The organism is Pseudomonas sp. NPDC089918, from assembly GCF_050280605.1.
In the GTDB taxonomy this organism is placed as follows: domain Bacteria; phylum Pseudomonadota; class Gammaproteobacteria; order Pseudomonadales; family Pseudomonadaceae; genus Aquipseudomonas.
Window position 1 is genome coordinate 1 of record NZ_JBNNVP010000015.1, and the last position, 111907, is coordinate 111907.

Annotated in this window: 106 protein-coding genes, 2 pseudogenes and 1 riboswitch (1 of these 109 cut by a window edge); of the genes and pseudogenes, 50 read left to right on the forward strand and 58 right to left on the reverse strand. The window is 59.9% G+C overall.

Annotation, left to right across the window (positions count from 1 at the left end):
• The 9 genes from hemW to ACQKPC_RS12920 form a co-directional block, all read right to left on the reverse strand.
• A partial coding sequence (gene hemW / locus ACQKPC_RS12880) for a radical SAM family heme chaperone HemW (RefSeq protein WP_427624944.1) occupies positions 1 to 755 on the reverse strand: 755 nt, incomplete at its 3' end.
• Entirely contained in the window at positions 752 to 1348 is a 597-nt protein-coding gene (gene rdgB, locus ACQKPC_RS12885) for an RdgB/HAM1 family non-canonical purine NTP pyrophosphatase (RefSeq protein WP_007897921.1), read from the reverse strand. The genes hemW and rdgB, both read right to left, overlap by 4 nt.
• Positions 1345 to 1779 (reverse strand): DUF4426 domain-containing protein, encoded by a 435-nt coding sequence (locus ACQKPC_RS12890; protein ID WP_052964987.1) that lies wholly within the window; start codon positions 1777 to 1779, stop codon positions 1345 to 1347. Before ACQKPC_RS12890 ends, rdgB begins: the two co-directional genes overlap by 4 nt.
• 26 nt (positions 1780 to 1805) lie before the next feature.
• The gene (gene metW / locus ACQKPC_RS12895; protein ID WP_008007414.1) at positions 1806 to 2426 is read right to left on the reverse strand and encodes a methionine biosynthesis protein MetW; all 621 of its coding nucleotides are present in this window, start codon (positions 2424 to 2426) and stop codon (positions 1806 to 1808) included.
• A 7-nt stretch (positions 2427 to 2433) separates the two neighbouring features.
• The gene (metX, locus tag ACQKPC_RS12900) at positions 2434 to 3573 is read right to left on the reverse strand and encodes a homoserine O-succinyltransferase MetX (protein WP_007897931.1); all 1140 of its coding nucleotides are present in this window, start codon (positions 3571 to 3573) and stop codon (positions 2434 to 2436) included.
• Positions 3574 to 3760: 187 nt separating this feature from the next.
• Positions 3761 to 4051 (reverse strand): DUF167 domain-containing protein, encoded by a 291-nt coding sequence (locus ACQKPC_RS12905; RefSeq protein ID WP_183680893.1) that lies wholly within the window; start codon positions 4049 to 4051, stop codon positions 3761 to 3763.
• Positions 4051 to 4638: a YggT family protein gene (locus ACQKPC_RS12910; protein WP_427624945.1), complete on the reverse strand. Its 588-nt coding sequence runs from the start codon at positions 4636 to 4638 to the stop codon at positions 4051 to 4053. Before ACQKPC_RS12910 ends, ACQKPC_RS12905 begins: the two co-directional genes overlap by 1 nt.
• Positions 4639 to 4661: 23 nt before the next feature.
• Entirely contained in the window at positions 4662 to 5480 is an 819-nt protein-coding gene (gene proC, locus ACQKPC_RS12915; RefSeq protein WP_427624946.1) for a pyrroline-5-carboxylate reductase, read from the reverse strand.
• Positions 5481 to 5516: 36 nt separating this feature from the next.
• Positions 5517 to 6203 (reverse strand): YggS family pyridoxal phosphate-dependent enzyme, encoded by a 687-nt coding sequence (locus ACQKPC_RS12920; protein ID WP_427624948.1) that lies wholly within the window; start codon positions 6201 to 6203, stop codon positions 5517 to 5519.
• A gap of 56 nt (positions 6204 to 6259) precedes the next feature.
• Here ACQKPC_RS12920 and ACQKPC_RS12925 point away from each other — a divergent pair, with 56 nt between their 5' ends.
• Positions 6260 to 7294, forward strand: a complete 1035-nt coding sequence (locus ACQKPC_RS12925) for a type IV pilus twitching motility protein PilT (protein WP_123500239.1) — start codon at positions 6260 to 6262, stop codon at positions 7292 to 7294.
• A gap of 131 nt (positions 7295 to 7425) precedes the next feature.
• On the opposite strand, the gene ACQKPC_RS12930 is transcribed toward ACQKPC_RS12925, so the two are convergent.
• Positions 7426 to 8046: a C40 family peptidase gene (locus ACQKPC_RS12930; RefSeq protein ID WP_218395299.1), complete on the reverse strand. Its 621-nt coding sequence runs from the start codon at positions 8044 to 8046 to the stop codon at positions 7426 to 7428.
• Positions 8047 to 8296: 250 nt separating this feature from the next.
• Here ACQKPC_RS12930 and ACQKPC_RS12935 point away from each other — a divergent pair, with 250 nt between their 5' ends.
• The gene (locus ACQKPC_RS12935; RefSeq protein WP_007897940.1) at positions 8297 to 8728 is read left to right on the forward strand and encodes an NINE protein; all 432 of its coding nucleotides are present in this window, start codon (positions 8297 to 8299) and stop codon (positions 8726 to 8728) included.
• Between the two features lie 97 nt (positions 8729 to 8825).
• Here ACQKPC_RS12935 and ACQKPC_RS12940 read toward each other — a convergent pair whose 3' ends face one another.
• The 7 genes from ACQKPC_RS12940 to gshB all read right to left on the reverse strand — a co-directional run bounded on the left by ACQKPC_RS12940 (position 8826) and on the right by gshB (position 14838).
• Positions 8826 to 10097 (reverse strand): dihydroorotase, encoded by a 1272-nt coding sequence (locus ACQKPC_RS12940; RefSeq protein WP_427624949.1) that lies wholly within the window; start codon positions 10095 to 10097, stop codon positions 8826 to 8828.
• Positions 10094 to 11098, reverse strand: coding sequence for an aspartate carbamoyltransferase catalytic subunit (locus ACQKPC_RS12945; RefSeq protein ID WP_007897943.1), 1005 nt, complete (start codon positions 11096 to 11098; stop codon positions 10094 to 10096). Before ACQKPC_RS12945 ends, ACQKPC_RS12940 begins: the two co-directional genes overlap by 4 nt.
• Positions 11099 to 11126: 28 nt before the next feature.
• Positions 11127 to 11630, reverse strand: coding sequence for a bifunctional pyr operon transcriptional regulator/uracil phosphoribosyltransferase PyrR (gene pyrR / locus ACQKPC_RS12950; protein WP_008068126.1), 504 nt, complete (start codon positions 11628 to 11630; stop codon positions 11127 to 11129).
• A gap of 99 nt (positions 11631 to 11729) precedes the next feature.
• Positions 11730 to 12167 (reverse strand): Holliday junction resolvase RuvX, encoded by a 438-nt coding sequence (gene ruvX / locus ACQKPC_RS12955; RefSeq protein WP_007897947.1) that lies wholly within the window; start codon positions 12165 to 12167, stop codon positions 11730 to 11732.
• Positions 12167 to 12739 (reverse strand): YqgE/AlgH family protein, encoded by a 573-nt coding sequence (locus ACQKPC_RS12960; protein WP_427624951.1) that lies wholly within the window; start codon positions 12737 to 12739, stop codon positions 12167 to 12169. The genes ruvX and ACQKPC_RS12960 overlap by 1 nt, the downstream gene beginning before the upstream one ends.
• 180 nt (positions 12740 to 12919) lie before the next feature.
• Positions 12920 to 13819 (reverse strand): TonB family protein, encoded by a 900-nt coding sequence (locus ACQKPC_RS12965; protein ID WP_427624953.1) that lies wholly within the window; start codon positions 13817 to 13819, stop codon positions 12920 to 12922.
• A 65-nt stretch (positions 13820 to 13884) separates the two neighbouring features.
• On the reverse strand, positions 13885 to 14838 hold the full coding sequence (gshB, locus tag ACQKPC_RS12970; protein ID WP_123500226.1) for a glutathione synthase: 954 nt from the start codon (positions 14836 to 14838) through the stop codon (positions 13885 to 13887).
• A 233-nt stretch (positions 14839 to 15071) separates the two neighbouring features.
• On the opposite strand from gshB, the gene pilG reads away from it, so the two are divergent.
• From pilG to ACQKPC_RS13000, 6 genes are all read left to right on the forward strand, one after another.
• Entirely contained in the window at positions 15072 to 15476 is a 405-nt protein-coding gene (gene pilG / locus ACQKPC_RS12975; RefSeq protein ID WP_008068133.1) for a twitching motility response regulator PilG, read from the forward strand.
• Between the two features lie 57 nt (positions 15477 to 15533).
• Positions 15534 to 15899, forward strand: a complete 366-nt coding sequence (pilH, locus tag ACQKPC_RS12980) for a twitching motility response regulator PilH (protein WP_008068134.1) — start codon at positions 15534 to 15536, stop codon at positions 15897 to 15899.
• Positions 15900 to 15909: 10 nt separating this feature from the next.
• Positions 15910 to 16443: a chemotaxis protein CheW gene (locus ACQKPC_RS12985; RefSeq protein WP_427624955.1), complete on the forward strand. Its 534-nt coding sequence runs from the start codon at positions 15910 to 15912 to the stop codon at positions 16441 to 16443.
• Positions 16444 to 16583: 140 nt separating this feature from the next.
• Positions 16584 to 18632: a methyl-accepting chemotaxis protein gene (locus ACQKPC_RS12990; RefSeq protein WP_427624957.1), complete on the forward strand. Its 2049-nt coding sequence runs from the start codon at positions 16584 to 16586 to the stop codon at positions 18630 to 18632.
• A 37-nt stretch (positions 18633 to 18669) separates the two neighbouring features.
• A complete protein-coding gene (locus ACQKPC_RS12995; protein WP_427624960.1) occupies positions 18670 to 24573 on the forward strand; it encodes an Hpt domain-containing protein in 5904 nt (1967 codons plus the stop codon).
• Positions 24566 to 25024, forward strand: coding sequence for a chemotaxis protein CheW (locus ACQKPC_RS13000; RefSeq protein ID WP_427624962.1), 459 nt, complete (start codon positions 24566 to 24568; stop codon positions 25022 to 25024). Before ACQKPC_RS12995 ends, ACQKPC_RS13000 begins: the two co-directional genes overlap by 8 nt.
• 118 nt (positions 25025 to 25142) lie before the next feature.
• Here ACQKPC_RS13000 and ACQKPC_RS13005 read toward each other — a convergent pair whose 3' ends face one another.
• Positions 25143 to 25520: a DUF6124 family protein gene (locus ACQKPC_RS13005; RefSeq protein WP_427624964.1), complete on the reverse strand. Its 378-nt coding sequence runs from the start codon at positions 25518 to 25520 to the stop codon at positions 25143 to 25145.
• A gap of 534 nt (positions 25521 to 26054) precedes the next feature.
• Between ACQKPC_RS13005 and ACQKPC_RS13010 the strand changes: the two genes are divergently transcribed.
• The 11 genes from ACQKPC_RS13010 to madM all read left to right on the forward strand — a co-directional run bounded on the left by ACQKPC_RS13010 (position 26055) and on the right by madM (position 34572).
• Entirely contained in the window at positions 26055 to 26684 is a 630-nt protein-coding gene (locus ACQKPC_RS13010) for a nucleotidyltransferase domain-containing protein (protein ID WP_427624966.1), read from the forward strand.
• Positions 26647 to 27087, forward strand: a complete 441-nt coding sequence (locus ACQKPC_RS13015; protein WP_111452973.1) for a hypothetical protein — start codon at positions 26647 to 26649, stop codon at positions 27085 to 27087. The genes ACQKPC_RS13010 and ACQKPC_RS13015 overlap by 38 nt, the downstream gene beginning before the upstream one ends.
• A gap of 225 nt (positions 27088 to 27312) precedes the next feature.
• Positions 27313 to 28983 (forward strand): malonate decarboxylase subunit alpha, encoded by a 1671-nt coding sequence (gene mdcA, locus ACQKPC_RS13020; RefSeq protein ID WP_427624968.1) that lies wholly within the window; start codon positions 27313 to 27315, stop codon positions 28981 to 28983.
• Entirely contained in the window at positions 28983 to 29858 is an 876-nt protein-coding gene (locus ACQKPC_RS13025) for a triphosphoribosyl-dephospho-CoA synthase (protein ID WP_427624969.1), read from the forward strand. The genes mdcA and ACQKPC_RS13025 overlap by 1 nt, the downstream gene beginning before the upstream one ends.
• Complete coding sequence (locus ACQKPC_RS13030) at positions 29858 to 30157, forward strand: malonate decarboxylase subunit delta (protein WP_007897982.1); 300 nt, start codon at positions 29858 to 29860, stop codon at positions 30155 to 30157. Before ACQKPC_RS13025 ends, ACQKPC_RS13030 begins: the two co-directional genes overlap by 1 nt.
• Positions 30150 to 31001: a biotin-independent malonate decarboxylase subunit beta gene (locus tag ACQKPC_RS13035; protein ID WP_427624972.1), complete on the forward strand. Its 852-nt coding sequence runs from the start codon at positions 30150 to 30152 to the stop codon at positions 30999 to 31001. The genes ACQKPC_RS13030 and ACQKPC_RS13035 overlap by 8 nt, the downstream gene beginning before the upstream one ends.
• Positions 30998 to 31801 carry a biotin-independent malonate decarboxylase subunit gamma gene (mdcE, locus tag ACQKPC_RS13040; RefSeq protein WP_427624974.1) on the forward strand — a complete coding sequence of 268 codons (804 nt, stop codon included), beginning with the start codon at positions 30998 to 31000 and terminating at the stop codon, positions 31799 to 31801. The genes ACQKPC_RS13035 and mdcE overlap by 4 nt, the downstream gene beginning before the upstream one ends.
• Complete coding sequence (locus ACQKPC_RS13045; RefSeq protein WP_427624975.1) at positions 31795 to 32415, forward strand: malonate decarboxylase holo-ACP synthase; 621 nt, start codon at positions 31795 to 31797, stop codon at positions 32413 to 32415. Before mdcE ends, ACQKPC_RS13045 begins: the two co-directional genes overlap by 7 nt.
• Positions 32412 to 33323 (forward strand): malonate decarboxylase subunit epsilon, encoded by a 912-nt coding sequence (gene mdcH, locus ACQKPC_RS13050; RefSeq protein ID WP_427624976.1) that lies wholly within the window; start codon positions 32412 to 32414, stop codon positions 33321 to 33323. Before ACQKPC_RS13045 ends, mdcH begins: the two co-directional genes overlap by 4 nt.
• Before the next feature lie 66 nt (positions 33324 to 33389).
• Positions 33390 to 33806 carry a malonate transporter subunit MadL gene (gene madL, locus ACQKPC_RS13055; protein WP_007897996.1) on the forward strand — a complete coding sequence of 139 codons (417 nt, stop codon included), beginning with the start codon at positions 33390 to 33392 and terminating at the stop codon, positions 33804 to 33806.
• A 1-nt stretch (position 33807) separates the two neighbouring features.
• On the forward strand, positions 33808 to 34572 hold the full coding sequence (madM, locus tag ACQKPC_RS13060; protein WP_008007473.1) for a malonate transporter subunit MadM: 765 nt from the start codon (positions 33808 to 33810) through the stop codon (positions 34570 to 34572).
• 106 nt (positions 34573 to 34678) lie between these two features.
• On the opposite strand, the gene ACQKPC_RS13065 is transcribed toward madM, so the two are convergent.
• A complete protein-coding gene (locus ACQKPC_RS13065; RefSeq protein WP_427624978.1) occupies positions 34679 to 35599 on the reverse strand; it encodes a LysR family transcriptional regulator in 921 nt (306 codons plus the stop codon).
• Positions 35600 to 35820: 221 nt separating this feature from the next.
• Between ACQKPC_RS13065 and trhA the strand changes: the two genes are divergently transcribed.
• A complete protein-coding gene (gene trhA, locus ACQKPC_RS13070; protein WP_427624979.1) occupies positions 35821 to 36438 on the forward strand; it encodes a PAQR family membrane homeostasis protein TrhA in 618 nt (205 codons plus the stop codon).
• 5 nt (positions 36439 to 36443) lie between these two features.
• Here the strand turns inward: trhA and ACQKPC_RS13075 are convergent, their stop codons facing one another.
• On the reverse strand, positions 36444 to 37352 hold the full coding sequence (locus tag ACQKPC_RS13075) for a LysR family transcriptional regulator (RefSeq protein WP_427624980.1): 909 nt from the start codon (positions 37350 to 37352) through the stop codon (positions 36444 to 36446).
• A gap of 108 nt (positions 37353 to 37460) precedes the next feature.
• Here ACQKPC_RS13075 and ACQKPC_RS13080 point away from each other — a divergent pair, with 108 nt between their 5' ends.
• From ACQKPC_RS13080 to ACQKPC_RS13090, 3 genes are read left to right on the forward strand one after another with little or no spacing between them, the layout of a single operon-like run.
• Positions 37461 to 38702 carry a D-amino acid dehydrogenase gene (locus ACQKPC_RS13080; protein WP_427624981.1) on the forward strand — a complete coding sequence of 414 codons (1242 nt, stop codon included), beginning with the start codon at positions 37461 to 37463 and terminating at the stop codon, positions 38700 to 38702.
• 18 nt (positions 38703 to 38720) lie between these two features.
• Positions 38721 to 39071 carry a RidA family protein gene (locus ACQKPC_RS13085; RefSeq protein ID WP_427624982.1) on the forward strand — a complete coding sequence of 117 codons (351 nt, stop codon included), beginning with the start codon at positions 38721 to 38723 and terminating at the stop codon, positions 39069 to 39071.
• A 28-nt stretch (positions 39072 to 39099) separates the two neighbouring features.
• Complete coding sequence (locus ACQKPC_RS13090) at positions 39100 to 40002, forward strand: transporter substrate-binding domain-containing protein (RefSeq protein ID WP_427624984.1); 903 nt, start codon at positions 39100 to 39102, stop codon at positions 40000 to 40002.
• A gap of 124 nt (positions 40003 to 40126) precedes the next feature.
• Here the strand turns inward: ACQKPC_RS13090 and ACQKPC_RS13095 are convergent, their stop codons facing one another.
• Both ACQKPC_RS13095 and ACQKPC_RS13100 read right to left on the reverse strand, forming a co-directional pair.
• Complete coding sequence (locus tag ACQKPC_RS13095) at positions 40127 to 40846, reverse strand: 16S rRNA (uracil(1498)-N(3))-methyltransferase (protein WP_427624985.1); 720 nt, start codon at positions 40844 to 40846, stop codon at positions 40127 to 40129.
• Between the two features lie 138 nt (positions 40847 to 40984).
• A complete protein-coding gene (locus tag ACQKPC_RS13100; RefSeq protein ID WP_427624986.1) occupies positions 40985 to 42391 on the reverse strand; it encodes an adenosylmethionine--8-amino-7-oxononanoate transaminase in 1407 nt (468 codons plus the stop codon).
• Positions 42392 to 42613: 222 nt separating this feature from the next.
• Between ACQKPC_RS13100 and ACQKPC_RS13105 the strand changes: the two genes are divergently transcribed.
• Positions 42614 to 44389: an FAD-dependent oxidoreductase gene (locus ACQKPC_RS13105; protein WP_427624988.1), complete on the forward strand. Its 1776-nt coding sequence runs from the start codon at positions 42614 to 42616 to the stop codon at positions 44387 to 44389.
• An 82-nt stretch (positions 44390 to 44471) separates the two neighbouring features.
• Here the strand turns inward: ACQKPC_RS13105 and ACQKPC_RS13110 are convergent, their stop codons facing one another.
• Positions 44472 to 45401 (reverse strand): YncE family protein, encoded by a 930-nt coding sequence (locus tag ACQKPC_RS13110; protein ID WP_427624990.1) that lies wholly within the window; start codon positions 45399 to 45401, stop codon positions 44472 to 44474.
• A 285-nt stretch (positions 45402 to 45686) separates the two neighbouring features.
• Here ACQKPC_RS13110 and ACQKPC_RS13115 point away from each other — a divergent pair, with 285 nt between their 5' ends.
• Both ACQKPC_RS13115 and ACQKPC_RS13120 read left to right on the forward strand, forming a co-directional pair.
• Entirely contained in the window at positions 45687 to 46238 is a 552-nt protein-coding gene (locus ACQKPC_RS13115) for a cytochrome b (RefSeq protein ID WP_427624992.1), read from the forward strand.
• 32 nt (positions 46239 to 46270) lie between these two features.
• A complete protein-coding gene (locus ACQKPC_RS13120) occupies positions 46271 to 46864 on the forward strand; it encodes a YceI family protein (RefSeq protein WP_063342279.1) in 594 nt (197 codons plus the stop codon).
• Between the two features lie 251 nt (positions 46865 to 47115).
• Here ACQKPC_RS13120 and ACQKPC_RS13125 read toward each other — a convergent pair whose 3' ends face one another.
• The 4 genes from ACQKPC_RS13125 to ahcY form a co-directional block, all read right to left on the reverse strand.
• Positions 47116 to 48975 carry a DEAD/DEAH box helicase gene (locus ACQKPC_RS13125; RefSeq protein WP_063342280.1) on the reverse strand — a complete coding sequence of 620 codons (1860 nt, stop codon included), beginning with the start codon at positions 48973 to 48975 and terminating at the stop codon, positions 47116 to 47118.
• A 222-nt stretch (positions 48976 to 49197) separates the two neighbouring features.
• Positions 49198 to 50013, reverse strand: a complete 816-nt coding sequence (locus ACQKPC_RS13130) for a substrate-binding periplasmic protein (RefSeq protein ID WP_427625056.1) — start codon at positions 50011 to 50013, stop codon at positions 49198 to 49200.
• A 192-nt stretch (positions 50014 to 50205) separates the two neighbouring features.
• Positions 50206 to 51051: a methylenetetrahydrofolate reductase [NAD(P)H] gene (gene metF / locus ACQKPC_RS13135; RefSeq protein WP_427624995.1), complete on the reverse strand. Its 846-nt coding sequence runs from the start codon at positions 51049 to 51051 to the stop codon at positions 50206 to 50208.
• Between the two features lie 160 nt (positions 51052 to 51211).
• Positions 51212 to 52621: an adenosylhomocysteinase gene (ahcY, locus tag ACQKPC_RS13140; protein WP_007898042.1), complete on the reverse strand. Its 1410-nt coding sequence runs from the start codon at positions 52619 to 52621 to the stop codon at positions 51212 to 51214.
• Positions 52622 to 52644: 23 nt separating this feature from the next.
• A riboswitch (S-adenosyl-L-homocysteine riboswitch) is annotated at positions 52645 to 52743 on the reverse strand.
• A gap of 198 nt (positions 52744 to 52941) precedes the next feature.
• Between ahcY and ACQKPC_RS13145 the strand changes: the two genes are divergently transcribed.
• The gene (locus tag ACQKPC_RS13145) at positions 52942 to 53346 is read left to right on the forward strand and encodes an acyl-CoA thioesterase (protein WP_030130199.1); all 405 of its coding nucleotides are present in this window, start codon (positions 52942 to 52944) and stop codon (positions 53344 to 53346) included.
• Between the two features lie 225 nt (positions 53347 to 53571).
• Positions 53572 to 54456 carry a formate/nitrite transporter family protein gene (locus tag ACQKPC_RS13150; RefSeq protein ID WP_427624996.1) on the forward strand — a complete coding sequence of 295 codons (885 nt, stop codon included), beginning with the start codon at positions 53572 to 53574 and terminating at the stop codon, positions 54454 to 54456.
• A gap of 115 nt (positions 54457 to 54571) precedes the next feature.
• On the opposite strand, the gene ACQKPC_RS13155 is transcribed toward ACQKPC_RS13150, so the two are convergent.
• Positions 54572 to 55741, reverse strand: coding sequence for an MFS transporter (locus tag ACQKPC_RS13155; RefSeq protein ID WP_427624997.1), 1170 nt, complete (start codon positions 55739 to 55741; stop codon positions 54572 to 54574).
• 296 nt (positions 55742 to 56037) lie between these two features.
• Between ACQKPC_RS13155 and ACQKPC_RS13160 the strand changes: the two genes are divergently transcribed.
• Positions 56038 to 56871 (forward strand): EamA family transporter, encoded by an 834-nt coding sequence (locus tag ACQKPC_RS13160; protein ID WP_427624998.1) that lies wholly within the window; start codon positions 56038 to 56040, stop codon positions 56869 to 56871.
• A gap of 50 nt (positions 56872 to 56921) precedes the next feature.
• Positions 56922 to 57308: an MAPEG family protein gene (locus tag ACQKPC_RS13165; protein ID WP_095052557.1), complete on the forward strand. Its 387-nt coding sequence runs from the start codon at positions 56922 to 56924 to the stop codon at positions 57306 to 57308.
• A 116-nt stretch (positions 57309 to 57424) separates the two neighbouring features.
• On the opposite strand, the gene mltA is transcribed toward ACQKPC_RS13165, so the two are convergent.
• A complete protein-coding gene (gene mltA, locus ACQKPC_RS13170; protein ID WP_427625000.1) occupies positions 57425 to 58597 on the reverse strand; it encodes a murein transglycosylase A in 1173 nt (390 codons plus the stop codon).
• Positions 58598 to 58725: 128 nt separating this feature from the next.
• Here mltA and ACQKPC_RS13175 point away from each other — a divergent pair, with 128 nt between their 5' ends.
• On the forward strand, positions 58726 to 59175 hold the full coding sequence (locus tag ACQKPC_RS13175) for a c-type cytochrome (RefSeq protein WP_427625001.1): 450 nt from the start codon (positions 58726 to 58728) through the stop codon (positions 59173 to 59175).
• Positions 59176 to 59343: 168 nt separating this feature from the next.
• Here ACQKPC_RS13175 and ACQKPC_RS13180 read toward each other — a convergent pair whose 3' ends face one another.
• From ACQKPC_RS13180 to ACQKPC_RS13195, 4 genes are all read right to left on the reverse strand, one after another.
• The gene (locus ACQKPC_RS13180; protein ID WP_427625002.1) at positions 59344 to 59739 is read right to left on the reverse strand and encodes a DUF1090 domain-containing protein; all 396 of its coding nucleotides are present in this window, start codon (positions 59737 to 59739) and stop codon (positions 59344 to 59346) included.
• 90 nt (positions 59740 to 59829) lie between these two features.
• Positions 59830 to 61509 (reverse strand): NAD-dependent DNA ligase LigB, encoded by a 1680-nt coding sequence (ligB, locus tag ACQKPC_RS13185; protein ID WP_427625003.1) that lies wholly within the window; start codon positions 61507 to 61509, stop codon positions 59830 to 59832.
• Between the two features lie 294 nt (positions 61510 to 61803).
• The gene (gene metK / locus ACQKPC_RS13190; RefSeq protein WP_008010319.1) at positions 61804 to 62994 is read right to left on the reverse strand and encodes a methionine adenosyltransferase; all 1191 of its coding nucleotides are present in this window, start codon (positions 62992 to 62994) and stop codon (positions 61804 to 61806) included.
• Between the two features lie 18 nt (positions 62995 to 63012).
• Positions 63013 to 64008, reverse strand: coding sequence for an ArsR/SmtB family transcription factor (locus tag ACQKPC_RS13195; protein WP_427625005.1), 996 nt, complete (start codon positions 64006 to 64008; stop codon positions 63013 to 63015).
• Between the two features lie 273 nt (positions 64009 to 64281).
• Here ACQKPC_RS13195 and tkt point away from each other — a divergent pair, with 273 nt between their 5' ends.
• The 9 genes and pseudogenes from tkt to ACQKPC_RS13240 form a co-directional block, all read left to right on the forward strand.
• On the forward strand, positions 64282 to 66279 hold the full coding sequence (gene tkt, locus ACQKPC_RS13200; protein ID WP_427625007.1) for a transketolase: 1998 nt from the start codon (positions 64282 to 64284) through the stop codon (positions 66277 to 66279).
• Between the two features lie 152 nt (positions 66280 to 66431).
• Entirely contained in the window at positions 66432 to 67493 is a 1062-nt protein-coding gene (epd, locus tag ACQKPC_RS13205; RefSeq protein WP_007894931.1) for an erythrose-4-phosphate dehydrogenase, read from the forward strand.
• 25 nt (positions 67494 to 67518) lie between these two features.
• On the forward strand, positions 67519 to 68682 hold the full coding sequence (locus ACQKPC_RS13210; protein WP_007894933.1) for a phosphoglycerate kinase: 1164 nt from the start codon (positions 67519 to 67521) through the stop codon (positions 68680 to 68682).
• Between the two features lie 34 nt (positions 68683 to 68716).
• Positions 68717 to 68938 (forward strand): hypothetical protein, encoded by a 222-nt coding sequence (locus ACQKPC_RS13215; RefSeq protein ID WP_427625008.1) that lies wholly within the window; start codon positions 68717 to 68719, stop codon positions 68936 to 68938.
• 56 nt (positions 68939 to 68994) lie between these two features.
• Positions 68995 to 69327 (forward strand): MliC family protein, encoded by a 333-nt coding sequence (locus ACQKPC_RS13220; RefSeq protein ID WP_192344874.1) that lies wholly within the window; start codon positions 68995 to 68997, stop codon positions 69325 to 69327.
• A gap of 316 nt (positions 69328 to 69643) precedes the next feature.
• Positions 69644 to 70708 (forward strand): class II fructose-bisphosphate aldolase, encoded by a 1065-nt coding sequence (fba, locus tag ACQKPC_RS13225; protein WP_007894938.1) that lies wholly within the window; start codon positions 69644 to 69646, stop codon positions 70706 to 70708.
• Positions 70709 to 71045: 337 nt separating this feature from the next.
• On the forward strand, positions 71046 to 71381 hold the full coding sequence (locus ACQKPC_RS13230; RefSeq protein WP_192344873.1) for a hypothetical protein: 336 nt from the start codon (positions 71046 to 71048) through the stop codon (positions 71379 to 71381).
• 70 nt (positions 71382 to 71451) lie between these two features.
• Positions 71452 to 71787, forward strand: a complete 336-nt coding sequence (locus ACQKPC_RS13235; protein ID WP_427625009.1) for a hypothetical protein — start codon at positions 71452 to 71454, stop codon at positions 71785 to 71787.
• Positions 71788 to 71799: 12 nt separating this feature from the next.
• Positions 71800 to 71967 (forward strand): annotated as a pseudogene (locus ACQKPC_RS13240) (class II fructose-bisphosphate aldolase); the annotation flags it as partial.
• Positions 71968 to 72206: 239 nt separating this feature from the next.
• Here the strand turns inward: ACQKPC_RS13240 and ACQKPC_RS13245 are convergent.
• Positions 72207 to 72569, reverse strand: a complete 363-nt coding sequence (locus ACQKPC_RS13245) for a DUF6124 family protein (RefSeq protein WP_123500154.1) — start codon at positions 72567 to 72569, stop codon at positions 72207 to 72209.
• 725 nt (positions 72570 to 73294) lie between these two features.
• Positions 73295 to 73963, reverse strand: coding sequence for a polysaccharide lyase family 7 protein (locus ACQKPC_RS13250; protein WP_427625010.1), 669 nt, complete (start codon positions 73961 to 73963; stop codon positions 73295 to 73297).
• 315 nt (positions 73964 to 74278) lie between these two features.
• Here ACQKPC_RS13250 and ACQKPC_RS13255 point away from each other — a divergent pair, with 315 nt between their 5' ends.
• From ACQKPC_RS13255 to ACQKPC_RS13265, 3 genes are read left to right on the forward strand one after another with little or no spacing between them, the layout of a single operon-like run.
• On the forward strand, positions 74279 to 76402 hold the full coding sequence (locus ACQKPC_RS13255; RefSeq protein WP_427625011.1) for a putative bifunctional diguanylate cyclase/phosphodiesterase: 2124 nt from the start codon (positions 74279 to 74281) through the stop codon (positions 76400 to 76402).
• A gap of 45 nt (positions 76403 to 76447) precedes the next feature.
• The gene (locus ACQKPC_RS13260; protein WP_305426930.1) at positions 76448 to 76939 is read left to right on the forward strand and encodes a M48 metallopeptidase family protein; all 492 of its coding nucleotides are present in this window, start codon (positions 76448 to 76450) and stop codon (positions 76937 to 76939) included.
• Positions 76940 to 76965: 26 nt separating this feature from the next.
• Positions 76966 to 77262: a winged helix-turn-helix domain-containing protein gene (locus ACQKPC_RS13265; RefSeq protein WP_008033286.1), complete on the forward strand. Its 297-nt coding sequence runs from the start codon at positions 76966 to 76968 to the stop codon at positions 77260 to 77262.
• A 125-nt stretch (positions 77263 to 77387) separates the two neighbouring features.
• Here ACQKPC_RS13265 and ACQKPC_RS13270 read toward each other — a convergent pair whose 3' ends face one another.
• Positions 77388 to 77840, reverse strand: coding sequence for a GNAT family N-acetyltransferase (locus ACQKPC_RS13270; RefSeq protein ID WP_427625013.1), 453 nt, complete (start codon positions 77838 to 77840; stop codon positions 77388 to 77390).
• Positions 77841 to 78097: 257 nt separating this feature from the next.
• Here ACQKPC_RS13270 and ACQKPC_RS13275 point away from each other — a divergent pair, with 257 nt between their 5' ends.
• Positions 78098 to 78835, forward strand: coding sequence for a substrate-binding periplasmic protein (locus tag ACQKPC_RS13275; RefSeq protein ID WP_427625014.1), 738 nt, complete (start codon positions 78098 to 78100; stop codon positions 78833 to 78835).
• Positions 78836 to 78980: 145 nt separating this feature from the next.
• Here the strand turns inward: ACQKPC_RS13275 and yccS are convergent, their stop codons facing one another.
• The 9 genes from yccS to betI all read right to left on the reverse strand — a co-directional run bounded on the left by yccS (position 78981) and on the right by betI (position 92884).
• Positions 78981 to 81164, reverse strand: a complete 2184-nt coding sequence (yccS, locus tag ACQKPC_RS13280; protein WP_427625015.1) for a YccS family putative transporter — start codon at positions 81162 to 81164, stop codon at positions 78981 to 78983.
• A 223-nt stretch (positions 81165 to 81387) separates the two neighbouring features.
• Entirely contained in the window at positions 81388 to 82566 is a 1179-nt protein-coding gene (locus tag ACQKPC_RS13285) for an NAD(P)/FAD-dependent oxidoreductase (protein WP_427625017.1), read from the reverse strand.
• Positions 82567 to 82697: 131 nt separating this feature from the next.
• Entirely contained in the window at positions 82698 to 84035 is a 1338-nt protein-coding gene (gene dbpA, locus ACQKPC_RS13290) for an ATP-dependent RNA helicase DbpA (protein WP_229768771.1), read from the reverse strand.
• Positions 84036 to 84168: 133 nt separating this feature from the next.
• The gene (gene mdtD / locus ACQKPC_RS13295; protein WP_427625018.1) at positions 84169 to 85596 is read right to left on the reverse strand and encodes a multidrug transporter subunit MdtD; all 1428 of its coding nucleotides are present in this window, start codon (positions 85594 to 85596) and stop codon (positions 84169 to 84171) included.
• Positions 85597 to 85733: 137 nt separating this feature from the next.
• Positions 85734 to 87083, reverse strand: a complete 1350-nt coding sequence (locus tag ACQKPC_RS13300) for a TldD/PmbA family protein (RefSeq protein ID WP_427625019.1) — start codon at positions 87081 to 87083, stop codon at positions 85734 to 85736.
• Complete coding sequence (locus ACQKPC_RS13305; RefSeq protein WP_427625020.1) at positions 87083 to 88525, reverse strand: TldD/PmbA family protein; 1443 nt, start codon at positions 88523 to 88525, stop codon at positions 87083 to 87085. The genes ACQKPC_RS13300 and ACQKPC_RS13305 overlap by 1 nt, the downstream gene beginning before the upstream one ends.
• 276 nt (positions 88526 to 88801) lie before the next feature.
• Entirely contained in the window at positions 88802 to 90505 is a 1704-nt protein-coding gene (gene betA, locus ACQKPC_RS13310; RefSeq protein WP_427625021.1) for a choline dehydrogenase, read from the reverse strand.
• Positions 90506 to 90710: 205 nt separating this feature from the next.
• Positions 90711 to 92183, reverse strand: coding sequence for a betaine-aldehyde dehydrogenase (betB, locus tag ACQKPC_RS13315; RefSeq protein WP_427625022.1), 1473 nt, complete (start codon positions 92181 to 92183; stop codon positions 90711 to 90713).
• 107 nt (positions 92184 to 92290) lie between these two features.
• Entirely contained in the window at positions 92291 to 92884 is a 594-nt protein-coding gene (gene betI, locus ACQKPC_RS13320; protein ID WP_427625024.1) for a transcriptional regulator BetI, read from the reverse strand.
• 379 nt (positions 92885 to 93263) lie between these two features.
• Here betI and ACQKPC_RS13325 point away from each other — a divergent pair, with 379 nt between their 5' ends.
• Positions 93264 to 95213 carry a BCCT family transporter gene (locus tag ACQKPC_RS13325; RefSeq protein WP_427625059.1) on the forward strand — a complete coding sequence of 650 codons (1950 nt, stop codon included), beginning with the start codon at positions 93264 to 93266 and terminating at the stop codon, positions 95211 to 95213.
• Positions 95214 to 95411: 198 nt separating this feature from the next.
• On the opposite strand, the gene choV is transcribed toward ACQKPC_RS13325, so the two are convergent.
• The 3 genes from choV to ACQKPC_RS13340 all read right to left on the reverse strand — a co-directional run bounded on the left by choV (position 95412) and on the right by ACQKPC_RS13340 (position 98445).
• Entirely contained in the window at positions 95412 to 96590 is a 1179-nt protein-coding gene (gene choV, locus ACQKPC_RS13330) for a choline ABC transporter ATP-binding protein (RefSeq protein WP_052966693.1), read from the reverse strand.
• Positions 96587 to 97432, reverse strand: a complete 846-nt coding sequence (choW, locus tag ACQKPC_RS13335; protein ID WP_007907521.1) for a choline ABC transporter permease subunit — start codon at positions 97430 to 97432, stop codon at positions 96587 to 96589. Before choW ends, choV begins: the two co-directional genes overlap by 4 nt.
• A 65-nt stretch (positions 97433 to 97497) precedes the next feature.
• Entirely contained in the window at positions 97498 to 98445 is a 948-nt protein-coding gene (locus ACQKPC_RS13340; protein ID WP_008072543.1) for a choline ABC transporter substrate-binding protein, read from the reverse strand.
• Positions 98446 to 98882: 437 nt separating this feature from the next.
• Between ACQKPC_RS13340 and ACQKPC_RS13345 the strand changes: the two genes are divergently transcribed.
• Both ACQKPC_RS13345 and ACQKPC_RS13350 read left to right on the forward strand, forming a co-directional pair.
• Positions 98883 to 100259: an L-serine ammonia-lyase gene (locus ACQKPC_RS13345; RefSeq protein WP_427625026.1), complete on the forward strand. Its 1377-nt coding sequence runs from the start codon at positions 98883 to 98885 to the stop codon at positions 100257 to 100259.
• Positions 100260 to 100786: 527 nt separating this feature from the next.
• Positions 100787 to 101890: a GlxA family transcriptional regulator gene (locus tag ACQKPC_RS13350; protein ID WP_008072536.1), complete on the forward strand. Its 1104-nt coding sequence runs from the start codon at positions 100787 to 100789 to the stop codon at positions 101888 to 101890.
• Between the two features lie 120 nt (positions 101891 to 102010).
• On the opposite strand, the gene ACQKPC_RS13355 is transcribed toward ACQKPC_RS13350, so the two are convergent.
• The 6 genes from ACQKPC_RS13355 to ACQKPC_RS13380 all read right to left on the reverse strand — a co-directional run bounded on the left by ACQKPC_RS13355 (position 102011) and on the right by ACQKPC_RS13380 (position 107576).
• Positions 102011 to 102274: a hypothetical protein gene (locus ACQKPC_RS13355; RefSeq protein WP_007907528.1), complete on the reverse strand. Its 264-nt coding sequence runs from the start codon at positions 102272 to 102274 to the stop codon at positions 102011 to 102013.
• A gap of 399 nt (positions 102275 to 102673) precedes the next feature.
• Positions 102674 to 103837 carry a gamma-butyrobetaine dioxygenase gene (locus ACQKPC_RS13360; RefSeq protein ID WP_427625027.1) on the reverse strand — a complete coding sequence of 388 codons (1164 nt, stop codon included), beginning with the start codon at positions 103835 to 103837 and terminating at the stop codon, positions 102674 to 102676.
• 13 nt (positions 103838 to 103850) lie between these two features.
• Complete coding sequence (locus ACQKPC_RS13365; protein WP_123497253.1) at positions 103851 to 104321, reverse strand: thioesterase family protein; 471 nt, start codon at positions 104319 to 104321, stop codon at positions 103851 to 103853.
• A 143-nt stretch (positions 104322 to 104464) separates the two neighbouring features.
• Positions 104465 to 105430, reverse strand: coding sequence for an L-carnitine dehydrogenase (locus tag ACQKPC_RS13370; protein WP_033060346.1), 966 nt, complete (start codon positions 105428 to 105430; stop codon positions 104465 to 104467).
• Positions 105431 to 105644: 214 nt separating this feature from the next.
• Positions 105645 to 106532 carry a 3-keto-5-aminohexanoate cleavage protein gene (locus tag ACQKPC_RS13375; RefSeq protein WP_008008106.1) on the reverse strand — a complete coding sequence of 296 codons (888 nt, stop codon included), beginning with the start codon at positions 106530 to 106532 and terminating at the stop codon, positions 105645 to 105647.
• 99 nt (positions 106533 to 106631) lie between these two features.
• Positions 106632 to 107576, reverse strand: coding sequence for a choline ABC transporter substrate-binding protein (locus tag ACQKPC_RS13380; protein ID WP_427625029.1), 945 nt, complete (start codon positions 107574 to 107576; stop codon positions 106632 to 106634).
• A 223-nt stretch (positions 107577 to 107799) separates the two neighbouring features.
• Here ACQKPC_RS13380 and ACQKPC_RS13385 point away from each other — a divergent pair, with 223 nt between their 5' ends.
• Positions 107800 to 108747 carry a GlxA family transcriptional regulator gene (locus tag ACQKPC_RS13385; protein WP_427625030.1) on the forward strand — a complete coding sequence of 316 codons (948 nt, stop codon included), beginning with the start codon at positions 107800 to 107802 and terminating at the stop codon, positions 108745 to 108747.
• Between the two features lie 192 nt (positions 108748 to 108939).
• On the opposite strand, the gene ACQKPC_RS13390 is transcribed toward ACQKPC_RS13385, so the two are convergent.
• The 4 genes and pseudogenes from ACQKPC_RS13390 to ACQKPC_RS13405 form a co-directional block, all read right to left on the reverse strand.
• Positions 108940 to 109356 (reverse strand): DUF3010 family protein, encoded by a 417-nt coding sequence (locus ACQKPC_RS13390; protein WP_427625032.1) that lies wholly within the window; start codon positions 109354 to 109356, stop codon positions 108940 to 108942.
• 32 nt (positions 109357 to 109388) lie between these two features.
• The gene (locus ACQKPC_RS13395; protein WP_123719627.1) at positions 109389 to 109712 is read right to left on the reverse strand and encodes a helix-turn-helix domain-containing protein; all 324 of its coding nucleotides are present in this window, start codon (positions 109710 to 109712) and stop codon (positions 109389 to 109391) included.
• Positions 109696 to 109949, reverse strand: a pseudogene (locus ACQKPC_RS13400) (type II toxin-antitoxin system RelE family toxin). The gene ACQKPC_RS13395 and the pseudogene ACQKPC_RS13400 overlap by 17 nt, the downstream one beginning before the upstream one ends.
• Before the next feature lie 212 nt (positions 109950 to 110161).
• A complete protein-coding gene (locus ACQKPC_RS13405; RefSeq protein WP_123497263.1) occupies positions 110162 to 110563 on the reverse strand; it encodes a lysozyme inhibitor LprI family protein in 402 nt (133 codons plus the stop codon).
• A 236-nt stretch (positions 110564 to 110799) separates the two neighbouring features.
• Here ACQKPC_RS13405 and ACQKPC_RS13410 point away from each other — a divergent pair, with 236 nt between their 5' ends.
• Together ACQKPC_RS13410 and ACQKPC_RS13415 are read left to right on the forward strand one after the other, a co-directional pair.
• On the forward strand, positions 110800 to 111777 hold the full coding sequence (locus tag ACQKPC_RS13410) for a dipeptidase (protein ID WP_007907542.1): 978 nt from the start codon (positions 110800 to 110802) through the stop codon (positions 111775 to 111777).
• A gap of 78 nt (positions 111778 to 111855) precedes the next feature.
• Positions 111856 to 111907, forward strand: the 5' end (the start) of a protein-coding gene (locus ACQKPC_RS13415; protein ID WP_007907543.1) for a DUF5943 domain-containing protein. Its footprint extends 479 nt past the window's final position; 52 of the gene's 531 nt are visible here — the first part of the coding sequence; it begins with the start codon at positions 111856 to 111858; its stop codon lies beyond the right edge, outside the window.

Sequence of the window (111907 nt, forward strand, 5' to 3'; positions counted from 1 at the left end):
TCGGCCAACAGCGCCTGACCGGCCTCTTGAATGTCCCACAGGGTGTCGTCTTCCGGCAGCGTCGGCGGCTGGTTCCAGAACACCGTGTTCGGTTCCAGCGTCAGCTGATACCAGGACAGGTGCGTCGGTTTCAGGGCAATGGCCTGGCGCAGGTCGTTCAGGGCATCGTCCAGCGACTGATCGGGCAAACCATGCATCAGGTCCAGGTTGAAGTTGTCGAAACCGGCCTGACGGGCCATGCCGGCGGCACGCACGGCTTCATCACCGTTGTGAATCCGCCCCAGGGCCTTGAGCTTCTCTTCCTGAAAGCTCTGGATGCCGATCGACAGGCGATTGATCCCCAGCGCCCGGTAAGCGACGAACTTTTCCTGCTCGAAGGTTCCGGGGTTGGCTTCCAGGGTGATTTCGATGTCGCTGGCAAACGGAATTCGTTGCTCGACGCCCTTGAGCAAGCGACCCAGTGCCTTGGCACTGAACAGGCTCGGCGTACCGCCACCGAAGAAGATCGAGCTCAGCTCGCGGCCATAGACCGCATGCAGGTCTTGATCGAGGTCGGCCAGCAGGGCGTCGACATATTCTTCTTCCGGCAGCACGGGGCTGGCGGTGTGGGAGTTGAAGTCGCAATAAGGGCATTTGCGTACACACCACGGGATGTGGATGTACAGCGCCAGGGGCGGCAGCACAGGCAGGGCCGCTCGAGGCGATTGGGCGGCGCCGCCGAAGATCAGCGGCGACGCGGACGAGTCATGGATCATTTCAGGCCCAGACGCTGGCGCAGCAGATCCATTGCACGGGCGCGGTGACTGATCTGGTTCTTGTCGCTGGGCTTAAGCTCGGCGCTGGAGCATTCACGCTCCGGGACCCAGAACAGCGGGTCATAGCCAAAACCGTGTTCGCCGCTGGCCTGGGTCAGGATGCGCCCATGCCACAGGCCTTCGCAGAGAATCGGCAACGGATCGTCGGCATGACGCACCAGCGCCAGCACACAGACGAACTGCGCGCCGCGCTCGGCTTGCGGTACGTCTTTCAAGACGTCGAGCAGTTTGGCGTTGTTCGCCGCATCGCCTTTACCGTCGGCGTAACGGGCCGAATAAATGCCCGGCGCACCGCCGAGGAAATCCACCGCCAGCCCCGAATCGTCGGCCAAGGCTGGCAGCCCGGAAATGCGCGAGGCATTGCGGGCCTTGAGAATGGCGTTCTCGACGAACGACAGGCCGGTTTCTTCAGGCTCGACGCTGCTGAACTCGCCGATCGAGCGCAAGTGCACCGATTCGCCGAGCATGGCCTGGAGTTCCTTGAGTTTGCCGGCGTTGTGGCTGGCCAGTACGAGTTGCGTGAAGTTCATCATTGGCCAGGGAAAAGCTCTTGTTGGAAACTGATGGTGTTGGTTTTGTCGCCAGTCTGCACCTTGATGTCAAAGGTGCGGATTTCCTGCTGATCCACCGGGAACTGGGCGATATAGTACACCGCGCCTGTTTCAGTGATCTGTTTGAACTTCAGCGGGATGCTTTGGCTGGTCAGGTCTTTGACCGTGCCGCTGACCTGAGCCGTCTGTGGTTTACCTTCCTTGAGTACCGAGACATTGATCACGCCCTGATTCTTGCTGCGGGTCAGCTCGGCCGCTTTGGCGATATCCGGTGTCAGGAAGGTGGAATTGAAGGTGTTGTAATGCACCGTCACATCGCCAAAGGTTTCCTTGCGCTCGCCCTTGATGACGTCGGCGGCCATGGCGGTGACGCTCAGGCAGGCAGTAAGTAAAAACAGTGCTAGACGACCCATGATCGTTCTCCTCGAAGTGTCGTGATTCAGACCGCGACCTTGTGGTCCTGCAGCCCGGGGCTGCTGACTCGGTAAATACCGATTTCACCTAACAGATTAGGCCATAGCTTACTGGCCCACCCGTGCCGATGCTGTTGATCCACGGCAAGCCGATCAATGACCTTGGCTTCACGTTCGCGACACAGCGCTTCAAAGTCTTCGAAAGTGCAGAAGTGGATGTTTGGCGTGTTGTACCAGGTGTATGGCAGAAAATCCGAAACCGGCATCCGGCCCTTGCTCGCCAGGTACCAGCGGCAGCGCCAGTGACCGAAGTTGGGGAAGGTGATGATGCACTGGCGACCGACCCGCAGCATTTCGTCGAGGATCTTGTCCGGGTAGTGCACAGCTTGCAGGGCCTGGGTCATGACCACGATGTCGAAGCTGTTACTGGCGAAGTTGCCCAGACCCTTGTCCAGATCCTGCTCGATGACGTTGATACCCTTGGCCACGCACTCGGCAATGTTATCCGGGTCGTTTTCCAGGCCATAGCCGGTGACCTGTTTGTGGTCGCGCAGCCAGGTCAGCAACTCGCCGTCACCGCAACCGAGGTCGAGCACGCGGCTGCCGGCGGGGATCCATTCCTGGATGATTTCCAGATCGGCTCTCATGTCTTCCTCAAAGCGCTATACGGTTCATGTAATTGCTGAAGGCCTGCAAATAACGCGGGATCGGAATCAGGAAGGCATCGTGGCCTTGCGGAGCGTCGATCTCCAGGTAGCAGACGTCTTTCCTGGCCGCCATCAGCGCGTCCACCAGTTCCCGCGAGCGGGCAGGGGAGAAGCGCCAGTCGGTGGTGAAGGACATCACGCAGAACCTGGCCTGGGCATTGGCGAAGGTTTTCGCCAGGTCATCGTCGAAGTTTGCCGCCGGGTCGAAGTAGTCCAGTGCCTTGGTCATCAGCAGGTAGGTGTTGGCGTCGAAACGTCCGGAAAACTCTTCGCCCTGATACCGCAGGTAGCTTTCGACCTGAAACTCGACGCTGTGGAAGTCGTAGTTGAGCTTTTCGCTCTTCAGGCCGCGACCGAATTTCTCGCCCATGGAGTCGTCGGACAGATACGTGATGTGCCCGACCATCCGCGCCAGCATCAAGCCGCGCTTGGGGATCACACCCGCTTCCTGGAACGAGCCGCCGTGGAACTCCGGGTCGGTGAGGATCGCCTGACGTGCGACTTCGTTGAACGCAATGTTCTGCGCCGACAGTTTTGGTGCCGAGGCGATCGCCAGGCAGTGCCGCACGCGGTCCGGGTAAGTGATGGTCCACTGCAAGGCCTGCATGCCGCCGAGGCTGCCGCCGATCACCGCCGCCCATTGGCGGATGCCGAGCAGGTCGGCGAGACGTGCCTGGCTGTGGACCCAGTCTTCCACGGTCAGTACCGGGAAATCGGCGCCGAATGGCTTGCCGGTTTCCGGATTGACACTGCTGGGGCCGGTGGAGCCATTGCACCCGCCGAGATTATTCAGGCTGACCACGAAGAACTTGTTGGTGTCGATCGGCTTGCCGGGGCCGATGCAGCTGTCCCACCAACCCGGTTTGCGGTCGTCGGGGCTGTGGAAGCCGGCGGCGTGATGGTGACCGGACAAGGCGTGGCAGATCAGCACGGCGTTGCTCGCCGTAGCGTTCAGCGTGCCGTAGGTTTCGTAGATCAGGTCATAAGCGGGCAGCGAACGTCCGCAGGCCAAGGCCAGGGGTTCACTGAAGTGCGCCACTTGCGGCGTCACCAGACCAACAGAATCGGGGGGGAAGGCAGCTGGCATCGACCCTGCTCTCATTGAAATGAGGCGTAAGTCTAAAGACCGCTGACCCTAGCAGCAAGCTAACTTCCCCACCGTTAACGATCGTTCCCACGCTCTGCGTGGGAATGCCTCGCTGGACGCTCTGCGTCCGCTTCGGCTGGGACGCGGAGCGTCCCGGGCTGCATTCCCACGCGGAGCGTGGGAATGATCAGGGGAGGGTGAGATCCGGCAAATCCGGCAGTTTCTTCGGCGAACAGATCCGCACCCGTTTCTGCCGGTTCAGCTCTCCGCTGATCAAACTCACCTGACTCTTGGAAACCCCGAACGCCTTGGCCAGAAACGCCATCAGGTACGCATTGGCCTTGCCTTCAACCGGCGGTGCGGTCAGGCGGATCTTCAGGCGATCGCCATGCAGCCCGCAGAAATCATCGCTGCGGGCCGCCGGTTGCAGGTGACATTCCAGAATCAGGTCATCACCGTCCCAGCGAAAGTAGCTCATCAGATCAGGCCGAGCAGCCCCTGCGGCATGAGGGCATAGTACGCAAGTCGCGGGATCAGCCAGCTTTGCAGCAACTGGATCGCGATAAACGCGAAGATCGGCGAGATGTCGAGGCCGCCCAGGTTCGGAATGATACGGCGGAACGGCGCGAGTACTGGTTCAGTAATCTGCGCGACCAGCTCTGCGCCCGGGTTGTGGCTGCCGGGAGCGACCCAGGACAGGATCACACTGATGATCATCGCGTAGAACAGAACACTCAGAAACAGCGAGAAGATTGCGATCAGTGCCCAAGGCACCAAAAGCAGCAAATCGACCTCGAAGCCCTTGAGCAGCAGGATGACTGCTATCAGCACCATCTGCACGATCAGCGCCAGTACCAGTGACGACATGTCCAGCCCGAACATACTCGGGATGACCCGGCGCAGGGGCTTGAGCAGCGGTTGAGTGGCTTTCACGATGAACTGGCAGAGCGGGTTGTAAAAATTCGCCCGAACCAATTGCAGGATGAAGCGCAGCAGCACGATCAGCAGGTACAGGCTGCCCAAGGTTTTGATGATGAAAATGGCAGCGTCATTGAGTCCGAGCATCATTGATTCCTTGTAAGAGCTGATTAGCGACCGAGTTGCTCAGCCATCTCGGCCGAGCGGTGCGCAGCGGCGCCGAGTGCTTTTTCTACCAGGGCTTCGAAGCCGCCGGCCTGGAACGACTTGATCGCCGCTTCGGTGGTGCCCGCAGGTGACGTCACGCGACGACGCAGTTCAGCCGCGTCGACATCGCTTGCGACCGCCATGTGTGCAGCACCCAAAGCGGTTTGCACGGTCAGTTGCGCGGCGATGTCCGCTGGCAGGCCGAGCTTCACGCCCGCGGCGGTCATGGCTTCGATCAGCAGGAAGAAATACGCAGGGCCTGAGCCGGAAACGGCGGTGACCGCGTCCAGTTGCTGTTCTTCGTTCAGCCACAGGGCAATGCCAACCGCCGACAGCAATTCTTCAGCTTGCTGGCGTTGCCCGGCGCTCACTTCGTTGGTGGCGTACAGCCCGCTCACGCCCTGACGCAGCAGCGCCGGGGTGTTGGGCATGCAACGCACGATGGGCTGGGCGCCAAGCCAGTTGTTCATGCTGGCGCAGGTGATGCCGGCCGCAATCGAGACCACCAGTTGATTCGGCGCAAGGCTTGGGCGAATGGCTTCGCACACGGCTTTCATCGCCTGGGGTTTGACCGCCAGCACGATCACGTCCACGCCCTGAATGGCTTCGGCGTTGTCGGCGAACACTTCGATGCCGTGTTCGGCACTCACGCGGGTGCGGGTTTGTTCACCCGGATCACTGGCGCGGATTTGCGCGGCGTCCAGACCTTTGGCGCGCAGGCCGCCGATCAGGCTGGCGGCCATGTTGCCGGCTCCGATAAAGGCAATACGAGTCTTGCTCATGTCAGGTCCTTATAAAGAGAGGTGTCAGCCATTGTTTCAAGACTGGCCGTAGTCGCGGGCACCAAAAAGGGCCGTTCCGATACGGACCCAAGTGGCGCCCATGGCAATGGCCGACTCGAGGTCGTGGCTCATGCCCATGGAAAGTGTGTCGAGTGGCAGGTTCAGGCTGGCTTGCAGTCTCTGCACGGCAGCAAAAGCAGCGTCCTGGGCGGCGCGATCTTCAGTCGGCTCGGGAATCGCCATCAGCCCGCGTAATTTCAAGCGCGGCAGCGCGCTGATGGCATTGGCCAGGGCGGGCAGGTCGGCCGGGGTACAGCCGGACTTGCTGGCTTCACCACTGACGTTGACCTGGATGCAGATGTTCAATGGAGGCAAATCGGCAGGGCGTTGTTCGGACAGGCGTTGTGCGATTTTCAAGCGATCCACGGAATGCACCCAGTCGAAATGCTCGGCGATAGCGCGAGTCTTGTTCGATTGAATGGGGCCGATGAAGTGCCAGATCAAGGGCAGGTCGGCCAATTCGAGCTGTTTGCCCAAGGCTTCCTGCAGGTAGTTTTCGCCAAAGTCGCGGATCCCGGCGGCGTAGGCTTCATGCAGGGCTTCGGCGGGTTTGGTCTTGCTCACGGCTAGCAGCTGGATGCTGTGCTCGTTGCGCCCGGCGGCGAGGGCGGCAGCACGGATGCGTGAACTAACCTGAGCGATGTTGTCTGCTATCGTGGACATCAAGAGGCGCCAGCGGTCTGAAGGTTCGCGGCATTCTACTGGAATTGAGGAGCGCTATGGATATCACTGAGCTGCTGGCTTTCAGCGCCAAACAAGGCGCGTCTGACCTGCACCTGTCCGCCGGCCTGCCACCGATGATCCGTGTCGACGGTGATGTGCGACGCATCAACCTGCCGGCTCTGGATCACAAGGAAGTGCATGAGCTGATCTACGACATCATGAACGACCTCCAGCGGGTGGACTTCGAGAAGCATCTTGAAACCGACTTTTCCTTCGAAGTGCCCGGCGTGGCGCGTTTTCGGGTCAATGCCTTCAACCAGAATCGGGGTGCGGGCGCGGTATTCCGGACCATTCCGTCCAAGGTGCTGAGCATGGACGATCTGGGGATGGGGGAAGTGTTTCGCAAGATTACCGAAGCCCCCCGGGGCCTGGTGCTGGTGACCGGCCCGACCGGTTCGGGCAAGTCCACCACATTGGCGGCGATGATCGATTATCTGAACAACCATCGCCATCACCACATCCTCACCATCGAAGACCCGATCGAGTTCGTCCACGAATCGCGCAAATGCCTGATCAATCAGCGCGAAGTCCATCGTGATACCCGCAGCTTCGCCACGGCGCTGCGCTCGGCCCTGCGCGAAGACCCGGACGTGATTCTGGTGGGGGAGATGCGTGATCTGGAGACTATTCGGCTGGCATTGACTGCCGCCGAGACCGGTCACCTGGTATTCGGCACGCTGCACACCACGTCGGCGGCGAAAACCATCGACCGGGTGGTGGACGTGTTTCCGGGCGACGAAAAATCGATGGTGCGCTCGATGCTTTCCGAGTCATTGCTGGCGGTGGTTTCGCAGACATTGATCAAGAAAATCGGCGGCGGGCGAGTTGCCGCCCACGAAATCATGCTTGGCACTTCGGCGATCCGTAACCTGATCCGCGAAGACAAGGTGGCGCAGATGTATTCGTCGATTCAGACCGGAGGGTCGCTGGGGATGCAGACGCTGGATATGTGCCTGAAGGAGTTGGTGACCAAGGGCGTGATCAGTCGCGAGCATGCGCGGGAGAAGGCGCGGTCGCCGGATAACTTCTGACAGGAAGTTGATCGTTCCCACGCTCTGCGTGGGAATGCCTCAATGGACGCTCCGCGTCCGCTTTGGCAGGGGGGACGCGGAGCGTCCCAGGCTGCGTTCCCACGCAGAGCGTGGGAACGATCAGTGTCGGATCAGCGCTGAACAACCCGCAATGCGTTCTGTTCTTTTGGCAGAACCCGCTTGGCAACCACGTAGTGGCTTTCCCAATACGGTTTCTTCAGGGTGTCGATGCTGACCGACTTGCCACGGCGGGGTGCGTGGATGAAGCGGTCGTTGCCCAGGTAGATGGCAACATGATTGACCCGACGGCTCTTGATGTTGAAGAAAATCAGGTCGCCTGGCTTCAGATCATTGCGATCGACCTTCTCGCCATGACCGCTGGCCATGGCGTTGGAGGTACGAGGCAGGTCAAACGTAGCGTCGTTGAACGCGTATTTCACCAGACCGCTGCAATCGAATCCTTTACTTGGGCTGCTGCCACCCCAACGATAAGGTGTACCGAGCACGTTTACCGCGCGGCTCAACACGTTGCTGCTTTCCTTGCTGGCCATCGGCGGGACCAGCTTGCTGTTTACGCTGCTCAGTTGGCTGGAGCGTTTTACTGTTTGTTTGTTTTTGCTCGAAGGAGCAGAAACGTGGGATTTTGGGGTGTAACCATTAACGCTAGGAAGACGTTGCTCACGATTGGTGGCGTGGGCGGCCAGGGGCAATAATAGGCAAATGGTTAGCCATGTCTTGAAAAATGGACGCATTAGGCAAGGCTCATATGGGTGAACGCGCAACTTTATAACAGCTTTTTTGGCCCTTCCGAGGCCGTTGGTCGATTCAAACGGCGGGCCGCGGAACTAAAAATCGGCAAAGTTGACGTGGGTTGTCTGACAAAAGTCAGGTATTACAAGGCTTTGGCAGGAATGAAGTTAGCATTTGCCGTATGTCGGCCGCCTGTAAAAAAGTCACAAAGAATTCAAGAATATTTCTCTATCGTGTGAGTCGAGGTCATCCATGAACACCTATCAACACCCCGTTTCAGAGCAAGACACACACAGCAAAGTGATTGGTTACCTGTTGTGGATTTTCGGTTTTACCGGGGCTCACCGCTTCTATTACGGCAAGCCGGTGACCGGGACGATCTGGTTTTTTACCTTCGGTTTGCTGGGTATCGGCTGGTTGATCGACCTGTTTCTGATCCCCTCCATGGACCGTGAAGCGGACCTGCGCTTTACCGCTGGCCCCATCGAATACAACGTTGCGTGGATTCTGCTGACGTTTCTGGGGGTATTCGGTGTGCACCGGATGTATCAGGGGAAATGGATCAGCGGGTTGCTGTATCTGGTGACAGGCGGGGTGTTCTTTCTGGGGGTGTTGTATGACTTCTGGACGTTGAATGACCAAGTGTCGATTCGCAACGCGCAGAACAGAGGCGCCTTCCAGTAAGTTGTGGCGAGGGAGCTTGCTCCCGCTGGGTCGCGAAGCGACCCCAAAACAGGTCTGCTGCGCAGCCCAGCGGGAGCAAGCTCCCTCGCCACAGGTGTTAAGCCTGGTGACTGATCCGTCCATCCACCAGGGTGTAACGCACCACACCCGGCAAGCTATGGCCAATGAACGGGCAGTTTTCACCCTTGGATAGCCAGGTTTCACCGGCCACGGTCGAGGCCGCAGGGTCGAACAGCACGATATCTGCCGGCCCTCCCACCGCCAATTTGCCCGCTGGTAAACGCAACGCGTCGGCAGGGCCGGCGCTCAAGCGTGCGAGCAGCGTCGGCAAGTCGAGCAACCCGTCTTCCACCAGGGTCATTGCCAGCGGCAGCAGCAGCTCAACACTGCTGATGCCCGGTTCGGTGGCACCAAACGGCGCCAGTTTGGCATCGCGTTCATGGGGTTGGTGATGGCTGGAAATGGCCGAGACCACCCCCGACTTCACCGCTGCCCGCAAGCCGTCGCGGTCGGCGCGGGTGCGCAGCGGCGGCTGGACGTGATAGAGGCTGCTGAAGTCGATCAGCGCTTCGTCGGTGAGGATCAGCTGATACAACGCCACGTCCGCCGTGACTTTCAGGCCGCGGGCCTGGGCCTGAGCGATCAGCGCCACACCGCGGGCGCTGGTGAGCTGGCTGAAGTGCGCACGCACGCCGCTTTGCTCGACCAGCAGCAGGTCCCGGGCCAGGGCCACGGTTTCAGCGGTTTCCGGAATGCCCGGTAAACCGAGGAAACTCGCAGTCGGGCCTTCGTGAGCCAGGCCACCTTCGGCCAGATCATGGTCCTGCGAGTTGAAAATTACCGTCAGGTCGAACGTCGCTGCGTATTCCAGCGCCCGACACAGGGTGCGGGTGTTGCGAAAGCTCTCCAGACCGTTGCCGAAGGCCACACAGCCGGCATCGCGCAAGGCGACCAGTTCGGCCAGCTGTTCGCCATCCAGGCCTTTGCTCAGGGCGCCGATCGGGAAGACTTTGGTGTTGCCGGCTTCGCGGGCGCGGTCGAGGATCAGTTCGGCCACGGCGGAGGTGTCCAGCACCGGTTTGGTTTTCGGTGGGCAGCACAGGCTGGTCACGCCACCGGCCGCTGCTGCGCGGGTTTCGCTGGCGATCGAGCCTTTGCGGCTGTAACCCGGCTCGCGCAGGGCGACGTTCAGGTCAACCAGGCCCGGGGCCGCCACCAGGCCCTTGGCGTCGATGGTGTCTACTGCAACGAAACCCGCTGGAGCGGCGCCAAGGGCGACGATCTTGCAGGCTTCAACGTGGATATCAGTCACTTGATCCAGGCCGCTGGCCGGATCGATAACGCGTGCGCCGAGAATGCTGAGCTTCACTGGGCGTTCTCCTGCTCGAATTGGCGCTGGGCTGTTTGCCCGCTCATGGCCATGGACAGCACAGCCATACGAATCGCGATGCCGTAGGTCACCTGGTTGAGGATCACCGAGTGCGGACCGTCGGCCACCGCCGACTCAATTTCCACCCCACGGTTGATCGGCCCCGGGTGCATGACGATGCAATCCGGTTTGGCCCCGGCCAGGCGCGCGGTGGTCAGGCCGAACAGGCGGTAGAACTCGCCTTCGCTCGGCAGCAGGCCGCCGGTCATGCGTTCACGCTGCAGGCGCAGCATGATCACTACGTCGACGTCTTTCAGGCCTTCGGTCATGTCGGTGTAGACCTTCACACCGTACTGCTCGATGCCGATCGGCAGCAGGGTTTTCGGCGCGATCACGCGGATGTCCGGGCAACCAAGGGTTTTCAGGGCCAGCATGTTCGAGCGCGCTACCCGCGAGTGCAGGATGTCGCCGACGATGGCCACTGAAAGGTTTTCGAAGCCGCCCTTGTGCCGACGGATAGTGAGCATGTCGAGCATGCCCTGGGTCGGGTGGGCGTGACGGCCGTCGCCGCCGTTGATGATCGCCACTTGCGGGCAAACATGCTCGGCGATGAAGTGCGCCGCGCCGGAATCACCGTGACGCACGACGAACATGTCGGCGGCCATGGCTTCCAGGTTGCGCAGGGTGTCGAGCAGGGTTTCGCCCTTGCTCGCCGACGACGTGGACACGTTCAGGGTGATCACGTCAGCCGACAGCCGCTGAGCCGCCAGTTCGAAAGTGGTGCGGGTGCGGGTGGAGTTCTCGAAGAACACGTTGCACACGGTCTTGCCGCGCAGCAACGGGACTTTTTTCACCGCCCGGGCGCCAACCTCGAGGAACGAGTCAGCGGTGTCGAGGATTTCCGTCAGCAGCTCGCGGCGCAAACCGTCGAGCGAGAGGAAGTGGCGCAGCTGGCCCTGATCATTGAGCTGCAGCGGGCGCTTGGTTTCTAGAGGCGTCATCGCGAGGGGGACTCTCAATAGGGCGAAATTAAAGGGCGAGGTCTTGAAGTTCGAGCTTGAGTTCCGGGCCGGACAGTTTCACTCGTTCGTGGGCCGCCAACGACAGCGTCGCGCCAACCACGTTCGGGCGGATCGGCAGTTCACCGGCGTCCAGGTCCAGCAGGCATACCAGCGTCACACTGGCCGGGCGGCCATAGTCGAAGAGTTCGTTCATCGCGGCGCGGATGGTCCGACCGCTCATCAGCACGTCATCGATCAGCACCAGGTGCTGGCCTTCGATCTCGAACGGCAGCGCCGATGGGCGTACTTGTGGGTGCAGGCCGTTCTGGCTGAAGTCGTCGCGGTAGAACGAAACATCCAGGGTGCCCAAGGGCGAATCGCTGCCCAGTTCATCGAGCAACGCCTGCGCGACCCAGACGCCACCGGTCCGAATGCCGATGTAACGCGGTTCGCTGATGCCCCGTTTGGCCAGATAGGTGTCAAGACGGATCGCCATCTGGCTGATCAGTTCGGCGGGATTGGGCAGGCTCATGGTTTGCTCCTTCTTTGTCCCGAGCCGGATGCCGCTTGAGTGGTGGCTCGGGTTGTAGCTAAGGGAGTCGCCGCAGCGGCTCTTCAGAATTAGGTGCGGTCAGGATTCGAACAGCGCGGTGTTTTCGTCGAGCCAGCCTTGCAGCAGCAGGGCGGCGGCGATGGCATCGACCGGGTTGTCGCGGTAACTGCCTTTCTGGCCGCCACGGACCAGGCGTTCGCCCTTGGCCTCGAAGGTGGTCAGGCGCTCGTCGTGAGTATAAAAGGGCAGGTTGTAGCGGCCGTTCAGGCGGCGGGCGAACTTCTCGGCCCGCAGGCACATGTCGCTCGGCGTGCCATCCATGTTCAGCGGCAGGCCGACCACCACGGCGTCGGGTTTCCACTCTTTAATCAGGGCTTCGACCTGATTCCAGTCAGGAATGCCGTTTTGTGCCTTCAAGGTGCACAGCTCGCGGGCCTGACCGGTAATCACCTGACCGACCGCAACGCCGATCTGTTTGGTGCCGTAGTCGAAACCCAAAATCAACCGCAGGGCCATCAGGCGTGCCCCGCCTGGTTGGTGAGCAGGCTGAGATTGACGCCCAGGTGTTTGGCCGCCGCTTCAAGACGTAATTCGCTGCTGGTATTGAACAGGATGTCGGCATTGAACGGGCAGGTCAGCCAGGCGTTGTCGGCCAGTTCGGCTTCCAGTTGCCCGGCTTCCCAACCGGCGTAGCCGAGGGTGATCAGGCTTTTCGCGGGGCCGACGCCGTCGGCGATGGCGAACAGCACGTCCTGGGAAGTCGACAGGGACAGCTCGCCTTCCAGATCAACGGTCGCCTGAAAAGATTTGCCCGATGGATGCAGGACAAAACCGCGATCGGTTTGCACCGGGCCACCCATAAAGATCGGCACATGCTGGCAGAGCAACGGCGGTTCGATATCGGGGCGCAATTGCTCGAGGATATCGGCCAGGTTCAGGTCCTGCGGGCGGTTGACCACCAGCCCCATGGCACCATTGGCCGTGTGCTCGACGATATAGGTCAAGGTGTGCGCAAAGTTCGGGTCGGCCATGTGAGGCATGGCGATCAGGAAGTGATGCTTGAGGTAGCTGGGGCTGACGTTCTTCATGAGCGCTAGTGTGGCGTTGGAGGGGCGAACTGACAAGCCGAGGATGCCGCAATTTGGCAGTCGGCACAGACCAAATGTGGGAGCGAGCCTGCTCGCGATGACGGCGGTACGTTCAAAATTGAGGTGTCAGGCAGACCGCCATCGCGAGCAGGCTCGCTCCCACAGGGATTTTGTGGGGTGTCAGTTGCTGGAGAGCCTGTCCCCACGCGCAAACTTCCACGTCCGAATAATTTCAAGACGATCGATGTCCGACAGATCCCCGGTAAACGGTGCAAACGGCGCCGCGAGCCTTACGATGCGCTGCGCCGCCTGGTCCAGCAGCGGCTGGCCGGAAGACTCCAGCACCAACACTTCATACAGCGAGCCGTCGCGGTTGATCGAGACCATCAGTCGCAAATTGCCGTAAATCTGTTTGCGCCGGGCTTCGTCGGGGTAGTTGAGGTTGCCGATGCGCTCGACCTTCTTGCGCCATTCATCTTTGTACCAGGCACCCTTGTCGCGCATGGTCGATGCGGCGCTCAAGCGATGGATGCGCGGGCGCTTGGCGTAAAGCTGTTGTTCACTGGCCAGTTCCGCTTCCAGGCTGGCGATGTCGCTGGACAGCTGCGCGCTGTCGAAGGTCGGTGCCACGACCTTGGGTTTGGTCTCGGTCTTGATCTCTTCGCGCTTGGTCGCGGTTTTTTTCGGTTTCGGCGCGACGGTCGTCACGGCTGCCTTGGGGGCTGCTTCCGGCACTTGAGGCGTGGCGGTTGGCGGTGGGGTGACTTGCTGCACCTTGTTGTCCTGGAAGGGCGCGACCTCGGTGGTCTTGGGCGTCGCCTTTTTTTCCAGAGTGCCGCTGCCTTCCTGATTTTCCTGGGCGAGAAAGTCAGCTTTTTCCGGCTTCTTTTCGCTTTTGAACGTGGCGAGGGTGATTTCCAGGGTTTTGCTGATTTGCTGGGGTTCGACCATGGAGAACCCGACGCCCAACAGCAAGGCCAGGTGAATCAGCGCCGCGAGAAACAGGGTGAAACCGAGGCGATCAGCCGGGCGCACACCAAGGTGGGCGAGTTCAGGGGGCAGATCGGACGGGAGTGTCATAACAAGAAAACCAACATCGCGTTTTTTACAAGCCGGGGATGATAACGCAATGTTGGTTGTCTCTATCAACGAGCCTTGAGCTTCTGATCGATGGCATCCATCAGAAGGCCACCAATGTCGGTGCCGAACGCGTTATCGATCTCGCGAATGCAGGTCGGGCTGGTGACGTTGATTTCGGTCAGATGCTCACCGATCACGTCGAGACCGACGAACAGCAAGCCCTTCTCACGCAGGGTCGGGCCGACTTGCGCGGCGATCCAGCGATCTTTCTCTGTCAGCGGTCGGGCTTCGCCACGGCCACCGGCGGCGAGGTTGCCACGGGTTTCACCGAGCGCGGGAATCCGGGCCAGGCAGTAATCCACTGGTTCGCCATCGATCATCAGGATGCGCTTGTCGCCATCAACGATTGCCGGCAGGTAACCCTGGATCATGATTTGCTGACGGCCATGCAAGGTCAGGGTTTCGAGGATCACCGACAGGTTCGGGTGGCCAGCGGTGTGACGGAAGATCGACGAGCCGCCCATGCCGTCCAGCGGCTTGAGGATCACGTCACCGTGATGGTCGGCGAATTCACGCAACACGTCGGGGCGACGGCTGACGATGGTCGGCGGCGTGCACTGCGGGAACAGCGTGGCGAACAGCTTTTCGTTGCAGTCACGCAGGCTTTGCGGCTTGTTGACCACCAGTACGCCGGCATTTTCCGCTTGTTCCAGCAAATACGTGGAATAGACGAATTCCATGTCGAACGGCGGATCCTTGCGCATCAGGATCACGTCCAGGTCACTCAGCAGTGCATCGCTTTCGGCGCCCAGCTCAAACCATTTTTCCGGGTTGGCGAACACCTTCAGCGGACGCATCCGCCCGCGAGCCTCGCCTTCGGCCTGATACAAATCGCGCTGTTCCATATAGAACAGTTCCCAGCCACGCTTTTGCGCGGCCAGCAGCATGGCCAGCGAGCTATCCTTTTTATAGGAGATGCTGGCGATAGGATCCATGACAATCCCGACGCGAACGCTCATGGGGTTTTCCTCGAAATTGGGGTGGAAAGTGTTGTGAAAAAGTGGCGTCAGAGTGGCGCTGAGTGGGTTCCCGGTCAAGGAAAAACCACCGCCAGGGTCGCCCGATAGATTGGATGGGGAGACTGTGCTAAAAAGGCTGCCATGCCGTGTTGGCCCTTAAGTATCAAGGGTTTCGAGCCAGCGATGAGCGGCAAACGGACAATTTGATTCACAAAGGCGACGGTAGAGCCACTATGGAACAGCATTCCAGCGCCTTGAAGGTCATGGTGATCGATGATTCGAAAACGATTCGTCGCACCGCCGAAACGCTGTTGAAAAACGTGGGCTGTGAAGTCATCACCGCAATCGATGGTTTCGATGCCCTGGCCAAGATTGCCGACAATCACCCCGGCATCATCTTTGTCGACATCATGATGCCGCGTCTGGATGGTTATCAGACCTGCGCTTTAATCAAGAACAACAGTGCGTTCAAGTCCACGCCAGTGATTATGCTGTCGTCCAAGGACGGGTTGTTCGACAAGGCCAAGGGGCGGATCGTCGGTTCCGACCAGTTTTTGACCAAGCCTTTCAGCAAGGAAGAACTGCTGAACGCGATTCAGGCCCATGTACCGGGCTTCACCGCCGTTTCGCCGCAGTAGGACACGCACAGTGACGCTCGGCCATGGGGCCCGGTGTCGACAAGAATGGGGAAGACCATGGCACGTATTCTGATCGTCGATGACTCGCCGACCGAAATGTACAAACTGACCGGCATGCTCGAAAAGCACGGTCATGAGGTGTTGAAAGCCGAAAACGGCGCCGACGGCGTGGCCCTGGCTCGTCAGGAAAAACCCGACGCAGTGCTGATGGACATCGTCATGCCCGGCCTCAATGGTTTCCAGGCGACCCGTCAGCTGACCAAAGACCCGGAAACCGGGCACATTCCGGTGATCATCATTACCACCAAGGATCAGGAAACCGACAAAGTCTGGGGCACGCGCCAGGGCGCCAAGGACTACCTGACCAAACCGGTCGACGAAGAGACCCTGATCAAGACCCTGAACAACGTGCTGGCCGGTTGATCGTCCGGTCATGACCGAGTCGCTGACGGCTTTCGAACTGCTGCTGCAGATCGACCAGCGCTGTCGTCTGCTGGCGGCGGACTTGCCGTCCCAGCCAACCCGACAGGACAGCTGGAGCGGCATTGGCTTTCGCTTGGGCGAGCATTGGTACGTCGCGCCCATGGGCGAAGTCAGCGAAGTCCTGCACGAACCGCGCGTTACCCAATTGCCGGGCGTCAAACCCTGGGTCAAGGGCGTGGCTAACCTGCGCGGGCGCCTGCTGCCGATCATGGATTTGAGTGGTTTCATCGGTCATGAACTGTCGAATCTGCGCAAGCAGCGACGGGTGTTGGTGGTGGAGCACAATGAGGTGTTTGCCGGGTTACTGGTCGATGAAGTGTTTGGCTTGCAGCACTTTGCCCAGGACAGCCTGGAACCGGTAGATACCTTGAGCGGCCCGATTGCACCGTTCATCAAAGGCCGGTTTCAGCGTGAGCAGAATTGGCAGGTATTCAGCCCGTTTGCATTGGCGCAGTCGCAAGGTTTCATGAACGTAGCGCTGTAAACCCTGTGGGAGCGAGCCTGCTCGCGATTGAACGATAACGCGGTGCTTCCTGATACATCGCGGCGCCTGAATCGCGAGCAGGCTCGCTCCCACAGGTTCTCGGCAAGCATTACAGGGTGTTGGTTAACAGGCGAGGACCGATGATAAAAGCAAAAACAGGCAAACCAGAAGGGTCGCGCAGTCGGTCGCAGATCATTGCGCTGTTCATCGCGCTGATCGTCTTCATCATGCTGCTGTTCGCCAACTTCGCGTACCTCAACACCCAGGCGAATTACGACAAACAGTACATCGGCCACGCCGGTGAGCTGCGCGTGCTGTCCCAACGCATCGCCAAGAACGCCACCGAAGCCGCCGCCGGCAAGGCCGCGGCGTTCAAGTTGCTCAGCGATGCGCGCAACGACTTCGCCCAGCGTTGGGGCTATCTGAAGAAAGGCGATCCTTCCACCGGCCTGCCGCCGGCACCATCCACCGTGCGCCCGGAAATGCGCGCCGTGCAGCTGGATTGGGAACGTCTGCTGAAAAACACCGATGCCATCCTCTCCAGCGAGCAGACCGTGTTGTCCTTGCATCAAGTCGCCGCAACGCTGGCCGAAACCGTGCCGCAGTTGCAGGTCGAGTATGAGAAGGTCGTCGAAACCCTCCTGCAACGCGGCGCCCCGGCCACTCAAGTGGCGATGGCCCAGCGTCAGTCGCTGCTGGCCGAGCGGATTCTTGGTGCGGTGAATACCGTGCTGTCCGGCGATGAAAATTCGCAGCAGGCGGCCGACGCTTTCGGTCGCGACGCGGCGCGTTTCGGCCTGGTGCTCAACGGCATGCTTCAGGGCAATGCGGCGCTGAAAATCAGCCAGGTCGAAGACCGTGATGCGCGCGCCCGGCTGACCGAGATTTCCGAACTGTTCGAATTCGTATCGGGTTCGGTGGATGAAATCCTCGAAACCTCGCCGGAGCTGCTCAAGGTCCGCGAATCTGCCACCAATATTTTTACCCTGTCGCAAACCCTGCTCGATGAAGCTTCACACCTGGCCAGCCGTTTCGAAAACCTCGCTGGCGGGCGTAACACCGGCACTATCGGGGGTTATGTACTGGGCTTGCTGGCGCTGATGTCGATCATTCTCATCGGCTTGGTGATGGTGCGCGAAACCAACCGTCAACTGCGTGAAACCGCCGAGAAGAACGAGCGCAACCAGAACGCGATCATGCGTTTGCTGGACGAAATCGAAGACCTCGCCGATGGCGACCTGACCGTGACCGCCTCGGTGACCGAAGACTTCACCGGGACCATCGCTGATTCGATCAACTATTCCGTCGACCAATTGCGCGATCTGGTGGCGACCATCAACCTCACCGCCGGCCAGGTCGCCGCCGCCGTGCAGGAAACCCAGGCCACCGCCATGCACTTGGCCCAGGCCTCGGAGCATCAGGCGCAGCAGATTTCCGAAGCCTCCACGGCCATCAACGACATGGCCCAGTCCATCGATCAGGTCTCGGCCAACGCCGCCGAATCCTCTGCGGTGGCCGAACGCTCGGTGGAGATCGCTAACAAGGGCAACGAAGTGGTGCACAACACCATTCATGGCATGGACAATATTCGCGAGCAGATTCAGGACACCGCCAAGCGCATCAAGCGGCTGGGTGAGTCTTCTCAGGAAATCGGCGACATTGTCAGCCTGATCGATGACATTGCCGATCAGACCAACATCCTCGCCCTCAACGCGGCGATTCAGGCGTCCATGGCCGGTGACGCCGGGCGCGGTTTTGCGGTGGTGGCCGACGAAGTACAGCGTCTGGCCGAGCGTTCATCCGCGGCGACCCGGCAGATCGAAACGCTGGTGCGGGCGATTCAGGCCGACACCAACGAAGCGGTGATTTCCATGGAACAGACCACCACCGAAGTGGTGCGCGGCGCGCGTCTGGCGCAGGATGCCGGGGTGGCCCTGGAAGAAATCGAAGGCGTATCGAAGACCCTCGCGGCATTGATCCAGAGTATTTCCAACGCCGCGCAGCAACAGACTTCGTCGGCCGGCCAGATTTCCCTGACGATGAACGTGATCCAGCAGATCACCACGCAGACCTCGTCCGGCTCCACCGCCACCGCCGAGAGCATTGGCAACCTGGCGAAAATGGCCAGCCAGCTGCGGCGTTCGGTGTCCGGTTTCACCTTGCCGGCCAAGTCTGCGGACAACGCTTGAACCGCCTCTGGGCGGATGCATCTTGATTGGAGTGGTTATGGGTGATCGGCACGACTATGTGGCCCTCGAGTGGGTCAAAGGCGAGATTGCCGAAACGCTGAAACAGGCTCATCAGGCGATCGAAACCCTGATCGACGATCCACAGGCGACACACACGCTGAGTGAGTGTCTGGCCTGTGTCCATCAGGTTCACGGTAGCTTGCAGATGGTCGAGTTCTACGGCGCGGCCCTGCTCGCCGAAGAAATCGAGCAGTTGACCAGCGCCCTTCAGCAGAACCGCGTCAGCCATCGCGACGAGGCGATCCACCTGTTACTGCAAGCCCTGGGGCAATTGCCGACTTACCTCGACCGGGTGCAAGGCGCCCGTCGTGATTTACCGCTGGTGGTGTTGCCGCTGCTCAACGACCTGCGCAGCGCCCGTGGCGAAAGCCTGTTGTCGGAAACCAGCCTGTTCAGCCCGCAACTGCCGGAGCTGCTACCTCTGGGCCCAGAGGCCTTGGCGCTGCTGGAACCGTCCGACTTGCCGAATGTGCTGCGCAAATTGCGGCAAATGTTGCAGATGTCCCTGGTCGGTTTGTTGCGCGAGCAAGATGACGAAACCCACTTCGGTTATCTGGCCAAGGTGTTTGCGCGCCTCGAAGCGCTGTGCGACAACGCGCCCTTGAGCCCGTTATGGCAAGTCGCTTCAGCACTGGTCGAAGGCATGCATAATGGCTCGATCGCCAACAGCCCGGCGTTGCGCAGCTTGTTCAAGGATGCCGATAAAGAGCTCAAGCGTCTGCTCGAACAAGGCATGCCCGCAATCAATCAACCGGCACCACCGGAGCTGCTCAAGAGTTTGTTGTTCTATATTGCCAAGGCCGAACACCCCACCGGGCAGATGCTGACCATGAAAGATCGCTACTCACTTGACGATGCGCTACCCGACGGCGCGATGGTCGATGAAGAACGGGCAAGGCTGGCCGGCCCTGACCGCGACGCCATGCGTTCGGTATTGGCGGCGCTGTGCGAAGAGCTGGTGCGGGTCAAGGAGCGCCTGGACCTGTTCGTGCGCAGCGACCGTCAGCACACCTCGGACCTCGAAAGCCTGCTGGCGCCCCTGCGGCAAATCGCCGACACCCTGGCGGTGCTCGGTTTCGGCCAGCCACGCAAGGTCATCATCGATCAACTGGCAGTGGTGCTGAGCCTCGCTCAGGGCCAGCGTGAACCCAACGACGCGACCCTCATGGATGTCGCCGGGGCCTTGCTCTACGTCGAAGCGACCCTGGCCGGCATGGTCGGTACCGTGGAGCCGGAAAGCCAGGAAGACAGCCGTCTGCCGACCACTGATCTGACGCAGATCCATCAGATCGTGATCAAGGAAGCGCGCATTTGCCTGCAACAGGCCAAGGACATGATCGTCGACTACATCGACGCCGACTGGGACCGCCAGCATTTGCAACCCTTGCCGGCGTTGCTGACCCAGGTGCGCGGTGCGTTGGCGATGATTCCGTTGGCCCGCGCGGCGAGCCTGGTCGAGACCTGCAACGGCTTCATCCGCGAACATCTGCTGGTGGACCCGGGCCAGCCCGGCTGGCAGCAACTGGACAGTCTGGCCGACGTCATCACCAGCATCGAATATTACCTGGAGCGCCTCAGCGACGACCCCGAAGCACCGGGGGAACACCTGCTCGACGTCGCGGAAAAAGGCCTGGCCTCGCTCGGCTTCTTCCCCATTGAACAGCAGGTGCCGACACTCAAGGATGTGCTCAGCCCCAGTGAAGCCCTGGTCATGCAGGACATGCAGGAACTGGACGACCCCGAAACCGTTCAGTCCCTGGCCGATGTGTTGGCCAGCCCGGTGTCGTCCGTCAACCCGCCAGCCCTGACCACGCCCGGTAGCCTGTTGCCGCCGCCCGCCGGTGAAGAGCCGGTGGACGATGAGCTGCGGGACGTCTTCCTCGAAGAGACTGACGAGGTGCTGGAAGTCCTCGAGGAGTATCTGCCGCGCTGGTCGGCCAGCCCCGACAGCACATCGGTCTTGAGTGAATTGCGCCGCGCCTTCCACACCCTCAAGGGCAGTGGCCGGATGGTCCGTGCGCTGGTGCTGGGTGAGTTGGCCTGGGCGGTGGAAAACCTGCTCAATCGCGTGCTGGAGCACAGCGTTGCACCTGGGCCTGCGGTGCAACAACTGGTGGGCGATGTGCTGAAGCTGCTGCCGGATCTGGTGGCCGAGTTCGCCGCCAACGCCCAGCGCCAGCGTAACGATGTCGATCAATTGGCCGCCCGCGCCCATGCCCTCGCCAAGGGTGATAAGCCGGTGTCCGATGAAGACGTGCAGGATGTCACGGCGCTCGATCCACTGTTGCTGGAGATCTTCCGCAACGAAGCCGAAACCCATTTGAGCAGCCTCAACCGCTTCCTCGACCAAGCCGCCGAGCATGTACCGCTTCAGGCCAGCGACGAGTTGCAGCGGGCGTTGCACACGCTCAAGGGCAGCGCCTCGATGGCCGGCGTGCTGCCGATTGCCGAGTTGGCGGCGTCGCTGGATGAATTGGCCCGGGAGTACAAGGCGCACCGGATTGCCCTCGACCTGGACGAAGTCGAGTTGTTGCTGGAAGCCGAAGGGCTATTCCGCCTTGGGCTGCGACAACTCAAGAGCGATCCGCTGGCTGAAATCCCCGACGCCCGCTCGCTGATCGAGCGAACCCAGGTATTGCTGGCCGAGCGTCTGCAAAGCCTGTTGAGCACGCCCAATACCAAGCTGCGGATCAAGCGCGATCCGCAACTGATCAACAACTTCCTTGCCCAGGGCATGGACATCCTGCTGGACGCCGAAAGCCTGTTACTGCGCTGGCAGCAGCATCCCGGCGAGCGGCAGGAACTCAGCGCGCTGCTCGACGAACTGACCACCCTCGGCGAAGGCGCGCACCTGGCCGATCTGCATCCGGTGGATGAACTCTGCGAAGCTTTGCTCGATCTTTATGGCGCTGTGGAAGAAAGCAGCCTGGCGGTCAGCGACAGGTTTTTTCATGAGGCACAAAGTGCCCATGAAGCGCTGATCAACATGCTCGACGAACTGGCCGCCGGCCAGGAAGTCACTGCGCAACCGCAGCGGGTGCGTGCCTTGCGCGGCTTGCTCGATGAGAGTCTCGACCCATCCTCCATGGGCCTGATCCGCAGTGACGGCAGCCGCACCCTGAGCATCCGCGAACTGGGCAGCGCCACCGCCGAGCTGGAGCAGAGCGCGACGCAGGTGGAGCTGGACGACGAAATCGTTTCGATCTTCCTTGAAGAGGCGGTGGATATCCTCGAAAGCGCTGGCCAGGCTTTGCAGCGCTGGCTGAGTGACCCGGACAACGGCGCGCCGCTGTCGTCCTTGCAGCGCGATTTGCACACCCTCAAGGGCGGTGCACGGATGGCCGAGGTCGAGCCGGTCGGCGATCTGGCCCATGAACTGGAAAGCCTTTACGAAGGCCTGGTGGACCGCCGTTACAGTCACAGCGAAGCGCTGGCGCAGTTGCTGCAACAGAGCCATGACCGACTGGCCGCGTTCCTTGATCAGTTGCAGCACAACCGTCCGTTGGGTGATCCGGGTGAGTTGATCCAAGCCATTCGTGAGTTTCGCCAGGGCAATGCCGGCAGCGCCGAGGCGATCGAACCAGCGGTCAGCCATGACTCGGCGGGTCATGATTCCGAGCTTCTGGAGATCTTCCTCGAGGAAGGTTTCGACATCATTGAAAACTCCGGTGCGGCGCTGTTGCGCTGGCAGGCCGAGCCGTCGAATCGCCAGGAAATGGAAACCCTGCTGCGCGACTTGCACACCCTCAAGGGTGGCGCGCGGATGGTGGAGATTGTGCCGATTGGCGACCTGGCCCATGAACTGGAATTTCTCTACGAAGGCTTGTCGGCTGGCGTGCTGCAACCCACCGCCGAGCTATTCTCGCTGTTGCAACGCAGCCATGACCGACTGGCGCAGATGCTCGACGCCACCCGTGCCGGTCAGCCATTGCCGCCGGCCGATCGGCTGATCGATGCGATCAAGAATTTCAGCCATCCGGCAGTGCCCGAAACATCGGCACCCGTGACGCTGCCCGTAGCGCCCAAAGCCGAGCCAACCGCGCTGCAACCGGAAGGCACCGACACGGTCAAGGTCTCGGCGGAATTGCTCGATGACCTGGTCAATCTGGCCGGGGAAACTTCAATCTTCCGTGGCCGCATCGAACAACAGGTCAACGATGCACGGGTGGCCCTGAGCGAGATGGAAACCACCATCGAGCGCATGCGCGACCAGTTGCGCCGCCTCGATACCGAAACCCAGGGGCGGATCCTCAGCCGTCAGCAAGTCGATGCCGAACGCCTGGGGTACGAAGAATTCGACCCATTGGAGATGGACCGTCACTCGCAGCTGCAACAGTTGTCGAGGGCGCTGTTCGAGTCTGCCTCCGACCTGCTTGACCTCAAGGAAACCCTCGAGCGGCGCAATCACGACGCGGAAAACCTGCTGCAACAGCAGGGCCGCATCAACACCGAATTGCAGGAAGGCCTGATGCGTACGCGCATGGTGCCGTTCGAGCGAATGCTGCCGCGTTTGAAACGCATCGTTCGGCAGGTCGCCAGCGAACTGGGCAAGGACGTGGACTTCGTCGTCGGCAACGCCGAAGGCGAGATGGACCGCAACGTCCTCGAACGCATGGCTGCGCCCCTGGAACACATGCTGCGCAATGCCGTCGACCATGGGCTGGAATCGGCCGAGGTGCGTATCGCGGCGGGTAAACCGGCTCAGGGCAAGATCACCCTCGACCTGTCGCGAGAGGGTGGCGACATCATTTTCGACATCCGCGACGACGGTGCCGGCGTGCCTTTGGAGGCCGTGCGGCGCAAGGCGATCAAGCGCGGGTTGCTCGACCCGGACAGCGACATCAGCGACCGCGACGTGCTGCAATTCATCCTGCAACCGGGGTTCTCCACAGCCGAGAAAATCACTCAGATCTCCGGGCGTGGCGTCGGCATGGATGTGGTTCACGAAGAAGTCCGGCAGCTCGGCGGTAGTATGACCATCGACTCTGTGCCGGGGCAGGGCGTGCATTTCCGGATTCGCCTGCCGTTCACCGTGTCGGTCAACCGTGCGCTGATGGTGCAGTGCGGGGAGGATCAATACGCGATCCCGCTGAACACCATCGACGGCATCGTGCGTGTATTGCCCAACGAACTCGAAGGGCATTACCGGCTCGATCCGCCGACCTACGAATACGCCGGGCAACGTTACGAGTTGTGCTATCTCGGTGAACTGCTGAAAACCAGCACCCGCCCGAAACTGCTGGGCCAGTGCCTGCCGTTACCGGTGTTGCTGGTGCAATGCAACGAGCGACATGTCGCGGTGCAAGTGGATGCCATGGCCGGCACCCGGGAAATCGTGGTCAAAAGCCTTGGCCCGCAGTTCGCCGCGGTGCAGGGTTTGTCCGGGGCGACGATTCTCGGTGATGGCCGTGTGGTACTGATTCTCGACTTGCTGGCGCCGATCCGCGCCATGCAGGCACAGGTGCCGAAGCGGCCTGTGACTCAAGACGTAGAGCCCGAGCCGCAACGGCCGTTGCTGGTGCTGGTGGTCGACGATTCGGTCACCGTGCGCAAGGTCACCAGCCGTTTGCTGGAACGCCACGGCATGAACGTGCTGATCGCCAAGGACGGTGTCGACGCGATGTTGCTGCTCGAAGAACACATGCCCGACCTGATGCTGCTGGACATCGAAATGCCGCGCATGGACGGCTTCGAAGTGGCGACCCAGGTGCGCGCCGACGAACGCTTGCGGCATCTGCCGATCATCATGATCACCTCCCGCACCGGCCAGAAACACCGCGACCGCGCCATGGCCATCGGCGTCAACGACTACCTCGGCAAGCCATACCAGGAATCGGTGCTGCTCGACAGCATCGCCCGGTGGAGCAAAACCCATGTATGAACACCGCTCCAGCAACCTCACAGGGCTTTTATTGCCCTTGGCGGATCGCAACCTGATCCTGCCCAACGTCGCCGTCGCCGAACTCATCGACTATCAGCCGGGGGCTTTCGATCTCGATACACCGCCGTGGTACCTGGGGAGGGTGACGTGGCGGGAACGGCAGATTCCGTTGCTCAGTTTTGAGTCGGCGTGTGGCAACAAAGTGGTGATCGGTGAGCGAGCGCGGATCGTCATCCTCAACGCCCTCGGCGGGCGGCCTGAGCTGAAGTTCATTGCACTGCTGGTGCAGGGGATTCCGCGGTCTTACAAGCTGGATAGCCAGTTGAGCTATGTGGATGTGCCGTTGTGTTCGCTGGAACAGGCGGCGGTGCAGGTGGGGGAGCAAGTGGCCAAGGTGCCGGATTTGTTGGCGTTGGAAGAGTTGCTTGTTACAGCAGGGTTAGCCCATTGATCGTTCCCACGCTCCGCGTGGGAACGCCTCAACGGACGCTCCGCGTTCGGCTTTTTGGGACGCAGAGCGTCCCGGGCTGCATTCCCACGCAGAGCGTGGGAACGATCAGGTTTCTGCGTTAAACCCCAGCCCGAGCCTTCATCTGCAACGACTCATGATGATCCAGCACTCGCTCCACCAACAACTGCACGCCATCTGCCAAACGGCTGAGCGCCAAGGCTACAGAGCGGCGTGAGCCTTCCACATCGTCCGCCAGATCGGCAGCAATGGCGCTGATGGACAGCAGGTCTTCGGAGGCATTGGCCAGAAGGGCTTCAGTGTCGATATCGGGGGCGACGGTGAAGAGCTGGGATTTACGGCGTTTGGCCGGTTTTTCGTGGGGTGACGGGAAGTAATGGGAGAAGGCGCGGTCAGCGGCTTCCTTCATTTTTTCTGCATCGAGGGATGCTTGGGAATCGGTCCCGGATTCTGGCGGGTTGGGAGTAGCTTTGAACATTGTGCATCTCCAGTAATGAGTTTCAGCTGCTCCATCGGTTCCAAGCGAAGGGGTGGCAGCTGTACGCAGGTTGGAACCCGAGGTGGAGAAAACCCGGCAGACCCGAAGGTCTCCCGCGTACAGCCGCCATAACGGAGTGCACACATTAAAGGTGCGCAAGCATACGTCATGAGGGGCGCTTTTGCGCCTTCTACACCTCGGGGTTCCAAGCCCGGTCGCTGGATTGGCAGCGACACACAAACGATAAAGATCAACGCAAAACCGCACCAGTCAGCGGGTTCCGGCATTGCTGTAGGCAGCGACGCCAGACTGCGTAGCCTCACACCATTCCTGAGGACAAACTTTTAAACACAAAACCCCAAGCGGTCGGACCCTGTGGCGAGGGGGCTTGCTCCCGCTGGGTTGCGAAGCAGCCCCAAAACCTGCAACCGGGGTGTATCAGGTACACCGAGAACAATGGTTTACGCTGCGCAAGGTTGAAGATTCCCAAAAAGGGACCTATCGTTCCTTTTTTGGGACTTATCGGTCGTTGCCGTGAAAAACCTGTCACTAAGTGAAGCCTTGTTCACCACCACCCAGCAAAAAGTGCTCGGCCTGCTGTTTGGTAAACCCGACCAAAGCTTTTACGCCAACGAGATCGCCCGCTGGGCTCAAGTGGGTAAAGGCAGCCTCATGCGCGAGCTGGATCGGTTGCAGCGGGCAGGCGTGCTGACCATGACCCGTCAGGGCAACCAGACCCACTATCAAGCCAATCCCGACTGCCCGATCTATGCCGAACTGCTGGGCATCGCCCGCAAAACCTTCGGCATTGCCGAGCCTCTGCGTCAGGCGCTCCAACCCTTTGCCGAACAGATCACTTGGGCATTTGTATACGGCTCTATCGCCAAGGATCAGGCAAACGCATCCAGTGACATTGATCTCATGCTGATCGGCGAGGGCCTGCACTACAGTGAAGTGATGGAGCGGCTCATGCCGATGGAGGAGCTGTTGGGCCGCGTCCTCAACCCGACGCTCTACACCCCCGACGACTGGGCCGCCAAACTGGTGGCTGAAAATAGTTTTGTCGTGCGGGTAGCGCAGCAGGACAAGATCAATCTGATGGGGGGAAACCCTTTGGAGTCCAAGGATGGGCAGCAACGAGAACCTGGAAAACCTGTTACGTAGCGGTGGACTGAAAGCTGAGCCGCCGGATCGCAAGGAATGCGAAGGACTGATGCGTTCGGCTGTGGACCGATTGAAAGACGCGCAAACGTCTTCGCTTTCCTTCGCGAGTCGTTTCGACCTGGCTTACAACGCTGCCCATGCCCTTGCACTGACGGCTCTTCGCTTGTGCGGCTACCGTTCAGACAAGCGATATCTGGTGTTTCAGTGCCTGGTTCATACCGCTGATATTGGCAAAGTACAGGTTCGGCTATTCGCCCTGTGTCATGAGCGACGAAACCTGGCGGAGTACGAAGGCTATATGGATGAAGATCCGGCGTTGTTGGCGCAGCTATTGGAAAGTGCTGAACAGCTCCTGATTCGAGTGCAGGAACAGATGGCGTCCTTCAGTTCATCGCGGACCTGATCGTTCCCACGCTCTGCGTGGGAATGCAGCCCGGGACGCTCCGCGTCCCATTCGAGAGCTGGAACGCGGAGCGTCCCTTGAGGCATTCCTTTGCTGCGCGTGGGAACGATCGGGACGGTGTTCGATCATTACGGTCAGCGTAACGATCCGTCCCTCTGCTTGATTGATGCCCCCCGCCCAACGCTCCTAAGGTGACTCCCACGACAGCGAACCCGTGGAGTGGTCATGACAACAACAATATCCCCCGACTCGCGATGGACGCGGCGGCGCAGCGAAAAGCAGCGGCGCCTCGAATTGGTGAAGGGGCTTGCCGACGGTGTGGTGTTGCCCACCGACAAGATCATTGCGGCGCTGGAGGCGTTGATTCTGCCCGGCGACCGTGTGGTGCTGGAGGGTAATAACCAGAAGCAGGCGGATTTCCTTTCCCGCTCCCTGGCCAAGGCCGATCCGGGCAAGCTGCATGACTTGCACATGATCATGCCCAGCGTCGGGCGTTCCGAGCACCTGGACCTGTTCGAGCGCGGCATTGCCCGCAAGCTCGACTTCTCTTTTGCCGGCACCCAAAGCCTGCGCATCAGTCAGTTGCTCGAAGACGGCCTGCTGGAAATCGGCGCGATCCACACCTACATCGAGCTCTATGCGCGGCTGGTGGTCGACTTGATCCCCAACGTCGTGCTCTCGGCCGGTTTCATGGCCGACCGCGCCGGCAACATCTACACCGGCCCGAGCACCGAAGACACCCCTGCATTGATTGAACCGGCCGCCTTCAGCGATGGCATCGTCATCGTCCAGGTCAACCAATTGGTGGACGACGTCAGCGAACTGCCCCGTGTCGACATTCCCGCGTCCTGGGTCGATTTCGTCGTGGTGGCTGACAAACCGTTCTACATCGAACCGCTGTTCACCCGCGACCCACGCCACATCAAGCCTGTGCACGTGTTGATGGCGATGATGGCGATCCGCGGGATCTACGAAAAACACAACGTTCAGTCGCTCAACCACGGCATCGGTTTCAACACCGCCGCCATCGAACTGATCCTGCCGACCTACGGCGAATCCCTCGGTTTGAAGGGCAAGATCTGCCGCAACTGGACCCTCAATCCTCACCCAACCCTGATCCCGGCCATCGAAAGCGGCTGGGTCGAAAGCGTGCATTGTTTCGGCACCGAACTGGGCATGGAAAACTACATTGCCGCCCGCCCTGACGTGTTCTTCACCGGCCGCGACGGTTCACTGCGTTCCAATCGGATGTTCTGCCAGTTGGCCGGGCAGTACGCGGTGGACCTGTTCATTGGCGCAACCCTGCAAGTCGACGGCGACGGTCATTCCTCCACTGTGACGCGCGGTCGCCTGGCCGGTTTCGGTGGTGCGCCGAACATGGGCCACGACCCGCGCGGTCGCCGTCACGGCACGCCGGCCTGGCTCGACATGCGTCACGACGACGCGCCCGAAGCGCTGCTGGAGCGCGGTAAAAAACTTGTGGTGCAAATGGTCGAGACCTTCCAGGAGGGCGGCAAACCGACCTTCGTCGAAACCCTCGACGCGGTGGAAGTGGCGAAGAAAAGCGGCATGCCGCTGGCGCCGATCATGATCTACGGCGACGACGTCACCCATCTGTTGACCGAGGAAGGCATCGCCTATTTGTACAAGGCCCGTTCCCTCGAAGAGCGTCAGGCGATGATCGCTGCCGTCGCTGGCGTGACCGCCATCGGCCTGCGCCACAACCCGAAAGACACCGCCCGCATGCGCCGCGAAGGCCTGATCGCTTTGCCCGAAGACCTCGGCATCCGCCGCACCGACGCCACCCGTGAGTTGCTCGCAGCGAAAAGCGTGGCCGATCTGGTGGAGTGGTCCGGTGGCCTCTACAACCCGCCCGCCAAGTTCAGGAGCTGGTAATGCACGCATTCAACCTGCAACCGAAACCTTTAACCCTGACTGAGCGGCTGGCGGACCTGGCGGTGGACGCTCTGATCGATGAAGCCGATCTGTCGCCGAAACCGGCGCTGGTGGATCGTCGCGGCAATGGCGCGCACACCGATTTACACCTGAACCTGATGCACGCCTCGGCGCTGTCGTTGTGGCCGGCGTTCAAGGCAATGGCGGACGCGGCCGGCGAATTTGGCGAAGTCGGTTTACCCCTGCGCGAAGCCCTTGGGCGGATTGGCCGCGACGGTGAACAAACGATGCTCGCCACCACCGACGGCGTGAATACTCATCGTGGGGCGATCTGGGCGTTGGGGCTGTTGGTAGCCGCCGCTGCGCTGGAACCTGAATCCAGCACCGCCAGCGGCATCACGTTGCGCGCCGCACGCCTGGCCTTGCTCGATGACCGCTACGCCCCGCGTCCCCTAAGCCATGGCGCTCAAGTGGCCCAACGTTATGGCGCTCGCGGTGCCCGTGAAGAAGCACAGCTTGGTTTCCCGGCCGTGCTGCAACGTGGCCTGCCGCAACTCAAGCGCAGCCGCGCCGCCGGCCATGGCGAACAGAACGCCCGGCTCGATGCCTTGCTGGCGATCATGACGACATTGGCCGACACCTGCGTGCTCTACCGCGCAGGCGAAACCGGCCTGCAGACCATGCAACTCGGTGCCCAAGCAGTGCTCGACGCCGGCGGCAGTGCGAGCCTGGCCGGTCGCCGCCGTTTGCATGAGCTGGACCAACAATTAATCGCGTTGAATGCCTCGCCCGGCGGCGCTGCGGACTTGCTCGCAGCCTGCCTGTTTATCGACCGCATCGAGTCGGGCGCCGGCGTCCTCCAGGGAGCGTTTTGATGGAAACCTTATCCTTTGAATTCCCCGCCGGGCAGCCGCCACGGGGCAGGGCGCTGGTGGGCTGCGTGGGCTCGGGCGATCTGGAAGTGCTGATCGAACCGGGGCTGGCCGGCAAGCTGACGATCCAGGTGCAGACCTCGGTCAACGGCAGCGAACAACGCTGGCAGCATCTGTTTGCGCGGATGTTTGACGGCCAGACACCACCCGCGATGGCGATCGATATCCACGATTTCGGCGCCACTCCCGGCGTGGTGCGCTTGCGCCTGGAACAAGGCTTCGAGGAGATCAGCCATGACTGACAGCGCAGCGCTTCTCAACAAACATAGCTTCGTCGAACTCGGCGCCCGGCAACGAGCGAAAGCCTTGCTCGACACAGGTACTTTCCGTGAACTGCTCGACCCGTTTCAGCGCGTCATGTCGCCATGGCTGTCGCGCCAGGGCGTGGTGCCGCAAGCCGATGACGGCGTGGTGATCGCCAAGGGCAGCCTCGGCGGTTTGCCGGTGGTGATCGCTGCCATCGAAGGCGCGTTTCAGGGCGGCAGCCTCGGTGAAGTCGGCGGGGCGAAAATTGCCGGTGCGCTGGAATTGGCCGCCGAGGACAACCGCAAAGGCATTCCCACTCGCGCCGTGCTGCTGCTGGAAACCGGTGGCGTGCGTTTGCAGGAGGCCAATCTCGGGTTGGCGGCGATTGCCGATATTCATGCAGCGATTGTCGATCTGCGCCAGTACCAGCCGGTAGTCGGCGTGGTCGCCGGCAGTGTCGGCTGTTTTGGCGGCATGTCGATTGCCGCCGGGTTGTGCAGCTATTTGCTGGTGACTCAGGAAGCGCGCCTTGGCCTCAACGGCCCTCAGGTGATCGAACAGGAAGCCGGGCTTGAGGAATACGATTCCCGTGACCGACCGTTTATCTGGAGCCTGACCGGAGGCGAGCAACGTTTCGCCAGTGGCTTGGTGGATCGCTACGTGGCTGACGACGTGGCGCAGATTCAGCAGCAGGTTAGCGAATTGCTCCAGCAGGGTTTGCCGGCGCAGCAACGTAGCCGCCAGGCCGAATGGTTTCTGCAACGGCTGGCGCGTCTGGACGCCGAACCGCAAATCGAGCCGGCGACGGTTCGCGATCTGTATCAAGGAGAGCGCTCATGAGTTCGTATTCCCTGAGAGGCTTGAACTGGTTCAACGCCTTGAGTGCCGGCGCGAAATCGGTCGCGGGTTTGCCGGCGTCGTTGAAAGTCGCCGATGGTTTATTGGGCGATCTAGCTGTGCGGTTTATCGCAGTGGTGGCCGATCCCGACAACCGTTTCGTCCGCGCCCGCAATGGCGAGGTCGGTTTGCTGGAAGGCTGGGGCCTGGCCAAAGCGGTGGATGACGTCATTGCCGCGGATAACGACAAACCTCAAAAACGCACCTTGATCGCCATTGTCGATGTGCCGAGCCAGGCTTATGGCCGACGCGAAGAAGCCCTCGGCATTCATCAAGCCCTGGCCGGTGCGGCGGACAGTTATTCCCGCGCCCGACTGGCCGGGCACGCAGTGATTGGTTTACTGGTGGGCAAGGCTATGTCCGGGGCGTTTCTCGCTCATGGGTATCAGGCCAACCGGCTGATCGCATTGCGCGATCCGGGCGTGATGGTGCATGCGATGGGCAAGGCGTCGGCTGCGCGGGTGACGTTGCGCAGTGTCGAAGAACTTGAAGCCTTGGCCGCCAGCGTGCCGCCGATGGCCTATGACATCGACAGCTTTGCCAGCCTGGGTTTGCTTTGGGAAACCTTGTCGGTGGATCAGATCGAACAACCGACGACGGCGGATCTGGCGCGGGTGAACGAGTGTCTGGTTCAGGCGATTGAAAATGTCGGGGCTGGTCGTCGCGATTTGAGCAGCCGCTTGGGGGCGCCCAACCGTGGCGCGTCGAGCAAGGTTCGCCAACTGCTGAGAGAGCAGTGGTGAATACGTTTCTGGCCCACGACCTGCTTTGGGGAATGACCTCGGAGCAGTTGCCTGCGGATGCGCCTGCGTGGGTGATCGAGTCGATCAGCGCGGGTCAGCCAGTGGTGGTTCGGCGTGCGATGACTGCGCCGGATCAAATCGCGGTCGGCGTGCGCGGACGCTTGCGTGAGCAGCGTTATGCAACGTCGATGGCGATCACGGCGATTGCACGTCGGGTAAGGCCGGAAGAGCTGTGTCATGTCGAGGCGACTCGGGACCTGCGGGCCCTGCGAGCGCTGGCGCAATTGCGACCAATGCTCGACGCCTGCGGTTGGGTGTGGGGTGTCAGCGGCAGCGCCGGGTTTGAATTGGCCAGTGGTTTTGCGGCGTTGCATGAGCGCAGCGATCTGGACTTGATCCTGCGTACACCGCAACTGCTGGGCCGTACTCAAGCGCAGGAATTGGTGACGCTTCTCGGCGCCGCTGAGTGTCTGGTGGACATGCAATTGCAGACACCTTACGGCGCTGTGGCCTTGCGTGAATGGGCCGGCCCGTCGCAACGTGTGCTGCTCAAAAACACTCAGGTCGCCTGCCTGGTCACCGATCCCTGGAACCCGCAGGAGCAAGCAGCGTGAGCAGTTTGCTGGTGTTCCCCGGCCAAGGCGCGCAGCAACCGGGCATGCTCCATCGTTTGCCTCGGGAAACGCTGATCGAGGCGAGCGAGGTGCTGGGTGAAGATGTTTTGTTGCACGATTCTGCCGAGGCGTTGCAGTCGACGAGGGCGGTTCAGTTATGCCTGCTGATCGCCGGAGTCGCCGCTTCACGTCAGTTGTCATTGAGCGCGGATTACGTGGCTGGATTGTCCATCGGCGCCTATCCGGCGGCGGTGGTCGCCGGCGCCTTGAGCTTCAGCGATGCGCTGCATCTGGTCAGCCTGCGCGGTGAGTTGATGCAGCAGGCTTATCCTCAGGGCTATGGCATGACCGCGATCATCGGTCTGGATCTGGCGACGGTGGAAGGTTTGCTGGCGCAGGTTCACAGCGTAGATACACCGGTTTACCTCGCCAACATCAACGCTGATACCCAGGTAGTCATTGCTGGCAGCGACGAGGCGATGAAAGCGGTTGCCGAGTTGGCGAAGGGGCGTGGCGCCGGTCTGGCCAAGCGTCTGGCGGTCAGCGTGCCGTCCCATTGCCCGCTGCTGGAAGCCCCGGCAAAAATCCTGGCCGAAGCCTTCGCCAAGGTGCAATTGAAAACGCCGACCCTGGGTTATCTCAGCGGCAGCCGCGCACGGCCTGTCACCCATACCGACGCCCTGCGTGACGACCTGGCGTTCAACATGTGCCGCGTGGTGGATTGGCGCGGCACGGTACAAAGCGCTTATGAGCGTGGCGTACGTCTACAGATCGAACTGCCGCCCGGTGCGGTGTTGACCGGGCTGGCGCGCCGGGTGTTCGAGCAGGGTACCGTGATTGCCTTCGACGGTGCGCGGCTCGATACCTTGCAGGCGCTGTTGCGTGAGGAGGGAAGACGCCAACCCTAGACCACCGACTCAGGCTGCGAACTACAAGAACAACAAATCCGACGATGCACTTTGAGGACTACAACAATGATTATTTACGGTGTGGCGCTGTTGGCGATCTGTACGCTGGCAGGGGTGATCATGGGTGACATGCTCGGCGCATTGCTGGGCGTGAAATCCAACGTCGGCGGGGTCGGGATCGCGATGATCCTGCTGATTTGCGCGCGGTTGTGGATGCAAAAACGCGGCGGCATGACCAAGGACTGCGAGATGGGCGTCGGCTTTTGGGGCGCCATGTACATTCCGGTGGTGGTGGCGATGGCCGCGCAACAGAACGTCGTTACCGCCTTGCACGGCGGGCCGGTGGCGGTGCTGGCGGCGATCGGTTCGGTGGTGCTCTGCGGCTGCACCATTGCGCTGATCAGCCGGACCCACAAAGGCGAGCCCTTGCCCGATGAACCGGCGGACATAACGTCGGTTGGCGCACCGGCAGGAGGTCGCTGATATGTGGGATCTCATCGAGAAAGGTCTGGAACATAACGGTCTGATCACGGCATTCGCGTTCGTTGGCGTGATCATGTGGGTGTCGGTGGTGTTGTCCAAACGCCTGACCTTCGGGCGAATTCACGGTTCGGCGATTGCCATCGTCATCGGCCTGGTGCTGGCCTGGGTCGGCGGCACCATGACCGGCGGGCAAAAAGGCCTGGCGGATTTGTCACTGTTTTCCGGCATTGGTTTGATGGGCGGCGCGATGCTGCGGGACTTCGCCATTGTCGCCACGGCGTTTGAGGTGCAGGCCACGGAAGCGAAAAAGGCCGGGATGATTGGCGTCATCGCGCTGCTGCTGGGCACGATTCTGCCGTTCATTGTCGGGGCGAGCATGGCCTGGGTGTTCGGTTATCGCGATGCGATCAGCATGACCACCATTGGCGCGGGCGCGGTGACGTACATCGTCGGGCCAGTGACCGGGGCCGCGATTGGTGCCACGTCCGACGTGATGGCGTTGTCGATTGCCACCGGGCTGATCAAGGCGATTCTGGTGATGGTCGGCACACCGATGGCGGCGCGCTGGATGGGGCTGGATAACCCGCGCTCGGCGATGGTGTTTGGCGGCCTGGCCGGGACGGTGAGTGGGGTGACCGCAGGGTTGGCGGCGACGGATCGGCGGCTGGTGCCGTATGGCGCGTTGACCGCGACGTTCCACACCGGGCTTGGGTGCTTGCTTGGGCCTTCGTTGCTGTACTTCATTGTTCGCGGGATTGTCGGCTGACTGATCGTTCCCACGCGCAGCAAAGGAATGCAGCCCGGGACGCTCCGCGTCCCAAAGCGGACGCAGAGCGTCCATTGAGACATTCCCACGCAGAGCGTGGGAACGATCATTGGGTGGCCTGCCGATTGGCATACATCCGGCACTCTGCCAACAGCGCCAGCAAATTCGGGTCACGCTCCTTGGCCTTCAGAAACACCACCCCGATGTGCTGCTGTAACCGATACTTTTGCTGCAATGGAATCAGCTTCACCCGGTTCTCATACACCGCCGCAATCCTTCCCGGCAGCAACGCATAACCCACCCCCGAGCTGACCATGCTCAGCAGGGTGAAGATGTCGTTGACCTGCATCGCCACCTTCGGCTCGAACCCCGCCTGCTTGAACACCCGAATACCGTCCTGGTGCGTGGCGAAGCCTTGGGTCAAGGTGATGAATGTCTCGTCGCGCACCTCGGCCAGATCGACTTCGGTCCGCTGGGCAAAGGGCGAATCAGCTGGGGTGGCGAGGAAGATGTCATCGGAAAACAACGGAATCTGCTCGCAGTCCGGGTCATTCACGCTGTCATCCAGCGACACCAGGATCGCGTCGACTTCCATGTTCTTGAGCTTGTATAGCAGGTCAATGTTCGAGCCCAGGATCAGGTCGATATTGAGTTCGCTGCGGCGAATCTTCAGGCCCATGATCAGCTGCGGCACGGTCTTCACCGTCAACGAATACAGTGACCCTAGCTTGAAACGCTCAGCCGAGAACCCGGCAGCTTCGCGGGTCAGGCGCACGCTTTCGAGCACGTCCTGAATCAGCTTCTGCGCCCGTTCTTCCAGCACATAAGCGCTTTCGAGTGGGGTCAGGTTGCGGCCTTCGTGTTTGAATAGCGGGCAACGCAGGGCGCTTTCCAGAGAGTGGATGGCGCGGTGCACGCTGACGTTGCTGGTTTGTAACTCGGCGGCGGCGCGGGTCAGGTTGCCGGTGCGCATGAAGGCCAGGAACACCTCGAGTTTTTTCAGGGTCAACTCTTCATCGATCAGCATGGGCCAGACTCTTATTCGAATCGTTCGATTGTGCCCAATTGGCTGAGGTTTGGCTCGAAGGCTTTTTGTAGGAGCTGCCGAAGGCTGCGATCTTTTGATCTTTGGCATCCTAAGATCAAGATCAAAAGATCGCAGCCTCGTTTCACTCGACAGCTCCTACACAGCTCCTACACCGGTCTTACAGGGGCTTTGTGTTAATGAATTTTTAAGGTGAGCAACACATGTATCACGGGGAAAGATTGAACGCCTGGACGCATTTGGTCGGGGCGGTGGCGGCGCTTGTCGGGGGTGTGTGGCTGCTGGTGATCGCCAGTATGGACGGCAGTCCGTGGAAGATCGTCAGCGTGGCGATTTACGCGTTCACCTTGCTGGTGCTCTACAGCGCGTCGACCGTTTACCACAGCGTGCGCGGGCGCAAGAAAGCGATCATGCAGAAGGTCGATCACTTTTCGATCTACCTGCTGATTGCCGGCAGTTACACACCGTTCTGCCTGGTGACCCTGCGCGGGCCGTGGGGCTGGACGTTGTTCGGTATTGTCTGGGGGCTGGCTCTGATCGGCATCCTGCAAGAGATCAAACCCCGCTCGGAAGCGCGGATTCTGTCGATCGTGATTTACGCGGTGATGGGCTGGATCGTGCTGGTGGCGGTCAAGCCATTACTGGCGGCGCTGGGGCCCGTCGGCTTTACTTGGTTGGCATCGGGCGGGGTGCTGTACACCGTGGGGATTGTCTTTTTTGCGCTGGACAGCCGTTTGCGCCATGCCCACGGGGTCTGGCATCTGTTTGTGATTGCCGGGAGCTTGCTGCACTTTGTGGCGATTTTGTTTTATGTCCTTTGAGGCTGCTACGGGATCAAGCGATCCAGTTGCGCCTGCGCCCGTCGGCTGAACACCTGCAACAAGTCGCTCAAGGTGTGTGGCGGTGGTTCGTCGGCGCGGGTCACCGCGTACAGGGTGATCGGCAGCGCCGGCGCCAGGGGGCGAATCGCCGTGGTGGCGGGGGACGCGCCGAGCGCGGTGAAGGGGTCGATCACTGCTAGCCCGGCACCGGATTCAACCATCGCCCGCGCCAGCGAATAAGTCTGCACCGCGATGCGTACCCGGGGTGGCGGATCGACCGCCTCAAGGTAGCTGTCGAGTCTAGCGGCCAGCGGGTCGGCGCTGGACAAGCCAATCAGCGGCGCACCGGCCAGTTCGATCAACGGCAGCGGTTTACCGTGAGTGTCGTCGGCCCAAAAGCCCTTTGGCGCCAGCGCCACCAGCATCCCACAGGCCAGGGCCTGCGCCTTCAGGCCCGGATGATCGGGCAGTTGCAGCGTCAGGGCGACATCCACTTCGCGCATTAACAGGTTCTGCATCAGCTCGCGGCTGTGGGCGCTGGACAGTTCGCAGGCGATTTGCGGGTAGCGTTGCGTCCATTCGTTGATCGCCGGCGGCAGCAGCGACAAGGCCAGCGCCGGGATCGCGCCGATCCGTACACTGTGGCCCGGCTCGCGGCGCAGGCTCTGGGCCAGACGTCGCACGCCTTGCAGGCTTTCGGTGACCTTATCGACCTCGCGCTCAAGCTCCAGGGCTTCTGGCGTCGGCTGCAATTTACCGCGCACCCGCAGGAACAACGCAAAGCCCAGTTGCTGTTCGGCGTGTTGCAGCACTTTGCTCACCGCCGGCTGCGACACGTGCAGCAACTGGGCGGCGCCACTGACCGAACCGGTCTGGCGAATGGCCTGGAAAATCTCGATGTGTCGCAGTCGCATGGCAAGTCCATAACCTTTGTTTATGGGTCAGGCATCTTTATGCATTGTTCAACGGCTGTCACCTGGTCCTAAGCTGAGGGCACGTTTCAACAACGCTTAAGGACTGACATGGCTCAGCGGGTTTGCATCATCGGCGGCGGCGTCATCGGGCTGACAACGGCTTACGCACTGGTTCGCGACGGCATCGACGTGACGCTGATCGAGGCCCGGGATTCGTTTGCCAGCGAGACCAGTTTCGCCAACGGCGGCCAGCTGTCCTACCGCTATGTCGCGCCACTGGCCGATGCAGGCGTACCGTTGCAGGCGCTGGGCTGGATGTTGCGCGGTGACTCGCCGTTGAAGCTGCGCCCGCGCCTAGACCCGGCGCAATGGCGCTGGATGGCGGCCTTTCTGGCGGCCTGCCGGCGTTCGGTGAATCAGCGCAACGGCGCGCATCTGCTGCGCCTGGCGCTGCTGAGCCAGGCCACGCTGCAAGGCTGGCGCGACGAAGACCGCCTCGACGGTTTCGACTGGCGGCGCAACGGCAAATTGGTGACGTTTCGTGAAGCCGCGAGTTTCGAGCATGCGCGTCGAGGGCTGGCTGATCCACGACAGCAGCAGGTGTTGTCCCGGGTCGAGTGCGCACAGCTGGAGCCGGCGCTTGCCGATGCGCCGTTTGTGGGCGCGATCTACACGCCCGATGAAGAAGTCGCCGATTGCCATGCTTTCTGCCTGCAACTGGTGGCCCGGCTCAAGGCGTCGGGGCGTTGCGAGTTTTTGCCGGGGCGCACGGTCACCGGCATTCGCCACGGGGACGGCGTGGTGCAGGCCGTTGAAATGGGCGCGCAGGTATTGCCGGTTGAGCAATTGGTGATCGCTGCCGGTCATCGCAGCCCGGCGCTGGCGTTGCCGGGCACGAACTTGCCGCTGTATCCGCTCAAGGGCTACAGCCTGACCATGCCGATCCGCGCCGAACACCGCGCGCCGGAGCTGAGCATCACCGATTACAACCGCAAGATCGTTTACGCCCGCATCGGCGCACAACTGCGGGTGGCGGCGATGGTCGACATTGTCGGTTTCGACCCGGCACTCGATCCCAAGCGTCTGGCGCTGATCAAACGCCAGGCGCAGGAAACCTTGCCCAATGCCGGCGATTATGACGCCGCCATCGAATGGGCCGGCATGCGCCCGGCGACCCCCAGCGGCGTGCCGTTGATTGGCGCCACGGCGTACCGCAACCTCTGGCTCAACCTCGGCCATGGCGCCCTGGGTTTTACTTTGGCCTGCGGTAGCGCTCGGCTGCTGAGTGAGTTGATTGCCCGGCGCGCACCCTCGATCGAAATGCAGGGCCTCGCACCCCGCGTCGCCTGACTGGAAAAGGAAGAACCGATGAGCATCAAGCGTTTCAACAGCAACAATCGACTCTCTGGCGCCGTGACCTTTGGCGAACTGGTGTTTCTATCGGGCCAGGTGCCGGGTGACAGCACCGACGCTGCCGGCCAAACCGCAGAGGTACTGGCGAAGATCGATGGGTTGCTGGCCGAGGCTGGCAGCGACAAGGATCACTTGCTCAACGCGACCATTTACCTGAACGACATTGGCCGCGATTTCGCCGCCATGAACGAGGTCTGGTCACAATGGCTGTCGCCGGACAAGGCACCGACCCGCACCACGTTGCAGGCGCAACTGGCCCGTCCAGAGGTCCTGGTGGAAATCACCGTGATCGCCGCCCGCCGCTAATTCGATCTACCCACAACGGAGAATAACAATGCAAAAAATCACGTTGATCGGCTGTACCCTCGGCCTGCTGCTCGGCAGCCAGGTCCAGGCCAATGAAGCGGCGCTGACCGGCACGCTGAACAAGGTCGCCAATGCCAAGAGCATCACGCTGGGCTATCGCGATGCGTCGGTGCCGTTCTCTTACGTGGGTGATCACACGGGGCAGCCGATGGGCTATTCGGTGGACCTGGCGAGCAAGATTGTCGAGCGCATCAAGCAAAAACTCGAGCTTCCGGATCTGCAGGTGAAGTACAACCTGGTGACCTCGCAAACGCGTATTCCACTGGTGCAGAACGGCACGGTCGACCTTGAATGCGGCTCTACTGGCGTGACCGCCGAGCGCATGCAGCAAGTGGCGTTTTCCTATGGGTTCATCTACGTGAAAGGGCAACTGCTCACGGCGAAGGACAGCGGCATCAAAAGCTTCGCCGACCTGCGCGGCAAGAACGTCGTGACCACCGCCGGCACCACCAATGAGCGTTTTCTGAAGAGCTACAACGTCGATCACAAGATCGACATGTTCGTGATCAGCGCCAAGGACCACGGCGAAGCCTTCCAGATGCTGCAGTCGGGGCGGGCGGCGGCGTTCTATATGGACGATGCGTTGCTTTACGGTGAACGGGCCAAGGCCCGCGATCCGCATAAATGGGTCGTGGTGGGCGAGGAGCAGTCGCGGGAAATCTACAGCTGCATGGTGCGCAAGGGCGATCCGCAATTTCTCGAGTTGGTGAACTCGACGCTTGCCGATTTGTATAGCTCAGGGGAAATCAATGGCATCTACAACCGCTGGTTCCAGCAGCCAATTCCGCCTAAAGGTTTGAACCTTGAATTTCCGATGACCAGCGAGTTGAAAGCGATCATTGCGAAGCCGGTGAGTGATCCGGTGCAGTAGTTCCTGAAAGATCGTTCCCACGCTCTGCGTGGGAATGCCTCTACGGACGCTCCGCGCTCGGCTTTTGATGGGCCGCGGAGCGTCCCGGGCTGCATTCCCACGCGGAGCGTGGGAACGATCAAACCTAAAAATCGCCCCACAACTGCTGAGCCACCGCCAACGCCACCACCGGCGCGGTTTCGGTACGCAATACGCGAGGGCCGAGGCGGGCGGCGTGAAAGCCACCAGCCTTGGCCTGCTCGACTTCAGCGTCGGACAACCCGCCTTCCGGGCCGATCAGAAACGCCAGTGTTGCCGGTTTCGCATGGCTCACCAGCGGCTCGGCCACCGGGTGCAGCACCAGTTTCAATTCGGCTTCCGTCTGCTTCAGCCAATCAGCCAACAACAGCGGTGGATGAATCACTGGCACCCGTGAACGCCCGCACTGCTCGCAAGCGCTGATCGCCACCTGACGCCAATGCATCAGGCGTTTGTCGGCGCGCTCGTCCTTGAGGCGGACTTCGCAGCGGTCGGTGAAGATCGGGGTGATTTCGCTGACGCCCAGTTCGGTGGCTTTCTGAATCGCCCAGTCCATCCGCTCGCCACGGGACAAGCCCTGGCCGAGATGGACCGCAAGCGACGACTCGACCTGCCCGGCGAAGCTTTCATCGATTTGCACCACGACGCGCTTCTTGCCGACTTCCGCCAGCGTGCCGCGAAACTCATGGCCCGAGCCATCGAACAATTGCACCGCATCACCCTCGGCCATGCGCAGCACGCGGCTGATGTAATGCGCCTGGGCCTCGGGAAGCTCGTGTTCGCCGGTGCTCAAGGGGGCGTCGATAAAGAAGCGGGACAGTCTCATCAATGGTCTCTGTAATTCGTCTGAACTGATCGTTCCCACGCTCTGCGTGGGAATGCCTCACCGGACGCTCCGCGTCCGCTTTTGGGACGCAGAGCGTCCCCGGCTGCATTCCCACGCAGAGCGTGGGAACGAGAGAAACTAGCCCGGATCACGGTAACCCGGATGAAAGTCCTTCGGCACCGCCACGCTGATGCTGTCGCGGGTGGCGATGTCGATGCCTTCACTGGCCACCTCGGCCAGAAAATCGATCTGCTCCGGGGTAATCACGTACGGCGGCAGGAAATACACCACGCTGCCCAGCGGCCGCAGCAAGGCACCTCGCTCCAGCGCATGCTGGAACACTTTCAAACCACGACGTTCCTGCCACGGATAAGCTTCCTTGGTGGCCTTGTCCTTGACCATCTCGATGGCCAGGACCATGCCGGTCTGGCGCACTTCGGCAACGTTCGGGTGATCGGCCAGGTGCGCGGTGGAGGAGGCCATGCGTTGAGCCAGAATCTTGTTGTTCTCGATGACGTTGTCTTCTTCGAAGATATCCAGCGTCGCCAATGCCGCCGCGCACGCCAGGGGATTGCCGGTGTAGCTGTGAGAGTGCAGGAAGGCGCGCAGGGTCGGGTAGTCGTCGTAGAAGGCGCTGTAGACCTCATCGGTGGTCAGCACCGCCGCCAACGGCAGGTAACCACCGGTCAGGGCCTTGGACAGGCAGAGGAAATCCGGGCGGATGCCGGCCTGTTCGCAGGCGAACATCGTTCCGGTGCGACCGAAGCCGACGGCGATTTCATCGTGGATCAGGTGAACGCCATAACGATCACAGGCGTCGCGCAGCAACTTCAGGTACACCGGGTGGTACATGCGCATGCCGCCTGCGCCCTGAATCAGCGGCTCCAGAATCACGGCGGCCACGGTGTCGTGATTTTCGGCCAGGGTCTGCTCCATGGCGGCGAACATGTTGCGCGAGTGTTCTTCCCAGCTCATGCCCTCGGGGCGCAGGTAGCAGTCGGGGCTCGGCACCTTGATGGTGTCCATCAGCAGGGCTTTGTAGGTTTCGGTGAACAGCGGCACGTCGCCCACCGCCATCGCCGCCATGGTCTCGCCGTGGTAGCCATTGGTCAGGGTGACGAAGCGCTTCTTGTTCGGCTGGCCGCGGTTGAGCCAGTAGTGAAAGCTCATTTTCAGCGCGACTTCGATGCACGACGAACCGTTATCGGCGTAGAAGCACCGGGTCAGGCCTTCGGGCGTCATCTTTACCAGGCGCTCGGACAGTTCGATCACCGGTTGATGGCTGAAACCGGCGAGGATCACGTGTTCCAGTTGATCGACCTGATCCTTGATGCGCTGGTTGATCCGCGGGTTGGCGTGGCCGAACACGTTGACCCACCAGGAGCTGACCGCGTCGAGGTAGCGTTTGCCTTCGAAGTCTTCCAGCCAGACGCCTTCACCGCGCTTGATCGGGATCAGCGGCAGCTGTTCGTGGTCTTTCATCTGGGTGCAGGGATGCCACAACACCGCGAGATCGCGTTCCATCCACTGTTTATTCAGGCCCATTTTCTGTCTCCTCGAGGCTACCCGTGACGTAGGCGGGTAAACAATCGCGCAAGCCTATGCAATGCGCGTCATCGGGACAACCCATTGTGTCGATTGAGCTACTTTGTATAGGACGATAGACGTTGCTGGCGGCGTTTTGATGGCTGACGTATTCTTCGCGGTTCTTTGAGTCGTCTGACTCGTAAAACCGCTATTTCCTCGTGTATTTCCGGAGTTCGCTGAATGTCTGCTGGTTGGCTGCGCGCCTGTGCGCTGGTGATGTTGGGGCTGTTCAGCGTTTCGGCGCTGGCCAAGGATAAAACGGTGATCGTGGTCGGCGGCGGGCTTTCGGGCCTCACCGCGGCGTACGAGCTGCAGAACAAAGGCTGGCAGGTCACCCTGCTGGAAGCCAAACCGACGTTGGGCGGTCGCTCCGGCATGGCCACCAGTGAGTGGATCGGCAACGACAAGACCCAACCGGTGCTGAACAAGTACGTCTCGACGTTCAAGCTGACCACCACGCCAGCCCCTGAATTCGTGCGGACTCCGAGCTACCTGATCGACGGTGAATATTTCACCGCCGCCGATCTGGCGACTAAACAGCCGGCCACCAGCGACGCGCTGAAACGCTACGAAAAGACTCTGGATGATCTGGCGCGTTCGATCGAAGACCCGCAGAACCCGGCCGCCAACAGCACACTGTTCGCACTGGACCAGATCAACGTGTCCAACTGGCTCGATCGCTTGAATCTGCCAGCCACTGCGCGTCAGTTGGTGAATCAGCAGATTCGTACCCGCTATGACGAACCTTCGCGCCTGTCGCTGCTGTACTTCGCACAACAGAGCCGCGTCTACCGTGGCGTTGCCGACCGTGACCTGCGCGCCTCGCGTCTGCCCGGTGGCAGCCCGGTGCTGGCCCAGGCCTTCGTCAAACAACTGAAAACCATCAAGACCAGCTCGCCGGTTTCGGCCATTACTCAAGACAAGGACGGCGTGACCGTGAAGGTCGGCAGTGTTGGCTATCAGGCGGACTACGTTGTGCTGGCCGTGCCATTGCGGGCACTGAACAAGATCCAGATGACCCCGGCGCTGGATGCCCAGCACATGGGCGCCATCAAAGGCACCAACTACGGCTGGCGTGACCAGATCATGCTGAAGTTCAAGACGCCAGTGTGGGAAAGCAAGGCGCGCATGTCCGGCGAGATCTACAGCAACACCGGCCTGGGCATGTTGTGGGTCGAGCCGGCCCTGAAAGGCGGCGCCAATGTGGTGATCAACCTGTCCGGCGACAATGCGCGCGTGATGCAGGCCTTCGGCGACAAGCAGATGGTTGATCAGGTACTGATTCGCCTGCATGCGTTTTATCCACAGGCACGCGGTTCGTTCACCGGTTATGAAATCCGTCGCTACAGCACCGATCCGTCGATGGGTGGCGCTTACCTGGCCTTCGGCCCGGGCCAGATCAGCAAGTACTGGCGCCTGTGGGAGCGTCCGCTGCAACGTGTAGCCTTTGCCGGCGAACACACCGACGCCTTGTACCCAGGCACTCTGGAAGGCGCATTGCGCACCGGCCAGCGTGCAGCCAGTCAGGTAGAAGACCTGGCGGCAGGCAAATCGTTTGAGCCGGCGAAAGTTGTTCCGGCGGCGACCGCAGCAGCGGCAGGTGCAGTGGCGGCGAAGAAAGGCAACTTCTTCACCAACCTGTTCGGTGGTTCTGACGACAAACCGGAACCGGCCAAGGCGCCAGCACCCGCGGCACCGGTTGCTCCGGCACCCGCGCCAGTACCTGCGCCGACTCCAGCGCCAGCACCGGTTGAGGCGCCGAAACCTGCGGCACCGGTGAAAGCAGAGCCTGCCAGGAAAGCGCCGGCCAAAGCGCCAGTGAAAAAGCCTGCGGCCAAAACCGAGTCCAAAAAAGCCCCGGTCAAGGCGACGGTGAAAAAGACTGAGCCGGTGAAGAAGCCAGCGGTCAATACTGCTGCGAAGACCCCAGTGACGACTGAAACCAAGACGCAGTAAGTTCTGGAATCAAAAAAAGCGCGGCAGTGATGCCGCGCTTTTTTTATGTCTTGCGTATGTCGCTGCTGATTTTTCTTTGACGCTAAGCTAGATCGACACTATGGACTTCGTCGCTTTGGTAGTCGCTGACATAGGCATGGTTATGTTGATCAAGAACCATGTCATACGGTTCGGAAGCACCAGGGATGGGCACCCGGCGAACAATTTCATACGTGGCGGTATTAATTTCCACGACCTCTTTTTTGATTTGATCAACGGCATAAGCGTTTTTTTCGCCGAACACTATTTTCCCTTCGCAAGTCACAAAATCGAAATGCCTGGTGGTCGATAACTTAGGGTCCAGTACGGTCAGTTTTTGAGCGTCCAGACACACGATATACACTTCTTTGTCGTCGGGACTGACGGTAACTGCTGACGGATACCTTTCGGTTCTGATGATATCGAGGACTTTGAAAGTCTTGCTGCTGATGATCGTTAGTGCGTCCTGATAAGGGCCATCAGGAGAGTTCGTGCTGGAAATGTAAAGACGCGAATCGTCCTGGCTGATATCCACACTTATAGAGGGAGAGGGCAATCCTCTCACTCTGCTCACCGCATAAGTGCGGGTGTCGATAATGGCCAGCCACTCTTTATTTTGTCGAACGGTCACGTAAACATGCTTGCCGTCTCGGCTCACGACGATTCCCCGAGGATATTTTCCCACCGTGACGTTACCCACCGCATAGGTTTCAGTATCAATAACCGAAACCGAACTTGACCCGTAGTTGGTCACATAAGCTCTTTTCCCTCCATGGGCAAGGACGATGTTTTGGGGGTAATGCTCGACGGCGATGGTGTGGATTACCTTTCTGTTCCGGGTGTTGATCACTGACACGTTGCCTGAAATGTAATTGCAAACAAAAACCCGTGATCCATCGTTGTTGATGGCTATCCCTCGTGGCCCTGCCCCTACGGGTATCGAATTGGATAGGTTGCGCGTAGTCGCGGGGGATGAACTCGAATGGTGACTCATGGTAGAACTCCTGTTCAGACGCTCGGACAAACGCCCGAGATCAGGTTCATCAATGACCTGCAATGTTGGCTACTGTCAGATATGACAGTTCTGACGAGTGGTAAAGGCTTTTTTTAAGTGGGAATGGGGACGGCATTTGTAGGTTTTTTCGTTCGGTTAACACTCTCTTAACATCTCGGCCGCAAGGTCTTGATCGTATTTCTCGATATTTCAGAGCGAAATTTTCCGCTTTAAATCGATAGATAACTCGATAGTCTTGGGCGCAGTTCTTACAGGATTTGGGCAATGCAACTACGTAACTCTTCTTCCCGCTACGGTTGGATCAGCATCTCCGTGCATTGGGGTGTGGCGCTCGCGGTCTATGGTCTGTTCGCGTTGGGGTTGTGGATGGTGGGTCTCGACTACTACAGCTCTTGGCGCAAAGATGCGCCGGATCTGCACAAGAGCATTGGCCTGCTGTTGTTCGCGGTCATGTTGCTGCGGGTGTTGTGGCGCTTCATCAGTCCGCCGCCGCCGGCCCTGCAAAGTTATAGCCGCATGACGCGTCTTGGTGCCGTGTTCGGCCATGCCTTCCTCTATCTCGGATTGTTCGCTGTGATGATTGCCGGTTACCTGATTTCCACCGCAGACGGTGTCGGGATCCCGGTGTTTGGCCTGTTTGAAGTGCCTGCACTGGTTTCCGGACTACCGGACCAGGCAGACACCGCTGGTGTGATCCATTTGTACCTGGCCTGGGCGCTGGTAATTTTTTCCGGCCTTCATGCGTTGGCAGCATTGAAACACCACTTTATCGATCGTGATGCGACCCTGACACGAATGCTGGGTCGCAAAGCCTGATGTTCAACCTCGACTCCAAAGGAATAGAAAGCATGTTGAAAAAGACGCTCGCCGCCCTGGCAATCGGTTCTGCTCTGCTGTCCGCTAACGTAATGGCGGCCGATTATGTTGTCGACAAAGAAGGCCAGCACGCCTTCGTTGATTTCAAAATCAGCCACCTGGGTTACAGCTACATCACCGGTACCTTCAAGGACATCGACGGCAAGTTCAGCTTCGACGCCGCCAAGCCTGAAGACAGCAAGATCGAGTTCAATGTGCGCACCGCCAGCGTGTTCACTAACCACGCCGAACGCGACAAGCACATCTCCAGCGGTGACTTCCTGAACGTGGGCAAATTCGCCGACGCCAAGTTCGTTTCCACCAGCGTCAAATCCACCGGCAAAAACGCCGCTGGCAAAGACACTGCCGACGTAACCGGTAACCTGACCTTGCTGGGTGTGACCAAGCCAATCGTGGTCAAAGCCACCTTCCTGGGTGAAGGCAAGGATCCATGGGGCGGCTACCGTGCCGGCTTCGAAGGCACCACCAGCATCAAGCGCTCCGATTTCGGCAAGCAGAAAGACCTGGGCCCAGCGTCCGACGCAGTCGAGCTGTACATTACGTTTGAAGGTGTGAAAGCGAAGTGAAATTCGCTGCTTGAACAAAAACGCCCCTGATCTCGCGATCCGGGGCGTTTTTTATTGGCGGGCAAAATCTGTACAGGCACCGCAAATCCAATGTGGGAGCGGGCTTGCTCGCGAATGCGATCGAGCATTCAGCATTAATGTCAACTGAACCACCGCCTTCGCGAGCAAGCCCGCTCCCACAGGGGGCTTCGCCAGCATAAAAAAATGCCCCGGATCGTGAGATCCGGGGCATTTTTCATATCAGCGATAAATCAGCGATTGCGGGTCAGCAAGGCTGGTTTTTCGCCGCGTGGACGGCCTGGCAGTTGATCCAGTTGCTCAGGTGTCGGGAAGCGATCGCTTTTCGACTCCTTGTGAATGATCTTCGGTGCCGGGCCCCGCGGGTTCTGCACGGCCGGTTCCGAACGAGGCTGCTCGTCACGGGCCGGGCGGCGGTTGCGGGACTCTTCGCGACGGGCCTGGCCATCACGTGGAGCGCCGTTGCGTGGGCCGCTGCGCTTGGCTGGCGGCGTGCCGGTGGTTGCGCCGCTGCTGCTGCGCGGACCATTTTGGCGACCTTGTGGCTGACCGGTGCGCGGAGCACCTGCGCCTTGTGCCGGAGCGCCCGGACGGCGGCCACGGCCCTGAGCAGGTTTGGCTTGAGGCACGTAATCGACGCGGTTACCGAAGTTATCGACATCGTCGTCCAGGAACTCGTCCGGAGCACGGTCAGCGGCGGCACGAGGTGCCGGACGCTGTTGCTCACGGGCCGGGGTGCCTTCGCGAGGCTTGTGTTCACGGGCGGGGCGATCGCCACGGCCAGTGGCAGCAGGCTTTTCCTTGCCGCCCTTGTCCTTGCCTTTGTCTTTACGACCGCCACCACCACCGCTGCCGTTCGGACCATCGCCGCGCGGGCCACGTGGGTTGCGCGGATTACGCACATCCGGACGCTCGCGAACTTCAGGTTTCTCGGCTTCCACAGCGCTGGAGTCGAAGCCCATCAGGTTGCCGTCGGCAATCTTCTGCTTGGTCATGCGCTCGATGCTTTTGAGCAGCTTTTCTTCGTCCGGAGCGACCAGCGAGATCGCCTCGCCCGAACGACCGGCACGGCCGGTACGGCCGATACGGTGCACGTAATCTTCGTCGACGTTCGGCAGTTCGAAGTTGACCACGTGGGGCAACTGGTCGATGTCCAGGCCGCGAGCGGCGATGTCGGTGGCGACCAGGATGCGCACTTCACCGGCCTTGAAGTCGGCCAGGGCTTTGGTGCGGGCGTTCTGGCTCTTGTTACCGTGGATGGCGACGGCGGTGAGGCCGTGTTTGTCCAGGTACTCGGCCAGGCGGTTGGCGCCGTGCTTGGTGCGGGTGAACACCAGCACCTGTTCCCAGGCGCCAGCGGTGATCAGGTGCGCCAGCAGCGAACGCTTGTGGTTGGCTGGCAGACGGAATACGCGCTGTTCGATCCGCTCGACCGTGGTGTTCGGCGGCGTGACTTCGATGCGTTCCGGGTTGTGCAGCAGCTTGCCGGCAAGGTCGGTGATGTCTTTGGAGAACGTCGCCGAGAACAGCAGGTTCTGGCGTTTGCTCGGCAGGCGGGCGAGGACCTTTTTCACGTCATGGACAAAGCCCATGTCGAGCATGCGGTCGGCTTCGTCCAGCACGAGGATTTCCACGTGGGACAAATCGACGCTGCCTTGGCCGGCGAGGTCGAGCAGGCGACCGGGGCAGGCCACCAGCACGTCGACACCGCGGGACATGGCCTGAACCTGTGGGTTCATGCCGACGCCGCCGAAGATGCAGGCGCTGACGAACTTCAGGTCACGGGCATAGACCTTGAAGCTCTCGTGCACCTGGGCCGCGAGTTCGCGGGTTGGGGTCAGGACCAGTACGCGCGGTTGGCGCGGGCCGTGACGCTGGGATTTGTCCGGGTGACCGTTGGGGAACAACCGCTCCAGAATCGGGAGGGCGAAACCACCGGTTTTACCAGTACCTGTCTGTGCCGCAACCATCAGGTCGCGACCTTGCAACACGGCGGGAATGGCCCGCTGTTGCACCGGAGTAGGCTCGGTATAGCCCGCTGCCTCGATGGCGCGGACTAAAGCCTCGGAGAGACCGAGGGAAGCAAAGGACATGAGTAATCCTGTTTTAGTTAGGGCTTGGCCCAATGGGAGTCTTGCCTGGCGCGAATCGCGTTTAAGAGGACGCAATCCCGTCCGGTCCTGCTGGGCCTCGAAGGCTCGTCTGGAGCGCTCGCGCGGGCTGAAAAGCTGCGCTGTAGCGGGATCGAGATGCCTTGAACAAGTCCGAGCGTCCGGGCGTGAGCCTGGCGGGAAGGCCGGAGTATAACAGAGCAATCACTGCGCGCCGCTTTCCTGCTGCTCAACGGTTTTTCCGCCGGTTGCGGTGGCGCTGGCGGCCCGTGCTTCGGGGGCCGGGCCGGCGCCATAGCGGGCGCTCAGTTCGGCGTAGGCCGGCTCGCGCTTGAAGCGTTTGAGCTCGGCACCGAAACGCTGCACCAACAAATCCATCCCGGCATTGCGGCGTACCGCCAGAAACTGGCTTTGCTGGCTGATGATGATCGGGTTCTCGGTGATTTTGTCGCGGATGTTCAGTTGATCGAGCAAATGCTGGCCAACCCGGCGATCAGTGATCAGCAGGTCGATGCGGCCGCGCACCAGTTTGCCGAAGTTGGCTTCATGGGTGGGTGCCGGCTCTTGGGTGAACAGCGTCGATTCGCTGAAGTCCTTGCTGTACAGGTAGCCCGGCGAGGTGCCGATGGTCAGGCCTTTAAGATCGTCCAGGGTGCGAAACGGATAGGGTCGCTCGTTGGCATAGAACATTACGAATTCGACTTGCGAGAGCGGTTCGCTGGGGTAGAGCAGGGTCGCGTCGCGTTCAGCGCTGTGGAAGATATCCAGCACGCCATCTGCCTGGCCTTGCTCAAGCATCGACAGGCAGCGTTTCCATGGCAGGAACTGCCATTCCACGTCGATTCCGAGGCGTTTGAAGACAATGGCGGTGGTTTCATAGTCAAGCCCCAAAGACTTGCCGTTTTCCTCATACACGTAAGGTGCCCAGGGTTCGGTGACAATACGCAACTTCTCGCCCCGAGCAGTGAGGCTCAGGCAAGTGAACAGAAGCATGGTCAGTAACTGAGCGATCAAAGGCATGGGGTTGAGATTACGACGAGAAATCATAAAGAGCCAGAAACCGGATCCAGATGCTCTGGTTCAGGGTATGGCTGCACAATAAAGGGGCGCCGGAAAGCAAAAGATCGCAGCCTTCGGCATTTCCTACAGGGGATACGTACCTCTGTAGGAGCTGCCGAAGGCTGCGATCTTTTGATCTTGCTTTAACGACGATTAACGCGGCAACTTCAGGTTGTTCCACACCGCCAGACTCGGCTCAGCCTGGTTCAGCGTGTAGAAATGCAGCCCTGGAGCGCCACCTTGCAGCAGGCGTTCGCACATCTGGGTGATGACTTGCTCGCCAAAGCCTTGAATGCTTTGGGTGTCGTCGCCGTAGGCTTCCAGTTGCTTGCGGATCCAGCGCGGGATTTCCGCACCGCAAGCGTCGGAAAAACGCGCCAGCTTGCTGTAGTTGGTGATCGGCATGATCCCCGGCACGATCGGGATGTTCACACCCTTGGCCCGTACACGCTCGACGAAGTAGAAATAACTGTCGGCGTTGAAGAAGTACTGGGTGATCGCACTGTTGGCGCCGGCGTTAGCCTTGCGCACGAAGTTGTTGAGATCGTCTTCAAAGTTGCGCGCTTGCGGATGCATCTCCGGGTAAGCGGCGACTTCGATGTGGAAATGATCGCCGGTTTCTTCACGAATGAATTCAACCAGGTCATTGGCGTGACGCATCTCGCCGCTGGCCATGCCCATGCCCGAGGGCAGGTCACCGCGAAGCGCAACGATACGCTTGATGCCGGCTGCCTTGTACTGGCTCAGCAGGCCGCGCAGGTCGTCCTTGCTATCGCCCACGCAAGACAAATGCGGCGCGGCAGGGACTTTGACTTCGCTTTCAAGCTGCAACACGGTGTTGAGGGTGCGATCACGGGTCGAACCGCCAGCGCCGTAGGTGCAGGAGAAGAAGTCGGGGTTGTAGGACGCCAGATGACGAGCAGTGGCGATCAGTTTTTCATGCCCAGCATCGGTCTTCGTCGGGAAGAACTCGAAACTGTAGCGACGGTCTTGGGACATGGTCATATCCTTGGAAGCACGTAAGCCGGACGCTTGCACATCCCAATGTGGGAGCGGGCTTGCTCGCGAAAGCGGTGGGTCAGACGACATTAATGTTGAATGTTAAACCGCCTTCGCGAGCAAGCCCGCTCCCACAAGGGAGAGCAGGCAGCAGGACCAATCAGTAGCGGTAAGCGTGCGGCTTGAACGGGCCTTCGACGGTCACGCCGATGTAGTCAGCCTGTTGCTTGGTCAGTTGAGTGACCACGCCACCGAAACCGCGGACCATTTCCAGGGCCACTTCTTCGTCGAGTTTCTTCGGCAGTACTTCAACGGTCAGACGCTCGGCTTTCTGGGCTGGCGACAGGTCGGCGTACTTCTGGCCGAACAGGAAGATCTGCGCCAGAACCTGGTTGGCGAACGAGCCGTCCATGATGCGGCTTGGGTGGCCAGTGGCGTTGCCCAGGTTAACCAGACGGCCTTCGGCCAGCAGGATCAGGTAGTCGTCGTTCTGAGCGTCGAAAGCGCCAGGACCGGTACGGTGAACCTTGTGAACCTGTGGCTTCACTTCTTCCCATGCCCAGTTCTTGCGCATGAAAGCGGTGTCGATTTCGTTATCGAAGTGACCGATGTTGCAGACCACAGCGCGCTTCTTCAGGGCTTTGAGCATGTTTGCGTCGCAAACATTGACGTTGCCGGTGGTGGTCACGATCAGGTCGATCTTGCCCAGCAGCGCTTTGTCGATGCTGGCTTCGGTACCGTTGTTGATACCGTCGATGAACGGCGAAACCAGTTCGAAACCGTCCATGCAGGCTTGCATGGCGCAGATCGGGTCGACTTCGGACACTTTGACGATCATGCCTTCCTGACGCAGGGACTGGGCCGAGCCCTTGCCCACATCACCGTAACCGATGACCAGCGCTTGCTTGCCGGACAGCAGGTGGTCGGTGCCGCGCTTGATCGCATCGTTCAGGCTGTGACGGCAGCCGTACTTGTTGTCGTTCTTGCTCTTGGTCACCGAGTCGTTGACGTTGATGGCCGGGATTTTCAGCTCGCCCTTGGCCAGCATGTCCAGCAGACGGTGAACGCCGGTGGTGGTTTCTTCAGTGACGCCGTGGACGCGGTCCAGGATCGCCGGGTATTTCTTGTGCAGCAGCTCGGTCAGGTCGCCGCCGTCGTCGAGGATCATGTTGGCATCCCAAGGCGCGCCATCTTTCAGGATGGTTTGCTCCAGGCACCACTCGTACTCTTCTTCAGTCTCGCCTTTCCAGGCGAAAACCGGGATACCGGCAGCAGCGATAGCGGCAGCGGCCTGGTCTTGAGTCGAGAAAATGTTGCAGGACGACCAACGCACTTCGGCACCCAGGGCAACCAGGGTTTCGATCAGCACGGCAGTCTGAATGGTCATGTGGATGCAGCCGAGAATCTTCGCGCCTTTGAGCGGCTGCTCGGCGGAGTACTTGCGGCGCAGACCCATCAGGGCTGGCATTTCGGATTCGGCGATGATGGTTTCGCGACGGCCCCAGGCAGCCAGGGACATGTCGGCAACTTTGTAATCGTTAAAATCTACAGGCGTGATAACAGCGCTCATGATGAGCCTCCATTCGTAATGTATGCGAATGGGCGCCGTTGTGCGTTTAGTGTCTGGCCGTGGCCAGTCAACGCCCCATCCGAGCCTGACAGGTCGAACCTGCTGCAGCGCCCCTCGGACAGGTGGCGGGAAAACGGTAGCAAGTGAACATTACCGTTTTGAAACGGGGGCGATTATAGCGGGCTATGCTGATCTTCCAAAGCGTTTCTGTTGGTCAATGTCCGAACGGTAATCGAGACCATAGTCGATGCTTGATAGAGCTCTAGTCCGGGCTCTGCCATGATGGCCGGCATCAATCGGCAAGACGGTCAGGAGTGAGTATGAATTTCCACACCCGCAAATGGGTAAAACCCGAAGACCTCAACCCCAACGGCACGCTGTTCGGCGGCAGCCTGTTGCGCTGGATCGACGAAGAAGCAGCGATCTATGCCATCGTCCAGTTGGGCAATCAGCGTGTGGTCACCAAATACATTTCCGAAATCAACTTCGTCAGTGCCTCGCGCCAGGGCGACATCATCGAACTGGGCATCACCGCCACCGAATTCGGTCGCACCTCGATCACGCTGACTTGCGAAGTGCGCAATAAGATCACCCGCAAGAGCATCCTGACGGTAGAGAAAATGGTTTTCGTGAACCTGGGCGAAGACGGCCTGCCCGCGCCGCACGGCCGGACCGAGATCAGGTACGTCAAAGACCAGTTCAAGGATGATGTGATCGGCGAGTGATTGCCGCTCTGTGGCGAGGGAGCTTGCTCCCGCTCGGCTGCGAAGCAGTCGTAAGCCGACAGTGAAGTCTGTCTGAAAGAACCCGATGGCAGATTTTAGGGCCGCTTCGCGCCCCGACGGGAGCAAGCTCCCTCGCCACAGGGTTTGCTTCGTTTCGCCGGGTAGTGAACAGCCCCGAACCCCACGTGTCGTAATTAAACGATCCACCACTGGTTCAGGAGTTTTATGGACACGCCCCAAGACGGCAAAACCCCGGACCTCTCGGCGCAAGAACAGCGCGAGGTCGACAAGAACCAGCCACCGCGCGCGGCGGTGCTGCACGAAATCATTCGCACCCAAGGTGATAAGGAACTCGAGCGTAGCGTTGCTGCGCTGTGGTGGTCGGCCCTGGCTGCGGGCTTGACCATGGGCTTGTCGCTGATGGGCATGGGGCTGCTCAACTCGCGGCTGCCGGACGGCGAAGGCTTCAAGGTGATCGCCAGTTTCGGTTACTGCGCAGGTTTTCTCGCAGTGATTCTCGCCCGCCAGCAACTCTTCACCGAGAACACCCTGACGGCCGTACTGCCGATCATGAGCAAGCCTACGCTGGGTAATTTCGGTCGGTTGCTTCGGCTGTGGTCGGTCGTGCTGGTGGGTAACCTCTGCGGCACTTTGCTGGTGGCGTATGTGATGCTGCACCTGCCGATTTTCGACACCAAGACCGATCTGGCCTTCCTCGACATCGGGCGCAAGGTCATGGAGAACGACGCGAGCAAAATGTTCGCTAAAGGCATCATCTCCGGCTGGATGATCGCCACCATGGTCTGGATGATCCCGTCCATGGAAAGCGCCAAGATGTGGATCATCATCCTCATCACCTATTTCATGGCGCTGGGAGATTTCACCCACATCGTAGTTGGATCGGTCGAGGTCTCGTATCTGGTGTTTGCCGGCGAGTTGCCCTGGAAGGATTTCTGGCTGGTGTTCGCAGGACCCACGCTGGTGGGGAACATCATCGGCGGCAGTTTTATCTTCGCACTGATCAGTCACGCGCAGATTCGCAGTGAAAGCGGACCGCCGAAGAAGAGCACGGATCAAACGCCGGAGCCACGCAAACCTAAAGAGGAGTGAAGTGAGGTGCACCGCGTAAGCTTCATCGCGAGCAGGCTCGCTCCCACCGGGAAATACGCTGTCCAAGTGGGAGCGAGCCTGCTCGCGATAGCGGTTTGCGCAACAATGCAGTCAATCAGCCAGACACATTGACCGTGACAGCACTGCGGCGCTGCAGGTAGATGAAGAAAAGCGCCGTCAGTACCGTCAACCCACTGACAAATGCGCCGGTCCACGGCAAGTCCGCCAGGTCCGCGCCACTGGCTACAACCAGCCCGCCAATCCACGCACCGGCTGCGTTGCCGAGATTGAATGCGCTTTGATTCAACGTCGACCCGAGGTTCGGCGCTTCATGAGCCTGATCGATGATCAGCAATTGCAGGATCGGGCACAGTGCAAACGCGAAGATGCCCCACAACACCAGCGTGATCGCCGCCGGGATCACTGAGTGACTGGTCTGACTGAAAGCGGCCAGCACGACAACCACAGCCAGTGCCATACCTACCAGAGAAGGCAACAAGCGACTGTCCGCCAACCGGCCGCCAAGCATGCTGCCCGCCGTCAGACCGACCCCGAACAACAGCAACATGATCGTCACGCCATGCGGGCTGACACCGGTGATGTCTTGCAGGATCGGCGCGATATAGGTGAACACGCTGAACAGACTGGTGGACGCCAGCACGCTCATGCCCAGCGCCAGCAGCACGTTGACCTTGCCCAGCACTTTGAACTCGCTGGCCAGGTTGGCCTTGTCCATGGGGATTTCCTTGGGCAGCCAGACCCACTGTGCGATGGCCGCAATCACACCAATCACCGACACGGCCCAAAACGTCGAGCGCCAGCCAGCGTATTGCCCCAGCGCGGTGCCCAATGGAACGCCCAGCACGTTGGCCAGTGTCAGGCCGGTGAACATCATGGCAATCGCCTGGGCTCGTTTGTTCGGTGCCACCAAACCGGCAGCGACCACCGAGCCGATGCCGAAGAACGCACCATGGCACAGCGCGGTGATCACCCGCGCGGCCATCAACGTGGCGTAGTTCGGCGCCAGGGCGCAGAGGATATTGCCGAGAATGAACATCAGCGTCATGCCCAGCAATGTGGCTTTGCGCGGCATGTTGGCGGTGCCGACCGCGAGGATCGGCGCACCGAACACCACGCCCAGGGCGTAACCGGTGATGAGCAGCCCCGCGTGAGGAATGCTCACGGCGAGGTCGCGGGCGACATCGGGCAGCAAGCCCATGATGACGAATTCGGTGGTGCCGATGCCGAAGGCGGCAACGGCCAGTGCAAGCAAGGCGAGTGGCATGCGCAAGGTCTCTGTCGGTAGTCTTGACGCTTTGATCAGGCATACGCAGGCCGACGACCGTTCTCGGTGAGAGCGGGCAGAGGCAGGAATTATTGGAATTAGTGTGTGCGCAACTGAGTGCGGCGTGGTCGCTTGCAGTATAAACAGCTGCGGACATATGGCGAATCAATTCTCTGCCCCCGCTCTTGTAGGCGCTGCCGAAGGCTGCGATCTTTTGATCCTGAAAATCAAAATCAAAAGATCGCAGCCTTCGGCAGCTCCTACGGGGTGGGTGGGGGGGAAATAAGGAGTGTGCCGTGCTTGCGACGGTTCTGGTGTTGGTGGCGGCGCTGTTGCACGCGGCGTGGAATACTCTGATCAAATTCAGCGCGGAGCGGCTGTTGGTGGTGGCCTGCATGGACAGCGTGGCGCTGCTGTTTGTCGCCCTGATGCTGCCCTTCGTGGCGCTGCCGCCACTGGAAATGTGGCCGTGGATTCTCGCGTCGGCGGCATTCGAGTTGCTCTATCGCTACCTGTTGATCCAGGCCTATCGGGTCGGCGATCTCGGTCTTGTCTATCCGTTGATGCGTGGCCTGTCACCGCTGGTGGTGCTGGCACTGACGCTGATCTTCGCCGGGGAAGTGCTGACGGCTCAGCAGATCTTCGGCATTTTGCTGATCCCGTTCGGCATGTTGTGCCTGCTCTGGCAGGGCGGTGGCGGGGTGCGTCTGCCGTGGTCAATGCTGCCGGTGGTGGCACTGATCGGGTTGTGCATCGGTTGCTACACCTTCATCGATGGCCAGGCCTTGCGACGCTGGTCCCATCCGCTGGACTACCTGGTTTGGGTCACATTGCTCAGTGCCTGGCCGTTCCCGTTGCTGGCGCTGGTGCGCAAGCGCCCGGCGTTCATGCTGTTCTGGCGCGAGCAGTGGCGGTTGGGCTTGGCGGTCGGGTTTTGCGTACTGTTCAGCTACGCTCTGGTGCTGTGGGCGATGCAGCTCGGCTCGATTGCTGAAGCCGCGGCGCTGCGCGAAATCAGTGTGATTCTGGTGGTGCTGTTTGGGATGCGCTATCTGAAAGAACCTTTCGGCAAGCCCCGGCTCTTAGCCTGTGGGCTGGTGCTGATCGGCATGTTGGTGATGAAGTTTTAGTCACCCCTGATGGAATTCGATTTTCTATAACTTGAAGAAGGGACTGCGTTATGACGGTTGCTCTGTGGTGCATTTTGATTGCGATCTGCTTGCCATATCTATGCACAGGCGTCGCCAAGTTCAGCGGCGGCAAGTTCGGGCTTAAACAGAATCACGACCCGCGGGCGTTTCTGGATTCGCTTGAAGGGGTGGCCAGGCGTGCGCATTCGGCGCAGTTGAACAGCTTCGAAGTGACACCGGCGTTTGCTGCAGCGGTAATCGTCGCGCACCTGGCCGGTAATGCCGATCTGGTGACGATCAATGTGCTGGCGGTGCTGTTTATCACCAGTCGGCTGCTCTACATCATTTGCTATCTGGCGGACTGGGCGATTCTGCGGTCGTTGGTGTGGGCCATTGGAATGGGGTTGATTGTCAGTTTCTTTGTGGTGTCGGTTTAAAGGCAAGACCAAAAGATCGCAGCCTTTGGCCGCTCCTACAGGGATCGATGTTCGTCCGCGATATTGCAGCGCACGCGGTCAATGTAGAAGCTGGCGAAACCTGCGATCTTTTGCTTTTAAAGTGTGTCTGCAACCTGCGGCACTTGCGGCAACGCCGCCCCCTTAGGCCAAAGCATCCAGATTTGCCCCTGTTGTTTCATGTCGCCGGCCAATTGCCCGGCCGCCTCCCCCGTGCCCCAGAACAGGTCCGCGCGGACCTCGCCGGCAATCGCGCCGCCAGTATCTTGCGCGGCCACCGGACGTACCAGTGCGCTGCCATCCGGGCGTGTGGTCGATAACCACAACAGGCTGCCGAGTGGAATCACCTTGCGGTCCACCGCCGCGCTATAACCTGCGGTCAGCGGGACATTCAGCGAGCCGCGCGGTCCTTCGTTGCTGTCGGGGTTGCGGGTAAAGAACACGTAGCTGGGGTTGCTGCCGAGCAGTTCGGGAATGCGCGCAGGATTCGCCTTGGCCCAGGTGCTGATAGCGCCCATGGTCACGTCTTCTTTCTTCAGCTCACCTTGGTCCACCAGCCAGCGACCGATGGGGCGATACGGGTGGCCGTTCTGATCGGCGTAACCGACGCGCAACTGACGACCGTCATCAAGCTGGATGCGACCCGAGCCCTGGATTTGCAGGAACTGCAGGTTCATCGGGTCGGTCAGCCAGGCAATCACCGGTGCCTTCACGCCTCTGGTTTCAATGGTTGCCGCATCGTCGTATGGCTTGAGCACGCGACCTTCGAGTCGTCCGCGCAGGCGTTTGCCTTTGAGTTCCGGATAGATACTGTCCAGAGAGACGATGATCATGTCCTCGGGTACACCGTACACCGGGATGTTGGCTTCCTCGGTCTGGGTCAGGCTGCCGGGGTACACCGGTTCGTAGTAACCGGTAATCAGACCGTTGGGGTTGTCATTGGCGGCACGCAGGCCATAGACGTCCAGGTTCTGTTTGAGGAAACCGCGGATGTCATTGGCGGTTGGCTGCACATTGGCGGAAGCCGCACAGGTGCCGCCCCAGACCGGATCGGCCTTGAGCCGGATGCAGGCGCTGCGCCACGAGCCGAAGCCGGCGACGAGGTCGTTGTCGGACACTGCCGGAAGCGCTTCCCAGGTGGCGCTGGAGTAGGTTGCCAGTGCGTGGGTTTTCGGTTTGCTGCTGTCGCCGCCGGTGCAACCTGCCAGCACGGCCACCATCGGAAGGGTCCAGGCCAGATTGTGACGCCATGCCTTGAAACGGCTGTTCATGGAGTAATTCCTTTGTCGGTTGCCTGAGTGCTCCATGCGCTCAAACAACCCGTATTGATAATAGGGCTATTGGTCTTTGCCGGTGACGCGAGGATACTGGCCGCCGTTTCCAGTGACCTGAAGCCACCATGATTCTTAAAAGACTTTCCGTTGTATTGCTGGCCTGTCTGACCTTGTCCGCCTGCGGTGGTGTCGACCCGAACTCGCCGCTGGGTCAGCGCAAGGCGATCTTCAAGCAGATGCTCAAGACCGGCGAAGACCTGGGCGGCATGTTGCGTGGGCGTATTCCGTTCGATGGCCCGAAATTCGTCGACGGCGCGGTGAAGCTTGACGCGTTGTCCCATGAGCCGTGGAAACATTTCCCGCAGGTGCGCGAAGAGGATCACACCAGCGCCAAGGACGATGTCTGGCAGAAGCAGGCACGTTTCCAGGAGCTGGCCCGCACCCTTGAAGGCGCCACCGGTGAGCTGGTGATTGTCAGCAAGGTTCAGCCCTACAAGGTCAGCAACCTGGGGCCGGCGGTGCAGAAAGTCGAAGATGCCTGCAGTGCCTGCCATAAAGAGTTTCGGGATCATTGATTTGCAGCGCTTTCCCGTGGCGAGGGGGCTTGCCCCCGTTCGACTGCGTAGCAGTCGCAATCCAGCCAATGCAATCTGACAGATTGATTGCGGTTGCCATTTTGGGGGTGCTTCGCAACCCAACGGGGGCAAGCCCCCTCGCCACAAAAGCCCCTTGTTCAAGCCGGACTACTTATCCAGCTCATCCAGTGCTTCCTGCAACTCCTTGCGTGATTGAGCCAGTTTGTCTTTGCGCTTGTTGATCTTCTCGGCGTCGCCTTTTTTCATCGCCTTCTCGAGGTCGGCCTGACGCGTGCTGACTTCGTGCTTGGCGTCGAGCACCTTGTTTTCCCGTTCCTTCTTCAAGGAAGCGTCGGTGCAATGGGCAGTGACTTCGTTCAGGGCGGTTTCCAGGCCAGCCTGTTGATCGGCGTTGCCGCGGGACTTGGCCTGTTCGATCTGGTTGATGATGCCTTGTTTTTTGGCGGCGCAGCCGGTCAGGCCCGGGGCATCTTCGTCGGCCATCAATGGAGCGGCCATCACGCTGCACAGGGTCAACACGGCAAGCGGTGAAAGAAGTTTCATAAAAGCTCCAGGTGAAAAATTCGATATAGCGATGGGCTGTTTGAGCGCATCGGCACCTTTGGGTTCCCGGCTCTCAGGCAGGGCTGGCGTCTAGAAACCGTCAATCCCGGCAACACGTAATGTCTCACTCAAGGCCAGGACCTGCGGGTCGCGGAAAAATGCGCTCAATTGCGCTGCGCGCCCCGGGCCGATGCCGGCTTCGGCCTGCCATTGTTCGGTGTTTCGTTGTGCCAGCGCCTGCCATGAGTCGGCGAGGCGTGCCTGGCCAGTCGGCGGCAAACCCAGGGCTTTGAGCCAGCGAGCGAATGGGCGTTGCCGGGCGCTGTTGAAACTGTCCAAAAGGCGAGCACTGCTGCGCTCACCGAAGCCGTCAATCTTAGCAAGCTCTTGCTCATCAAGGGTCAACCAATCGACCAAGCTGTCGAGGCGTTCGGCCTTGAGGAGTTTCTCCCAGGTGCCCGGCCCGACATGAGGCAAGGCCAGCCCCTGTTTGCCACTGAGCCAGCTCAGACGTGCAAGGAATTGGCTTTCGCATCCGGGTGTGGGCTGCCAGCAGCTTAAAGAATGAAAATCTGCCGCAAGCGGTACGTTCAATTCCGGGCGTTCGGTGCTGTGCAGGACGACACCATCGAGCCTGGGGATGGTCAGCCCCGCCAGGCTGATGGCGACCTGATCGCCCGGGCGAATATCCAGCGCTTCCCAGCGTTGCAGAGAACTGACACTGACGCGCCTGATCTGCCGGTCATCGAGCATCACCGGTTTCAGATCCAGCACCGGTGTGATCCGGCCGGTTCGTCCAATCTTGAAGTGGACCTTGCGCACCTCGGCCAGCGCCTGGGCAAAGGGGTATTTCCAGGCGACGCTCCAGTAAGGCGTTTTCGCCTGCCAGCGCTCGGCCGGTGGGCGCTGGTCCTGGCGCAGTACGACCCCATCGCTGGCAAAGGGCAGGGGCGAGCGATACCAGTGCTCGCGCCAGCGTTCGGCATCGGCAAATGCCTCGATCGGCTGACTGTAGGGTGCCGTACTCGGGAACCCCAACTTGTCCAGAGCTGCCACCCGGTCGGGCAGGTTTTTCGGGCCTTGCGGCCAGTCCCAGACAAACAAACCGATACCGGCGGCCTGCTCGGAGCTCAGCGCCTTGCGTGCCATCAACCCGGCCACCGTGGCGCGGGCATTGAGGCTGCCGGCCTCGGCTTGTACGTGTTCGGTCAGGCGCCAATAGAGTTCGCCTTGCAGCAGCAAGTCCAGCGACTGCGAAAGTTTTTGAGGGATGGCGGCGATCTGGCGTGCCGAGGCAGTCCAGTCCTGGCCGTTTACCCCGTCCCCCCGACTGATCGCCCGGTGCAACCAGCCATTGCGATAAATCAACGTCACCGCCACACCGTCAACCTTGGGCTGAATCCACACCTCGCCCCGATCCTTCAGCCAGGCTTCGACGGCGCGCCCATCGCGCAGTTTTTCCAGGCCGGTGTGGGCGATGGGGTGAGCAACCGTGCCGCCGGCCGTACGCAATGGTTGGGTGGCGGGGCCTGAATCAAAACACTCGCGCCATTCGGTCAGTCGCGCACGGGACTGATCATAGAGTTCATCGGCGATCAGCGACTGGCCTTCACGATGGTAGCTGTCGTCCCAACGATCGATTTGCAGTTGCAGGGTGGTGATTTCTTCCTGCGCGCGGGCCGGTGGCCAGTCGGGGCATTCGGCGGCATTGGCGGTCTGGCTGGCGAAGGTCAGCAGGAAAGCGAAAAACAGGCGCAGGTTGGGCAGCATCGAGAGCGTCCTTGCTCGTTGGGATGCTTGAAGGCTAGATCAGTACTGATAGGCGCGAAGGGTGGTTTTTTTGCTGAGTGTTTCTGGCATGAGACAGAGGTGACTGGGCTGGCCTCTTCGCGAGCAAGCCCGCTCCCACATGGGATCTCCTGTGTACACAGATGCGGTGAACGACCGAGTTCAAATGTGGGAGCGGGCTTGCTCGCGAAGGCGGCGACACGGTCTCAAGCAGCAAGGCAATAAAAAGCCCCGCACGGCGAACCGTGCGGGGCTTTGGGTACCGCAGGAAAAGTCTTACAGGCCGGCAGCGACACGCAGGTCGTCGGCGCGGTCGGTTTTTTCCCAAGTGAAAGTGGTGAACGTATCGTCGCCCACAGTCTTGGTAGCCGGAGTGCGACCGAAGTGGCCGTACGCAGCGGTTTCCTGGTACATCGGGTGCAGCAGGTCAAGCATGGTGGTGATCGCGTATGGACGCAGGTCGAACACTTCGCGAACCAGTTTGACGATCTTGTCGTCGCTGATTTTACCGGTGCCGAAGGTGTTCAACGAAATCGACGTAGGCTGGGCAACACCGATCGCGTAGGAAACCTGAATCTCGCAACGCTCGGCCAGGCCGGCCGCGACGATGTTCTTGGCCACGTAACGACCAGCGTAGGCCGCCGAACGGTCTACTTTCGATGGATCCTTGCCGGAGAACGCGCCGCCGCCGTGACGGGCCATGCCGCCGTAGCTGTCGACGATGATCTTGCGACCGGTCAGGCCGCAGTCGCCCACCGGGCCACCGATGATGAATTGGCCGGTCGGGTTGATGTGGAACTGGGTGTCTTTGGACAGCAGCTCGGCAGGCAGTACGTGCTTGACGATCAGTTCCATCACGCCTTCGCGCAGGTCTTTGTACGATACGTCAGGGTTGTGCTGGGTCGACAACACAACGGCGTCGATACCGACAACCTTGCCGCCTTCGTAACGGCAAGTGACTTGCGACTTGGCGTCCGGGCGCAGCCAAGGCAGCAGGCCGGATTTACGGGCTTCAGCCTGGCGTTGAACCAGTTGGTGCGAGAAGGTGATCGGTGCTGGCATCAGCACGTCGGTTTCGTTGCTGGCGTAGCCGAACATCAGGCCCTGGTCGCCGGCGCCCTGGTCTTCAGGTTTGGCGCGGTCAACGCCCTGGTTGATGTCAGGGGACTGCTTGCCGATGATGTTCATCACGCCGCAGGTCGCACCGTCGAAGCCGACATTGGAGCTGTTGTAGCCGATGTCGAGAATCACGTTACGGACGATGTCTTCCAGATCGACCCAGGCCGACGTGGTGACTTCACCTGCGATGATTGCCACGCCGGTTTTCACCAGAGTCTCGCACGCTACACGGGCGAATTTGTCTTCAGCAATGATGGCGTCCAGCACCGCATCGGAAATCTGGTCGGCGATTTTGTCCGGATGCCCTTCAGACACGGACTCGGAGGTGAAGAGGGAGTATTCGCTCATCTCGATTTTTTCCTGAATTTACCGATGGTGAGTGTCGCCAGTCGGTCGCTGAAAATGGCGGACCTGAATCTGGAAACCATTACGTAAGCCTACATAGAGGCTTTCCCCGGGAGCGAGTCCCGCAGCGGTGGCCCAACGGGCCAGATCGTCCTGTTCAAACCCCAACCACAGATCACCGCAGGCCTCCCTGGCCCAACTCTGGTTGTGGCTACATAAATCTGTCACGAGCAGGCTGCCGCCCGGTTGCAGCAAGTCGGCCATGCGCTTGAGTGCTTCGGCCGGCGCGGCGAAATGGTGCAGTACCATGTTCAGTACAACGCAATCAGCCTTGAGGCTTACACCGTTCAATGCATCGGCCAATTGCAGTCTGACGTTAGCCAGCATTTCACGTTCGCAGACCTGACGGGCCAGATCGAGCATCGCCGGGCTGTTGTCCAGCGCTGTGACTTGAGCGAAACGACGCGCCAGTTCCGGCAGAAAACCGCCATCGCCAGGGCCGACTTCGATCGCCGTGGCGCCAGGACCGAAACTCAGCTTGTCGAGCAGTGCCACCACGCTGTCGCGGTACTGTGGCAGGCCGGCAATCAGGTCTTGCTGGGCGCGAAACTTCTCCGCGACCCGTGAGAAAAAGTCCTGGCTGGCCGCCGCTCGCTGCCCGTGGACCTGACCGATCCGCGACTGAACGTCAGTCGGCAGGGTCAGGTTGTCCACTTCTTCCAGCAGCGCGGCATGCAGCTTGCCGCCCAGCAGATCGGTGTGGGGCAGGGCGCGACGGTAGAAAATCGCATTGCCTTCACGACGGGTCGCCACCAGGTCGGCCTGGGCCAAAACCTTGAGGTGATGACTCATGCCAGACTGGCCAATGCCGAAGATCTGCGCCAGTTCCAGTACACCGAACGAATCGTTGGCCAGCGCGCGCAATACATTCAGCCGCAGAGGATCGCCGCCGGCCTTGCACAGGGCCGCCAGTTCATCGCAATCGTCATGTCGAATGGAAGGCACGCGTAAATTCATAAGGCCAGCAGTCTAGTGACGGTCAGAAATCATCGCAAGAGCAATATCAAAAAGTTTTGATATTGCTCGATAGATGGCACTTTTCAGCGTTAGGTTTAGTCAGCAAGCGAACAGCGGAAAGGTTTCATCAGTCGAATACGCTGTTATCCATTGGAAAAACGCCTTCGGATGACTATCTGTCATTGCCCCGAAGGCGGTCGGTGAGGGAAAATGCTCGCCTTTTTTCCGTTTCGTTTTATTAACTCTCGATTCAATATCCGCAGGAGAACAGCGATGCCCAGCCGTCGTGAGCGTGCCAACGCCATTCGTGCCCTCAGCATGGATGCCGTGCAAAAAGCCAACAGCGGCCATCCCGGTGCCCCTATGGGTATGGCGGATATCGCCGAAGTACTATGGCGTGACTACCTGAAGCACAACCCGAGCAATCCATCGTTCGCCGACCGTGACCGCTTCGTGCTGTCCAACGGTCACGGTTCGATGTTGATCTACTCGCTGCTGCACCTCACCGGCTATGACCTGTCGATCGATGACCTGAAAAACTTCCGCCAGCTGCACAGCCGCACTCCGGGTCACCCGGAATACGGCTACACCCCGGGCGTCGAAACCACTACCGGTCCACTGGGGCAAGGCCTGGCCAACGCCGTGGGTTTCGCGTTGGCGGAAAAAGTCCTGGCGGCGCAGTTCAACCGTCCCGGCCATAACGTCGTTGATCACCACACCTACGTGTTCCTGGGTGATGGCTGCATGATGGAAGGCATTTCCCACGAAGTCAGCTCCCTGGCCGGTACCTTGGGCCTGGGCAAACTGATCGCCTTCTACGATGACAACGGCATTTCCATCGACGGCGAAGTCGAAGGCTGGTTCACCGACGACACGCCGAAGCGTTTCGAGGCCTACAACTGGCAGGTGATCCGCAACGTCGACGGTCACGACCCGGAAGAAATCAAGATCGCCATCGATACTGCCCGCAAAAGCGAGCAGCCGACGCTGATCTGCTGCAAGACCACCATCGGTTTCGGTTCGCCGAACAAGCAGGGCAAGGAAGACTGCCACGGTGCCCCGTTGGGTGACGCGGAAATCGCTCTGACCCGTGAAGCACTGAAGTGGAACCACGGCCCGTTCGAAATCCCGGCCAATATTTATGCCGAGTGGGACGCCAAGGAATCCGGTCGCGCTGCCGAAGCCGAGTGGGATCAGCGTTTCGCTGCTTACTCCGCGGCCTTCCCGGAGCTGGCCAACGAGCTGGTTCGTCGTCTGAGCGGTGACCTGCCGGAAGACTTCGCGGAAAAAGCGGCTGCTTACATCGCTGAAGTCGCAGCCAAGGGCGAAACCATTGCCAGCCGTAAAGCCAGCCAGAATGCCCTGAACGCGTTCGGCCCGCTGTTGCCGGAACTGCTGGGCGGTTCGGCTGACCTGGCCGGTTCCAACCTGACCCTGTGGAAAGGTTGCAAAGGCGTCACCGCCGAAGACGCCAGCGGCAACTACATGTACTACGGTGTTCGCGAGTTCGGCATGAGCGCGATCATGAACGGCGTGGCCCTGCACGGCGGTTTGGTGCCTTACGGCGCGACCTTCCTGATGTTCATGGAATACGCCCGCAACGCAGTGCGCATGTCGGCGCTGATGAAGAAACGCATCATCTATGTATTCACCCACGACTCCATCGGTCTGGGCGAAGACGGCCCGACGCACCAGCCGATCGAGCAACTGGCCAGCCTGCGCTGCACGCCGAACCTCGACACCTGGCGTCCAGCCGATGCCGTTGAATCGGCAGTGGCCTGGAAATGCGCGCTGGAGCGTGACGATGGCCCGTCGGCACTGATCTTCTCCCGTCAGAACCTGCAGCACCAAACCCGTGATGCCGTGCAGATCGAGTGCATCAATCGCGGCGGTTACGTGTTGAAGGACTGCACGGGCGAGCCTGAGCTGATCCTGATCGCCACCGGTTCGGAAGTCGGCCTGGCCGTTCAAGCCTTCGACAAACTGACCGAGCAAGGTCGCAAGGTGCGTGTTGTTTCGATGCCATGCACCAGCGTCTTCGAAGCCCAGGACGCCGGCTACAAGCAAGCGGTTCTGCCATTGCAGGTCAGCGCGCGTATCGCCATCGAGGCCGCCCATGCGGACTACTGGTACAAGTACGTGGGCCTGGAAGGGCGTGTGATCGGCATGACCACCTACGGCGAGTCGGCGCCTGCACCTGCCTTGTTCGAAGAGTTCGGCTTCACCCTGGAAAACATCCTGGGTCAGGCTGAAGAGCTGCTGGAAGACTAAGTTCAGGTGATGTATTGCCTGTTCTGACGCTATCGCGGGCAAGCCCGCTCCCACAGGGATTTACACCGTCCATGTGGGAGCGGGCTTGCCCGCGATGGCAATAGAACATTCAACGCAACACTGACGGATTCACCACGGTAATCGAGAACCCCATGCCTCAACCGCGTCCTTACAAAGTTGCACTCAACGGCTACGGCCGGATTGGTCGTTGCGTCTTGCGTGCGTTGTTTGAGCGAGGCTCGACGGCAGGGTTCGAAATTGTCGCGATCAACGATTTGGCCGACATGGCCAGCATCGAATACCTGACACGCTTCGATTCCACACACGGGCGGTTTCCCGGTGAGGTGAGGGTCGAGGGCGATTGTCTGCATATTAAAGGCGACTGCGTGAAGGTCCTGCGCAGTGCCACCCCCGAAGGCATCGATTGGGCGTCACTGGGCGTCGATCTGGTGCTGGAGTGCTCCGGCGCTTATCACACGCGTGCCGATGGCCAGCGGTTTCTCGACGCCGGTGCGCCGCGGGTGCTGTTCTCCCAGCCGATGGCCAGCGAGGCAGATGTCGACGCCACCATCGTCTACGGTGTGAACCAGGATTGCCTGACCGGCGACGAGTTGCTGGTGTCCAACGCGTCCTGCACCACCAACTGCGGCGTGCCGCTGTTGCGCCTGCTGGATCAGGCCATTGGTCTGGAATACGTGTCGATCACCACCATCCACTCGGCAATGAACGATCAACCGGTCATCGACGCCTATCACCACGAAGACCTGCGCCGCACCCGGTCAGCGTTCCAGTCGGTGATTCCGGTGTCCACTGGTCTGGCGCGAGGCATTGAACGCCTGCTGCCGGAACTTGCCGGGCGAATTCAGGCCAAAGCCGTGCGGGTGCCGACGGTTAACGTGTCCTGTCTCGACATTACGATGCAGACCGTAAGCGATACCGACGCCACCGAGGTCAACCGGATTCTGCGCGAGGCCGCCACCCATGGCCCGCTCAAGGGCCTTCTGGCCTACACCGAGTTGCCTCACGCCAGTTGTGATTTCAATCATGACCCACATTCGGCCATCGTCGATGCCAGTCAGACCCGCGTTTCCGGCCCTCGGCTGGTGAACATCCTGGCCTGGTTCGACAACGAATGGGGTTTTGCCAATCGAATGCTGGACGTTGCAGAACACTATTTGCAAACAGCTGCACCACAACCAAAACCTGCTCTCTAAAACAGCTATCCAGGAAATGCGACCCATGACCGTGTTGAAGATGACCGACCTCGATCTGCAAGGTAAGCGCGTACTGATCCGCGAAGACCTCAACGTCCCAGTCAAGGACGGTGTTGTCACCAGCGATGCGCGAATCCTGGCTTCGCTGCCGACCATCAAGCTGGCCCTGGAAAAAGGCGCGGCCGTGATGGTCTGCTCGCACCTTGGCCGTCCGACCGAAGGCGAGTTCTCGGCCGAAAACAGCCTCAAGCCAGTCGCTGACTACCTGAGCAAAGCCCTGGGCCGCGAAGTGCCGCTGGTGTCCGATTACCTGGGCGGCGTCGACGTGAAAGCCGGCGACATCGTGCTGTTCGAAAACGTGCGCTTCAACAAGGGCGAGAAAAAGAACGCTGACGAACTGGCCAAGCAATACGCCGCCCTGTGCGACGTGTTCGTGATGGACGCTTTCGGCACCGCTCACCGCGCCGAGGGTTCGACCCACGGCGTGGCCAAGTTCGCCAAAGTCGCCGCTGCTGGCCCGCTGCTGGCCGCCGAACTGGACGCGCTGGGCAAGGCCTTGGGCGCCCCGGCGCAGCCAATGGCCGCTATCGTTGCCGGCTCCAAGGTGTCGACCAAACTCGACGTGCTCAACAGCCTGAGCCAGATCTGCAACCAGCTGATCGTCGGCGGCGGCATCGCCAACACCTTCCTGGCCGCTGCCGGTCACCCGGTCGGCAAATCCCTGTACGAGCCGGACCTGCTGGACACCGCCCGTGAAATCGCTGCCAAAGTCAGCGTTCCGCTGCCGGTGGACGTGGTGGTTGCCAAGGAATTCGCTGAAAGCGCTACCGCGACCGTCAAGCTGATTGCCGACGTGGCCGCAGACGACATGATCCTGGACATCGGCCCGCAGACCGCGGCGAATTTCGCCGAGCTGTTGAAGTCGTCCAAGACCATCCTGTGGAACGGCCCGGTGGGCGTGTTCGAGTTCGACCAGTTCGGTAACGGCACCAAAGTGCTGGCCCAGGCCATCGCGGAAAGCTCGGCGTTCTCCATCGCTGGCGGCGGCGACACCCTGGCAGCCATCGATAAATATGGCGTTGCCGAGCAGATCTCCTACATTTCTACCGGCGGCGGCGCGTTCCTCGAATTCGTCGAAGGCAAAGTGCTGCCGGCCGTCGAAGTCCTGGAAAGCCGGGCCAAGGCCTGAGGCCGCGCATTTGACCAGGCAAAGGAGTGTTCACATGGTCAGGACCTTAATGCTGTTGATTGCCGCGGGTATGCTGGCGGCTTGCGGGAGTAACCCGAAAGCCACGCCGGAACCCGCGCCGCAAACACACGAAAAAGGCTGCTACCAGGCGGATTGGCAAGCGGAAACCAACCCGGTGATCAACAAGCGTTCCGGGCCCGATGGCCTGGACAAATACGAGACACAGGTCCCGGCCAAGGAACATGGTTGCCCTTGAGGGGTCAGACTCTTTACTCAAGGCGGGCGGCGTGTGCCGTCAGTCGAGGAACACGGATGAAAGGCTTTATCGCCGTTGCGGCACTGGCATTGCTGGCAGGTTGCGCCAATTTGAACCTGTTCAACGCTGCCGAGCCAGCGGACAGCTGGACCACCTGGACCTGCGACAGCCAGGCCAAAGTGCTCTGGCGCTACACTGACATCAACCGCAAGGAAGTCGATGTTCGCCTGGGCGGTGCCGATCAGGTTTACCGTTTGAAGCTAGAGCCGGGCGCCGAAGGTTCGCTGTACAGCAACGACATGCTGGCGTTTCACGTAAAAGGTGAGGAAGGCCTGGTGTATTGGGTCGCCACCAACGATTTGATCGGCCGCGGTTGTAAAGCCGAGTAACACGATTGATTTGATTCACAGCGATCCAAATGTGGGAGCGGGCTTTTGTGGCGAGGGGGCTTGCCCCCGTTGGAGTGCGAAGCGCTCCCGAAGCCAGCGGGCGCGATGCTTCAATTAGACCGCGTCGTCCGATTTGCGACTGCTGCGCAGCCGAACGGGGGCAAGCCCCCTCGCCACAAGGTTTCAGCGACACAGGTTTTTTGTTGTACCGAATTCGCAGCCCGGGCCAACCCCCGATCTGCAATAACTTGAATAGCCGCCGCCGCTACGGCAGGCTGGCACGATTAACGACCCTCAACCGGGAGAGACACACACAATGGCACTTATCAGCATGCGCCAGATGCTGGACCACGCAGCCGAGTTCGGCTACGGCGTTCCAGCCTTCAACGTCAACAACCTTGAGCAGATGCGCGCCATTATGGAAGCCGCTGACAAGACTGACTCCCCGGTGATCGTCCAGGCTTCGGCCGGTGCCCGCAAATACGCAGGCGCCCCGTTCCTGCGTCACCTGATCCTGGCAGCCATCGAAGAATTCCCGCACATCCCGGTGTGCATGCACCAGGACCACGGCACCAGCCCTGACGTCTGCCAGCGCTCCATCCAGCTGGGCTTCAGCTCGGTGATGATGGACGGCTCCCTGGGCGAAGACGGCAAGACCCCGACCGACTACGACTACAACGTCCGTGTCACCCAACAAACCGTAGCCATGGCTCACGCCTGCGGCGTTTCGGTAGAAGGCGAGCTGGGCTGCCTGGGTTCGCTGGAAACCGGCATGGCCGGTGAAGAAGACGGCATCGGCGCCGAAGGCGTTCTGGATCACAGCCAAATGCTGACCGACCCGGAAGAAGCCGCGGACTTCGTCAAACGCACCCAGGTCGATGCCCTGGCCATCGCCATCGGCACCAGCCACGGCGCCTACAAATTCACCAAGCCACCTACCGGCGACGTGCTGGCCATCGACCGCATCAAAGAAATCCACAAACGCATCCCGAACACCCACCTGGTCATGCACGGTTCGTCTTCGGTTCCGCAAGAGTGGCTGGCGATCATCAACCAGTACGGCGGCGACATCAAAGAAACCTACGGCGTACCGGTTGAAGAAATCGTCGAAGGCATCAAGCACGGCGTGCGCAAGGTCAACATCGACACCGACCTGCGCCTGGCCTCCACCGGTGCGATGCGTCGCCTGATGGCTACCAACCCAAGCGAGTTCGACCCGCGTAAGTTCTTCGGCGCTACCGTGACTGCAATGCGTGATGTGTGTATCGCACGTTATGAGCAGTTTGGTACGGCGGGTAATGCTTCGAAGATCAAGCCGATCTCGTTGGAAGCGATGTATCAGCGGTATTTGAAGGGTGAGTTGAACGCTAAGGTTAACTGAGCCTTAGCGTTAAACCGCTGATTCAAGAAACCCGCCGAGAGGCGGGTTTTTTTGTGGGTGATTATTCTTTCAACCATCAAGCGCAGGAATTGAAATCCTTGACTTGAGACCGGCTAATGGGTGTCCCCTTATTGATGCTTATTGGTTCGGCGAAAATAAACCGGTTTCGGGAAACCATTTGCGGATTTCCGCTTCGGTCAAAATATAGAGCTTCGCTATAATATTTATTCAAATAAGTTATAAAAAACTGTCATTTGTTGCAGGTGACTTAATTGCTTGCGCCTATAACATTGTTGTTGTCCGAGCATTTTGTTCGGTTTACATCGAGGTTGTGATTATGTCCAAAGGAAAACAAAATCCAGCTTTACAGCGTGCCTATCTTTCGGAAAATACTCCGAAAGGCAATTACTACAGCGTTTTGATTAGCTTTGCTGATTATGATACCGGTCACATTGAAGGTAAGTGGGGAAAAAATCAGGCCCCCACTTCTCCTTTAGGTGCTTCAGGTTATCACCGGCTTGATGCCAGCGATGAGTCGTGTGTTAGATTAACGTTTGACGAAAATGAAAGTTGTATTTTGTTATCCATAAATCAGGAATACAAGAGGCTGTCTGGCGAACTCTACAATAAGCAGGATGGCTCTAAAGCTCATGTGGTTTTCAATCAGTCTTAGGCTGGGTATAAAAATAGCCCGTTAATTGGATCGGAATAGATGTTAACTAAATTGAATTGAGGTGTGAGCTATGAAAGAAGTTCCTAGTCTTCAGGCTACTTATTTCAGTGAGCCTGTCAATGGTACTTACTATACGCTTGGAATAAGATCAGTTGATCATGATGGTGGTAAAATTATCGGGCGTTGGGGGAAGGGGCAATTTATGGGGCACAGTTTATATTCTGGTTGGCTGCATTGGAATGGCCAAGCAAGTACGATCTATCTTGATATGGTATTCGACGTATGCAATTTGCAGTCGGATGATAGGAGCTTTAATAGATTGTACGGGACGATTAAGGGTGTTGTTGACGCTGAAAGCCATCCTATTGTGTTCAATAAGTCTAAAGACGAAATTGTTGAAGGATAATTGGTTTGCGTAGAATTCGACCGACGTAGATTTTTCGGCGCGACCGCGATGCGTGATGTATGTAACGCTTGTTATGAAGCGTTCGGTGCTGCTGGTAATGCTTCGAGGATCAAGCCGATCTCTCTGCAAGCGATGTTCCAGAATTATCTGAAAGGTGAGTTGAACGCCAAGGTTAACTGAGGCTGAGCATTAGTTCGCTGATTCAAGAAACCCGCCGCGAGGCGGGTTTCTTGTAGGTGATCACTCCTTGAAAAGCGGAAAAGAAAAGGGGACAGATTCATTTAATCGTCCCTTATTCAGTGAGTTGAGCGCTAAGGTTAATTAAGCCTGAGCGTTAAACTGCGTTGATAAAAAACCCGCCGAGAGGCGGGTTTTTTATTGGAAGCAAGTTTGCTCGCCTTGGTCCAACCGAGCCGCGATTACTCCTTCAATTCGACGTGGTCCAACGCCTGGTTCACCGCCAGTTCGCCGAGCATGACCACTTGAGCGATGCCCAGCAGGGTCTTGCGATGGGAGGTCTCCAGCAGCGCCGCGAAATTGTTGAGCATGGTGGTGGCCGAGCCCAGTGTTTCGCTGGCGTTGGCCAGCAGGGATTCGGTGTTGTACTTCGGATTGGCCAAGTACATGGGCTCGGGTTCGTTGGTGGTGGCCATGATGTTGGCGGCCGGGTTGAGGTAATGGTCGAGGGCGCGTTCGGCGGCTTCGTGGAATTTTTTTGAGTCGAGGGATTCGTAGGGTGATGCCGGGTCGGTGACCGGCGGATGCGGCGTTGATTTTGTCATTTGCTCGAAACCTGATTGGAGTGCCCCCTCTCTGGCTACTAATCAAAGTGGAGGCAACTGTACGCAGGTTAGTAGACCGGGGTTTCGAGCAAGCCGGCGCACCCGAAGGTGCCCTGCGCACAGTTACCATCAAGCGCAGGAATCGAAATCCCTGACTGACAGATGCTTATGCACCAAGCTCGAAACCACGGGCTACTAAACCCGATCACTGGAAATCAGTGACGCGAATCAAGTTACCGGTGGGCTTCAAGGCGCACAAGCCGGCGGATTCTGGCGTACCTGTAGGCGGTGACGCAAGCCGTTGTAGGCTTCATGAAGTAACGCTGAGTGTCTTTAAACGTGGGCGTTTAAATGGGGCCAGATGCCGCTCAGTGAAGTGATGGAGTTGGACATAAAGAACCTGTGGCGAGGGAGCTTGCTCCCGTTGGGGCGCGAAGCGGCCCCCCAAAAAGAGGGACTGCTGCGCAGCCCGACGGGAGCAAGCTCCCTCGCCACAATGGGTGGATTCCTGCGAGGTTTTCGGAGCTGAAGATCAAAAGATCGCAGCCTTCGGCAGCTCCTACGGGGGGGAATTATTCTGGGGGCTTGTCGGAACGCCGCACCGTCCCGAGCGGCGGCGTAGCCGTCGTAAACCGGCCGGCGCGGCGTATCGCACAGGTTTGGGGGCTGCTTCGCAACCCAACGGGGGCGAGCCCCCTCGCCACAAAGCTGCGATCTTTTAGGGATTAGGTGTCGTGATCGATATCCAGCTTGCTGAACGTCACTTCCCCGCCTTCGCTGGTGTATCCGGTGTTGTCCTGCACGTAGACGCCGGCCTTGAAGTACAGCGGTTTATCACGCCACATCGCGCTGATGTCGGTGTCCCACTGGTAGCCCGCCGCACTGATGCCCAATGCACCGCCGGGGCTGAGGTGGATGAGGTAGGAAAACTCCCGATCAAGTTTTATGCCGGTGGCGATGGTGATGACCCGGGCGGTGTCGTCGTCGGGGTGCATGCGGACTTTGGCGACGATGTTTCCGGTCTCGCTGGAGTCCTTGTATTGATATTCGAGCTTCACCATGGGCTTTTGGCTTTTGTAGGCATGGATCTGACCAATGACGATCTTGCCCGTGCTGGGTACCTTGCTGACCGTAAGGGTCGCACGCAGAAAGTTGTCTGCGGCGGGGTAGTACCAGTTTTTCAGCGTGCCATTGCTGTAGGTTTCGCGCAGTTCGGTGCGAGGGTATATCGCGTTTTCAGTGCGGGTGCCGGTTACCGGGGCCCAGAAAAACAAGGTGCCGGTGTCGGAGTGGAAGTACTGATCCTTGAAGCCGTCCACCAGTTTGGTTGTTTCAACGGTGTACGGCGGACTGCCGACAGGAACGCTGAGGTTCCAGGTTGCGAGATCGATCATATTCAAGCTTCCACTTTGTTCTGTACGCACGTGCCAGAAGCTCTAGCCCGCGCCTTCGGGCAGTCTTTATAAGCGTAGAACGGTTGTTTGTTAATGCCCGTTTGGCAGATGGTTGACGTCAACATCCTGTCGAAATGCCATCTTTCCCGGTTTACGGGGGCTGTAGGACTGACCGTTAGTCGGCTATGTGAAACTTACTGAAGTGACGGCACTCCGGTAGCTTCTGCTTTTGCGGATCCGGGTCTAGAGTGAAGTCGCATTATGTGTCCGGTTTTCACAAGAGGCCGGCCTGAGGTCACGAACAAGAGATGCAGCATGGAATGCGCACAACCTATGCCAGCTGAAGGCAGCTCAATCCTTTTAATTGTTGATGATTACCCCGAAAACCTGATCAGCATGCGCGCGCTGTTACAGCGCCAGGACTGGCAGGTATTCACCGCGGCTTCCGGGTTTGAAGCGCTCAGCCTGTTACTCGAACACGATGTCGACCTGGTACTGCTGGATGTGCAGATGCCGGGTATGGACGGTTTCGAAGTGGCGCGCCTGATGCGTGGCAGCCAGCGAACCCGACTCACGCCGATTATTTTCCTTACCGCCAACGAACAATCCCAGGACGCCGTGATCAAGGGCTACGCCAGTGGCGCGGTGGATTACCTGTTCAAACCGTTCGACCCGCAAATTCTCAAACCCAAAGTCCAGGCCCTGCTCGAGCATCAGCGTAATCGCCGTGCCTTGCAGCAGTTGAGCCATGACCTGGAAGTCGCTCGTGCCTTCAATGCCTCGGTGCTGGATAACGCCGCCGAAGGCATTCTGGTGGTGGGCGAGGACGGACTGATTCGTTTTGCCAACCCGGCGATGTCTCGCCTGCTCAATGCCACGGTGCACGAACTGCAAGGCAAAGAGTTTCTGGATTTCCTGCAAAAACCGCACATCCCGATCTGGGCCGACTCCGAATTGTTTGCCGGCTACAAGCGCGGTGAAACCCTGCGTTTGCACGATGCGTTGCTGCGTACCGCGCCCGGTCAGCAAGTGCCGGTGGCGTTGTCCTGCGCGCCTTTGCCCACCGAACAACGTGCCATGGTGGTGACGGTGCTGGACATGTCGGTGGTGCACCATCTGCATCAGCAGCTGGAGTTTCAGGCGGTGACCGATCCACTGACCGGGCTGCTCAATCGCCGGGGTTTCTATCAAACCGTTGAAAACCTGCTGCTGCGCGGCGAACGCTCCGATAGCACGTGGGTGCTGTTGTACCTGGACCTCGACGGCTTCAAGCGGGTCAATGATTCCCTTGGTCACGATGCTGGGGACCGGGTGTTGCGTTGGGTGTCCGAGCAACTGAAGGCGTGTCTGCGGCCCTTCGATATTCTGGCGCGGATGGGTGGTGATGAGTTCACCGCGCTGCTGGATCTTGAGCTCCCCGAGCATGCGGCAAAGATTGCCGAGAAGCTCATCGAGCGGGTGTCGATCTGTCAGCAAATCGAAGGCATGGACATTGCCTTGGGCGCCAGTATCGGCATTGCCACTTACCCCGATTGTGGGGCCAATCTCGATGGGTTAATGCGGGCGTCCGACATCGCCATGTACGAAGCCAAGCGTGCCGGGCGTCAGCAATATCGCTTCTACGATCACGAAATGAATGGCCGGGCGCGCTCGCGGCTGATGCTCGAAGAGAGCGTGCGCACGGCCATCGAGAACCGTGATTTCAACCTGGTGTATCAGCCTCAGGTGGCCATTGCCGACGGGCAGATTCGCGGGTTCGAGGCGTTGCTGCGCTGGCAGCATCCGAGTGTTGGCGATGTACCGCCGGGGCTGTTTTTGCCGTTGCTGGAAGAGGCGCGGTTGATCAGTCGCCTGGGCAGCTGGATTTACCATCGTGGGGCCAAACAGCGAAAATCCTGGGAAACCTTGTTTGCCGAAGATCTGGTGCTGGGCGTCAGTTTGAGCAGCACGCAATTCGGATTGCCCAACCTGGTCACCGAGCTGCGCCAGGTGCTGGACCGTCATGGTTTGAAACCGCGGCAGCTGGAGGTCGAGGTCACGGAAGAGGCCTTGATGCTTAACCCCGACGAAACCCGCAAGCAGCTGCGTTTGCTGCGCAATTTGGGAGTGCGGGTGGCGCTGGATGATTTTGGTTCCGGGGCTTGTTCGCTGGCACATCTGCGAGACCTCGAACTGGACACGCTCAAACTCGACCGGCATTTGATCGCCCGGTTGCCGGGATCCGAACGGGATGCAGCGCTGGCGCGCAGTGTGATCGACTTGTGCAAACAGTTCGGCCTGCTAGTCATCGCTGAAGGTGTGGAGACCGTGGAGCAATATGAATGGCTGCAAGCCAACGGTTGCCAGTATGTGCAGGGGTTTCTGGTCGCGCGGCCGTTGATGGCCGAGGACACCCGTCACTTTGTCGAGCCGTTCGACTGGAGCGCGCTGACGAGTTGAATTCGTTATACTGGCGGCCTTTTCGTGACTCGTGTTGCCGCCCCAATGACCGCGTTGAAATACCTCCAGGCCTATCCCGCTACGTTGCAGGACCAGGTGCGACAGCTGATCGCCGAAGGTCGGCTGGGCGACTACCTGAGCCAGCGATATCCGGAAAAGCACGGGGTGCAGAGCGACAAGGCGCTGTACACCTATGCCTTGGACCTCAAGCAGGAATACCTGCGCAACGCCCCGGCGATCGACAAGGTGTTGTTCGACAACCGTCTGGACCTGACCCACCGCGCGCTCGGCCTGCACACCGCGATTTCCCGGGTGCAAGGCGGCAAGCTCAAGGCCAAGAAAGAAATTCGCGTGGCCTCGTTGTTCAAGGACGCGCCCTCCGAGTTTCTGAAAATGATCGTGGTGCATGAATTGGCGCATTTCAAAGAGTCGGATCACAACAAGGCGTTCTACAAGCTGTGCGAACACATGTTGCCGGGGTATCACCAGGTGGAGTTCGATTTGCGGGTGTACCTGACGTGGCGGGATATGCAATAGAAGATCTTCCAATAAGGAGCGCATGGATGGACGTGAGCAAGACCAAAAGCAGCTTCTACCGCCGGTTGTACGTGGCGTACCTGATCGACAGCGGGCTGGCCAGCAGCGTCCCGGCGTTGACCGACGTCACCGGCATGCCTCGGCGCACGGCCCAGGACACCATCGCGGCATTGGCGGATCTGGATATCGTTTGTGAGTTCGAGCAGGAAGAAGGCGCGCGCAACCATGCGGGGCGCTATCGGATTCGCGAGTGGGGGGCGATTGATCGGGGGTGGATCGAGCGCAATCTGCGGCAGATCAAAGCGGTGTTGGAATACCCCTGAATTCCTGCGCTGCTTCAGCTGACGCCATCGCGAGCAGGCTCGCTCCCACAGTGGGTTCTGTGTGACATAGATAGGGTTCACACCATAAGTCCAAAGTGGGAGCGAGCCTGCTCGCGATAGGACCCTCAGGAACGACGCATCCCGATATGCGGAATGTCATCCTCCAGGTATTCCTCACCCACCACCACAAATCCGTACCGCCCGTAATACCCCTGCAAATGCGCCTGGGCCGAGAGGTAGATCGGCACTTCGGGCCAGCGTTTGGCGGCCTGTTTCAACGCCTGGCTCATCAACTCATGCCCAAGCCCGGTGCCGCGTGCAGCGGGAGCAATGATCACCCGGCCAATCACCACATCGCCGCCCTGTAACTCCGGGTCGAGCAAGCGCAGGTAAGCCACCAGACGATCCCCATCCCAGCCCATCAAATGGCAGGTGTCACCTTCCAGGTCCTGACCATCGATGTCCTGATAGACGCATTTCTGTTCGACGACGAACACTTCGGCGCGCAGCTGCAAAATGGCATAAAGCTGCTCTTTACCCAGATCGCTGTGGTGCTTGCAGACCCAATCGATTGTCATCTTCAGATTCCTTGAACAACGTGCTCCGATACTAAGCGTCCTGAGGCGGGATGTCTTTATGGCAAAGAAATCTGTGACAAAGGCCAAAATGCCATTATTCATTTCTCGCGAGATTGTCTTCTTTGTGTAATCTGCGATGCAGCGCTGTGCAATGTCGTCGATAAGCTAATGTTAGGACCTGGGTTTCGCCGCTAAAGGGGCCTTGGAGTTTTGGCTGAAAACACGTCGGGCAGCCCGCCCGCTAAGGATTTTCTGGCATGCCGCGATTGCATCGAGCGTTTGCTTTGATTGGATTGTTGTTGCTGGCACAGAGTGCGGCAGCGCAAAAGCTGCGCCTGGTAGCCGATGCCTGGCCACCCTTTACCGACGCCACGCTGGTCAATGGCGGACTGGCCACAGACATCGTTAGCACCGCGCTGGCCCGGGCCGGCTATGGCAGTGATTTCGAACAGGTGCCGTGGGCGCGAGCCTTGTTTGGGGTAGGCGAGGGGCGTTACGACGTGCTGGTCAACGCCTGGTACACCGATGAGCGCACGAAGCTGGGGCAGTTTTCCGGCGAGTACCTGCTCAATCGCGTGCGCTTTCTCAAGCGCAAAGACACGCCGATCGAATTCAGCAACTTGCAACAACTGCATACCTTCCCGATAGCGGTGGTACGTGGTTATGCCTATTCGCACGAGTTCGATGACGATGTGTCGTTGCAGAAAGTACCGGTGCATAGCTTCGCCATGGCCGTGCGCATGGTCGCGGCCGACCGGGTCAAGCTGACTCTGGAAGACGAGTTTGTCGCTCGGTATTACCTTTCTCGGGAGTCATCCAAAGTGCGCAATGCCGTGGAGTTTTTGCCCAAGCCGTTGAGCGAGAACAGCCTGCATATTCTGGTGAGCCTGAAGAACCCGCAGCATGAACAGATTGTTGCCGGTTTCGACCGTGAGATTGCGGCGATGAAGGCTGATGGAAGTTATGAGAAGTTGCTCAAGCAGCATGGGATGTGAGCGGGTTTCGTGGTGTGGCTGATTGCCTCATCGCGAGCAGGCTCGCTCCCACAAGGGCTGCGGTGTATCGCGGATCTGTGCCTGACACAGATCCAATGTGGGAGCGAGCCTGCTCGCGATGAGGCCCGCCCAGTCACCACAAATCTCAGGCTTCGCTAGTGTCTTTAATGAGATGCGCCGCCAACGTCCGCAACGGCCCCAGCTGCCGGCAAATCAACGCCAGTTGCGTCTGCACCAAACGCTGCCCTTCATCGATCTCATCCGGCATCTGCTCAAGTCCATTGGCCAGCGCTTCTTCCTCATCACTCTGAATCGCAATCGGCTGTTTGCTCGCCAGGCCTTGGGCGATTTCGTCGAGGCTGGCAGCCAGGCTCACGCCGGCGCCGTCGATCAAATGCTCGCGCACCTCCGTGGGTAGTTGGGTTTCGCGGTGTGCCCCCAGCCCCGACAAATAGCTGAGCAAGGTGTGTGACAGCACCAGGAAACGGAACCCGACGTCCGCTTCCTTACGGAAATGCCCCGGCTCCATCAGCATGTTGGCCAGCGTCGTCGACAACGCGGCATCGGCGTTGTGCGCGTTGCGTCGGGCCAGGCGATAAGCCAGGTCGTCGCTTTTACCGGCGGCGTATTGCTGCATGATCTGGCGCAGGTAAATGCTGTTGCAGGTGAGGGTGTTGGCCAGCACTTTGTTCAGGCGTCGCCCCTGCCAGTCCGGCAGGAACAGGAATACTGCCAGCCCGGCGATCAGACTGCCGAGCAAGGTATCGAACAGCCGCGGCAGAAGCAGCCCATAACCATCGCCCACCTGGTTGAAGCAGAACAGCACCATGAGCGTGATCGCGGCAGTCGCCAGGGTGTAGCGGGTGGTGCGGTTGGTAAAGAACACCACCCCGGCAACGATGGCGAAGCTCGACTGGATCAACGGATTCGGAAACAGATCGAACAACGCCCAAGCCACGGTCAGGCCGATGGCGGTGCCGATAATCCGCTGCCCGAGTTTGCGGCGGGTGGCGCCGTAGTTTGGCTGACAGACAAACAGCGTGGTGAGGATGATCCAGTAACCTTGCGACGGGTGGATCAAATGCACCATGCCGTAGCCGATGCTCAATGCCAGGGGCAGGCGCAGGGCATGGCGGAACAGCAATGAGGTCGGCGTCAGCTGCGTGCGCAAGCGTATCCAGACATCCTTGAGGCTGCGTGGCGAACGGTCGAGCAAGCTGCTGTCGGTGGCGTCTGCGAGCGCATCGGGATTGCTGGCGTCGCTGAGCAGACGGTCGAGGGTGCCGAGGTTGGCGGCCAGCGCTCGCAACGAACGCAGCAGACCGCGCCAGGCCGGATTGCTCTGGATACGCAGGTGTTCGAGGGACGCGTGCAGGTCGCTCAGAGCCTCGGCGAAGCTTGCGTCATAGGTGAACGGCTGGCGCATCTGGATCGATTCGGCCAGCGCGCGGCAAGCCTTGCCTTGCTGGCGCAGCAGGCGCTGACAGCGGAACAGCACGTCGCTGTGGAAGAACGCTTCGGCCAGCGCGTTATAGGGGTAGTGCGAGGAACTGGCGCGCTCGTGAATGTCCTGGGCGAGGAAGTACAGCTTCAGATAACGGCTGACTTTCACCCCCGGCCGACCGTCGCCGACCCGATGCAGGATGATTTCCTTGGCGGCGTTCAGGGCTGCCACCACCCGACCATTCTGTTGGGCCAGTTCCAGGCGCTGCGCTTGCACGTCCATCTGCCGGATCGGTTCGAACAGCGATGACTTCAGTTTCAGGTAATAACCCAGTTCACGGAACAACCGCGCCAGGCTCTGCTGCACCGGCTGGTTGGAAAACATTGCCTGCCACAGCACCGAGAGCAAGCCATACCAGGCCGCACCGGCCACCAGCAGCACCGGTTCGTGCCAGAAATCAGTGACCGCGCCACCGCGCTGGTCCACGCCGATCATGGTGTAGACCGACAGAATCAGCGTCGCTGAAGCGATCGCGCCATAACGTTCGCCCAGCGCGCCGAGCATGGTCAGGCAGAAGCTGGCCAGGGCGAAGGCGATGATAAAGAGGACGGGGTAGGGGAAGAGCAGTTCGACGGACAGGGCCGCGACCATGAAACACACTAGCGTCACTGCGAGCGCGTTGAGGCGACCCTGCCAACTGTCGTCGGTTTCGGCCAGGGCGCTGGCGATGATCCCCAGGAACAACGGGATCAGCAGCCCCATTTCATCCTGATACCAACACAGCGCCATGCTGCCGGTCAGGGCGATGAATACCCGCACGCTGTAACTGAATTTATCCAGCGCCCAGAGGCGGCGCAGAGACTGCCGAAATGTGGTCGATGACATGAAGTGCGAAGGCCTTCCGAGGCAATGACGCTAAATTGAGCCACTAATGACGCCGACGCAATGGCGCCGATCACATCTGACAGCAAAATCTGTTCCTTTAAAGATCAATGCATAACGAATGTGGGAGCGAGCCTGCTCGCGATGAGGTCGGTACATTCAACATTTATGTCGACTGTCAGACCGCTATCGCGAGCAGGCTCGCTCCCACAGGTTATTGGTTCGATCAGACGTACTGCGCAGCGGCGTAACCGGAGGCCCAGGCCCACTGGAAATTGAATCCGCCCAGATGCCCGGTAACATCGAGCACTTCACCGATGAAATACAGCCCTGGGCTTTTCAGCGATTCCATGGTCTTGGACGACACTTCGCGAGTGTCGACGCCGCCCAGGGTTACTTCGGCAGTGCGATAGCCTTCAGTGCCGGCCGGCACGACTTTCCAGTTCGCCAGTTTTTCGGCGATGTCCGCCAGTTCGGCGTGGGTGTACTGCTTCATCGGTTTGGAGGCGAACCAGTTGTCCGCCAGCAGATTGGCCATCTTCTTGGTGAAGATTTCACCGAGCAGGGTTTTCAACTCGCTGTTGGGACGTTCGGCCTGCTGCAGTTGCAGCCAGGTCGGCACGTCGTGATCCGGCATCAGATTGATTTCCACCGTGTCGCCGGATTCCCAGAACGACGAAATCTGCAAGATCGCCGGCCCGCTGAGGCCTCGGTGGGTGAACAGGATGTTTTCACGGAAACTCTGGTCGTTGCAGCTCACCAGGCAATCCACCGACGTACCGGACAGTTCGGTGCAAAGCTCCTTGAGCTGATCGGTGATGGTGAACGGCACGAGGCCGGCGCGGGTCGGCAGCAAGTCATGACCGAACTGTTTGGCCACTTGATAACCGAAACCGGTGGCACCGAGGGTCGGAATCGACAAGCCGCCCGTGGCGATCACCAGGGATTCACACGTGATCTGGCCCAGCGTGGTATCCAGCAGATAACCGCTTTCAAGCTTCTCGATGGTCTGAATCGAGGTGTCCAGGTGCAGGCTGACGCCGACCTGATCGCACTCGTCGAGCAGCAGGCCGAGGATGTCGCTGGATTTGTTATCGCAGAACAACTGGCCGAGTTTCTTCTCGTGGTACGGCACGCCGTGTTTGGCCACCAGACCGATGAAATCCCACTGGGTGTAACGCGCCAGGGCGGATTTGCAGAAGTGCTCGTTCTGCGAGAGGAAATTGCCCGGTTCGGTGTACATGTTGGTGAAATTGCAGCGGCCACCGCCTGACATGAGGATTTTCTTGCCGGCCTTGTTCGCATGGTCAAGCAACATCACTTTGCGCCCGCGCCCGGCGGCGGTCAGCGCACACATCAACCCTGCGGCGCCAGCGCCAATGATCACGACTTCGGTAGAGCGCAAAACGGTGTCCTCACACAATGATCGTTCCCACGCTCTGCGTGGGAATGCCGCCATGGACGCTCTGCGTCCGCCGTTATGTGACGCGGAGCGTCACGGGATGCATTCCCACGCAGAGCGTGGGAACGATCAGGTTAGAGGATGCGCACGCGCAACGAGCGGCCTTTGATTTTACCGTCGTTCAGGCGCTGCAAGGCTTGCTTGGCGATCCCGCGCTCCACGGCCACATAAGCCTGGAAGTCGAAAATCGCAATCTTGCCGACCTGGGCGCCCGGGATGCCGGCGTCGCCGGTCAGTGCGCCGAGAATGTCGCCCGGACGAACCTTGTCTTTACGGCCCGCACCAATGCACAGCGTACTCATCACCGGCAGCAGCGGTGCGCCACCCTGGGACTTGAGGTTGTCCAACTGATCCCAGCTCAACGGCGACTTCTGCAGCTGCTCGATGGCTTGGGCGCGGTGGGCTTCGGACGGCGCGACCAGGCTGATCGCAATGCCTTTCTCCCCGGCGCGGCCAGTACGGCCGACACGGTGGATGTGGATTTCCGAATCACGGGCCAGTTCGACGTTGATCACCATGTCCAGCATATCGATGTCCAGACCGCGCGCGGCAACATCAGTGGCAACCAGCACCGAAGTGCTGCGGTTGGCGAACATGGCCAATACCTGATCGCGGTCACGCTGTTCCAGATCACCCTGCAGGCCGACGGCGGAGATGCCTTTGGAGGTCAGGTGATCAACGGTTTCCTGAACCTGCTGCTTGGTGAAGCAGAAGGCAACGCAGGAAGCTGGACGGAAATGCGCGAGGACTTTGACCACCGCGTCCATACGCTCTTCCGGAGAGATCTCGTAGAAGCGCTGCTCGATCTGCGTATCGTCGTGGAACGCCTCGGCCTTCACGATCTGCGGGGTGCGCATGAATTTCGACGCCAGTTGCTTGATGCCCACCGGGTACGTGGCGGAGAACAGCAGGGTCTGGCGGCGCTCCGGGGTCTGGGCGATGATTTCTTCGATGGAATCGTAGAAACCCATGTCGAGCATGCGGTCGGCTTCGTCGAGGATCAGCGTGTTCAGGCCATGGAGCACCAGCGAACCCTTGCGCAAGTGCTGCTGGATGCGCCCAGGAGTGCCGACGATGATGTGCGCGCCGTGCTCCAGCGAGCCGATCTGCGGGCCGAAAGACACGCCGCCACACAGGGTCAGCACCTTGATGTTGTCTTCGGCACGGGCCAGGCGACGGATTTCCTTGGCAACCTGGTCAGCCAACTCGCGAGTCGGGCAAATGACCAGCGCCTGGCAACCGAAGAAGCGCGGATTGATCGGGTTCAGCAGGCCGATACCGAAGGCGGCGGTTTTGCCGCTGCCGGTCTTGGCCTGGGCGATCAGGTCCATCCCCTTGAGGATCACCGGCAAGCTTTGCGCCTGGATCGGCGTCATCTGGGCATAACCGAGGGAGTCGAGGTTAGCCAGCATGGCGGCGGACAGCGGCAAAGTATTAAAAGCGGTGGCGATGGTGGTCACGGGACTGGCCTGCAAAACAAAATGTCGCGCAGTGTATCAGTCTCATGGCCATTCGCCTGAAGTTTCCGGACGAGAAGTCGTAGGGTCAGTGCTCGATATCGTGCTCGCGGCTGACCATCCGTCGGCCATCCTTGGGCGAAAGCTGCGAGAAGATGGTTGCAGCCAGCATCGCCATGATACCGACCGTCACAAATGTCAGCTGGAACGCGCCCAGAACCGTGTCCACGCCGTCATTGCCGATCTCTGCCGTGAAGCCGCCGAGCAGGGCGCCGGCGCAGGCCACACCGAGGCTCAGGGACAATTGCGCGACCACCGACAGCAAACTGTTGCCGCTGCTGGCGCTGGCGTCGTCGAGGTCGATCAGGGTGACGGTGTTCATCGCGGTGAACTGCAAGGAGTTGATCGCCCCCAGAACCGCCAACTGAGCCAGCAGCAGCCAATATGGCGTCTGCTCGCTGACCAGGCCCATGCTTGCCAGCATGATCCCCAGCGCCAGTGTGTTGCCGGTCAGCACGGCGCGGTAGCCGAAACGTTCGATCAGCGGCCGCGCCACCGACTTGGCGACCATCGCGGCCGCAGCCAGGGGCAGCATGCTCATCCCGGCCTGTGACGGCGAATATCCCAACGCCACTTGCAGCAACAACGGCACCAGGAACGGCAATGCGCCGCTGCCGAGGCGAGCGAACAGGTTGCCGAGGATGCCCACGGCGAAGGTCCGGGTCTTGAACAGCGAGGGCGCAAACAGCGGATTGTCGATGTGCCCGGCCCGCAGCCAATACGCCGCCAGACAGGCCATGCCGCCAAACAGCAGCAACATCACCCGCAAGTGCGGCAGGTGCAGTTCGCCGAGGCCTTCCATGGCGATGGTGATCAATACCATCGCCGCGCCGAACAGCAAAAACCCCAGGCTATCAAAGCGCGTGCGTTCGCTGCCGCGCAGGTCAGGGATGAATTTCCACACCGCGTAGCAACCGAGGACGCCCACCGGCAGGTTGATCAGGAAGATCCAGTGCCAGGTCAGGTATTGCACCATCCATCCGCCCATGGTCGGGCCGATCAGCGGGCCGAGCAGGCCGGGAATGGTAATGAACCCCATGATCCGCACCAGCTCCGAGCGCGGATACGCGCGCAGCACCACCAATCGACCGACCGGCAACATCAACGCGCCACCGAGGCCCTGAATCACCCGGGCGCCGATGAGCATGCTCAGGGTGCTCGACAAGGCGCAAAGCAATGAGCCGAAGCTGAACAGGAGGATCGCGCCGAAGAAGATTTTTTTTGTGCCGAAACGATCGGCGATCCAGCCGGAGGCGGGGATCAGTAAGGCGACGGTGAGCATGTAGGCGATGATTACGCCCTGCATGCGCAGCGGGTCTTCGGCCAGGTCCCGGGCCATGGCGGGGAGGGCGGTGTTGAGGATCGTCCCGTCGAGGGACTGCATGAAGAAGGCAATGGCCACAACCCACGGTACCCAGCGGGCGGTGACGGCGTCGAGAGGTGGGCGGTTGGGCATGGGACCTCTTGTGGGCGGAGATGATCGTTCCCACGCTCCGCGTGGGAATGCATCCTGTGACGCTCTGCGTCACGCCTGCAATGGGACGCGGAGCGTCCCGGGCGGCGTTCCCACGCAGAGCGTGGGAACGATCTGTGTCAGAGCGTCAACGTAAGTCGGCTGACGAGCGCGCCCGGCAACAGTGCCGAAGCAGTCGCTCGCTGACTGTAGGTGCTGGCCGAAAGCAGCAATTCACGCTCCTCGGTCAACGCTTCGAGCTGCGAACCGAGCAGGCTGTAGACGCTGTCATCAAACCGCATGGTGCTGACCGGTGCCTGAATTTCGCCGTTCTCGACCCAGAAAGTCGCAAACCGCGTCATGCCGGTCAGGCGCGCCGCCGGTTGGTCCGAGTAGTTCAGGTACCACAGGTTACTGATGTAGAGCCCGGTGCCGAGGCGCTTGAGGATGTCCGCCTGCTCCAGATTGCCGCCTTGCATGACGAGCGCCGTCGGGTATTCATGGCTGCTCGCGCCGTTGGCAGTGAGGTCGTATTCGGCAGCGCTGCGGGAGTTGATCAGTCGGGCATTGGCCATGCCTTTGGCGATCAACCCCAGGTCATCGCGGGGATAACCTTCGTCGGAAAACGCCGGGCTCAAGGAACCGCTGACCTGCTCACTCAACCATACGTTGGGGCTGAAGCAGGCTTCGCTGGCGTAGAACTTCTGCAATGGGCTCTGCTTGCTGGCAATCGCCTGGGCCGAAAACCCGCCCCAGCTCAGCATGCCCATGATTTCTTCCAGCGCTGCCGGCGCCAGGTAGGCGCGGTATTCGCCGGGCGGTAGCGTGCGCAATGGCCGACCCAGAAACGCCAACTGCTCGCGGGCCTGCTGGAAGCGCCTGGCAAAGCCTTCGCTGCTCCAGTCGTGCCCGGCATAGCTGGCTTTCACCGCCTGACCGTTTTCATGAAACAGGCTGAAATCGAAGTTGAAGCTGTTGGCCTGATGCCAGCCGAACGCGCCTGAGGAACTGGCGAAACCGCGACTGATCGGCCCGGCGGCATAGAAACCGACCAGATCCAGCCCTTCGGCAGCCTGAGTGATTTCAGCGACCACTTGCTCGGTGTCCGGCAGCGGATGCTCCTGCACGTTGTTGCTCTGCCAGTCGTTCTGGTTAAGCAGCAGGTATGGATCCTGAGGCAACAGTGGCAAGGTTTCGCGCAACTGTTGCAGACCTTCGGCCAGACGCTGAAGATCAACTTCGTGGTCGCCCGACAGGGTGATATTCAGATCGGCATGACGACCATCGTTAATCAATTTGAACCCGACACTCGCTTGCTGCACCTGCCCGGCCTGACGGACCTTGGCGTGGTTGAAACGCACGAAAGCCGACGACTCGGCGGCGTAGCTGAGGGTGAATTGCTCCGGTGTGCGCAGCGCATCGCGCAACCAGTTGACCAGGGCCTTGAACGACTCGGCCTGGCTATTTGAAGTGCTCGTGGCAGTACTCATCAGGCATCTCCCCCAAACACATCCACATTGCTGAACACACAGGCCGGCGACGCGTGACCGACGCGGATCACCTGGTTCGGTTCGCCCTTGCCGCAGTTCGGCGTGCCTAGCACTTTGACGGTGTTGGCATCGCCGACAGCGCTGAGGCTTTTCCAGAACTGCGCGGAAATCGCCCGGTAGTTCGGGTTTTTCACCACGCCTTTGAGTTCGCCATTTTCGATCAACTGGCCCCATTCGCAACCGAATTGGAATTTGTTGCGCGCATCGTCGATGGACCACGAACGGTTGGTGCTCATCAAAATGCCGTGCTCGATATTGCCGATCAGTTGCTCAAGCGGCTGATCGCCGGGCTCGATGTTGAGGTTGGCCATACGGTCGATCGGCGGACGGTTCCAACCACAGGCGCGGCTGTTGGCGACGCCCTCCATGCTGGCCCGGAATTGTGAAAGTGCTCCGCCTAATGGGCGCAGCAGCAAACCTTCTTTAATCAGGAATTGCTTGCTGGCAGCGCTGCCGTCGTCGTCATGGCCGTAGCTGGCGAGTTGCTCGGGGATGTCCGGGTCGAACGTGACGTTGAGCAGTTCGGAGCCGTATTGCAGGCTGCCGAAGTCTTCTGCCTTGACGAAACTGGTGCCGGCGTAATTGCGCTCATCGCCCAGGATGCGGTCCAGTTCCAGCGGGTGACCGATGGACTCGTGGATCTGCAGCATCATCTGGTCGGGCATCAGCAGCAAGTCGCGCGGGCCTTGCGGGGTGTTCGGCGCCAGCAGCAATTGCAGCGCCTGATCGGCGACTTTCGGGCCAGCACCGATCAGGCCGCAACGGCTGATCACATCAAAGCCGCCCTGCTGGCCGAAGTTCTCGCGGCCCAGGCTACGGGTCTGGCTGTCGCTGCCGTCGTAGGCGGTGACGTCCACGCTCGGATAGACGAAACGCTGGGCCTGACGCAATTCGGCACCGGCACTGTTGAGGTAGATTTGCTCGACGTTGGTGATGCCGATGCTCGCCTGCCAGTTCACCAGTCGCTCGTCCTTGGGCACGGCGGCAGATTCGGCGCCGAGCAGTTGGTAGCAGTCGCTCAGGGACGGGAAGGGCTGGTCGAGGTTGGGCGAGAAATAGTCGGCGCGGTCGCTGGAGACGGCTTGCTCGCGCAGGTCGAGCAGGGCGTGAGGCTTGAGTCGACGGGCTTGTTGCTCAGCTTTCTCCAGCGCGGCTTGCAGGCCGGATTGGGACAAGTCGTTGGTCGCGGCATAGGCTTCGACGCCGTTGACCCGAACGGTCAGCATCGCGCCTTCGTCACGGCTCAGGCTCGGCGGTTCGGCGACGTTCTTGCGCACCGACAGGTACTGGCCGGACTCGCGTACATAACGTAGCGAAAAGAACTCAGCGCCCGTGCGCAAGGCAGCGAAGCGCTGCTTGAGCTGGGGGTGGAAATCGAACATTCGGGAACCTCCTTGGTATGGAGTTGCGATGTATCGGTGTTGCGAGGGGGTGAAGCGTTTGCGTGGCGCTAGATTAGGCCTGGGCGGGGGGTAGATCAAGGGCGGAGGAAGGGGGTTACGCCGGGTGAGTCAGGAAGTTATGCGTCGTTTGGTCGGGCTCTATCGCGAGCAGGCTCGCTCCCACAGGGGATCCAGGTTGATCACAAATCTGTAATTCGACCTGAACTCTGTGGGAGCGAGCCTGCTCGCGATTGGCCGCGCCGCCGTCTAAATTCCTTACTGCGCGGTCAGGCTCACATCCCGCAACGGCTTGCCACGCACCGGCGCATCGCCGGCCACGAAGTAGGCAGCCTTGCTACGTGGCAGCGGCTTGCGACCGCGGATCTTGTCGGCGATTTTCTCGGCCATCATGATCGTTGGTGCGTTCAGGTTGCCGGTGGTGATGATCGGCATGATCGAGGCATCGACCACACGCAGGGCTTGCATGCCGTGCACACGACCTTCGCCATCGACCACGGCCATCTCGTCGCTGCCCATCTTGCACGAGCAGGACGGGTGGAACGCGGTTTCGGCGTGTTCGCGGATGAACTTGTCCAGCTGCTCATCGGTTTGCACCTCGATACCCGGGCTGATTTCGTGGCCACGGAAGGCGTCCAGCGCTGGTTGCTGCATGATTTCACGGGTCAGGCGGATGCCATCGCGGAATTCCTGCCAGTCCTGCTCGGTGGCCATGTAGTTGAACAGGATGCTCGGGTACTCGCGCGGATCCTTGGACTTGGCCTGGATGCGACCACGGCTTGGCGAACGCATGGAGCCCATGTGCGCCTGGAAGCCGTGCTCTTTCACACCATTGCTGCCGTTGTAGTTAATCGCCACCGGCAAGAAGTGGTACTGAATGTTCGGCCAATCGAATTCCGGACGGGTGCGAATGAAACCGCCGGCTTCGAACTGGTTGCTGGCGCCGATACCGGTGCCGTTGAACAGCCACTCGGCACCGATGGCCGGCTGGTTGTGCAGCAGCAGCGACGGGTACAGCGAGACCGGTTGGGTGCACGCGTATTGCAGGTACAGCTCAAGGTGATCCTGCAGGTTTTCACCAACGCCTGGCAGGTCGTGGACCACCGGGATGTCGAGTTTCTTCAGCAGTTCGGCCGGGCCGACGCCGGAGCGTTGCAGAATCTGCGGCGAAGCGATGGCGCCGGAGCACAGCAGTACTTCTTTGCGGGCGCGGGCTTCAACGCGCTCTTCAGCGGCGCCGATCAGGTAACGCACGCCGACCGCACGCTTGCCTTCGAACAGGATCTTGTCGGTCAGGGCATGGGTGACGATGGTCAGGGTCGAACGCTTCTTGGCGACGTCCAGGTAACCGCGAGCGGTACTCGCGCGACGGCCGTTCGGCGTCACGGTGCGGTCCATCGGGCCGAAACCTTCTTGCTGGTAGCCGTTGAGGTCTTCGGTGCGCGGGTAACCGGCTTGCACGCCGGCTTCAACCATCGCGTGGAACAGCGGGTTGTTGCCGGCTTTCGGTGTGGTCACGCTGACCGGACCGTCGCCACCGTGGTAGTCGTTCGGGCCGATGTCACGAGTTTCCGCCTTGCGGAAATACGGCAGGCAGTCGAGGTAGGTCCAGTCTTCCAGACCGGGCAGTTTCGACCAGTTGTCGTAGTCCATGGCGTTACCACGGATGTAGCACATGCCGTTGATCAGCGAAGAACCACCCAGGCCCTTGCCGCGACCGCATTCCATCCGGCGACCGTCCATGTGTGGCTCTGGATCGGTTTCATAGGCCCAGTTGTAGCGACGACCTTGCAGCGGGAACGCCAGGGCGGCCGGCATTTGTGTGCGGAAATCCAGACGGTAGTCCGGGCCGCCCGCTTCGAGCAGCAGGACGGTGACGCCTTCGTCTTCAGTCAGACGGGTCGCCAGGGTGTTACCGGCCGAGCCGGCACCGATGATGATGTAATCGAATTCTTGGGACATTGAATGCACCCTCTTTGGTATTGGGTCAGGTCGCGGTCGCCTGGACGCCGTGCAACTGTGGCGAGGGGGCTTGCCCCCGTTCGGCTGCGCAGCAGTCGTAGAATCTGCGACCACTTTCTATCTGAAGACTTGCGGTGTCTGGAGAGGGGGCGGCTTCGCCGCCCAACGGGGGCAAGCCCCCTCGCCACAGAGACCTCGCAGGGCTTTAGAAAACCGAGGCGTAATCGCCCAGTTCGACCTGTACCGATTTGATGCGTGTGAAGTTGTTCAGCGAGCTGATGCCGTTCTCACGACCCACGCCCGACTGCTTGTAGCCGCCGACCGGCATCTTGGCGTCGGACTCACCCCAGGCGTTGATCCAGCAGATACCGGCTTCCAGTTGATGGATCACACGGTGAGCGCGGTTCAGGTCTTTGGTAACGACACCAGCGGCCAGGCCGAACTCGGTGTCGTTGGCGCGACGGATCACTTCTTCTTCGGTTTCGTAGGTCAGGATGCTCATCACCGGGCCGAAGATTTCTTCGCGAACGATGGTCATCTCGTCGGTGCAGTCGGTGAACACGGTCGGTGCCACGAACGCGCCTTTGGCGAATTCGCCTTCGGTCAGACGGCTGCCGCCGCACAGAACGCGAGCGCCTTCTTCCTTACCTTTGGCGATGTAACCCAGCACGCTTTCCATGTGGGCGAAGCTGACCAGCGGGCCGAAGTTGGTGTTTTCGTCTTCCGGGTTACCGACGCGAATACGGGCAACGCGCTCAACGATCTTGGCTTCGAACGCAGCTTTCAGGTGGCTCGGTACGAACACACGAGTGCCGTTGGTGCAGACCTGACCGGAGCTGTAGAAGTTGGCCATCATCGCGGTGTCGGCGGCGCGATCCAGGTCGGCGTCGTCGAAGATGATCAGCGGGGATTTACCGCCCAGTTCCATGGTCACGTCTTTCAGCGACGAGGCGGAAGCGCTGGCCATCACCTTCTTGCCGGTGTCGGTGCCGCCGGTGAAGGAAATTTTTTCGATGCGTGGGTGCTCGGTCAACCAGGTGCCGACTTCACGGCCACTGCCGGTCAGCACGTTGAACACACCGGCTGGCAGGCCCGCTTCGGTGTAGATCTCGGCCAGTTTCAGGGTAGTCAGGGAGGTGACTTCGCTTGGCTTGAAGATCATTGCGTTACCGGCTGCCAGGGCCGGTGCGGATTTCCACAAAGCGATCTGGATCGGGTAGTTCCACGCGCCGATACCGGCCACGACGCCCAGCGGCTCGCGACGGGTGTAGACGAAAGACGTGGTGCGCAGCGGAATCTGCTCGCCTTCGATGGCCGGCACCAGGCCTGCGTAGTACTCCAGCACGTCAGCGCCGGTAACGATGTCGACGTAACGGGTTTCGGAGTACGCCTTGCCGGTGTCCAGGGTTTCCAGGGCGGCCAGTTCATCGTTGCGCTCACGCAGGATGTCCACGGCACGACGCAGGATGCGCGAACGCTCCATGGCAGTCATCGCAGCCCAGATTTTCTGGCCCTTTTCGGCGCTGACCACAGCGCGCTCAACGTCTTCCTTGGTAGCACGTTGTACGGTTGCGAGGACTTCACCGTTAGCCGGGTTGATGGCTTCGAAAGTGGCGTCGCTGCTGGCGTCACTGTAGCCGCCATCGATGTAGAGTTTTTGCAGTTCGAAACGGGCCATAAAGTCCTCGCAAGTGCATAAGTTAGTTGGCGTTAACCACCGGGCGAGCCGTGTAGCAGTGGCGTCGCGGTCGGTAGCGGTTCAGGTGCTGAGCGGTTCTGTGTGCTCTAACTCACCTGCTTGGCCAGTTGGAAATCCATGTATTCGTAAGCGATCTGGTGCGCCTGCCCGGTGTCGAAAGCATCTCCCGACAGCGCGCCGCGCAACCACAAACCGTCGATGAGAGCTGCCAGACCTCGAGCTGCACTGCGCGCGTCATCGAGCGGCAATACACGGCGGAACTGGCAGCACAGGTTGGAATACAGACGGTGATCGTTGATCCGCTGCAACCGGTGCAAAGACGGGTGGTGCATGCTGGTGGCCCAGAAGGCCAGCCAGGTTTTCATTGCCGGGCCATTGACCTGGCTGGCGTCGAAGTTGCCTTCGATAATCACCTGAAGGTGAGCCCGTGGGCTGGTGTCCTCCAGCGCCTGACGGCGCGCGGTGACGTTCTCGCTGAGGACACTCATCAGATACTGCGCCGTGGCGGCGATCAGGCCGTTCTTGTCCTGAAAGTAGTGACTGATGATGCCATTCGAGACACCGGCCAAACGGGCGATCAGCGCAATGCTGGCGTCCCCCATGCCGACCCGATCGACAGCCTGTAATGTGGCTTCGATCAATTGCTGGCGGCGGATGGGTTGCATACCGACCTTGGGCATCTTGCACATCTCCTTAGGCCTTCCGGCAGACGTAAAACGTCTATCGGATTGAAGGCCAGTCTATTTTGTTTTGATTGAACGTTCAATCAACAAAGAATAAGATCTGCGACAATTCGTCGCTGCCTACAGGTTTTTCCTACGCGTAGTTGGCGGAAAAACGACATCTGAAAATGCTCGAAACCCACACGCTCAGGCGTTCAGGGGTTTCGGGCTTTTTTCGGGCTGTCTTTATATCACCCGCTGGTCGGCTGCCAACTAACCGAATGGTCGGGTAACGCGTTGCCTTGTGTTTTTCTCTCGCACTGCCTGGAGCATCTGTGCCATGAGTTCTGCCTCTCTAATAAAGACCCCACCCGAGAAGGTGACGGTCAACGGTTGGGTGTTTTACACCTCTACCGTGTTGATTCTGCTGTTGACCGCCATTCTGATCATCGCCCCGCAAGAGGCCGGCAGAATGCTCGGCATTGCCCAGGCCTGGTTGTCCCGTAGCTTCGGCTGGTACTACATGGTGGTGATCGCCGCCTACCTGGTTTTTGTGGTTGGCCTGGCGTTTTCGTCCTACGGCAAGCTTAAGCTGGGCAGCAAGGACGACACCCCGGACTTCAGCTATGGCGCCTGGGCGGGGATGCTGTTCTCGTCGGGTATCGGCATTTCCTTGCTGTACTTCGGTGCTTCCGAGCCGCTGGATCATTATTTCAATCCGCCGGAAGGCGTGGCCGGCAGCAACCTTGCGGCCCGTCAGGCGGTGCAACTGACATTCCTGCATTGGGGTCTGCATGGCTGGGCGATCTACGCACTGGTCGGCCTGGCCGTGGCGTACTTTGCTTACCGTCATAACCAGCCGCTGGCGTTGCGGTCGGCGCTGTATCCGCTGGTCGGCGAGCGTTGGGTCAAAGGCGCGGCCGGTCATGCGGTGGACGGCTTCGGGATGTTCGTGACCCTGCTGGGGCTGGTGACGAACCTGGGGATCGGTTCGCTGCAAGTGTCATCTGGGCTGGAAAACCTGTTCGGCATGGAGCACAGCAACACCAACCTGCTGATCGTTATCATCGTGATGAGCACCGTGGCGACCATCGCCGCTGTGTCTGGCGTGGAAAACGGTATTCGCCGGCTGTCCAACCTAAATATCGTGCTGTTCAGCGGTCTGCTGATTTTCGTGCTGCTGTTCGGCCCGACCTTGCACCTGCTCAACGGCTTTGTGCAGAACATCGGCGACTACCTGAATGGCGTGGTGCTGAAGACGTTCGACCTCTATGTGTATGAAGGCGACAGTGAGAAGTCTGACCGCTGGCTGGGCCTGTGGACTCTGTTCTACTGGGCCTGGTGGATTTCCTGGGCCCCATTCGTCGGCATGTTCATCGCGCGTATTTCCCGTGGTCGCACGGTGCGTGAGTTGGTGGCCGGTGTGTTGCTGATTCCGCTGGGCTTCACCCTGGCATGGCTGTCGATCTTCGGTAACTCGGCCCTGGACCTGGTGATGAACCATGGGGCGGTGGAACTCGGGAAGACGGCGCTGGAACAGCCGTCGATGGCGATATACCAGTTGCTTGAGCATTACCCTGCGTCGAAGATCGTGATCGGCGTGTCGATTTTTGTCGGCTTCGTGCTGTTCCTGACCCCGGCGGATTCCGGCGCGGTGATGATGGCCAACCTTTCCTGCAAGGGCGGCAATGTTGACGAAGATGCGCCGCACTGGCTGCGGATTTTCTGGTCGGCAGTGATCACCCTGGTGACCATCGGTCTGTTGTTCGCCGGTAACTTCGAAGCCATGCAAACCATGGTGGTGCTGGCGGGGCTGCCGTTCTCGGTAGTGCTGGTGTTCTTCATGTTCGGCTTGCACAAGGCCATGCGCCAGGACGTGCAAATCGAACAGGAGCAAGCGGAACTGGCGGCGCGTGGTCGTCGTGGTTTCAGCGAGCGTCTGACCCAGCTGGATCTGCAACCGAACCAGTCGATTGTTCAGCGTTTCATGGACAAGCAAGTCAGCCCGGCGCTGGAAGACGCGGCTGTGCAATTGCGTGCTCAGGGCCTGGATGTGCAGACGTTGCTGGGCAAGGCCAAGCGCTGCATGGGTGTGCGGATCGAGATGGAAGAGGGCAACCCTTTTGTCTACGAAGTGAGCCTGGATGGTTATCTGGCGGCGGCGAGTGACACGGTGTCTGCTGAAAGCGCTGATGAACCGCGCGCACGTTACTACCGCGCCGAGGTGTACCTGCATAACGGCAGCCAGGATTACGACCTGATGGGCTTCACTCAGGATCAGATCACTCGTGACGTGCTCGATCAGTTTGAAAGCCATCGGCAGCTGCTTGGCCGGGTTTATAGCTGAGTAATCGAGGACGCGGTGTTTCGGTCCGAAGCACCGCGTCGGCTTCATCGCCAGCAGGCTGGCTCCCACAAGAGAATGCATTCCAATGTGGGAGCCAGCCTGCTGGCGATGGGGTCTTCAACTCCAACACTGCATTACCCGATATCCCATAAACAAAAACGCCGCGATCTCTCGCGGCGTTTTTGTGTCTGCTGCTTCTTACCCCAGGTTCTTGCCGAGCAGCGCGTGGTACAGCTCGCTGTCACCGAGAATCCCGACAACCTTGTTGTTGTCGTGCAGCACCAGCTTATTGCCGGTCTGGTAACGAATCTGCAACGCATCGCGCATGCCGATGTTGGAATCCACCAATGTTGGCCGACGGCCCAAACCTTCAACCGCTTGCCCCGGTATCCAGTTCTGCAGGTCCAGGCTCGAACCGTTCTGGCGTGCGCCTTTGATGGTGTTGCCTTCGGCCAGGTCCAGCCACGAATCGCCGCCCGGATCCAGGCACACCGAACCGTTGATGCGTTTGCAGTTATCCAGGGTGCGCATCAGGCTGCGACCACACAATACGTTCAGCGGATTGGTGTGGGCGACGAAGGTGCGCACGTAATCGTCCGCAGGGTTCAGCACGATTTCTTCCGGTTTGCTGTACTGGATGATCCGGCCGTCTTTCATGATGGCGATACGGCTGCCGAGCTTCAGGGCTTCATCGAGGTCGTGACTCACGAAAACGATGGTCTTGCTCAGTTTGCGTTGCAGCTCCAGCAGTTCGTCTTGCAGACCTTGGCGAATCAGCGGGTCGAGGGCCGAGAACGGTTCGTCCATCAGCAGAATGTCGGCGTCCATCGCCAGCGCTCGGGCCAGGCCGACACGCTGTTGCATACCACCGGAGAGCTCATTGGGTTTCTTGTTGCGCCACTGGGTCAGGCCCACCAGTTCGAGTTTTTCATCGACCAGTTTTTTCCGTTCCTTCTCCGGCCGGCCCTGCATTTCCAGACCGAAGCTGATGTTCTCGCGCACCGTCAGCCAAGGCATCAGGGCGAACTTCTGGAACACCATCGCGATGCGCTTGGTGCGCATCATTTTCAGTTCCGCCGGCGTGCACGAGGCGATGTCGATCTGCTTGCCTTCGTGCTCGACGAACAACTTGCCACGGCTGACGGTGTTGAGGCCGTTGATGCAGCGCAACAGGCTGGATTTACCGGAGCCGGACAGGCCCATCAGTACGCAGATTTCACCTTTTTCGACGTCCAGGCTGGCCTTTTCGACACCGACGATTTGCCCGGTCTTTTTCAGAATCTCGTTGCGGGTCATGCCCTGGTCGAGGAGTTTGAGCGCCTCGCGCGGGTCTTTGGAGAAGATCACGTCCACGTCTTCGAAGCGAATAATGCTCATGCGTCACCCCCTACTTTAGCGTCGGGTTGTTTGCAGATACGGTCGAGCATGATCGCCAGCAGTACGATCGCCAGGCCTGCTTCGAAGCCCAGGGCGATATCAGCAGTGTTCAGTGCGTTGACCACGGGTTTGCCCAGGCCATCGGCGCCCACCAGTGCCGCAATCACCACCATCGACAACGACAGCATGATGCACTGGGTGATACCGGCCGCGATGCTTGGCATGGCGTGGGGCAGTTCGATTCGCGAGAGCAGCTGACGGCGCGAGCAGCCAAAGGCCTTGCCGGCGTCCATCAGTTCGTCCGGAACATCGCGGATACCCAGGTAGGTCAGGCGGATGGGCGCGGCAATCGCGAACACCACCGTCGAAATCAGACCCGGGACCACACCCAGACCGAAGAGGGTCAGGGTAGGAATGAGGTACACGAAGGTTGGCACGGTCTGCATCAGATCGAGCACCGGCCGCATCACTGTGTAGAACATCGGTTTGTGCGCGGCGACGATGCCCAACGGCACGCCGATCAGCACGCACACCAGGGTGGCGAATAACACCTGGGCGAGGGTTTCCATGGTTTCCTGCCAGTACCCCAGATTGAGGATCAGCAGAAAGGAGGCGATGACGAAAACGGTCAGGCCCCATTTGCGTTGGATGAAGTGTGCCAGTAGCGCGATGAGGCCGATCAATGCCAGCGGGTTGAACCAGGTCAGCGCAAAAGTCACGCCGTGGATCATCGTTTCCAGTGACACGGCGATTGCGTCGAAGGTGCTGGCGCCGTTTTGCGTCAACCATTCAACGAAGCCCGCGATGTACTGGCCTAAAGGTATTTTCTGATCAATCAGCATGGTAGTGAACGTCCGCATGCAAGGGAATAAACAGCCCGGGCGAGCGAACTCGCCCGGCGTAAGCATTACTGCGCAAGCTTGGCTTTTACGGCCTCCAGGCCAGGTTTACCGTCAATGGTGGTCACGCCAGCAAGCCAGGTATCGAGTACCTGTGGATTCTTTTTCAGCCAGGCCTTGGCGGCCGCATCAGGCTTCATTTTGTCGTCCAGGACGTTGCCCATCAGCGTGCTTTCCATGTCGAGGGTAAACACCAGGTTTTTCAGCAACTGACCAACGTTGCTGCACTCCTGTGCGTAACCCTTGCGGGTGTTGGTGTAGATGGTCGCCTGGCCGAAGTTCGGGCCGAAGTATTCGTCGCCGCCGGTCAGGTACTTCATCTTGAATCGCGTGTTCATCGGGTGCGGTTCCCAGCCCAGGAACACTACGGCGGTGTTGCGGCGCTGGGCGCGATCGACTTGCGAGAGCATGCCTGCCTCGCTGGACTCGACCACCTTGAAGCCGGCGTCTTTCAGGCCGAAGGCGTTCTTGTCGATCATGCTCTGGATCAGGCGGTTGCCGTCGTTACCCGGTTCGATGCCATAGATCTTGCCGTCGAGTTCTTTCTTGAACTTGGCGATGTCGGCGAAATCTTTCAGACCTTTGTTATACAACTCTTCGGGGACGGCGAGTGTGTATTTTGCGTTTTCCAGATTAGCGCGCAGCGTGTCCACGGTGCCGGCATCGCGGTAGGCCTTGATGTCGTTTTCCATGGTCGGCATCCAGTTACCGAGGAATACGTCCATGTTCTTGCCGTCGGCCAGGGACTTGTAGGTCACCGGCACGGAAATCATCGTGGTCTTGGTCTTGTAGCCCAGGGCATCGAGAACGACGCTGGTGGTGGCGGTAGTGACGGTAATGTCCGTCCAGCCGACATCGGAGAAGTTTACGGTGCTGCATTGGGCCGGTTCTGCGGCTTGAGCCAGAAACGGCAGACTCAGCATGGCGGCCAACAACAACGACGGGGAACCTTTCATAAGGGGCGACTCCTTGGTGTTTTTTTTGGCAGTGTTCCGACTGGACCACCGCACTTATCTGTTGCGGTTGGATGGCGTTTTGGAGACATCTCTACCACGGCGCCTAGCAATCGAGTCGATACGATCATGTACCAGTGAAAATCTGACGCCTACAGGGTGCGTCGTAACCAGTACAGGGATGGTCGCATCCAGTGTCGGTAACGTCGTTTACAGCTTTTTTCAGCCCGTTTTGCCCCGCTGATCCGCAAAAAAACGGCGAAAACACTGCGTAAGCGGCTTGCGGCGCTAGCGGGCATGAGTGCGTCGGTGTGAGACGTTGAACGACATGACAAAAGCCTGATGATGCGGCCATCTCGGCGGATTGCAGCTTGAGCGTAGCAGCTCCGTCACTGGGCGCTTTTGCGCCTGGAGCAGGCACATCCAGGAGTTCAGCAGTAATGGCTATCAGCGTTTTCGACTTGTTCAAAATCGGCATCGGCCCTTCCAGTTCGCACACCGTGGGGCCCATGCGCGCCGCGGCGCTGTTCGTGCAAGGTTTGCGTGAACAGGGACTTTTGGAGCAGGTGTGTCGCGTTGAAGTTCAGCTTTATGGGTCGCTTTCGGCCACCGGCATCGGTCATGGCAGCGACAACGCGGTGATCATGGGGTTGATGGGCGAATGGCCGGACGCGATCGATCCGTCGCAAATCGGCATCCGCATCGAGGCCCTGCGTGAAACCAACACGCTATTGCTCGACGGTCGCTTGTCGGTCCCGTTTATCTGGGCCCGGGACATGCGCCTGATCGACGAGAACCTGCCATTCCATCCCAACGCGATGACCCTGGTTGCCGAAGGCGATCACGGTGAACTGCATCGCGACACCTACTATTCCATCGGCGGCGGTTTTGTCGTCGATGAGGCACAGGCTTCCAGCGGCGTGGTGGATCTGGATCGCACCGTGCTGCCTTACGACTTCTCCAGTGCCGTCGAGCTGCTCAGTCTCTGCAAGCAGCACAACCTGCGCGTTGCAGAGTTGATGATGGCCAACGAGAAAGTCTGGCGCAGCGAAGAGGAAATTCGCGCCGGCCTGATGAAACTCTGGCGTGCGATGCAAGATTGCGTGGAGCAAGGCCTCAAGCACGAAGGCATCTTGCCAGGTGGCCTGAATGTGCGTCGTCGCGCGGCCAAATTGCACCGCAGCCTGCAAGAACTGAACAAGCCCAACGTGATCGGCTCGACCCTGAGCGCCATGGAGTGGGTCAACCTGTTCGCCCTGGCGGTCAACGAAGAAAACGCTGCTGGCGGGCGCATGGTTACGGCGCCGACCAACGGCGCGGCGGGGATCATTCCGGCGGTGTTGCACTACTTCATGAAGTTCAGCGAGGCAGTGACCGACGCCAATGTGGTCGATTACTTCCTCAGTGCCGCGGCGGTGGGGATTCTGTGCAAGAAGAACGCCTCGATCTCCGGTGCCGAAGTCGGTTGCCAGGGTGAAGTTGGTTCGGCCTGCGCCATGGCGGCGGCCGGGTTGGCGGAGATTCTCGGGGCCACACCGGAGCAATTGTGCAACGCGGCGGAAATCGGCCTGGAACACAACCTCGGCCTGACCTGCGACCCAGTGGGTGGCCTGGTGCAAGTGCCGTGCATCGAGCGCAATGCGATTGCCGCGGTGAAAGCGATCAACGCGGCGCAGATGGCGCTGCGCGGCGACGGTCAGCACTTTATCTCGCTGGACCGGGTGATCCGCACCATGCGTGATACCGGTGCCGACATGCATGACAAATATAAAGAGACATCGCGCGGTGGGTTGGCGGTTAGCGCGGTCGAGTGTTGAGACCGGGTTGCCCCCCCAATCGCGAGCAGGCTCGCTCCCACAGTTGATCTGTGTGATTCACAAATCCAATGTGGGAGCGAGCCTGCTCGCGATAGCTTCAGACCAGTCAAAACTGCGCGGCAAGTGAACACTCGCACCAAAACGCGCCACGTTTTGGCGCGTCGCTTACAGATATGCGCCTCACCCAAGGTCAGGGATCCAAACCGGCCCTGACCGTCCGTCACCTGTGCTTGCGGTGACACTCTCCCCAGGAGCGTCGCAGCCCTGTTCCCACAAGTGCTACCGATTTGCTCACAGGCAACGGGGTAGCGGGTTTGCGGCCTCTAATGGCACTTATGACCTCTTATCTCTGCGCGCCATATCTAGACGCATCGCGACGTCGTTTTCAGGAGTTATTGAACACGCATTCAAATTTAGGCATGGCAATTGCTCTGTCATTACAAAGCCCGTCTCCCACGCGAGAACGATGGCAATAAAAAGAGCCTCCGCCTGAGGCCATCACCCGCTTTGTGTGAGGAGATACCGCGATGACGACGTTCAACTCCGGGGCCCAACCCCAGAACCGTGCGCCTCAATCCATCGGCTTTTTGCTGCTGGACAATTTCACGCTTATTTCTCTGGCCTCTGCAGTAGAACCTCTGCGCATGGCCAACCAATTGTCCGGCCGCGAGCTGTATCGCTGGACCACACTCACCGTCGATGGCGGTCAAGTCTGGGCCAGTGACGGACTGCAAATCACTCCCGACGCCTCCATGCACAAAGCGCCTCCCCTGGACACTGTCATTGTCTGCGGCGGCATCGGTATTCAGCGTACTGTTACCCGTGAACACGTGTCGTGGCTGCAAAGCCAGGCGCGTCAGCACCGTCGTCTCGGCGCGGTCTGCACCGGCAGCTGGGCCCTGGCTTGCGCGGGCCTGCTGGACGGTTTCGATTGCAGCGTGCACTGGGAATGCCTGGCGTCGATGCAGGAAGCTTTCCCGCGGGTGGCCATGAGTACCCGTCTGTTCACCCTCGATCGCAACCGTTTCACCAGCTCCGGTGGCACCGCGCCGCTGGACATGATGCTGCACCTGATCAGCCGCGATCACGGTCGTGAACTGTCGGCCGCGATCTCGGAAATGTTTGTCTACGAGCGCATCCGCAACGAGCAGGATCACCAGCGCGTGCCGCTCAAGCACATGCTCGGCACCAACCAGCCGAAGCTTCAGGAAATCGTGGCGTTGATGGAAGCCAACCTCGAAGAGCCGATCGACCTCGACGAACTGGCGGTGTACGTCGCTGTTTCGCGTCGTCAGCTGGAGCGGTTGTTCCAGAAATACCTGCACTGCTCGCCGTCGCGTTACTACCTGAAACTGCGCCTGATCCGCGCTCGGCAACTGCTCAAGCAAACGCCGATGTCGATCATCGAAGTGGCGTCGGTGTGTGGTTTCGTGTCTACGCCGCACTTCTCCAAGTGCTACCGCGAATACTTCGGCATTCCGCCGCGCGACGAGCGCGTGGGTTCCAACACCACACAACAAGTGGCGATGATGCCGCTGCCGCAAGCGCTGGTGCTGTCGCCATTGTCCGGGCCGCTGTCGGCGTTGAGTCAGGCGCGTAATGAATCGACCTTCGCGAGCGTAAGGCTTTGATGCTCTGATCGTTCCCACGCTCTGCGTGGGAATGCCTCAATGGACGCTCTGCGTCCGCTTCGGCAGGGACGCGGAGCGTCCCGGGCTGCATTCCCACGCAGATCGCGGGAACGATCACTATCAGGCGCTACGGCTCTGCTGATACGCCGCCAACGCCGGCAGCAATTGCTTGTCGATCGCCTGGCGCACGGCCGGCAGGATGGTCGCGCTGCTGGTGTACATCTGCTTCACCATAGTGCGCAGCGTCATCGCCCGCTCATCGTTCAAGCCTCGCACCGCACACTCGCAAGCCTGCTCGGCTGTGGAGCCGCTGGGTACTTGAAAACCCAACGATTTTAGCTGGCCCAACAGGTCTTCCTGGTCAATCAAATCGGCGTGCATCATGACGCAATCCTTCTTCAGGGAACGGTGTCGTGGCTCGATTCTGGTAGGGGCTGGGGATGGCGGCAAGGACGATTTGTCGCAATGGCCGCAATACCTATGAACAGGTCGTTTTCGGCTAACTTGCCATGCATGGGAATGGGCACACTGGATTCAGCTGGCTTCACGAAGGTTTGGTCACCCTCGCGCAACAGCTCCTCAACAGTACCCTCCTCAGCTCCGATCCTGTCACGGCTTGATCGGGGTTTTTTTTGCCTGTGAATCAGCTGGAAACTTGGTGTCTGGGCGGGCGCCATCGCGAGCAGGCTCGCTCCCACAGGTGACCTGCAGCGGCCTCATTATTTGTGTACGACACAAATCCAATGTGGGAGCGAGCCTGCTCGCGATGAACGATGACGCGGTCTAGCGTTGCAACACCAAAATCCGCGACAGCAATTCATCCCGATCAACATAGCAACCCTGGAAATGCCGGGCGCCGGTAGCGGGGTCGAAAGCGTTGCGGGCGTGCAGGGTGCGGCGGTTGTCGAAGCACCACAGCTCACCGGGTTTGAGCCGCGTCATCACCCGGAAGCGCGCCTCGCGGGTCATCGCAATGAAGCGCCGGTAAGCGCGATACAGCTTGGGCATCTGCTCGACTGAAGCATCGAACGGCCCGCGCAGAAAGTTTGCCATACGGATTTCCGACACCTGCCCGAACGCATCCAGGGCGATGATCGGCGCCAGGCAGCGGTAGTCGCTGTGGCGGTCCTTGTTGCGGAACTCCACGGGAATTTCACACAAGGCTTGAAACGCCTCGGGATTTTCCTGGCGCAAGGCTTGGGCGATGGCAAAACCGTCGACGAAAATGCTCTCGCCACCGTCGGCGTCATTGACCAGGCAGTGCAGAAATTGCAGCCCCGGTTGCAGCTCCCGAGTGGGCAGATCGCTGTGCAGCGGCAAGTTGAAGGCGGTGTAGGCATTGCTGTCGGCGTCGGCCTTGGATTGCACGTTGAACAGCACACCGAAATTGCTCTCGCGGATGAACGAAATCCGCTGGGCGATCAGCTTCAGCGAGCCCGACTCAGTCGGTACGCCACGAACCTGGGTCAGGCCGATGTCGCGCACGGCCAGCAGCCATTGCAGCAAGGCATCGTTGTCGTCCATCAACGCCTGATAGTCGAACACCGGCAACTTCAGCTGGCTGTCCCATAGCTTGCTTTTCGGTTTGGTGGCTCGGCGTTCGGCGCGGGTTTCGTCGTCATAGGCGTGGGCTCGCAGCCAGCCCGGGTCGAAGCGGCTGAGATGGCCGTCCTGCCAATCGACACACAGGCAACCATCGGTATCGATTCGAGCGCTGTCGGGGATCAGATTTTCCGCGACATCGACGATTTCCAGCACTTGCTCGCGAGTCACCGTGTAGACGCACTGCGGGCACGGGCAGTTATCCCGTAGCCATTGATGATGAAAAGGGCTGACCCGACCGTCCGCCCACTGCACTTGAATTCGGTCCGCCAGGGTGTCCACGGCGGTCAACGCGCTGATCAACGGATAGGTGCGGAAATCGGCAAAAGCGGCGGCGGTGTTCATGACGAGCTCCTTGTTATTTTGGTAAAGCGATCACTCGGCCGATGAAGGCAGGTGCGGGCAGGTCGGCTTGCTCGGCGACAATGGCTTGCAGCTTGCTCAAGGTTTCTTCGCTGAACGGTGCGGATCGCGGCCCGGCCAGGTCGACGTGCAGCAGCATTTGTTCATTGCCCGCCAGCTCCTTGTCACCGCCCACCAGATGCAGGCTGTGGTAGAGGTGCAGGCGCTTGCGGTCATGGCCGATGATCTGGGTGTGCACTTCGACATCGGCATCGAGCTTCACTTCGTGCAGGTAGTTGAGGTGCAGCTCGAGGGTGAACAGCGAGTTGCCGCTGGCTTCGCGGTTGTTGCTGTCCATGCCCAGTCGATCCATCAGCGCGTCGGTGGCGTAGCTGAAAATCAGCAGATAGAAGGCATCGCGCAGGTGGCCGTTGTAGTCGACCCAATCGGGGATGATTTTGGTTTGGTAGGTGGTGAGCGTGGGCATGATCGGGGTTCCGGCAGGTGGATGATCGTTCCCACGCTCTGCGTGGGAATGCCGCCCGGGACGCTCTGCGTCCCAGACGACGTGACGCAGAGCGTCACAGGATTCATTCCCACGCAGAGCGTGGGAACGATCAGTACAAGGGGTTACTCGCTAAACGCCATTCCATGCTTCTCTTTGGTGGTTTTCACCGCCTCCAGCACTGCCAGCAAGCAATCATCACGATAGCGCTCCAGCGCGGAAATGCTGTGCGTGCCCAACTGATCGCTGGTGCCATCCACCACATCATCAATCAACTTGTCGGTCAGCTCCGGTGCCGGCAGATAGGTCCAGGGCAACTGCAACGCCGGCCCGAATTGCGCCATGAAATGCCGCATGCCCGCGTCGCCGCCCGCCAGGGTGTAAGTCAGGAAAGTACCCATGAACGACCAGCGCAGGCCCGCGCCAAAACGAATCGCATCGTCGATTTCACCGGTGGTCGCCACACCGTCGTTAACCAGATGCAGCGCCTCACGCCACAGCGCTTCGAGCAAACGGTCGGCGATAAAACCGGGTACCTCCTTGCGCACATGCAGCGGGCGCATGCCCAAGGATTCATAGACTTTCATTGCCGCTTGAACCGCTTGCGGCGCGGTATTCTTGCCACCGACCACTTCCACCAACGGCAGCAGGTAAACCGGGTTGAACGGATGCCCGACCACGCAGCGTTCCGGGTGTGTCGAACTCTCGTAAAACTCGCTTGGCAACAGTCCCGAAGTGCTGGAGCCGATCAAGGCATTGGGCTTGGCCGCCGCGCTGATTTTGCTATGCAGTTCCAGTTTCAGGTCCAGTCGTTCGGGAGCACTTTCCTGAATGAAATCTGCGTCGCGAACGCATTCTTCGATAGTGGCGACAAAGCGCAGACGATCTTGCGACGCGCCGGGTGCCAGGCCTTGCTTCTCCAGCGCGCCCCAGGCATTGGCGACGCGCTTGCGCAGGGCCGCTTCGGCACCGGGCGCCGGATCCCAGGCCACTACGTCGAGGCCGTGGGCGAGGGCACGGGACACCCAGCCGCTGCCGATGACACCGCTGCCCAGAGCGGCGAAGGTTTTGATTTCAGTGATAAAGCTCATGGCGACGTCCTAAATAGTTCGGTGACCTAATGTGGGAGCGGGCTTGTGTGGCGAGGGGGCTTGCCCCCGTTCGGCTGCGTAGCAGTCGTAAAACATTGCATGCGGTATGGCTGACACACCGCGGCTGCAGGTTCTGGGGCCGCTTCGCGACCCAACGGGGGCAAGCCCCCTCGCCACACAAGCCCGCTCCCACAGGGTTAGGTGTAGGTGGGGGTTAACCGCGCTTGGTCAGGCCCATTTTTGCCCGGCCTTCAGCCGGCGTCAGAACGCGGGCGCCGAGGCGGCTGAGGATTTCGCTGGCGCGTTCGACCAGTTGGCCGTTGGTCGCCAATACGCCCTTGTCCAGCCACAGGTTGTCTTCCAGACCGACCCGCACGTTGCCACCCAGCAACACCGCCTGCGCCGCCATCGGCATTTGCATGCGACCGATGCCAAACCCGGCCCAGACCGCATCGGCCGGCAGGTTGTCGACCATGGCTTTCATGGTGGTGGTGTCGGCCGGCGCGCCCCACGGGATGCCCAGGCACAGCTGGAACAACGGGTTATCCAGCAGGCCTTCCTTGATCATCTGCTTGGCGAACCACAGGTGGCCCGTGTCGAAGATTTCCAGCTCGGCCTTCACACCCAGCTCTTGAATGCGTTTGGCGCCAGCACGCAACTGTGCCGGGGTGGAGACGTAAATGGTGTCGCCGTCACCGAAGTTCAGGGTGCCGCAATCCAGGGTGCAGATTTCCGGCAGCAGTTCTTCGACGTGGGCGAGACGGGTCAGCGGGCCGACCAGGTCAGTGTTCGGGCCGAACTCCATCGGGTTCTCGCCCGCGCCGATTTCCAGGTCGCCGCCCATGCCGGCGGTGAGGTTGACGATGATGTCGACGTCGGCCTCGCGGATACGCTCCATCACTTCGCGGTACAGCGCCACGTCACGGCTGAACTTGCCGGTTTGCGGGTCGCGAACGTGGCAGTGAACCACGGTAGCGCCGGCCTTGGCGGCTTCCACGGCGGCCGCGGCGATTTGTTTCGGGGTGACCGGCACGTGTGGGCTTCTGGCGGTCGTGTCGCCAGCACCGGTGAGTGCGCAGGTGATGATGACGTCGTGGTTCATGAGGCGGTTCCTTACAGGCGTGATTTTTGGGTGTGGCTCAGGGCGTGACGATTCCGTTCGCAGCCCGGTCGGGCTGCGAATCGGTGGTTCATTTCAGGTTTATTTACTGGTCAGTTTCAGGTTTTCAGCCGCCGGTTTGCCGTCGAAGGTGGTCACGCCTTCGAGCCAGCGTTGCTTGTCTTGCGGGTGATCCTTGAGCCATTGCTTCGCCGATTCGAAAGCGTCTTTGTGATCGAGCAACGGCTGCATCATCCGGCTCTCGTCTTCGGCGGTGTAGGTCAGGTTGCTCAGCAAACGACCAATGTTCGGGCATTGCTCGGCGTATTTCGGCGCGGTGACCGTCCACACGGTGGCCATGCCTTCGTTCGGGCCGAGGGCGTCTTCGCTGCCGGTGAGATAAGTCATTTGCACGTTGACGTTCATCGGGTGCGGCGCCCAGCCGAAGAACACCACAGCTTCCTTGCGCCGCACGGCGCGATCCACCGCCGCAAGCATGCCGGCCTCGCTGGACTCGACCAGCTGGAACTTGCCCAGGCCAAATTGATTCTTGGTGATCATCGCCTTGATCTGAGTGTTGGCGCCCGAGCCAGGCTCGATGCCGTAGATCTTGCCGCCCAGTTCTTTTTCGAATTTGGCGATGTCAGCGAAGGTTTTCAGGCCTTTGTCGGCGAGGTAAGTAGGAACGGCGAGGGTGGCGCGAGCATCCTTGAGGCTTGGCGCTTCAAGCACTTTGACCTGCTTGGCATCGACGAACGGGGTGATGGTCTGGGTCATCAGCGGGTTCCAGTAACCGAGGAACAAGTCCAGGCGCTGGTCGCGAATGCCGGCGAAGATGATTTGCTGGGAAGCGCTGGTTTGTTTGGTGTTGTAGCCGAGGCCATCGAGCAACACCTGGGTCATGGCGCTGGTGGCGATCACGTCGGTCCAGTTCACTACGCCCATGCGCACGTTCTGGCACGACGCGGGTTCGGCCGCCATGACGCTGGCGCTCAAGAAAGCGGTACCGCTGAGTGCAAGAACACAGCTGCTGATCAGTCGTTTCATGTCGGGTTCCTCGGCAGGTCGTTATTGTGGGTTCCGGTGTCTGATGCGCCGGTGATCTCAAGTTACGCAGCAAAGCCCCTGTAAAAACGCACTGCGGCGACCAGCTCTTGCACTGCAGCGACCTGCGCCCTTGAATGCTCGTTGCAAGTGGCGTATCAACGTCCACACGCTAACCGCCCTCTCGTTACCTGGCCTCTTTTTACCTGCTAAGCGAGTGCGCTCCATGTCCCAGGATTTCTACTTCTTGTTGATGCCGGGTTTCTCGGCGATCGGTTTTATCTCGGCAATCGAGCCGCTGCGGGTCGCCAATCGCTTTCGCGGCGAGCTGTACCGCTGGCATGTGTTGAGCGCTGATGGCGGGGCGGTTTTGGCCAGTAACGGCATGTCGGTCAACGCCGATGCGGCGCTGGAACCCCTGAAGAAAGGCGCTACCTTGCTGGTGGTCGCCGGTTTCGAACCGCTGAAGTTCACCACCCCGGCGCTGGAGCACTGGTTGCGCCGCTTGGACAACGAAGGCGTGACCCTCGGCGCCATCGACACCGGCAGCTTCATCCTCGCTGAAGCCGGCCTACTCGACGGCCATCGCCTGACCTTGCACTGGGAAGCCATCGACGCCTTCAAGGAGTCTTATCCACAGCTGAGCGTCACCCAGGAGCTGTTCGAGATCGACCGTCGGCGCATCACCTCTGCCGGCGGCACGGCTTCCATCGACCTGATGCTCGACCTCATCGGCCAGGCCCACGGCCCGGAACTGGCGATCCAGGTCAGCGAACAATTCGTACTCGGGCGCATTCGCCCGCGCAAAGACCACCAGCGCATGGAAGTCGCCACGCGTTATGGCATCAGCAACAAGAAACTGGTGCAGGTGATTGGGGAGATGGAGCAGCACAGCGAGCCGCCGTTGAGCACGCTGCAATTGGCGGAATCGATCAAAGTGACCCGGCGTCAGTTAGAGCGGTTGTTTCGCCTGCATCTGAACGACACGCCGAGCAATTTCTACCTGCGGTTAAGGCTGGAGAAGGCGCGGCAGTTGCTGCGTCAGACGAACATGAGTGTGTTGGAAGTGAGCATCGCGTGCGGGTTTGAATCGCCGTCGTATTTCACCCGCAGTTATCGGGCGAGGTTTGAGCGGTGCCCGCGGGAAGACCGCCGGCAAAGCCAGAAGGCCTGAAACTGACCTCCTGTAGGAGCGAGGCTTGTGTGGCGAGGGGGCTTGCCCCCGTTCGGCTGCGAAGCAGTCGTAAAACATTGCCTGCGGTGCGGCTGACACATCGCGGCTGCAGGTTTTGGGGCCGCTTCGCGACCCAACGGGGGCAAGCCCCCTCGCCACACAAGCCTCGCTCCTACAGAGATGTGGTTGTTTTTACTTCTTCATCAAGACCGAGCACGCCGCCTTGTATGCCTCATGCTGATACTTGTTCAGCGTCTCCGGCAGTGCAAAATCGAACTTCTTGTTCTGCGCATTGATGGTCTGCGGCGACAGTAGCGTCACCTCGCAATTTTCCAGCAGCTGGAAAATCCCCTCGATTTTGAACGTAGTCGGCCCACCGGCGAACTCGCCTTTCTTGCTGCGCTTCTTGATCGCGATCCGGTCGATAGAGTTCTCACGAACGAACGACGCCACCTGAGCGGCGAAGACTTTGACGTTGGCGGCTTCGTCGTCCTCGTCGAGGGCGATTTTCCTGGTGGCGAGGGCGACGTGACTGAGCGCCTGACCGTCGAGGGAGGCCACCGCGATGATCGCTTCGCTGCCTTTGATTTCGATGCCGCAGATTTTCATTTCAATCCCTTTTCCTGATGCTGGCGTTCAGCTTACAACTCTAGTTGGTTGGCGGTGATGCCAAAAGCTGCGGCAATTTTTTCACGGGTTGCCTTGCGGGGCTTGGCGACCGTCTCTTGCTGGGCGAAAGCCGGTTGGGAAATGCCCATGCGTTTGGCAACTTCATCCTGCGTAAGGTTCAGGTGTTCGCGCCAGGCGCGAATGGGCGTCGCGCCATCGACGATGCGACTGACCACTTCGTGGGGGATCAGATCGGGCTCGATCTTCTGCGCCACATACTGCGCGTAGGGAATGACCACGAACGCCGGTTTTCCCTCCGCGTCGTTGATGATTTGAATCTCAGTAGGTGCGTTCATCGCGTTTTTTGACCTCTTGAATACTGACCACTTTGATCGCGCCATCCCAGTCGAACATAACCCGATAACTACCGACTCGCAGTCGATAGGCGTAGTCATGACCGACCAGTGCTTTGACGTTGCCTACATCAGGCATGCCAGCTAGCGCCGTGATGGCATCACGAACCTGGATCTGATGAACGGATGCAATTTCAAGAGCTGCTTAACGGCCTTTCGAGTCCAGTGAATGCTGTTCATGGAGAATATAAGTCTTTTATAAGATTTTGCGAATCTTTACTTATATTTTTCAGGTGGCCAACAAACGAAATTTGTCGGGATGTTGCTCGAAAATAGCTGCTTTAACCCTTACCCAGCGGGAGTTGTAGGTTTGCTCGGTGAAACCTGTGGGAAAGGTCTTGATTGAAGGTAAAAGCTGGTAGGGCTACCAGCTTTCGACGGACGATTCAGGATCACTCCTGCCCAATCGACTCCAAAAACTCCGAACGCTCGTCACTCATGCGCGCTATGCAATCATTCTGCGCAATGGTGAATGCTTTGCTGCCGCTGGTCGCCGGAAATGCGTCCACTGCGCAATCGGCATCCCGGGTTTTCAGCCATTGCTGTTGCGCGGTCTTGATTTTGGCGGTGATATCGGTCAGTTGCGCCTTGTTGTTGCCGTACAGCGTTTGCATGCGCTCGGTCAGGCTCTGATAGTTGTCGCTCAGCAGCTGTTCGGCGGTGGTTCTGCTGTAGGCCGAGCATTCCAGGGTCTGGATTTCGTTTTCGACAGCGTCGCAAGGGTTGTCGTCGGCCTCTTCAGCTGCGTGTACGCCAGTCGCTATCAGTGCCAAAGCCAGGAAGATCGATTTCATTGCGTCGCCGCCCTTAATTCAGTGATTACACCCAGTGATGCGGCGAATTCTGGCCCAAGCGGGCGGCGTTGGATAGGTAGGCAATGACGCCTGTTGATGACCCTTTGTCGCGGATTGACGCTTTCGGCAAACCCCCTGTCGTTTTTGCACCCGGCTACCCCTGCACCGAGGCATATGCTGGCCCCAAAGCGCCGGCACACGATTCGGCGCATGAATCGCTAATAGGGGACAGCCTGATGAGCCCAGCCGAATTGCACGCCGACAGCATCGTTATCGACGGGCTGATTATTGCCAAGTGGAACCGCGAGCTGTTTGAAGACATGCGCAAGGGCGGTCTGACCGCGGCCAACTGCACCGTGTCGGTGTGGGAGGGCTTCCAGGCCACTGTCAACAACATCGCCGCCAGCCAGAAGCTGATCCGCGAGAACAGCGACCTGGTGATTCCGGTGCGCACCACTGCCGATATCCGCAAGGCCAAGGAACAGGGCAAGACCGGTATCCTCTTTGGCTTCCAGAATGCTCACGCGTTTGAAGACCAGATCGGCTATGTCGAGGTCTTCAAGCAGCTCGGCGTCGGTATTGTGCAGATGTGCTACAACACCCAAAACCTGGTCGGTACCGGTTGCTACGAGCGCGACGGCGGCCTGTCGGGTTTCGGTCGTGAAATCGTCGCTGAAATGAACCGTGTCGGCGTCATGTGCGACCTGTCCCACGTCGGCTCGAAAACGTCCGAAGAAGTCATCCTCGAATCCAAGAAGCCGGTCTGCTACTCCCATTGCCTGCCGTCGGGTCTGAAAGTACACCCGCGCAACAAATCCGATGAAGAACTGAAGTTCATTGCCGACCACGGCGGTTTCGTCGGTGTGACCATGTTCGCGCCGTTCCTGGCCAAGGGCATCGATTCGACCATCGACGATTACGCCGAAGCCATCGAATACACCATGAACATCGTCGGCGAAGACGCCATCGGCATCGGCACCGACTTCACCCAGGGCCATGGCCAGGACTTCTTCGAATACCTGACCCATGACAAGGGCTACGCCCGCCGTCTGACCAGCTTCGGCAAGATCATCAACCCGCTGGGCATCCGCACCGTGGGCGAGTTCCCGAACCTGACCGAGACCCTGCTCAAACGCGGCCATTCCGAGCGTGTGGTGCGCAAGATCATGGGCGAGAACTGGGTGAATGTCCTCAAGGACGTCTGGGGCGAATAAGCCACCGCATTTCTGAATCCTTTCCCCCGGCCGTCCGTGCCGGGGGCAACACAACGAATTTTCTGGAGTTAAGTTTCCATGGCCAAGATCGCCCCGCAATTGCCAATCGAAGTCGACAGCGAAACCGGTG

Bases quoted from the DNA above. Each gene is read 5' to 3' on its own strand.
- ACQKPC_RS13255 (WP_427625011.1), top strand. From the start codon at position 74,279: ATGGAATGCGCACAACCTATGCCAGCTGAAGGCAGCTCAATCCTTTTA.
- ACQKPC_RS13100 (WP_427624986.1), bottom strand. From the start codon at position 42,391: ATGGGCCTGAATAAACAGTGGATGGAACGCGATCTCGCGGTGTTGTGG.
- ACQKPC_RS12960 (WP_427624951.1), bottom strand. From the start codon at position 12,739: ATGAAGAACGTCAGCCCCAGCTACCTCAAGCATCACTTCCTGATCGCC.
- pilH (WP_008068134.1), top strand. From the start codon at position 15,534: ATGGCACGTATTCTGATCGTCGATGACTCGCCGACCGAAATGTACAAA.
- ACQKPC_RS12935 (WP_007897940.1), top strand. From the start codon at position 8,297: ATGAACACCTATCAACACCCCGTTTCAGAGCAAGACACACACAGCAAA.
- ACQKPC_RS13385 (WP_427625030.1), top strand. From the start codon at position 107,800: ATGTCCCAGGATTTCTACTTCTTGTTGATGCCGGGTTTCTCGGCGATC.
- ACQKPC_RS13235 (WP_427625009.1), top strand. From the start codon at position 71,452: ATGAAAGAAGTTCCTAGTCTTCAGGCTACTTATTTCAGTGAGCCTGTC.
- ACQKPC_RS13260 (WP_305426930.1), top strand. From the start codon at position 76,448: ATGACCGCGTTGAAATACCTCCAGGCCTATCCCGCTACGTTGCAGGAC.
- ACQKPC_RS13015 (WP_111452973.1), top strand. From the start codon at position 26,647: ATGGGCAGCAACGAGAACCTGGAAAACCTGTTACGTAGCGGTGGACTG.
- ACQKPC_RS13215 (WP_427625008.1), top strand. From the start codon at position 68,717: ATGGTCAGGACCTTAATGCTGTTGATTGCCGCGGGTATGCTGGCGGCT.
- ACQKPC_RS13090 (WP_427624984.1), top strand. From the start codon at position 39,100: ATGCAAAAAATCACGTTGATCGGCTGTACCCTCGGCCTGCTGCTCGGC.
- ACQKPC_RS13265 (WP_008033286.1), top strand. From the start codon at position 76,966: ATGGACGTGAGCAAGACCAAAAGCAGCTTCTACCGCCGGTTGTACGTG.
- ACQKPC_RS13195 (WP_427625005.1), bottom strand. From the start codon at position 64,008: ATGAATTTACGCGTGCCTTCCATTCGACATGACGATTGCGATGAACTG.
- ACQKPC_RS13130 (WP_427625056.1), bottom strand. From the start codon at position 50,013: ATGCCTTTGATCGCTCAGTTACTGACCATGCTTCTGTTCACTTGCCTG.
- ACQKPC_RS12995 (WP_427624960.1), top strand. From the start codon at position 18,670: ATGGGTGATCGGCACGACTATGTGGCCCTCGAGTGGGTCAAAGGCGAG.
- ACQKPC_RS13305 (WP_427625020.1), bottom strand. From the start codon at position 88,525: ATGTTCGATTTCCACCCCCAGCTCAAGCAGCGCTTCGCTGCCTTGCGC.
- mdtD (WP_427625018.1), bottom strand. From the start codon at position 85,596: ATGCCCAACCGCCCACCTCTCGACGCCGTCACCGCCCGCTGGGTACCG.
- ACQKPC_RS13145 (WP_030130199.1), top strand. From the start codon at position 52,942: ATGAATTTCCACACCCGCAAATGGGTAAAACCCGAAGACCTCAACCCC.
- ACQKPC_RS13270 (WP_427625013.1), bottom strand. From the start codon at position 77,840: ATGACAATCGATTGGGTCTGCAAGCACCACAGCGATCTGGGTAAAGAG.
- ACQKPC_RS13370 (WP_033060346.1), bottom strand. From the start codon at position 105,430: ATGAGCTTTATCACTGAAATCAAAACCTTCGCCGCTCTGGGCAGCGGT.
- ACQKPC_RS13375 (WP_008008106.1), bottom strand. From the start codon at position 106,532: ATGAACCACGACGTCATCATCACCTGCGCACTCACCGGTGCTGGCGAC.
- epd (WP_007894931.1), top strand. From the start codon at position 66,432: ATGCCTCAACCGCGTCCTTACAAAGTTGCACTCAACGGCTACGGCCGG.
- betB (WP_427625022.1), bottom strand. From the start codon at position 92,183: ATGGCCCGTTTCGAACTGCAAAAACTCTACATCGATGGCGGCTACAGT.
- ACQKPC_RS13345 (WP_427625026.1), top strand. From the start codon at position 98,883: ATGGCTATCAGCGTTTTCGACTTGTTCAAAATCGGCATCGGCCCTTCC.
- ACQKPC_RS12910 (WP_427624945.1), bottom strand. From the start codon at position 4,638: ATGCTCGGACTCAATGACGCTGCCATTTTCATCATCAAAACCTTGGGC.
- metX (WP_007897931.1), bottom strand. From the start codon at position 3,573: ATGCCAGCTGCCTTCCCCCCCGATTCTGTTGGTCTGGTGACGCCGCAA.
- ACQKPC_RS13120 (WP_063342279.1), top strand. From the start codon at position 46,271: ATGTTGAAAAAGACGCTCGCCGCCCTGGCAATCGGTTCTGCTCTGCTG.
- ACQKPC_RS13365 (WP_123497253.1), bottom strand. From the start codon at position 104,321: ATGCCCACGCTCACCACCTACCAAACCAAAATCATCCCCGATTGGGTC.
- mdcA (WP_427624968.1), top strand. From the start codon at position 27,313: ATGACAACAACAATATCCCCCGACTCGCGATGGACGCGGCGGCGCAGC.
- ACQKPC_RS13180 (WP_427625002.1), bottom strand. From the start codon at position 59,739: ATGAAACTTCTTTCACCGCTTGCCGTGTTGACCCTGTGCAGCGTGATG.
- ACQKPC_RS13105 (WP_427624988.1), top strand. From the start codon at position 42,614: ATGTCTGCTGGTTGGCTGCGCGCCTGTGCGCTGGTGATGTTGGGGCTG.
- betA (WP_427625021.1), bottom strand. From the start codon at position 90,505: ATGTCCCAAGAATTCGATTACATCATCATCGGTGCCGGCTCGGCCGGT.
- ACQKPC_RS13395 (WP_123719627.1), bottom strand. From the start codon at position 109,712: ATGAACGCACCTACTGAGATTCAAATCATCAACGACGCGGAGGGAAAA.
- ahcY (WP_007898042.1), bottom strand. From the start codon at position 52,621: ATGAGCGCTGTTATCACGCCTGTAGATTTTAACGATTACAAAGTTGCC.
- ACQKPC_RS13175 (WP_427625001.1), top strand. From the start codon at position 58,726: ATGATTCTTAAAAGACTTTCCGTTGTATTGCTGGCCTGTCTGACCTTG.
- ACQKPC_RS13115 (WP_427624992.1), top strand. From the start codon at position 45,687: ATGCAACTACGTAACTCTTCTTCCCGCTACGGTTGGATCAGCATCTCC.
- ACQKPC_RS12985 (WP_427624955.1), top strand. From the start codon at position 15,910: ATGACCGAGTCGCTGACGGCTTTCGAACTGCTGCTGCAGATCGACCAG.
- mdcE (WP_427624974.1), top strand. From the start codon at position 30,998: ATGAGTTCGTATTCCCTGAGAGGCTTGAACTGGTTCAACGCCTTGAGT.
- choW (WP_007907521.1), bottom strand. From the start codon at position 97,432: ATGCTGATTGATCAGAAAATACCTTTAGGCCAGTACATCGCGGGCTTC.
- ACQKPC_RS13410 (WP_007907542.1), top strand. From the start codon at position 110,800: ATGAGCCCAGCCGAATTGCACGCCGACAGCATCGTTATCGACGGGCTG.
- metK (WP_008010319.1), bottom strand. From the start codon at position 62,994: ATGAGCGAATACTCCCTCTTCACCTCCGAGTCCGTGTCTGAAGGGCAT.
- madM (WP_008007473.1), top strand. From the start codon at position 33,808: ATGTGGGATCTCATCGAGAAAGGTCTGGAACATAACGGTCTGATCACG.
- tkt (WP_427625007.1), top strand. From the start codon at position 64,282: ATGCCCAGCCGTCGTGAGCGTGCCAACGCCATTCGTGCCCTCAGCATG.
- ruvX (WP_007897947.1), bottom strand. From the start codon at position 12,167: ATGGCCCTGCGGTTGATTTTGGGTTTCGACTACGGCACCAAACAGATC.
- yccS (WP_427625015.1), bottom strand. From the start codon at position 81,164: ATGTCATCGACCACATTTCGGCAGTCTCTGCGCCGCCTCTGGGCGCTG.
- ACQKPC_RS13035 (WP_427624972.1), top strand. From the start codon at position 30,150: ATGACTGACAGCGCAGCGCTTCTCAACAAACATAGCTTCGTCGAACTC.
- metF (WP_427624995.1), bottom strand. From the start codon at position 51,051: ATGTCCCAAGACCGTCGCTACAGTTTCGAGTTCTTCCCGACGAAGACC.
- ACQKPC_RS13150 (WP_427624996.1), top strand. From the start codon at position 53,572: ATGGACACGCCCCAAGACGGCAAAACCCCGGACCTCTCGGCGCAAGAA.
- metW (WP_008007414.1), bottom strand. From the start codon at position 2,426: ATGAGAGCCGATCTGGAAATCATCCAGGAATGGATCCCCGCCGGCAGC.
- ACQKPC_RS13300 (WP_427625019.1), bottom strand. From the start codon at position 87,083: ATGAGTACTGCCACGAGCACTTCAAATAGCCAGGCCGAGTCGTTCAAG.
- ACQKPC_RS13110 (WP_427624990.1), bottom strand. From the start codon at position 45,401: ATGAGTCACCATTCGAGTTCATCCCCCGCGACTACGCGCAACCTATCC.
- ACQKPC_RS13355 (WP_007907528.1), bottom strand. From the start codon at position 102,274: ATGATGCACGCCGATTTGATTGACCAGGAAGACCTGTTGGGCCAGCTA.
- ACQKPC_RS13095 (WP_427624985.1), bottom strand. From the start codon at position 40,846: ATGAGACTGTCCCGCTTCTTTATCGACGCCCCCTTGAGCACCGGCGAA.
- pyrR (WP_008068126.1), bottom strand. From the start codon at position 11,630: ATGAGCCTGCCCAATCCCGCCGAACTGATCAGCCAGATGGCGATCCGT.
- ACQKPC_RS13025 (WP_427624969.1), top strand. From the start codon at position 28,983: ATGCACGCATTCAACCTGCAACCGAAACCTTTAACCCTGACTGAGCGG.
- ACQKPC_RS12965 (WP_427624953.1), bottom strand. From the start codon at position 13,819: ATGACACTCCCGTCCGATCTGCCCCCTGAACTCGCCCACCTTGGTGTG.
- ACQKPC_RS13350 (WP_008072536.1), top strand. From the start codon at position 100,787: ATGACGACGTTCAACTCCGGGGCCCAACCCCAGAACCGTGCGCCTCAA.
- ACQKPC_RS13210 (WP_007894933.1), top strand. From the start codon at position 67,519: ATGACCGTGTTGAAGATGACCGACCTCGATCTGCAAGGTAAGCGCGTA.
- ACQKPC_RS12945 (WP_007897943.1), bottom strand. From the start codon at position 11,098: ATGACGCCTCTAGAAACCAAGCGCCCGCTGCAGCTCAATGATCAGGGC.
- ACQKPC_RS13340 (WP_008072543.1), bottom strand. From the start codon at position 98,445: ATGAAAGGTTCCCCGTCGTTGTTGTTGGCCGCCATGCTGAGTCTGCCG.
- ACQKPC_RS13125 (WP_063342280.1), bottom strand. From the start codon at position 48,975: ATGTCCTTTGCTTCCCTCGGTCTCTCCGAGGCTTTAGTCCGCGCCATC.
- ACQKPC_RS13275 (WP_427625014.1), top strand. From the start codon at position 78,098: ATGCCGCGATTGCATCGAGCGTTTGCTTTGATTGGATTGTTGTTGCTG.
- fba (WP_007894938.1), top strand. From the start codon at position 69,644: ATGGCACTTATCAGCATGCGCCAGATGCTGGACCACGCAGCCGAGTTC.
- mltA (WP_427625000.1), bottom strand. From the start codon at position 58,597: ATGAACAGCCGTTTCAAGGCATGGCGTCACAATCTGGCCTGGACCCTT.
- pilG (WP_008068133.1), top strand. From the start codon at position 15,072: ATGGAACAGCATTCCAGCGCCTTGAAGGTCATGGTGATCGATGATTCG.
- ACQKPC_RS13030 (WP_007897982.1), top strand. From the start codon at position 29,858: ATGGAAACCTTATCCTTTGAATTCCCCGCCGGGCAGCCGCCACGGGGC.
- ACQKPC_RS13155 (WP_427624997.1), bottom strand. From the start codon at position 55,741: ATGCCACTCGCCTTGCTTGCACTGGCCGTTGCCGCCTTCGGCATCGGC.
- ACQKPC_RS12905 (WP_183680893.1), bottom strand. From the start codon at position 4,051: ATGAGCTACTTTCGCTGGGACGGTGATGACCTGATTCTGGAATGTCAC.
- ACQKPC_RS13005 (WP_427624964.1), bottom strand. From the start codon at position 25,520: ATGTTCAAAGCTACTCCCAACCCGCCAGAATCCGGGACCGATTCCCAA.
- ACQKPC_RS13250 (WP_427625010.1), bottom strand. From the start codon at position 73,963: ATGATCGATCTCGCAACCTGGAACCTCAGCGTTCCTGTCGGCAGTCCG.
- ACQKPC_RS12925 (WP_123500239.1), top strand. From the start codon at position 6,260: ATGGATATCACTGAGCTGCTGGCTTTCAGCGCCAAACAAGGCGCGTCT.
- ACQKPC_RS13075 (WP_427624980.1), bottom strand. From the start codon at position 37,352: ATGCGACTGCGACACATCGAGATTTTCCAGGCCATTCGCCAGACCGGT.
- madL (WP_007897996.1), top strand. From the start codon at position 33,390: ATGATTATTTACGGTGTGGCGCTGTTGGCGATCTGTACGCTGGCAGGG.
- betI (WP_427625024.1), bottom strand. From the start codon at position 92,884: ATGCCCAAGGTCGGTATGCAACCCATCCGCCGCCAGCAATTGATCGAA.
- ACQKPC_RS13360 (WP_427625027.1), bottom strand. From the start codon at position 103,837: ATGAACACCGCCGCCGCTTTTGCCGATTTCCGCACCTATCCGTTGATC.
- gshB (WP_123500226.1), bottom strand. From the start codon at position 14,838: ATGAGCGTTCGCGTCGGGATTGTCATGGATCCTATCGCCAGCATCTCC.
- proC (WP_427624946.1), bottom strand. From the start codon at position 5,480: ATGAGCAAGACTCGTATTGCCTTTATCGGAGCCGGCAACATGGCCGCC.
- ACQKPC_RS13080 (WP_427624981.1), top strand. From the start codon at position 37,461: ATGGCTCAGCGGGTTTGCATCATCGGCGGCGGCGTCATCGGGCTGACA.
- ACQKPC_RS12930 (WP_218395299.1), bottom strand. From the start codon at position 8,046: ATGCGTCCATTTTTCAAGACATGGCTAACCATTTGCCTATTATTGCCC.
- rdgB (WP_007897921.1), bottom strand. From the start codon at position 1,348: ATGATGAACTTCACGCAACTCGTACTGGCCAGCCACAACGCCGGCAAA.
- ACQKPC_RS13085 (WP_427624982.1), top strand. From the start codon at position 38,721: ATGAGCATCAAGCGTTTCAACAGCAACAATCGACTCTCTGGCGCCGTG.
- ACQKPC_RS12920 (WP_427624948.1), bottom strand. From the start codon at position 6,203: ATGTCCACGATAGCAGACAACATCGCTCAGGTTAGTTCACGCATCCGT.
- ACQKPC_RS13165 (WP_095052557.1), top strand. From the start codon at position 56,922: ATGACGGTTGCTCTGTGGTGCATTTTGATTGCGATCTGCTTGCCATAT.
- ACQKPC_RS13000 (WP_427624962.1), top strand. From the start codon at position 24,566: ATGTATGAACACCGCTCCAGCAACCTCACAGGGCTTTTATTGCCCTTG.
- ACQKPC_RS13065 (WP_427624978.1), bottom strand. From the start codon at position 35,599: ATGCTGATCGATGAAGAGTTGACCCTGAAAAAACTCGAGGTGTTCCTG.
- ACQKPC_RS13380 (WP_427625029.1), bottom strand. From the start codon at position 107,576: ATGAAACGACTGATCAGCAGCTGTGTTCTTGCACTCAGCGGTACCGCT.
- choV (WP_052966693.1), bottom strand. From the start codon at position 96,590: ATGAGCATTATTCGCTTCGAAGACGTGGACGTGATCTTCTCCAAAGAC.
- ACQKPC_RS13230 (WP_192344873.1), top strand. From the start codon at position 71,046: ATGTCCAAAGGAAAACAAAATCCAGCTTTACAGCGTGCCTATCTTTCG.
- ACQKPC_RS12990 (WP_427624957.1), top strand. From the start codon at position 16,584: ATGATAAAAGCAAAAACAGGCAAACCAGAAGGGTCGCGCAGTCGGTCG.
- ACQKPC_RS13245 (WP_123500154.1), bottom strand. From the start codon at position 72,569: ATGACAAAATCAACGCCGCATCCGCCGGTCACCGACCCGGCATCACCC.
- trhA (WP_427624979.1), top strand. From the start codon at position 35,821: ATGTATCACGGGGAAAGATTGAACGCCTGGACGCATTTGGTCGGGGCG.
- ligB (WP_427625003.1), bottom strand. From the start codon at position 61,509: ATGCTGCCCAACCTGCGCCTGTTTTTCGCTTTCCTGCTGACCTTCGCC.
- ACQKPC_RS13220 (WP_192344874.1), top strand. From the start codon at position 68,995: ATGAAAGGCTTTATCGCCGTTGCGGCACTGGCATTGCTGGCAGGTTGC.
- ACQKPC_RS12890 (WP_052964987.1), bottom strand. From the start codon at position 1,779: ATGGGTCGTCTAGCACTGTTTTTACTTACTGCCTGCCTGAGCGTCACC.
- ACQKPC_RS13405 (WP_123497263.1), bottom strand. From the start codon at position 110,563: ATGAAATCGATCTTCCTGGCTTTGGCACTGATAGCGACTGGCGTACAC.
- dbpA (WP_229768771.1), bottom strand. From the start codon at position 84,035: ATGCTGGCTAACCTCGACTCCCTCGGTTATGCCCAGATGACGCCGATC.
- ACQKPC_RS13390 (WP_427625032.1), bottom strand. From the start codon at position 109,356: ATGAAAATCTGCGGCATCGAAATCAAAGGCAGCGAAGCGATCATCGCG.